Source organism: Pseudomonas sp. efr-133-TYG-103a (assembly GCF_030209235.1).
Classification (GTDB): Bacteria; Pseudomonadota; Gammaproteobacteria; order Pseudomonadales; family Pseudomonadaceae; genus Aquipseudomonas.
The window spans coordinates 1-84362 of the sequence record NZ_JARVSK010000009.1; the positions used below are offsets into that span (position 1 = coordinate 1).

An 84362-nucleotide genomic window follows, 5' to 3' on the forward strand; every position below is an offset into this window, starting at 1 on the left:
GATTGGGCGAATCATATCGCCCTTAAGAGGTGTCCGGGATCATTAGGCCAGTTCAGGCTTGTCCCGCGAAGACTGATTGCCAGACGCTACATCTCCACGGCATGCACCGGCCTGTTCCCGGCTAAAGCCGGTCCTACAGAGGCTGCAAGTTTTCCGTAGGACCGGCTTTAGCCGGGAAGGCGAAGGCAGCGGTCTATAGCAATGCGGCGCCGATCAGGCCGCTGATTACGCCGATCACCATCGTCAGTACACCCACGGTCACCAGCACCCGGGCGTCGAACGATTTGCGCAGCATCAGCAGGGACGGCAGGCTCACGCTCGGCAGGGTCATCAGCAGGGCCACGGCCGGGGCGGTGCTCAGGCCAAGGGTCATGAGGGTCTGCACGATCGGGATTTCCGCCGCGGTCGGAATCACGAACAGCGTGCCGACGATCGCCAGCGGGACCAGCCACAGCAAACCATTGCCCATCGCGCCGTCGACGTGAGGGAACAGCCAGACCCGTGCGGCGCCCAGCACCAGCACCGCCACGACGTAGATCGGGATGGTGGTCCAGAACAGCTGCCAGATCGACTTGCCCCAACGGCTCAGCAGGCTGCCTTGCACCGGCGTCTCGGCTTCAGTCACCGCTTCCACGGCGGGCTCGGGCAAGACGTCCGGGCGCGAGATGCGCTGCGCCACCAGTGAAACCCCGATCACCAGCACGATCCCGGCCACCAGTCTCAGCGCCGTAAATCCCCAGCCCAGCACGAAACCCATGAACACCAGCGTGGCCGGATTGAGCACCGGGTTGGCGATCCAGAACGCCAGCGCTGCTCCCACCGAGACCCGTTGCTTGCGCAGACCGGCAGCCACCGGTGCCGCACAGCAGCTGCACATCATGCCGGGCAGGGCGAACAGGCCGCCGCGTACGGTGGAGCCGAGGCCCGCACGGCCGAACATCTTCAGCAGCCAGTCACGGGGGATCAGCACTTGTAACAACGAACCCAGGATCACGGCCAGTACAGCGGCTTTCCAGATCGCCAGAAAGTACACCTGAGCGTAGGCCAGTGCCGCCGTCCAAGGGTTGGCCGGGTTGTCGTTGATGATTGAGCCGCCAATGTTGTGAGTGTCGGCGGCCACGAAGGATTTCAGGTAATACGGCGACCACTTGACGTAGTACAGGCCAATGGCGGCCACCAGCAGAAACACCAGGGGTTTCCACCAGAATGACCAGCCACGACGTTCGGCGGAGGTGAGCGGTAGTGTGGACATAAGAGGCACCGAGGCAAGAAAACTGGGGCGCGATGATACGCTTTCGCCCGTCAGTGTAGTAGGTGTTGCAAGGTGTATCGGGAACCCTGGCCCTGCACCAGACCTGCGCCAGCCCCTGCGAGAGCGAGCGCACGCCCACAGCCCTGTCGGGTCGAATCCTCAAGTATTGACCCATCCTCTGCGCTACCTCGCAAATGCCAGGCCCGACGCCTTCAACAGCTCCCGCGTATAAGGTTGCTGCGGATGGGCGAAGATGTCCCGGGACGCGCCTTGTTCGATCACCTTGCCGTCCTTGATCACGATCAGATCATGGGCCAGCGCATGCACCACGGCCAGGTCATGGCTGATGAACAGATAGGTCAGGCCATGGCGGATCTGCAGGTCGCGCAGCAACGCCACCACCTGCTTCTGCACCGTGCGATCGAGCGCCGAGGTCGGCTCGTCCAGCAGGATCAGGTCCGGCTCCAGGACCAGCGCTCGAGCGATGGAGATCCGCTGGCGCTGCCCGCCGGAAAACTCGTGGGGATAACGATGCCGCATCTGCGGGTCGAGCCCCACTTCCTGCAACACCCGGATGACGGTCTGTTCGCGCTCCTGTGGCGTGCCGATGCCGTGGGTCAGCAAGCCTTCGGCAATGATCTGCTGCACGGTCATCCTGGGGCTGAGGCTGCCGAACGGGTCCTGAAACACCACCTGCATGCGCTTGCGCAGCGGGCGCATGAGGTGCTGGCTGTGCAGGCTCAGCTCCTTGTTGGCAAAGCGGATGCTGCCTTCGGAGTCGATCAGCCGCAGGATCGCCTGACCCAGCGTCGACTTGCCCGACCCGGATTCGCCGACGATCCCCAGCGTCTTGCCCTTGAGCAGTTCGAAGCTGACCCCATCCACCGCTTTGATGTACTGCCGCTCGCGCCGGAACAGCGATTTGGGCAGCGGGAACCAGACCTTCAGGTCGTCCACGGATAACAAGGTTTGCGGGTGCACGGTCGGCACCGGCTCGCCGTCGGGTTCGGCATTGATCAGCAATCGGCTGTATTCATGCTGCGGATTGGCAAACAGCGTCTGGCAGTCGGCCTGCTCGACGATCTCACCGGCGCGCATCACGCAGACCCGTTGCGCAATGCGCTTCACCAGATTGAGGTCGTGGCTGATCAACAGCAGCGACATGCCCAGGCGCGCCTGCAATGACTTGAGCAATTCCAGAATCTTCAGCTGCACCGTCACGTCCAGCGCGGTGGTGGGCTCGTCGGCGATCAGCAGGTCGGGATCGTTCGCCAGCGCCATGGCAATCATCACCCGTTGTCGCTGCCCTCCGGACAGTTGATGAGGGTAAGCCTTGAGCCGGTGCAGCGGATTGTGGATGCCGACCAGTTCCAGGAGCTCGAGGGTGCGGTCACGGGCGGCCTTGCCCTTGAGCCCTTTGTGCATCGCCAGGATTTCACCAATCTGCTTCTCCACCGTGTGCAGTGGGTTGAGGGAGGTCATTGGCTCCTGAAAGATCATCGCGATGCGATTGCCGCGCAGCGAACGCAACTGGCGGTCGCTGGCGCGCAGCAGGTCAACGCCGTTGTAGCGAATGCTGCCTTGCGTGCTGACGCTCTGCGCGGGCAGCAGGCGCAGGATCGAGTGAGCGGTCACCGACTTGCCGGACCCGGACTCACCCACCAGCGCCAGGCATTCTCCCCGCCGCAGGGTCAGGTCGATGCCGTGGACCACCTCGACGCCCTTGAAGGCGACGCGCAACTGACGAATGTCGATTAGGTTCTCGTGCATGGCTTCTGTCATGGGGAGCTCTCAGGTTCTGGGGTCGAAGGCATCACGGCAGGCTTCGCCGATGAACACCAACAGGGAAAGGATCAGCGCCAGCGCGCAAAACGCGGTCAGGCCCAGCCAGGGCGCCTGCAGATTGCGCTTGGCCTGACCGATCAGCTCACCCAGCGATGCGCTGCCCGCCGGCATGCCGAAGCCGAGAAAATCCAGCGCGGTCAAGGTCGCGATGGCGCCGGTGACAATGAACGGCAGGTAGGTGAGGGTGCTGGTCATGGCGTTGGGCAGGATATGCCGCAGCATCAGCGCGCTGTCGGTCAGGCCCAGCGCCCGGGCGGCTTTCACGTATTCCAGATTGCGCCCGCGCAGAAACTCGGCACGCACCACATCCACCAGTGCCAGCCAGGAAAACAGCGCCATGATGCCCAACAACCACCAGAAACCCGGCTCGACGAATCCGGAGAGGATGATCAACAGGTACAGCACCGGAAGGCCCGACCAGATTTCCTGCAAGCGTTGACCGATCAGGTCGGCCAGGCCGCCGTAATAACCCTGAATCGCCCCGGCGAAAACACCGATGACGGTGCTGATGGCCGTCAGCAGCAGGGCGAACAGAATCGATACCCGCGTACCGAACAGCACCCGCGCCATCACGTCCCGCGCCTGATCGTCGGTGCCCAGCCAGTTTCGCGCGCTGGGTGGGCTGGGCGAGGGCGCCTTGAGGTCGTAGTTGATGGTGTCGTAGCTGAACGGGATCGGTGCCCAGAGCATCCAGCCGCCTGCGGACTCGATCAGCTTGCGCACGTAGTCGCTGGCGTAATCCGGCTCGAAGGGCAGCTCGCCGCCGAATCGGGTTTCCTCATACTGATGCAGAGCGGGGTAATACAGATGGCCCTGATAGCTGACGACCAGCGGCCGGTCGTTGGCGATCAATTCGCCGAGGAGGCAGACCACCAGCAGCCCGACGAATATCCACAATGACCACCAGCCGCGGCGATTGGCCTTGAACAGGGCCATCCGTCGCTTGCTTTGCGGTGAGAACTCGAACATCACGCGCTCCTCGTGGAAAAGTCGATGCGCGGGTCGACCAGGGTGTAGCACAGGTCGCCCACCAGTTTGATCAGCAGGCCGAACAGGGTGAACAGAAACAGCGTGCCGAACACCACCGGGTAATCACGGGAGACGGCCGCTTCGTAACTCATGCGGCCGATGCCATCGAGACCGAAAATGGTTTCGATGAGCAGCGACCCGGCGAAAAACACCTCGATCAGCGCCTGAGGCACGCCGGCCACGACCAGCAACATCGCGTTGCGGAACACGTGGCCGTACAGCACGCGTTGTTCGCTCAGGCCCTTGGCGCGGGCCGTGACCACATACTGGCGGCTGATTTCGTTGAGAAAACTGTTCTTGGTCAGAAGGGTCAAGGTCGCGAAACCCCCAATGACCAGCGCACTGACGGGCAGCACCAGATGCCAGAGATAGTCGCGCAGTTTGCCGAAGGTGGAGAGGCTGTCGAAGTCGTCCGACACCAGCCCTTGCGCCGGGAACCAGCTCAGGTAGCTGCCGCCGGCGAACACGACGATGAGCAGGATGGCGAACAGGAAAGCCGGGATCGCATAGCCGACGATGATCAGTGTGCTGCTCCAGACGTCGAACCGGCTGCCGTGATGCACGGCCTTGCGGATGCCCAGTGGAATCGAGATCAGGTAGGTGATCAGCGTGGCCCAGAGTCCCAGCGACAGCGTGACCGGCAGCTTCTGGGCGATCAGACCGGTGACCGTCGCGCCGCGAAAGAAACTGCTGCCGAAATCAAGTCGGGCGTAGTGGGTGAGCATCAGCCACAGCCGTTCGTGCATCGGTTTATCGAACCCGTACTGATGCCGGATGGCCTCGATCAGTTCGGGGTCCAGTCCCTGTGAACTGCGGCTGACACTGCCGGTGGCCGCGACTTCTGCGCCGCCGCCACCGACGCCGGCGGCCGGGCTCAGACCTTGAAGCCGGGCGATCGCCTGTTCCACCGGGCCGCCGGGTGCGGCCTGCACGATGAGGAAGTTGACCACCAGAATGCACAGCAGGGTGGGAATGATCAGCAGCAGACGCCGCATTGCATACGTCAGCATGTCAACGACGCTCCGGTTTTGCGGACTGCGCACTGGCCTGCGGCGCCAGGCGTTCGGCCATCTGCTGGTTGGTCAGCGGCGTCGGGCTGACCTGCCACCAAGTGTCCAGGCCGACGTCATACATCGGCTCGACGTTGGGTCTGCCGAAGCGGTTGGCGAACACCGCGGGCGTGCCCTGTGAGTAGTAATTCGGAATCATGTAGAAACCCCACAGCAGCACCCGGTCCAGGGCGCGGGCGTAATGCAGCATGTCGGTGCGGGTGTTGGCGGCCACCAGCCCGTCGATCAGGGCGTCCACCGCCGGGTTGCGCAAGACCATGGCGTTCGAACTGCCGACCTGCCGCGCGCTCTGCGAGCCGAACAGGTTGTACAGCTCGCGACCGGGCGACAGGATCGGGTTGCCGTTGTTGGGCAGCGTGACGACGATCATGTCGTAGTCCCGGGCATTGAGCCGGTTCATGTACTGCGCCGAGTCCACCTTTCGAAAATTCAGGGTAATGCCGATCTGCGCCAATACGCGCTTGTACGGCAGGACCAGCCGGTCGAAACCACCCTGGCCATCGAGGAAGGTGAACTCCAGCGGCTGACCTGCGGCGTTCACCAGACGATTGTGCTGCGCATGCCAGCCTGCGTCGGCGAGCAGCTTCAGCGCCTTGAGTTGCTTGTCGCGGATATAGCCGCTGCCATCGGTGCGCGGCGCCTGCCAGACCTGATTGAACACTTCGTCCGGGATCTGCCCGCGCAGCGGCTCGAGAATCTTCAGCTCCTGCGCATCCGGCAGCTCGGTGGCGGCCATTTCGCTTTTGGGAAAGTAGGTCTGCTCGCGCACATAGAAGTTGCGCATGATCTGGCCGTTCACCCATTCGAAATCCCAAAGCATCGCCAGCGCTTCGCGAACGCGGCGATCCTGAAAGACCGGCTTGTCGAGGTTGAAGACAAACCCCTGGCCGGCCACCGGACGCTTCTTCGCCAGAATGGTCTTTTGCAATCGGCCGTCCTGCAGCGTCGGGGCGGTATAGCCGACCACGTACCCGGCCGAGGAATACTCACGGTTGTAATCGAAACTGCCGGCCTGCACCAATTGCCGTGCGACGTCGGTGTCGCCGTAGAAATTCACCGTGAGGGTGTCGAAGTTGTACAGGCCGCGACTGACCGGCAGGTCTTTGGCCCACCAGTCCTTCACCCGCTGAAAGCTGACACTGCGTCCGGGATCGACCCTTATGACGCGATAGGGGCCGCTGCCCAACGGCGGCTCGAAACCACCGCCTTTGCTGAAGTCCCGGGTCTTCCACCAGTGTTCGGGCAGGATGCGCATGCTGGCCAGATCCAGTGCCAGCGTGCGGTTGAGGTTGTCCTTGAAGTCGAAACGAATCTGCCCCGGCGCCTCGATCACCACGTCCTTGACGTCGGCGTACAGCGGCCGGTAGCTGAAGCTGCCCTGAGTGATCAGGGTCTGATAGGTGTACTGCACGTCCTGAGCGGTGATCGGCGTGCCGTCGTCGAAACGGGCGTCGGGGTTCAGATAGAACCGTACCCAGCGGTTGTCCGGGTCGCGCTCCAGTTTCTGCGCGACCAGCCCATACACGGTGTAAGGCTCGTCCAGCGAACGATAGGCCAGCGGCGAGTAGACCCAGGTATCGATCTGGCTGACCGCAATGCCTTGATCGACATAAGGCGTCAGGTAGTTGTACTGGCCGATTTCTTCGGCGGCGCGGCTCATCGATCCGCCTTTGGGGGCATAGGGATCGACGTAGTCAAAGTGCATGAAACCGGCGGGGTATTTGGGCGCTTCGCCGTACACAGTCAAAGCGTGGGCCGGGGTCGCGAGGGCCATGGGCACGCCGGAGAGCAGCGAAATGAAAAACACCACGGTGTAGAGCAGTGCGATGCCGGGCAGCAGCCGTCGCAGCGTGAGGGGGGAGGCACTCATGTTCGGGCAATCCTTGGTTTGCAGATCGACGCATGCAAAGCGCTGAGAAAAAATCCCCCGGCCGGGGGAGGTGGATGAGACCTGCAAGCCGGGGGCGCGATTTCGCAGAAGTCGCCCGACGCGCCGGAGCATGAGCGCGTCGGGTTCAGGCCTTAAAAGTGGTACGTGGCGCGAGCGAACAGCGTGCGGCCCAGCGGGTCGGCGTAACGGGGGTCATAGCCGGACTGGAAGTTGTAGGCCTGGTTGGTGAACGGCGGATCGCGGTCGAACAGGTTTTTCACCCCGGCGTCGATGTCCAGCACCTTGTCGAAGGTATGCCCGACCGACAGGTCCCACAGCGAGTACGAGGGTACGGTGCCGTTGGTGGTGCGGTCGTAGTCGTTGTAGCCGCTGGTGAACCGGTTGGTCAGCGATGCACGGCTGTCGCCCAGGTTCCAGGTGCCGATCAGAACGTGTTTCCAGCGCGCGATCACGCCGTCGCCCTGGAAGTCGCCGACCTTGTCGGTGTACGGGCCGTCGATGGTGTTCTGGAAGTCGTAGCGGTTGACGTACGTGCCGGTCAGACCGAGGCCGAACTGGCCGTAAGGCGTGTTCGGGAAGCGGTAATCCAGGGTGACGTCGACCCCGCTGGTCTTGACGATGCCCAGGTTGGAGTTGCCGGTCACGATGTTGGCGATCGAGCCGTCGGCGTTGCGGATGATGCGATCGCCGTAGAGATCGGCCTGGTCGAACACGGTGGATTCCGGGAAGGATTGAATCTGGTTGGAAATGTGAATCCACCAGAAATCCAGGCCCATGGACAGGTTGCTGACCGGCTGATAAACGAAGCCCACAGTGACGTTACGGGCTTTCTCCGGCGCCAGGTCGGCGTTGCCACCGCTCAGGTTGAGGAACTGCTGATTACAGTCTCGGCCAGCCTGACCGCCAGGTTGCACGACACCGCCGGCGCAGAGGGTCGGATCGTTGTAGTAACCCTGGGTGTAGCTCAGGCTTTGCGGGGCATAAAGCTCATACAGTGAAGGGGCGCGGAAGCCTTCGCTGTAGGCACCGCGCAGCACCAGCTCCTTGAACGGCTGAAAGCGGAACGAGTATTTCGGGTTGGTGGTGCTGCCGAAGTCGCTGTATTTGTCATGACGCACGGCGGCGGTCAGTTCCAGGCTGTCGAGCACCGGCACGTTCAGTTCGGCGTACTCGGCCTTGACGCTACGGTCCCCGGAGACGCTGCCCGCCGAGTCCAGGCCCAGGCTGCTGATGTCGTCGACGAACGCCTCGTAATCCTGATGCAGTTTTTCCTTGCGGTATTCACCGCCCAGGGCCAGACCGGCCTGGCCGGCCCCGAACCAGTCACCGATCTCGCGGCTGACTTTTCCGTCGAAGCCATACACGCGGCCGACGGCGCTGGAGTACTGGCCGTGGTACGCGGCGTTTTCGATGTATTGCTGACCGGCCGCCGACTGCGGCCCGAACGGGTTCAGCAGGCCGCTGGCCAGACCTGCGCGCATCGCGGCGTCGCTGACGTAGCCGGAGGTGACGGAGGAAAGCACTTTGTTCTGGTTGTAGTTCGCGCCGACGTTGTAATCCCAGCCGCCAACGGTGCCGTCGAAGGTCAGCAGCAATCGCTGGCTGGTGTTCTGGTCTTTGCCGCCTCGCGGTCCGGCGGCGGTCTCACGCCAGGCGGTGTCCACCGGTTGGGTGGGATCGAGGGGGAAGTTGGTCGGCGCAGGGGTGATGCCGTTGCCGGGGTAGTAAGGCGAGGAAGGATCGATGCTCAGGCCGGTCAGCGGCGCAGGGCCGATGTTGGTGGCGTTGTTGTTGCGCGCCCAGAAGTACTCGAGGCTGACATTGTGGTCTTCGGCCAGTTTGCCGGTGGCGCGGCCGAAGAACGAGGTCTTCTCGGTCTCGGGCAAAAGGTCGATGTACTCGCGGGTGCTGAACCGGCACACGCCGTCGACGCCCACCAGGCTTGGCCCGGAGCAGTTCGGGCCGAGGGGGTTGGCGCTGTTGTTGCCCTGGTAGTAGTTGCCGGGATAGGCGGTGCCGGAAGTCTGGTTGAGGCCGCGTCCTGGCACATAGTCCTTGGCGAAGGAGCGGTCGTTGGCGTCCAGGTTCTGCTGCTTGTTGTAGTTGAACACGCCCATCACGTTGAAGCGGTCTTCTTCCAGGTCGCCGAAACCCCAGCTGGCGCTCATGTCTTTGCTGGCGCCGCCGCCGCTGGCGGTCGGGGTGTCGCCGCCGAGGCTGAGAGTGCCTTCGTTCAGCGATTTCTTGGTGATGAAGTTGATCACGCCGCCGATGGCATCGGTGCCATAGAGCGCAGACGCGCCGTCGCGCAGCACCTCGATGCGGTCGATGGCCGCGAACGGGATCATGTTCAGGTCGATGGCGCTGCCGTTCGGAGTACCGACGCCCGACAACGCGTTGTTGGCCAGACGACGGCCGTTGAGCAGGACCAGCGTCTTGTTCGCGCCGATTCCGCGCATGTCCGCATAGGACGCGCCGCCGGTGGAGGCACCGACCGAGCCCGAACTGTTGTACATCGACTGGCTGCCGGTGATGCGCTGGACCATCTGCTCGGTGGTGGTCACGCCCTGTTTTTTCAGCTCTTCGGCACGCAGGATCGTCACCGGCACTGCGGTTTCGGCATCGGCGCGGCGCACGGCCGAACCGGTCACTTCAACCCGCTGCAATTGCGTGGTGGCCGGCACGGCGGCGGCTGCAGCGGGCACAGCGGCTTCGCTGGCCGGGGCGGCATCGGCAGCGGCATCGGTGCTGTCCGCGGCCTGTGCCGAACTCATCCCCACGGCCAGTGCGCAGATCCATGCGCGCGGGTGCCGTCGTACAGCGAAAACAAGAGGCTTGACGGTAAAACCAGGAAAACTCATCAGCATGGTAATTTCCGATTTATTCCAGATGTTATTGAAATGGCCTTGTGAGCCCTCGTTGCTCCGACGCGGTTGTGGCGGTCGGGAAATCCACTTTTTCCAGGCAAGCCGCTCCCCTCCATGGTCCAAGCCATGGACGGCCGTTACATCGGGAGTAGGGTGTGCAGGGCTGCGGGTCGCCGCAGCCGCGTTTCTATCGCTGCATCATTTGGAGGTCATCACCGAAATCTTCGTGATCCCCGAGCGCTCGATCGACGCCATCGCCTTGGCCACCTGGCCGTAGTTGACGCTGGTGTCGGCCTGCAATTGCACGCGCACCTCGGGGTCTTTGGCCTTGACGTCCTTGAGGCTGATCTCCAGGGACTCCGGGGCAATCTCGGATTTGGCCAGGTAGAACTTGCCGTCCTGATCGACGCTGACCACCACCGGGTCTTTCTTTTCAGCGGGGGCGACGGCGTCGGTTTTCGGCAGGTTGACCTTGATTGCGTTGGTCATCAGCGGGGCCGTGACGATGAACACCACCAGCAGCACGAGCATCACATCCACCAGCGGTGTGACGTTCATTTCGCTGAGCACTTCATCGCTGTCTTGAGTAGAGAACGACATCAGCTCGCCTCCTTGACCGATTGGCCCTGTTTGTGGGCGATGGGTTGGCGGCTGACGGCGAAGGCGCTGCGCTGGGCGAGGGCGTCGAAGTCATGGGCGAAGTCATCCATGTCGGCCACGGCCAGTTTCAGGCGGCGCAGGAAGAAGTTGTAAATCAGCACGGCCGGGACCGCGACCGCGATGCCGACCCCGGTGGCGATCAAGGCATGACCAATGGGGCCGGCGACGGTTTCCAGGCTGGCGGAGCCGCTGGCGCCGATACTCTGCAACGCTTCCATGATTCCCCAGACCGTGCCGAACAGGCCGATGAAGGGCGCGGTGCTGCCGATACTGGCAAGAATCGCTTGCCCGGCCTCGAGCGAGCGGCGTTCCTTCTGGATCTGTTGCCGCAGGTTGCGCTCCAGACGATCCGAACGGTTGATGGTGTGCGCCAGTTGCTGTGTGGTGCGCGGAGTGTCTTCTACGGCCATGGCTTCGAAGCCGCTGTTGGCGATGCGCGCCAGCGAACCCGGATACTGCGTGGCATGTTCGGCGGCGGTGAGCAAGTCCGGCGCGGTCCAGAACGCCTTGGTGAACTGCCGGTTCTGGGTTTTCTGTTTCAGGTACTGCGCGGATTTGATCAACAGCAATCCCCAGCTCAGCACCGAGAACAGCACCAGAGCCCAGAGCACGCCGGGGACAATCATGGAAGAGAGCGATTCGTTCATGGTTAAACCTCACCAGCTAAATAAGAGTTGTCAGTGGTTTGCCTGCCGGGTCATTCCGGTAACTTGAAATCGATGGTCTGGGTCGCAAAGCCCTCGATGGGCGTGTCGCCGCGCTTGGCCGGAATGAACTTCCAGTTGCGCACCGTCTCCACGGCCGCATCGTCGAGAACCTGCTTGCCGCTGGACTTGGTCACCTCGACGCTGCCAGCGCGGCCGTTGGGCAGCACCTTGATGCGCAGGATCACGCGACCTTCCATGCCTTTGCGCAGGGCCGCGCCTGGGTATTCCGGTGGCGGGTTACCCAGGCTTGCCAGCCCCGAAATGGCTGCCGTTTCCTTGACCGGCGCGGCTGGGGCCGCGGGCGCTGCAGGGGCTGCCGGCGCGGGAGTCGCGGCCGGTGCGGGCGCCGCAGGTGTACTGGGCGCGGCTGGCACCGGCGGTGAGGGCGGTGTCGGCTTTTTCACCGGCTCCGGCTTTTTCACGGGCTTGGGCTTCTCGACCTTCGGCTTCTCCACCGGTTTAGGCGGCGGCTTGACAGCATCCGGGTCTTCCACGGGCTGTTCTGGCTCCGGAGGCGGCGGCGGAGGGGGTGGCGGCGGAGGCGGTGGGGGCTCAGGCGGTGGCGGCTCGGGTGTCGGCGGCGTCGCGCTGGTCAATTCCACGGTCATTTCAGGAACCTGCGGCGCAACTTCCGCAAGTTCGGCTTTTGCAGTGTGCATGTACCACCAGATGGCGCCGTGAATAAGGACTGAAGCGGCAATCAATAACAACACTTGCGGCCTGTTCAATCCGCCAGGTCGTGAGGTGTTTTCCTTGAACGGAATACTCGGCCAGACCCTGGAAAGTTCATCCGGGGACGGATCGGGCAAGGCGTTCATCTTTACCGCGTCGTTCATTAAAGCTCCCTCGTTTAGTTGAAGGGCAATAAGGTTCCGTTCAAACATTTAATCAATGTTCGAATGCCTGATGCTTGCACGTATATAAGGCGCAAAACACCCGTGAGCGACAATGAAATCGTCGGCTCTTATATCGGAATGAGTCAGGTTGCAGTGGCTATGGAGACGACATGGATGTTCCCTGATTTCTTGTTTGTGTACGTCGAAGTACGACAGTGTGTCGAGAGGTCTACAGGGCAGTAATAGCAACCGCTGTGCCAGCCAGTACGTCTAGGACGATGTTTCCAGGCTTTACGACCGATATGTCGCATTCTTGTAATTTTTTATCGAATCCCTGTTTAAAGCGGCCGTGGACAAACGCGGACCAATTGAACCAATCAAAAAATCGGGGCGAGCGGGTCCGCTGAGTGCGCCGGGAAAGTTTCGCAGTGCCTCGTCTTACATCAATCGGAAGTGTGTGCACCAAACCCGATAACTTGGGTTCGAATTGGTGCGTAATGAGTTAGCTGTGCATGGCACGTGTCCTCTTAGTTAGTGACTGGTCAGTCACATAAGTGGCTTGAGACTTTCCTTGGGATGATCACAAGCGTCCATCTGTTTGATGATGGCTATTTAATATGTGGCACTTCGGATGCCGAGTACTCTCTGCCAAAAAGTCCTGTTTTATAAAAGCGCAAATGCCGCGCTTATCGGATGCGTCCGTGATTAACAAATAAAAGTTGGTGTCGCGGGTGCTGCAAAAAATAAAGGCGTTCGGCGCGGATCTGCGTCGGGTGTGAAGCCGAATGAGCCTGAACGGTCAGGCGCTGGAACAGGCACCGCCGGGCATCGAGCCGAGGCTGACTGACGATGACGCAGGACGAGCGGGCGAGGGGCTTATGGCTAAGCGAGGGGTGGTCGATGACGGTCGGGCAATGAGGTACACGTTTCGAATTCCTTGTCGACGGACGTCAGACTTGTGGTTGGCGTCCTGCACTGTTTATGGACAGGGTAATGTCCGTTTCCTGCACTTTGGTGCGTGTTGCGCACCGATGGGCAGCGTAGACTCGCGGTTTTGTTGAGTTCGCGGGCCTGCGGGTGGTACTGACGTCCCACTTGTGAAAATTCCCTGAAAAAAATGTGCCAATAAGCGCTTTTTTTGTAACAAATTTGAAGCACTGCGGTTCAGGCGGTAAAACGGTCCGTGCGCCGAGCCTGATTCGGTCCTTATTCTCGAGGGTTTCGATGAGCCAGTTTTTCCCCACCCAGCCCGGTTACCGCGCGCTGCGCGAACGTTTCCTGAAGGCCGCCACCGCACTCGGTGCTGACCTGAGCGAATACCCGCATCCGCTTGCCGGCCCCTTTGGTGAGTGTCTGTTCACCGATGTCGCCTGGATCGGCCCGCCCGACGCCCGCAAGGTGCTGGTGGCACTGAGCGGGACCCACGGTGTGGAGGGTTATTACGGTTCTGATTGCCAGAGCCGTTGGCTTGAAAGCCTCAAGGGCCGCGCACTGCCCGAAGGCGTCGCGGTGTTGATGATTCACTTGATCAATCCGTGGGGTACCGCGTGGATGCGTCGGGTCAACGAGGACAACCTCGATCAGAACCGCAACTACCTGAACTTCGCCAGACCGTTGCCTGATAACCGTGCCTACCGGGACGTGCATGCCCTCTACGCGTGCGAACAGCTGTGCGGGCCGTTGCGCGATCAGGCCGACGCCTTGTTCAACGCCGCCATCGCCGAACGCGGCTGGTCGAGCCTGATGTCGGTCGTGGAAGCGGGGCAGTATGAATTCGCCGATGGCCTGTTCTATGGCGGCAAGGGTCCGAGCTGGTCGAACCGAACGTTGCGCAGCATCGTTGCCAGGCACCTGAGCGGCGTTGAGGTGGCGGCCTGCTTCGATCTGCACACCGGCGCGGGAGATTACGGCCATCCGATGCTGATGAGCATCGTCGAGTCAGGTTATCCGGCGCTGGAAGACGCCAGGGCATTGTTCGGCCCTTGGCTGTTCACGCTCATCACCGGCGCCAACCAGATCAGCGCAACCGGGGTCGCCGCGACCTCCACCGGGTACACCTCGCAGATGTTGCTCGATGCCTTGCCCGGCGTGCATCTGATGCCGTTCGTGATCGAATGCGGGACGTACCCTGGCGCTGAGGTGCACCAGCACCTGCGTGACGACCACTGGTTGCACCTGCACGGCGACCCACTGGACGAAACGGGACGGGCGATCAAACAAGGATTGCTGGAACAGTTCTACCCAGCCGACCCGGACTGGCAGGAAGTGGTGTGGATGCGAACGCGACAGATCTGGGAGAAGGCGTTGGCGGCGCTGCCGGGCATCAGGCCCTGACACGCCGGTCCGTGATGAATCGACACGGCGGCTGATATCCGCTCAGGGCGTTATCAGTCGCTGTGTGAGCTGTGGCAGCAAGACTTCGCAGGACGCACCGATTTTGAGGTCCAGCAGGTCATCGGCGCGGGTTTTGCCCAGGTTGATCGCCACCAGTGGCTTGCCCTGATCAGCCATCGCCCGGCACAGCCGGAACGCTGAGAACGCCATCAATGACGATCCCACCACCAGTAACCCATCCGCCTGTTCAACCTTTTCCATCGCCCTTGCGGCGGTGGGCGCAGCAACGTTTTCGCCAAAAAACACCACATCCGGCTTCATGCGCTCGCCGCCGCAGTGCGGGCAGTGTGGCACCTGGAAACGCGCCTCGAACGCCTCATCGAGCAACGTGTCACCATCGGGTGCCTGCACGGCATCGACCCCGGCCAGATACGGATTCTGATCGAGCAGGCGCTGCTGAATCACGTCTCGCTCGGTGCGTTTCCGGCAATCCAGGCACAGCACCCAGTGCAGGCTGCCATGCAGTTCCACGACATCCTGACTGCCGGCCTGATCGTGCAGCGTGTCGACGTTCTGAGTGATCACGCCGCTGATCAGGTCATATTGCTGCAGGGTTGCGAGGGCGTAGTGGGCTGCGTTGGGACTGGCGGCGCGCACCCGTGGCCAGCCCAGCATGGCGCGCGCCCAATAGCGTCGGCGGGCCTCGGGCGCGTTGAGAAATTCCTGAAACATCATCGGTTGCCGGCCCCGCCGCACGCCGTCGCTGTCGCGGTAGTCGGGTATCCCGGAGGATGTACTGATGCCGGCCCCGGTCAGGACCACGAACGAGCGTTCACCCATCCAGTGCAGGAGCGTTTCAGTCCCGGATTCGGCAGACGTGTCGAACATGCAGAGTTCCTCGTGAGCGCAGCGGTGGGCCGATACTAAACGAGGCGGGTGATTTATGCTTCGGCCGATCGATCGGTGTGGCGGTTGATATCGGGATACGTAGGCAGAAAACGTGCTGGCGTCTGCAGCGGTTCAGCCAATGATTCAGTGGCTGCACTGCAATCGCCAGCACGCTTACGCCCAAAGGTTGTGCAGGCAAACCTGGCCTTAGCTCAGCAGCTCTGCAAACGCCTTGTCTGCTTCCAGCACGGCGGGCAGTGCTGCGAACAGCGCGTCCAGATCAATCCCCTCGAACAGCGGGCCGTCGACCGCTTGTCGTGCTTCTGGCGTAGCACCGCCATGGTTTTCCAGCGCGTCGGAAATGGTCAGCGCCTGGGCGACGATCCGCGGCTGGGTTGCATCGCCCGGCGCCTGCATGGGCCTTGCCTGATAGGCAATGGCGTGCTGAATGACAGTCGGCAACTGCCAGCGACGTGCCAGTTCCGCACCGACTTCCGGATAACCGAAACCCAGTTGCAGCGTTTCAATGGCTGCGCGACCGGTCGTGCCGGTTTTCGTCACGCTGTTGATGCGTTCCGCCACCTGAGGCGCGCCGGTCTGAATCAGCAACTCCCCGATGTCGTGCATCACCCCGCAGGTGAAGGCAATTTCCGCATCGGCACCGGACTGCTTGGCCAGCAACCGACAGATTCCGGCCACCTGAAAACTCTTCAGCCAGAACCCTTTGAGGTCGAAGCTCGGTCCGGCCTTGAACGCGCCGGTGACCGCCGAGGCCAGCACCAGCGTGCGTAAGGTGTTGAAGCCCAGTCGCATCGCCGCGTCCTCGATGCTGGAGGATTCACGTGCGCCCCGAAACCGGGCGGAGTTCGCCAGGCGCAGGATTTTGGCGGAAATGACCGGGTCCTTCTGAATGTTGCGGGCGATGCTTTCAAGGTTCGATGAAGGATTGTCGAACTGCAGAATCAGGTCTTGAGCCACTTTGGGAATGCTCGGAAGACTGCCCAGATCCGCGAAGAGTTGCTCGATACCCATGGCACTGCTCCTGTCTCATGTGAATTAGCAACGATAGGCAACATTCACGGTTCTGCACGCCCGGTGTTCAGCTTTTGGTACAGGCGGCACACTCTGGGAGGCAATGGGAGCTCTACCTGAAATGAAAGGAAAATGACGTCAGCCCGGGGTGCCAGAACGGGCAGTTGTCGGTGTTTTTTGAACCGACCTGCATGCCCTTGCACGATCTTTTTCAGCTCCCGAGCAGCGGAGGCGGTTTGTCGGGCAAAAAATCAGTAATATGGCGCAACATCGGAACGGGCCGTGTCCTGTACCGGGCCTTCACGACCATATTGAAGAAACGCCAGACGCCGGGAATGCCGGCCGCGCTGGCCAGGAAATAGAGGGTGTCATGGGTAACGAAAGCATTAATTGGGACAAGCTGGGTTTCGACTACATCAAGACCGACAAGCGCTATCTGGCTCACTGGCGTGACGGCGAGTGGGAAAAGGGCACCCTGACCGAAGACAACGTGCTGCATATCAGCGAAGGCTCCACCGCGCTGCATTATGGTCAGCAGTGCTTTGAAGGCCTGAAGGCTTATCGCGCCAAAGACGGCTCGATCAACCTGTTCCGTCCGGACCAGAACGCTGCTCGCATGCAGCGCAGCTGCAGCCGCCTGCTGATGCCCCATGTGCCGACTGATGTGTTCATCGAGGCGTGCAAGGAAGTGGTTCGCGCCAACGAACGCTTCATCCCGCCTTACGGCACAGGCGGTGCGCTGTACCTGCGTCCGTTCGTGATCGGCGTGGGCGACAACATCGGCGTGCGCGCCGCGCCCGAGTTCATTTTCTCGGTGTTCTGCATCCCGGTCGGCCCCTACTTCAAAGGCGGCATGAAACCGCATAACTTCGTGATCTCCAGCTATGACCGCGCCGCGCCACAAGGCACCGGTGCCGCCAAGGTCGGTGGCAACTACGCGGCCAGCATGATGCCGGGCAGCGAAGCGAAGAAGCATGGTTTCGCCGACGCCATCTACCTGGACCCGCTGACCCACTCGAAGATCGAGGAAGTGGGCTCGGCCAACTTCTTCGGTATCACCCACGACGATCAGTTCATCACGCCGAAATCGCCATCGGTCCTGCCGGGCATCACCCGTCTGTCGCTGATCGAGCTGGCGTCGAGCCGGCTGGGTCTGAAGGTCACCGAGGGTGAAGTGTTCATCGACAAGCTCGATCAGTTCAAGGAAGCCGGTGCCTGCGGTACTGCTGCCGTGATCACGCCCATCGGCGGCATCAGCTACAAAGACAAGCTGCACGTCTTTCACAGCGAAACCGAAGTCGGCCCGGTGACCCAGCGTCTGTACAAAGAGCTGACCGGCATCCAGTTCGGCGAGATCGAAGGCCCGGCAGGCTGGATCGTCAAGGTCTGATCCCGACGCTTTCGCCACAAAAAACACCGCCTTCACGGCGGTGTTTTTTTTCGCCCGGCGTTTACGTACGAAATTTCCGACCTCAGGTTTGGCAATCCCTTGACTGAATGCGCAGTGCGGCGTCCGCGGGTGAACTATGGTTCATGCGGGCCATGTCCCGACGTCTGATAACGGCGATAAAGAATAAGGAAGCGTTATGTACCCACGAGCTGTTTCACGTTCCGTTCAGCGCGCTCGGCCGCTGGCATTTTCCATGGGGCTGCTGGCCCTTGGGCTGACACTGAACGCCGGGGCCGAGGATTACCCTCACGCCCACGAGACCATCGGCACGGTCGAACAGATTTACGACGGCGCAATGTTGCCGGACCTTGCCGTCAGCACGTACCGCAACATCGACCGGCTGTTTCCCACCCATACGATCAAGGCCGGCGGCCACCCTTACGCGTTGCCCAGGTCGGACAAGCAACTGGCCAATGTGCGCTTCACCTACGAGGGCAAAAAGTACGACCTGTACGACTACGTGGCACTGGACAGCGTCACGGCGATGCTGGTGATCAAGGATGGCAAGATCGTCTTCGAGACCTACCAGCGCGGCAACAGCGAGAAAACCCGCTGGATGTCGATGTCGATGGCCAAGTCCATCACCTCGACGCTGGCCGCTGCCGCGATCAAGGACGGGCTGATCAAAGGCCTCGATTCGCAGGTCGTCGATTACGTGCCTGAGCTCAAAGGCAGCGCCTACGACGGCGTGACGGTGCGCGATGTGCTGATGATGTCCTCGGGCGTGAAGTGGAACGAGACGTACACCGACCCTGCATCGGATCGTCGGGCTTTGCTCAGGGCGCAGATTTCGCAGAAACCGCGTTCGGCGGTGACGCTCATGGCCGGGCTGCCACGCGCCGCCGAACCTGGCACTGTGAACAACTACAGCACCGGCGAGACGCAGATTCTGGGGGAAATCGTGCGCGGCGCGGTGAAAATGCCGCTGGCCGACTACCTGTCGAAGAAGATCTGGCAGCCGTTCGGCATGGAAAGCGATGCCCGATGGTGGCTCGATTCGCCCGATGGCGTGGAGATTGGCGGCAGCGGCATCAGCGCTACCTTGCGCGATTACGGGCGCTTCGGGCTGTTCTTCATGAACGGCGGGAAGATCGACGGCAAATCCATTCTGCCCGACGGCTGGGTCAGCGAAGCCACCTTGCCGACCACCCTCAAGGGCGGCAAGAAGCTCGATTACGGCTACATGTGGTGGACCGCCTGGACCGAAGCCTCGGTTAAAGATGGCGCCTACGCCGCCGTTGGCATCCAGGGACAGAACATTTACGTCAATCCAGCCAATAACGTGGTCATCGTCACGTTCGGCGCGCAGCCCAAACCGGTGGACAAAGAGCCTGTCGATCCCATGACTTTCTTCGACGCCGTGGTCGCCGCCCTGAAATAGCGGCTCAACCGCGCCGTGACGGCGACGGGCTGTCAGGTCAACGCTGTACGCCGTACTCGCCAAGCAACTGCGCCATCCAGTCCATGAACACCCGGCAGCGTTGCGGCAGGTGACGGCGATGGGCGTACAGCAGTGACACCGGCATCGGCGCGGGCAGGTAATCGGGCAGTACCTCGACCAGGTCGCCGCGCGCCAGCTGGTAGCGCTCGGCCAGGCGGGGGATCTGCACAATGCCCAGACCGCCCAGGCACGCCGCCTCGTAGGCTTCGATGTAGTTGACGGTGACGCTGCACGGCATGGCGACGTGGCAGTCTTTGCCGTCGCGGTGGTACTCGAACATCGAATCGCTGCCGCCGAACGCCGACACGTAATTGACCAGCCGATGCTGCTGCAGATCCTCCAGCGTGTGGGGAACGCCAAAGCGTTCGGCGTAGCTTCTGCTGACGCAATTGACCATCTGCAGGTGGCCGACCGAGCGCGCCACCAGTGACGTATCGGGCAGTTCACCGACCCGCATGATGCAATCGAACCCCTCGCGGACCAGGTCGACGCGGCGGTCCGTGCTGCTGATTTCCAGCTCGATCAAGGGGTGTCGGGCAATGAACTCACCCAGTCGGGGCATCACCAGCCTGCGTGCGACGGCAGTCGGCATGTCGACCCGCAAGCGACCGCTGAGCACCGCGTTGTCCTGGCGAAACAGGTTCTCCAGCTCGTCCATCTGCGCCAACAGGTCTTTGCTGCGCTCATACAACACCTGGCCGTCCGGGGTGGTCTGCACTTTGCGCGTGGTGCGCAGCAGCAGGCGCGTGTCGAGCAGCTCCTCCAGCCCGCGGATGTGTTCGGAAACCGTCGAGCGCGGCAGATTCAGGGCGTCGCTGGCCTGCGTGAAGCTCGACATCTCGGCGACCCTGATAAAGGTTTTCAGCAGCTCCAGCTTGTTCATGAATTCCTGCCTATTGTTCGGTCTGTTCGACTATTCATGTCGGAGAAGGGCTGTTTATCAAATGACTGCCGAACAATACGCTGGTCCTCAACGACTGACCATCACTCCATGAGGAAGCATTCATGAGCAACAAGATCGCGATCATCACCGGCGCAAGCCGTGGCCTGGGTAAGAACACTGCGCTGCATCTGGCCCGGCAGGGCGTTGACATCATCGGCACCTATCACAGCCGCGAAGACGAAGCGCAAAGCGTCATCGCCGAAATCGAAGCCTTGGGCGGCAAAGCGAAAATGCTCAGGCTGGATGTTGGCAACAGCGGTCAGTTCGACGTGTTCGTCACGCAGATCGCCGCGCTGCTCAAGGCTTACTTTCATGCTGAGCGCATCGACTTTCTGGTGAACAACGCCGGCATCGGCCTTTACGCCTCCTGTGCAGAAACCACCGAGGCGCAATTCGATCAGTTGGTGAACGTGCATTTCAAAGGGCCATTTTTCCTGACCCAAAAACTGCTGCCGCTGCTGGCCGACGGCGGGCGTATCGTCAACTTGTCGTCGGGACTCGCGCGTTTCTCGCCGGTCGGCTATGCCGCGTATGCGTCGATGAAGGGCGCAATCGAAGTGTGGACGCGTTATCTGGCGAAAGAACTCGGGCCGCGCGGCATTACCGTGAACGCCATCGCACCTGGCGCCATCGAGACCGATTTCGGCGGCGGCACGGTGCGTGACAACGCCGATGTGAATGCCTGGGTATCGGCGAATACCGCCATGGGCCGCGCCGGCCTGCCGGACGACATCGGCGCTGCCATCGCGATGCTGCTGGGCGACGGCGGACGCTGGATCACGGCTCAACGCATCGAAGTGTCCGGCGGCATGTTCGTCTGAACGACGTCGGGCGTTGACGAAGGTCCGGGCTCGTCGCTAACCGTTGATGTAATAGATGCACAGCGAGAGGGTCAGCAGTGACCCCAGCGTCGAAATCAGGATGGTGCTGGAGACCACCGACGCCTCTCGCTTGTAGTACTCGGCCAGCATGAACGGCCCGGTGCCGGTGGGCAGCGCGCTGAGCAACAGGGCGGAGTTGGCCCACAGCGGCGGCAGATGGAACACCTTGAACGCCAGGAACCAGGTCAACAGCGGGTGAGCGATCAGCTTGATCAACACCAGAAGGCTCGTGCCATGGCGCGGGCCTTGTTGTTTCTGGGCGAGAAACAGTCCCAGGGAAATCAACGCGCAGGGCGTGGTCGCCGCGCCCAGCAAGCTGAGAAATTTGTCCAGCGCGCCCGGCAGCGGTACGCCCGTGGCGGCCCAGCAGGCACCCAGAATCGGCGACACCACCAGCGGGTTCTTCGCCAGCGCGAGCAGCACCTTCAACACGATCCGGTGCACTTTCGCTTCGCCTTGCAGGCCGACTTCGATGCACACCAGCGCGATGCCAAACAGCACGCAGACCACGATCAGCGACGCGATGAGCGCAGGTTCCAGACCGTTCTGTCCCAACACCATGACGCACAGCGGAATGCCGATGTAGCCGGTGTTGGCGTAAGACGCACTCAGCGCATCGATGCTGGCGTCGGCCAAATGCCCGGCCTTTCTGCGCCGCAGCAACAAGGTGACGACGAACATCGCCATCGTAGACAGGGTGAACGCCAGCACGAAACCGGGATGCCAGATCTGCTCCCAGGTGGCATTGGCGGTGGCGGTAAACAGCAATGCCGGCAGGCACAACCAGACCACCATGCGATTGATTTCGGAAGCCGCGCCGGGGCCGAGGCGGTTGGTCCGTCGGCACAGGTAACCCACCAGGATCAGGGCAAAAATCGGCAACAGCACATTCAAAACAGAAGACATCAGACCCGGCCTTGGCTATTCGAAGAGACGCAGCGAAACAAACGGCAAAGATTAAAGTCGGAAATCGTTAGCGTCCAACCTTTCTCGCCATTGACGCCGGGATTTCATCTGGCCGGATGCCCGTTGCAGAGCGGGCGCAAGAGGGAAGCCGGGTGCCCGAGAGGATTCGGGCACCGCGAGGAGATTCATTTTTTCAGCGGTTTGGTCTTGACCGGTGCGATGTCGAGAATCTTGCCGTCGCTGACGTTTACCAGCACATATTTGTCGTTGATCATCACCCACTGGCTGTCTTCAGCCGGTGCCGTGAGGTGTTTGTCCTGCCAGTCCTTGATGCCGACGCGTTCTTCTTTATAGAGGTCGGGCGCGGTGTCGCCGACTTTGTAACGCTGGTTGGTGTGTTCAGCCTGCACGCTGGCGTTCGAGGCTGTCTGCGCCTGAGCCATGAGGCTGGTGCCGCTCAAACAGGTCGCGATGGCCGCGCAGGCCATCAGGGTTTTCAGATTCATGGGCAATTCCTTCTGTTATTCCTCTGGTCAACCCGAAAATCGGGCCGCTGCGCTGTGGTTTTCAGCGTCGTGTTATTTTTTGACAGGAACAATGTCGGTGATCTGGCCGTTGGTGGTCTGCACCTGAACGTACTTGTCGTTGATGCGCACCCACTGGCTCTGCTCGGCGGGTGCCTTGAGGCCTTTCTGCTTCCAGTCTTTGATGGCCTCGCCTGGGCGCTGGAATTTTTCCGGCGCGCGATCACCTTTTTCCAGGTCCCGCATGTTGTCTTTGGAGGGTTGAACGGTCTGCGCTGGTGCGTCTTCGGCTTGCACGGCGAAGCTGGCGACAGAGACACATCCCAGAATCGTCAAACCGGCGATGAGCGATTTGCTGTTCATTCGAAACTCCTTTCCAGTGCGTAATGCGCTGTCACTAGTTCCGACCGTGGTGGCTGCAAATCATTCAGTGGGAGAGGGTGGATGTGCGGACCTGCGCTAAGGTCAGTGCGTCGGCGCACGCCGCAGACCATGAAAACGGCCTGCGGGCGTGGCAGACGTCGGATCAGCCAGCCAGTGCCTGCTCGATGCTTGCGCTCAGCGGCGTTGTCGGCCGACCGATCAGACGGCTCAATTGGCGGGCGTCGTCGAACAGGGCGCCCTTGGCCGCCGCGGCATCGGAGTCGGACAGCAACTCGGCGACAAACTCAGGCAGTCCGGCCTGCAGCAGCGCAGCGCGGTAGTCGGGCTGTGACAGGTCGGTATAAACCACGGGCTTGCCGGCCTGACGCGACACCTGGTCGGCGAACTCGCTGAGTGTGTAGGCGCTGTCTCCCGCCAGTTCGTAGACACTGCCGGCCTGATCATCCTGCGCGGTCAGCACGGCAACGGCTGCCGCTGCGTAATCGGCGCGGGCTGCCGAACTGATGCGGCCTTCGCCCGCGCTGCCGAAATGCGCGCCATGGGCCAGATCACCCGCGATGCCCGCCGTGTAGTTTTCGTGATACCAGCCATTACGCAACAGCACTGCCGGAACCCCCGACTGTGCCAGCGCGGCTTCGGTCTGGCGATGCTCTTCGGCCAGCCCGAGCGCCGAGGTCGGCGCGTGCAGAACGCTGGTATACGCCAGCAGCTTGACGGCGGCACGTCTGGCCGCGTCGATCACGGCCTGGTGTTGAGCCACCCGCTGACCGACTTCGCTGGACGAGATCAGCAGGATCTTTTCCGCGCCGGCAAACGCGCTGTCCAGCGTGGCAGGCTGCGAATAGTCGGCATGACGAACCTGTACGCCCTTGGCCGCCAGATCCGCGACTTTTTCCGGGCTGCGCACAGCCGCAACGATCTGACTGGCGGGCACGGTTTGCAGCAGTTGAGCAATGACCAGACGACCCAATTGGCCGGAAGCACCGGTGATGACGATCATGATGATGTACCTGAGCAGCAGTGAATGTGCGCTCAGCATAGTCATCATGCTAACCTTTAGTAAGTACGTACAAAAAGGTAAGTGCAATGAACGACATTTCAAGCCCGTCGACAGAAAGCGCCTCGCTGCTGGAGCGTATCCGTACCGGTGAGGTGCTGGCACGAGACTGCCCGTCGCGGGAAATTCTCAATCACGTGTGCAGTCGCTGGGGTGTGCTGGTGCTGGTGGTGCTGCTGGACGGCATGCACCGGTTCAGTGAACTGCGGCGCAAGATCGGCGGTGTCAGCGAGAAGATGCTCTCCCAGACCTTGCAGAGTCTCGAGCAGGACGGGTTCATCGATCGCAAGGCGCTGCCGGTGGTGCCGCCACATGTGGAATACAGCCTGACCCCGCTGGGCGAGGAGGTCGCGTTGCAGATGGACAGCCTGACGACGTGGATCGAGCGCAATCTGCCGCGCATCCTGCAGGCGCGGCAGGCCCGCTCTGTCAGCGCGAGCGACGGGTCATAAGCTCGCGGCGAGTTCCACGGCTGCCTTGCTGGCGGCGCTGTGAGATTCGGCGTCAACCTCCGGCCCCAGCAGGGTTTTCTCGATGACGATGTTGTATTGCTCGTCGATGCCGACCATTTCCGCCCACGTCGTGAGGTAGGCGATCTGATGCTCGGCACGATCCAAAGGCGCGCCCCGGGCCGCGATGACGACCACTTTGCGCCCGTCGAGCAAGCCGTTCAGGCCGCGCTCATCAAAAGTGAACAGCAGGTCTTTCTGACTGACAACGTCGATCAGGTGCTTGAGCTTGTAGGGAATGCCGAAATTCCACATGGGCACGGCAAACAGGATGATGTCGGCGCTGACGAAGCGCTGGGCCAGTTCCGTGATCTGCGCCCAGGCCTGCGCTTGCTCCGGCGTGCGCTCGATGCCCTGAATGCCGGCGTACTTGGCGTCCAGCGCCGCGCCGTCGAACTCGGGCAGGGGCGTGTTCCAGACGTCCAGGGTGTCGACCGTGGCAATCGCGTGCTGGGCCTGCCAGGCATCGATGAACGTCCTGGCCACCTCGATCGAGGCGGACCGTTGCTTGCGGGGGGAGCTTTCGATGTAAAGCAGGTGCGGCATGACGGTGTCCTCTGCTGGAAGAAAGCGGTGCTTCATTGATAGCAGAAGACTGCGCCGCCGGTTCAAGAGTTGCAGCGTCGCTTGCCCACCTCCTGCCTGACGGCCTTGCGCCGGGCCGGCCGTGACCATCCTGGCCGACCCGACGCAGCATGCTCGCGTCAGCCGAACGTGGCGCCGCGTGTGTTCACGAACAGCGAATAGATGGAATGACTGCTCGCCATGAACAAACGGTTGCCCTCGCGGCCGCCGAAGCACAGGTTCGGGCAGCGTTCGGGCAGCGAAATATGACCGATTGCCTTGCCCTGCGGATTGAAGACGCGCACGCCGTCGAGCTTTTCCAGGTCGGCCTTGGGATCGCCGTTGCCACCCCAGCCGCACCACAGGTTGCCCGCTTCGTCGCACTTCATGCCGTCGATGGCGGCGTAATCGAGCCCTTCGACATGTTTGCGCCGGGCGCCGAGGCTGCCATCCTCGTTGACCGCGATGGCCCAGATCAGCCGGTTGGGCTTGGCCCGGCCTTCGACCACGTAAAGGGTTTTTTCGTCCGGCGAGAAACACAGGCCGTTAGGGCCGTTGAGGTCGTCGATCACTCGCGTGACCTTTGCGCTCTGGCCGTCAATCCGGTAAACCGCATGGGGCTGCGCGGGAGTGATCTTGTGACCTTCGTAGTCGTTGCCGGTCTGGAAGGGCGGGTCGCTGAACCAGATCGAGCCATCGCGCTTGCAGACGATGTCGTTGGGCGAATTGAAAGGCTTGCCTTCGAAGCTGTCCGCCAGCACGGTCACGCTGCCGTTGTGTTCGATGCGGGTGATGCGGCGGCCTTCGGTACTGGTGGTCGAGCCTTCGCAGACGAGGAGCCGGCCCTGGCGGTCGCGACACAGGCCGTTGGAGAAATTCGAGTTCTCGCGGTAGACCGAGAAGGTGTCGGTGATTTCGTCCCAGCGCATGATCCGGTTGTTGGGAATGTCGCTGACCAGCAGATAGCGCCCGTCGCCCACCCAGACCGGGCCTTCGGCCCAGCGCATGCCCGTGGCGAGCTTCTCCACGCTGGCGTTGAAGATGCGCAGGTCGAGGAAGCTGTCGTCGAGAATGTGGATCAGCGGATCGGGATAGCGTTGGCTGAGCGGCTCGGCGGCGCTGGCCAGACGAGGAAGGGCGGCGCTGCCGAGGGTGGCGAGCGTGGCCGATACGGCCAGTGAATGTTTCAGAAAGGTTCTGCGACTGTTGCCTTGAGGCTCATCGGAATGGGTCGATTCCATGTAGCGGTCTCCGTTGAATTATTTTTTTACGGGCCGCTAGTAATACATTGTGATAAGACATCGTACAAGTGCGAATCGGTCAGCGAAGACCAGGTTGCAGGCGCAGCATTCCGCCGGATGACTGCCGCCGAGGGCAGGAGCGCGACACTCGCATCGCCTGCCAAGTCATGAAAAAAACCCGACCTCATCTCTGAGGCCGGGCATTTTCAATGCGCCAACAGCGCGTGGAGCGCTGCGGCGGCGGTGGCTTCGAACGGTAACTTCGCACCGGTTACTTCGGCGTCAACGCCTCTCGCACATCTTTCACCTGCGCAGCGGACACCGCAGGCGCCGCGTTGCCCCAGGTGTTGCGCACGTAGGTCAGCACATCCGCGACGTTGTCGTCCGACAGGTTCCAGCCGAATGCCGGCATGGCTGGCGCGGTCGGCGCTGCATCGGTGGCGCCCGCACGGCTGCCCGCCAGCACCACACGAATCAGCGACGACGGATCGTTGCTGTTGATCAGCGGCGCCTTGGCCAGTTTCGGGAACAGGTGGGCGGCGCCTTCACCGGTCGGCGTGTGGCACGCCGAACAGCGGTCAGCGTAGATCGCCTTGCCCGCCACCATCGCCGCATCACTGGCCGCAACCGCTGTCGCCGGCTCGACCGGCCTGGCGCCGTCCTTCAGGTAGACCGCGACGGCCATCAGGTCTTCATCGTTCCAGTGCTGCGACGAGTGCTCGACTTCCTCGGCCATGGGGCCGGAGGCGATGTCGAAGCGGTTCGCGCCGGTCTTCAGGTACTGGACGATGTCCGCTTCGTTCCACGCGCCCAGACCGTCTTGGCCGGTGGAGGTGATGTTCGGCGCCACCCAGTTCTGCAAGTTGGCGCCGGTCAGGAACTGGTCGTTCTTGTCGCCGCCGATCAGGTTCTTCGGCGTGTGGCAGGTGCCGCAGTGCCCGAGCCCTTCAACCAGATAAGCGCCGCGGTTCCATTGCTCGGACTTCTGTGGGTCGGCCTTGAATTCGCTTTCCTTGAAATTGAGCAGGTTCCAGCCGATCAGGCTGGTGCGCACGTTGAACGGGAAGGGCAGCTGGTTGGTTTCCACCTTATTGTCCGACGCGTCGACGGTTCTCAGGTAAGCCCAGATTGCCAGGTTGTCTTCGCGGCGCACCTTGGTGTACGCCGTGAAGGGCATGGCGCCGTACAGACGCTTGCCGTCCAGGCCGTGCCCCTTGGACATGGCGTTCTGGAAGTCTTCGAAGGTCCAGCGGCCAATGCCGTTGACCGGGTCCGGTGTGATGTTGGCGCCCGCCAGTTTGCCGAAAGGCGTATCGAGGATGACGCCACCGGAAAACAACGGCTTGCCAGGCAAGGTATGGCACGCCGTGCAGTCGCCCAATGTGGTCAGGTAGCGGCCTTTTTCCACCAGGTTATAGGAATCAGCGCCAGTGGCGGCGTGAACCATGCCAACGGACAGTCCGATGACGCCCGCACATACAGTCAGAAGCGTCTTCATACGCTGATCATCTCCCCTGGACGCTTGAGGTAGCGGGTGCGAATGGCGTCCGCCGCTTTGAAAGCCAGTGCCGCCACGGTGCCGGTCGGGTTGTAACCGGGGTTCTGCGGAAATGCCGAGGAGCCGACCACGAACAGGTTGGGCACGCCCCACACTTGCAGGTATTTGTTCACCGAGCTGTTCTTCGGGTCAGCGCCCATGATGAAGCCGCCGACGATGTGCGACGACTGATACGGCGAGCTGTTCCAGTGGCCGGTCTGGGCGCTGGGGACCATCTGCCGTGGATTCATGCTCTTGGCGATCTCGCCGACCTTGCCGGTGACATAGGCCGCCATCTTGCGGTCGTTCTCCGGGAAGTCGAAGGTGATCCGCAGCAATGGGCGTCCCAGCGGGTCCTTGTAAGTCGGGTCAAGCGACAGGTAATTGGTGCGGGTCGCGTAACTGCTCGCTTCGCAGCCGATGGACATGGTGCTGGCGTAGTTCTTGACCGTGGCCTTTTTCCATTCCGAGCCCCACGCCGGGGTGCCGGGCGGCAGCGGGCGAGAGTCGATAGGCGCTGCACCGATCGGCGTGACGCGCGTACTGCCGCCGCCGACGAAGCCCAGCCCCGAGTGGTCGAAGTTATCGTTGTTGAACTCGTCGATGCCCATGCCGATGGCGCCGCCGCCGATGAAGGGGTTGAAGTTCTTGTCATCGAAGAACATGCGCACGCTGTTGGCGGTCTGGTAGGCGTAATTGCGGCCGGTGGTGCCGGTGTTGGTGACCGGGTCATAGGGCTGGCCGATGCCGGACAGCAGCATCAGGCGCACGTTTTCAAAGATGAAGGCACTGATGACGACCAGCTCGGCCGGCTGTTCCCATTCTTCGCCGTTGGCATCCATGTAGACGATGCCGGTGGCGCGCTTGCCGCTGCTGTCCATGGTCACGCGCAGGACTTCGCAGTTGGTCATGGCGGTGAAGTTCGGCTTGCGGATCAGGACCGGCAGCACCGTGGTGATGGCACTGGCCTTGGAGTAGTTCGCGCAACCGTAGTTGGTGCAGAAACCGCAGTAGGTGCACGGCCCCATTGCCACGCCTAGCGAGTTCACATACGGCTGCGACACCAGGGCCGAGGGCACCGGGAAGGGCTTGTAGCCCAGGTTCTTCGCCGCTTCGGCAAACAGCGTCGGTGCGTAAGTCTGCTGCGTCGGCGGGTTGGGATATTCCTCGGAACGGGCGCCCTCGAAGGTGTTACCGCCTTCCTGAATCACGCCCTTGATGTTGCCGGCCTTGCCCGAAACGCCCGCCAGGCGGTCGAATTTGGTGTAGAACGGCTCCATCTCTTCCCAGTCGGTGCCCCAGTCCTGCAGGGTCAGTTCAGGGGACAGCTCTTTGCCGTAGCGCTCTTTGAGGTGGCTGGCGAGGCGAAATTCATGGGGCTGAAAGCGGAAGGTGATTCCCGCCCAGTGGTTGCCCGCGCCGCCTGTGCCGTTGCCGGGGTGAAACGAACCCCACGACCGCATCGGCAGCGCGGTTTCGTTGACGCTGTTGCGAATCGTCGTGGTGTTTTGCCGGGTCCGCAGCATCAGGTCCTGACGGCGGTTGTAGCGCAGTTCGTCGGCCGCCGAGGCGACGTTGAAGTCGGCTGCGGTGTCGCGCCACGGGCCCCGCTCGAAACCGATGATCTTGAGATTCTCGTCCGCCAGTTCGTTGGCAATGATGGATCCGGCCCAGCCGAGCCCGACAACCACGACATCCGTGGAAGGTAGTTTTTTGGCCATGTCGAATTAACCCTTCTTGGTCCAGGCGGAGCTGCCGATGATGGAGAGCGGCACCAGATTCAGCTTCTGGTTATGCAGACCGATGTACTCGCGATAGTCATAGCGGGCACCGGGGAAGCCGATCATTTTCCATGACACCATGTCGCGGTTGCCGCCATAGACCGGGTCGGCGAAGAAACCTTCCATGGTGTTGCCGAGCACTTGCTGAAAGAACAGTTTTGCGTCGATGCCGTCCAGCGCGATGTCGCCTTTTTCCAGACCGGTCAGCACCTTGTCCTGATCGGGCGCGGCGAGGGCGGTAAAGCCTTTCTGAAATTGTTTCTGGCAGTAAGCGTCGAGTCCGGCCAGGCCCAGCCGGTAGCGCTGACGCGGCACCAGTTCGGATTGGTCGCCCTGCATGGGCGTGCCCTTTTCGAACGGGCCCTGCATGTACAGGCGGCTGAACGTGCCGTACTCGCCGGCCAGCTGGCGATCGATGAACACGGCGCAGCCTGCGTCCTTGCCACTGACACTCAGGTCGTCGGCGGGAATCAGCCGGGCCACGATCGCCTCGACCGCGGCGGCTTCGGCGTCAGTGAAGAACTGCCAGCCGGGGGTGTCGTAGTGCATCGGGCCATTGTGATCGAACGGCACCCACTGGGGAACACCGACGACGGTGGCAGCCTTGGCGGTTGCGGCGGCACCGACTGCAAGCGAGGCAGCGGAGGTCTTGAGCAACTGGCGGCGGGTGAAGCCTTTGGATTTTTCTGTCATTCAGGGCTCCTGCGAACGCGACTTCACGGGCCATTGCAGGAATGGTCCGTGTCGAAGTGGCGTTCAGCGTTCTTTATTCACGGTTGGACGGGCATACGATGTGCCCGGCGTCTTGCTTAAGCGGGGGTGTGACATTGGGTCTCTGGTCTGCCGGTGAGCGAGAGGCGCACACTGAGCGGGGCATTGCCCTTGCCGCTGTCATCTTTTCCACGCTGGCGGCAATCATAGATGTGTTACCAGACGTTGCATCGTCCTCATTTCGTAAATGACAGTTACCGATTTCGCAACAGTGCCGGGTTCGCCTTAAGTCCCTGCGTGCGTTCGGCGTTCCGCCGGTCGCGCTGGGACCCTTGCTTTAGAGGGTCCTGAACGTTCGTGTGATACCGAGATTTATCCACGTTCGATCTGATCCGTTTCTTCTGATGTCATCTGTCATGCAATCGACGCGTCCATTGTGCCGTTCTGCGCAACAAAGCAAGGCATCACGGCGATGGGTGCTGATGCGCCGAATGCGCGCGCCACGTTTGCCAGCTTCGCTCAACATGACAGGATTTTCATGAAGATCGCGCCGTGAAACCGGTCACTTCTTGGTATCGTGCACGCCATTTGCGTCCTGATAATCCCCACGCGGGCGCTGTGTCTGTCGTCTTCATCTTCACCGAGTAGCTGTAGAAATGCCCGATCCGATACCCCTCAAGGATCATGAAAAGGAAACCAGGCTGGTCAACAAGCGGTTGATCGCCTGTGCCTTGTTCGTGACCCTGCTCAGTATTGCGCTGGTCTGCCGGATGTATTTCCTGCAGGTCACTCAATACGCCTATCACTCGACCATCTCTGAAAACAACCGTGTGCACGTGCTGCCGATTCCGCCCGAGCGCGGGCTGATCTACGACCGCAACGGAGTGATCCTCGCCGATAACCGCCCAAGCTTTAACCTGACCATGACCCGCGAGCGCGCGGGCGACTGGCATGCGGTGATCGAGGAGCTGATGCACATCCTCAACCTCCCGGACGAAGACCGCATCATTTTCGACAAGGCCATGAAGAACTCGCCCCATCGCTTCGTGCCGGTGACGCTGCTTTATGAGCTGACCGAGGAGCAGATTGCGCTGCTGGCGGTGAACCAGTTCCGTCTGCCGGGGCTGGACGTCGAGGCGCAGTTCGTCCGCCATTACCCGCTGGGCGCGCATTTTGCGCACTCGATCGGTTATGTCGGGCGGATCAACGAGAAGGAGGCCACGCAACTCGATCAGGTCGAGTATCGCGGCACGCAGTCGATCGGCAAGACCGGCATCGAACGCTTCTACGAGAACGAACTGCACGGCCACGTGGGTTACGAAGAGGTCGAGACCAACGCCCAGGGGCGCGTGCTGAGGGTGCTCAACCACCACGATCCGGTCGCGGGCAAAAGCATCACCCTGAGCCTGGACATCAAGCTGCAGGAAGCCGCCGAGGAGGCGCTGGGTGATCGACGCGGGTCGGTGGTGGCGCTCGACCCTGCCACAGGCGAGGTGCTGGCGATGGTCAGCAAGCCGAGTTTCGACCCCAATCTGTTCGTCACCGGCATCAGCTTCAAGGAGTATTCGGCGTTGCGCGATTCGGTCGACCGACCGTTGTTCAACCGCGTGCTGCGCGGCCTGTATGCGCCGGGTTCCACGATCAAGCCGGAAGTGGCCATCGCCGGGCTCGACAGCGGCATCATCACGCCCTCGACCCGGGTGTTCGATCCGGGTTATTTCCAGCTGCCCGATTTCGATCACAAGTATCGTAACTGGAACCACTCCGGCGATGGCTGGGTGGATCTGAATGCCGCGATCATGCGGTCCAACGATACGTATTTCTATGACCTGGCGCACAAGCTGGGCATTGATCGACTGCACGATTACCTGACCATGTTCGGCATTGGTCAGAAGGTTTCGCTGGACATGTTCGAAGAGTCCGCCGGGCTGATGCCGTCCAAGGAATGGAAGCGCATCACCCGCCGTCAAGCCTGGTTCCCGGGCGAAACGGTGATTCTCGGCATCGGTCAGGGCTACATGCAGGTGACGCCGCTGCAGTTGGCACAGGCCACGGCGCTGATCGCCAACAAGGGCGTGTGGAACCGGCCGCACCTGGCCAAGGAAATCGGCGGCGTGGCGCCAGTCGATGAGCATCCGATGCCCAATATCGTCCTGCGCGATTCGCGCGAGTGGGATCAGGTCAACAACGGCATGCAGTCTGTGATGCACGACCCGCGTGGCATCGCGCGGGCCGCGGCGCAAGGCGCGCAGTACCGCATCGCCGGCAAGAGCGGTACGGCGCAAGTGGTGGCGATCAAGCAGGGCGAGCGCTACAACCGCGACAAAACCCTGGAACGCCACCGCGACAACGCCTTGTTCGTCGGCTTCGCGCCCGCTGCCAACCCGAAAATCGTGGTGTCGGTGATGATCGAAAACGGCGAAGCGGGCGGTCGCGTGGCAGGTCCGGTGGTGCGCCAGATCCTCGACGCCTGGCTGCTCGATCAGGACGGTCATCTCAAGCAGCAATACGCGACACCCGCCGCTGCGCCGGTCAATCCGAAAGTGCAGATCGCGGCGCCCGGCAGACCCGTCGTGCAGCCGCCGGTCTAAGGGCAAAGCGTGGTGTGACAGGCATGACGCGGTGGCGGGTTTTACCACTGCTGCGCAGCCGATCGCACTGAGCCGATCGCACTGAGCCGTTCCCACTGAACTGTGCACAGCGGGGCAGGTCGATTTGAAAGCACGCGCGATGCTGGCAACGGCATCGCCCGCTCAATTCGACTCGACAAGGAAACCTGCCCCATGTCCAGCAGAACCACCGCCGACTACCTCGCCCAAACCCTCGCCGCAGCAGGCGTCTCGAAAATCTGGGGCGTCAGTGGCGACAGCCTGAACGGTCTGACCGACAGCCTCGAACGCCTGGGCAAGATCAAGTGGATGCACACCCGCCATGAAGAGGTGGCGGCCTTCGCAGCCGGTGCCGAGGCGGCGTCCACCGGCAAGCTGGCGGTGTGTGCCGGCAGTTGCGGTCCGGGCAACCTGCATTTGATCAACGGCCTGTACGATTGCCACCGCAGCCGCGTACCGGTATTGGCGATCGCCGCGCAGATTCCTTCTTCGGAAATCGGCCTGAATTACTTTCAGGAGACCCATCCCACCGATCTCTTCAAGGAATGCAGTCACTTCGTGGAAGCGGTGCACAGCGCCGAGCAATTCCCTCGTGTGCTTGAACGCGCGATGCGCGCTGCGATCAGTCAGCGCGGCGTGGCGGTGATCGTCATTCCGGGCGATGTCGCGTTGAGCCCGGCGCCCGACGCCAAGGCCGAGTGGGTCGACCATGCGCCTGCGCGCGTGATTCCCACCGAGACCGACCTGCAGCGGCTGGTGGACATTCTCGATAAATCCAAGGCGGTGACCTTGCTCTGCGGTGCCGGTTGCGCCGACGCCCACGACCAGGTCGTGGCGCTGGCCGAGAAGCTGGGCGCGCCCGTCGTGCATGCCCTGCGCGGCAAGCAGTACATCGAATACGCCAACCCCTTCGACGTCGGCATGACCGGGCTGATCGGTTTCAGCTCCGGCTACCACGCGATGATGTCATGCGACACGCTGGTGATCCTCGGCAGCAGCTTTCCTTACCGCAACTTCTACCCCGACAAGGCCAGGATCATCCAGATCGACATCGATCCTGCCGCGCTGGGGCGGCGAGTGCCGCTGACGCTGGGCCTTCAGGGCGGCATTGCAGAAACCATCGTCGCCTTGCTGCCGCGCCTCAAGGTCCACACCGATCGCAAGTTTCTCGACAAGGCACTGGCGCATTACGCCACGGCGCGTGAGGAACTGGATGAACTGGCGACCCCATCGCCCCATGGCGAGCCGATTCACCCGCAATACCTGACGCGCATGGTCGATGCCTATGCCGATCCCGACGCAATCTTCACGGTCGATGTCGGCACACCGACCTTGTGGGCCGCTCGCTATCTGACCATGAACGGCCAGCGCTCGCTGCTGGGCTCGTTCAACCACGGTTCGATGGCCAACGCCATGCCCCAGGCGCTGGGTGCCAAGGCAGCATTCCCCGACCGACAGGTCGTCGCGTTGTGCGGCGACGGGGGCCTTTCGATGCTGATGGGGGATTTGCTGACCATTCGCCAGCTCAACCTGCCGATCAAGATGGTGGTGTTCAACAACAGCTCGCTGGGCTTTGTCGCGATGGAGATGCAGGCCAGCGGCTATGTGCCCCATGACACCGATCTGCACAGCACCAGCTTCGCCAATATCGCCATTGGCGCGGGCATCCTGGGGATCAGGGTGGAAGATTCCGCCGATCTGCCCAACGCGCTTAAGAAAGCGTTCGAGCATCCGGGGCCGGTGCTGGTGGACGTGGTCACTGCCAAGCAGGAGCTGGGCCTGCCGCCGAAAATCAAGCTGGCTCAGGCCAAGGGCTTCAGCCTGTTCATGCTCAAAGCGGTCATGAATGGCAAGGCCGATCAGGTGCTTGAGTTGGCGAAGACCAACTTGCGTTGATTGCCGCTCGCACGTGATAGCGGGGCTTACCCGCTATCAACCGGAAACGGGTCAGCGTTCGGTGACCGCGTCGTTCAGACGCGGTTGCGACCTGGAATTCGCAACCACCGTTTTCGCCGTTTGCTGATCAGGCCATGCGCCTGCAAAGCGACGCTGGCAGCCCATTTTTTGCCCCCGAAAAGCGCATTTCGCGCACCTTCCGCACCACCCTGAAACACGAATTTCCACTGTTGAAATCTGTTGAAAAAAACCATTGTGCCACCTCGAAAACCGATGTTATGTTGGTAACATCTTGTCGAGAAATGACTGTTCAATAACATTTCCCGATTGATTTCAGCGGGTGTTTCCAGCGGAATTCTCATGGCCAGCAGTCCCTTTCTCGACACCTTGGAGCAACGGTTCAGCGACCTGACGCCGACGGGCAAACGGATTGCCGGGTACCTGTTGGCCAATCCGCAAAAGCTGCCTTTCGAGACGGCCGACAGCATTGCTCAGCAGACCGGCACCACCGGCATTTCGGTAGGGCGTTTCTTGCGTTCGTTGGGCTACCGCAATATCGACGACGTCAAACAGAGTCTTCGTGGCGACAGCGCAAGTCCCTGGGTCATCACCGACCGGCTCGGCGCGTTCCGTGAAGAGAGCACCCACGGCGACGCGCTGGAGCGCTCGATGAACCGCGAGCTCGAGGCCATTCAACGGGTGTACGCCCTGGCCCGCAGCGAGACGTTCGGGCGCATCGTCGAGCGGTTGTTCAGCGCCGATGCGGTGTTCATCGTCGGCATCCAGACCACGCGCGGGATCCTCAATGCCTTCTTTACGCACCTGGAATACATTCGGCCCAAGGTCTATTACGTCGACGGACTGTCGGGCACCTACGCCGAATCGCTGAACTCGCAGTTCGACAACCCCTACGCGGTGATTGCGGACTTTCGCACCTACTCGTCGGTGACCCGCACGTTCTGCGAAGTCGCTCATCAACAGGGCCTGGCCCTGGCATTCATCACTGATTTTCACTGTCCATGGGCGCGGGACTATCCGATGGACCTATTGCAGCTGAACGCCGATGTCGGCCAGTTCTGGGATTCGCTGGCGCCGCTGACCTGTCTGTTCAACCTGATGGTCTCGGCCGTGGCGGAAAAATACGGCGATCGCCTCGATGAGCGGCTGGCGAAGAACCGTGAATTGCAACAATTGTTCGGCCAGTTCGAGTGATGCATCGCGCATCCGGCCGGCCAGAAATCTGAACGTGTGCTACCTGATCTGGAGTGTGTTTACGTGAATAGCCCCCTCGTCGAAGTCGATGCCCGCGCGCTGCAGGTCGAGGTCGACCTGATCTATGCCGGTGTCGACAACCTGGCCGGCAAACAGATTTATCAGGACCCGCGCTGCCTGCTGCACCGCGATGCGGAGGCACGGCTGCGCCAGGCCAGTGTGCTGGCCCGGCAGGCAGGCCTGCGCCTGCGCATTTTCGATGCCTATCGCCCGCCCTACGCCCAGGCGCTGTTGTGGGAGGCGCTGCCCAACCCCGAATACGTGCGCGATCCGGGCCTGGGCTCGCACCATACCCGTGGCGTGGCGGTGGACCTGACCCTGATCGATGCGCACGGCAAGGCGCTGGACATGGGCACGGGGTTTGACGACATGCGCGCCCACTCACATCAGTTTTTCGCTGATCTGCCCGCCGACGTGCAACGCAATCGCTTGCTGCTGCTGGGCATCATGCTGGCTGCCGGCTTCACCTACATCGACAGTGAATGGTGGCACTACGAGCTGCCGGGTGCGGACCAGTATCCGCTGATCGACGATGGTTCGATCCGCCCCGCGAGCTGACGGCCACAGCACCTGAACCGACACGCGACACCTGACCGGGACGTTCATGAATCCCGGCTGAATCTGGCAGCGACCTGAACTCGAACGAGCAGGGCGCGCCATTTCGGAGGCCGCAAGGCATCTGAGCTTTGACTGCCCGGTATAGCTTCAATAACAAACCTGACGAACTTCCACACATCGAACGATCAAGGAACCGGCATGAAATCAATCGTTACTCCGCATTCGCTGGCGATGGCCATCCTCTGTACCGCCATGGGCCTTGGTGCCTGGCAATCGGCCAGTGCCGCTGTGCCTCAGGACACGCTGATGATCGGCAAGCCGTCCGATCCGCAAACCCTGGACCCGGCCGTGACCATCGACAACAACGACTGGACCGTGACCTATCCGGCCTATCAGCGGCTTGTGACCTACAAGGTCGAGGACGGCAAGGGCAGCACCGAGGTGCAAGGCGAGCTCGCCAGTGGCTGGACGACCTCGGCCGACAACCTGACCTGGGAATTCAAGCTCAAGCCGGGCAACAAGTTCGATGACGGCGCAGAGGTCAACGCCGAAGCCGTGAAGTTTTCGTTCGACCGGGTGATGAAGCTCAAGCAGGGGCCGTCCGGCGCATTCCCCGATGACATGACGGTGTCGGTGGTCGATCCGCTGATCGTGAAATTCACCCTCAAGGCGCCTTACGCGCCGTTTCTCTCGACCCTGGCGCACAACGGCGCGGCCATCATCAACCCGGACGTCGCGAAGAAAACCGAAGGCGCCGATGCGTATCTGTCGACCCACACCGCAGGCTCCGGCGCGTTCAAGCTGGTGAACTGGCAGAAAGGCCAGACCCTGACGATGGAGCAGAACAGCTATTACGCAGGTCCCAAACCCACCCTGAAAAAGGTCGTGGTGAAGATCATCGGCGAGGCTTCCGTGCGTCGCCTGCAGCTGGAACACGGTGATCTGGACATCATCGAGGACATGCCCGAAGACCAGCTCGAAGCGCTGGCCAAGAAGTCCGGCATCGTCGTCGGCGACTACCCGTCATTGCGCGTCACCTTGCTGTACCTGAACACCCAGAAGCCGCCAATGAACAACCCCGATGCACGACGCGCCATTGTCGAGTCGCTCGATTATGACGGCATCATCAACGGCATTCTCAAAGGTAAGGCCAAGACGCTGAACGGTCCGATCCCGCAAGGCATGTGGGCCTATGACGACAAGCAGCCGGCGTTCAGGCAGGACCTGGCCAAGGCCAAGGACGATCTGGCCAAGGTTTCGCCGAAGATCAGCAACCTGACCTTCATGTACTCGGACAAGGACCCGAACTGGGAGCCGATCGGCCTGACCCTGCAAGCCGGCCTGCAATCACTGGGCGTCAACCTGAAGATGGAAAAGCTGGCCAACGCCAGCATGCGCGAGCGCCTGGGCACCGGTGATTTCGACGTTGCCATCGGCTCGTGGAGCCCGGACTTCGCCGACCCCTACATGTTCATGAACTTCTTCTTCGATTCGAAGCTGAAGGGGCTGGCGGGTAACCGTTCGTTCTACGACAACCCGGCGGTGGACAAGCTGATCCGCGAGTCGGCCACCACCAACGACATGGCCAGGCGCACCGAGCTGTATCAGCAGGCGCAGAAGATCGTGCTCAATGACAGCGTCTACGCCTACCTGTACCAGAAGGCGTACACCTTGCCGATGAGCGAAAAGGTCAAGGGCTACGTGTTCAACCCGATGCTTGAGCAGGTGTTCAACATCGGCACGATCACCAAGTAAGTCGTTGTCGCCCGCGATCCCGAGGGGTTGGCGGGCAGAAGTGATCGGCTTGCCACAGCGCCAGTCGCTGCGGGAGTGAATGGGTGAGTGAGCGGCGGCACATCCGCTGAAGATGTGCCTGCTGATTGATTGCCTCACCCATGCATTCGCTCCCACAGTGGCCGAGGGGATTGGCAAGACCGTGTCCGCGAACTGTTTCGTGTTGTCGATTTTCATGCGTGACCGAGGTGCCTGATGGCCTTCCTGACTCTTTTGCGTAAACGCCTGGGCGGCCTGCTGCTGGTGGTCTTCGGCGTTTCCCTGATTACATTTTCCATTTCCCACCTGATCCCGGGCGATCCTGCGCGCCTGATTGCCGGGGACCGTGCCACCGATGCCATTGTCGAGAACATTCGTCACCAGCTGGGGCTGGATCTGCCGCTGTATCAGCAATACGGGCGTTACATGCTCGACCTGCTGCATGGCGACCTGGGCACATCGATTCGCACCCATCGTCCGGTGCTGGAAGATTTGCAGGCGTTCTTTCCTGCCACCCTCGAACTGGCGCTGGCTGCGCTGACGCTGTCGATTCTGGTGGGTGTGCCGCTGGGCGTGCTGTCGGCGGTTTACCACAACCGCTTCATCGATCAGGTTGCCCGCACGCTGGCCGTGACCGGGATTTCCATCCCCGCGTTCTGGCTCGGGCTGGGCCTGATCGTGCTGTTTTACGGTCACCTGAACTGGCTGCCTGGCAGTGGCCGGATCGATGAAGGGCTGGACGCGCCGCCCACGGTCACCGGGTTCTACCTGATCGACACCTTGCTGGCCGGGGACACGGGCCTGTTTTTCAACGCGGTCCAGCATCTGATTTTGCCGGCGATCACGCTCGGGTTCGTCAACCTGGGCGTCGTGGCCCGGCAGATTCGCTCGGCGATGCTCGATCAGCTGGGGGAAGACTACATCCGCACCGCGAGGGCGTACGGCCTGTCGAAGTGGGCGGTGATCCTGCGCCATGCGCTGCCCAACGCGCTGATTCCGTCGGTGACGGTGCTGGGCCTGACGTTGGGCGATCTGCTCTACGGCGCGGTGCTCACCGAGACGGTGTTCGCCTGGCCCGGCATGGGGGCGTACGTGGTCAAGTCGATCCAGTCGCTGGATTTCCCGGCGGTGATGGGCTTCGCGATTCTGGTCTCTTTTATCTATGTGCTGCTGAACATGGCGATCGATCTGCTGTACCGCCTGATCGACCCGCGCATCGGCGAGGTCAACTGAAATGTCCGCTCCACTTTCCGCGCCCGTCGTGGCGCCGCTGCCCAAAGCTTCGCGCTGGCAGGACAAACTGGCCTATCTGGCGCATCAGGTCCGCCGCAGCCCGCTGACCATGGCGGGGCTGGTGATCACGCTGCTGGTGCTGCTGTGCATGATCTTCGCGCCGTGGCTGGCGTCCCACGACCCCAACGCCCTGAACCTTACTCAGCGACTGGCCGCGCCGTCGTCGGCGCACTGGTTCGGCACCGACGAAGTGGGCCGTGATCTGTTCAGCCGTGTGCTGTACGGCAGCCGGCAGTCAGTGGGCGTCGGGCTGTTCGTCGCGTTTGCCTCGTGTCTGGCCGGCGGCCTGCTGGGTTGCATGTCCGGCATCATTGGCGGGCGCTTCGACAGCCTGATCATGCGCTTGATGGACATCATGCTGTCGGTCCCGTCGCTGGTGCTGATCATGGCCCTGGCTGCCGCATTGGGCCCGAGTCTGTTCAACGCGATGCTGGCGATCACGCTGGTGCGCATTCCGTTCTACGTACGACTGGCGCGTGGCCAGGCGCTGAGCATCCGTCAGATGGGCTACGTGAAGGCCGCCGAAACCTTCGGCGCCGGACGCTGGCACATGGTGTTGTGGCACGTGGCGCGCAACGCCATGCCGCCGTTGCTGGTGCAACTGAGCCTGGACATCGGCAGCGCGATTCTCATGGCCTCGGCGCTGGGTTTCATCGGCCTGGGCGCGCAGCAACCCACTGCGGAGTGGGGCGCCATGGTGGCGACCGGGCGCAATTACATCCTCGATCAATGGTGGTATTCGACGTTTCCGGGGCTGGCAATTCTGGTCACCGCCACCGGTTTCAATCTCTTGGGCGACGGCGTGCGTGACCTGCTCGACCCACGCCAGCAGGGGAAATGACCATGCAGACGCACACTCCAATTCATTCCCGTGGCGGCGCGCCGGTGCTGGCCATCGATAACCTGAGCATCGAGTTCCCGGCCTACAAAAGTACCGTCAAGGCGCTCAACGGCGTCTCCCTGCACGTCAATCCGGGGGAAATCGTCGGTGTGATCGGCGAGTCCGGATCGGGCAAGTCGGTGACTGCCATGCTCAGCCTGCGACTGCTGCCCGAGCGCGCTTATCAGGTCACAAGTGGCAGCCTCAACATCCTTGGGCGCGACATGCTCACTGCCCGGGAAAAGGACTTGCTCAGCGTGCGCGGCCGCGATGCGGCGATGATCTTTCAGGAACCGATGACCGCATTGAATCCAACCCGGCGCATCGGTCGGCAAATGCTCGATGTGATCATTCATCATCAGCAGTTGAGCAAGGCCGATGCCCGAGCCAAAGCGGTTGCCCTGTTGCGCGACATGCACATCGCCGACCCCGAGCAGGTGATGAACAGCTACCCGTTCGAGCTGTCGGGTGGGATGCGTCAGCGGGTGATGATCGCACTGGCGTTTTCCTGCGATCCGCAGTTGCTGATCGCGGACGAACCGACCACGGCGCTGGACGTGACGGTGCAGCGCCAAGTGCTGTTGCTGCTGCGGGAAAAGGCCCGTGAACGCGGCACGGCGATTCTGCTGATCACCCACGACATGGCGCTGGTCTCGCAGTTCTGCGATCGGGTGTACGTCATGTACACCGGCGCCGTGGTGGAGCAGGGCATCACCGCGCAAGTCATGGCTGATCCGCGGCATCCGTACACCCAGGGGCTGCTCAGCGGACTGCCGGAACAGGTCGAGCCCGGTCAGGCGCTGATGACGATTCCGGGTCAGGTGCCGAACCTATCGGCGCTGCCTGAAGGCTGTACGTTTCGCGATCGATGCGCGTTCGCCATGGCGCAATGCGTGCAGCGCCCGCCGATGCAAACCCTTGACGCCGAAGCCGATCGCAAGAGCGCGTGCTGGCTCAGCGCGCCGTCCCACCAGCCTGTTCAGGAGTCGCTGTCATGACCGGCACCGCCCCTATATCCTCCCCCGCAGAGCGTCCGGCCATCCTCGGTCTGCAAGACGTGCGCGTGCATTATCCGATGGGCAAGGACTGGCTCGGTCGACCCAAGGCCCTGGCCCATGCCCTGAACGGCATCGACCTGCAGGTCCGCGCCGGTGAAACCCTTGGCGTGGTAGGCGAGTCCGGCTGCGGCAAGAGCACGCTGGCGCAGTTGCTGATGGGGCTGATCAAGCCGACTTCCGGGCGACTGGACTGGGTCTACAACGATGCCAAAGAGCGCAGCAGCAACGTCCAGATCGTCTTCCAGGATCCACAATCCTCGCTCGACCCGCGGCTGCCGGTGTGGAAGGTGATCACCGAACCGCTGTTCGTCCAGCGTTCCGCGCCACGCCGCGACATGCGCGAGATCGCTGCCAAAGTGGCGTCGCAGGTGGGCATTCGCACGGAGTACATGGACCGTTTCCCACACCAGTTTTCCGGTGGGCAACGCCAGCGCATCGCCATCGCCCGCGCGCTTTCGTCGAACCCGGACATCATTGTGCTCGACGAGCCGACCTCGGCGCTGGACATCTCGGTGCAGGCGCAGATCCTCAATCTGCTGGCCGAGCTGCAGCGCACCCGCGACCTGACCTACATCCTCATTTCCCACAATGTGTCTGTGGTGCGGCACATGGCCGACCGGGTAGCGGTGATGTATCTGGGGCAGATCGTCGAGTTGGGCAGCGCTGCCCACGTGCTCGAGCGCCCGCGCCATCCGTACACGCAACTGCTGCTGGAGGCCGTTCCACGGCTGGGCGTTGCCGTGGATGAGACCCAGGTCTCGGCGCCCACCGAACTCCCCGGCAACCGCAATCTGCCAACAGGCTGTTTTTTCAGGGACCGCTGCCCGAAGGCAACCACCGGCTGCGACAGACCGCAAGCCCTGCTGCCGGCCAAAGGCGCCGCGGCAGGGGAATGGGTGCGGTGTCATTTGCAGTCGCAATGAGTGCATCTGAACAGAAGCGGATACAACCAAGCGCGCTCCTGCAAGGGTGCGCGGCGCTGTCAGGGGAGTTCAAGACCTGTGGGAGTGAGCCCACTGTCTTTGACAGCCCCCCGATCAACGGCGTGACGCCCGAGGCTTTCCCGGCTAAAGCCGGTCCTACAAACATTTGCAGCGCCCACCGGGATATGTGGTGTCGACTGATTCGTTGGTCACCCGAACGTTCTTACGAAGGTTGCAGCGTACAGGCGGTCGCCAGGCACTCCCTGAACAGTCGCTGCAATGGCAACTGCCGGTTGGCATGGCGCATGACCATCGCCAGTTCCCGGTAGAAGGTCAGGGGGCCGAGTTCAATGATGCGGATCTGTGCCGCGCGCTCCAGCCACAGCCCGGCTCGGGGTACCAGCGACACGCCAAGGCCGGCTTCGACCATGCGAACGATGGCATCGACTTCGTCCAGCTCAAGACCTGGCCGGGTGTCGATTTTCTGCGCACGCAGAAAGCGCGTGACCTGCCGCCCGCCGAACGAGTGCCGGTCGTAGCGCACGAAACGGTTATCTCGCAGCAATTGCAGCGGCTCATCGCCCTCGACGGTGGCCGGGGCGATCAACACGAAGGGCTCGCGCTCGATGATCTCCAGATGCAGTTCCTTGGGCAGCGCGAAGGGCGGTCGGATCAGCAATGCCAGGTCGATCTCACCCGCGTCGACGCTGTTGAGCAGGGTTTGCGAGACACCCGGAATGACCTTCGCCTCCACCGTCGGCGCCTGACGGTTGAACTGCACCAGTGCCGCAGGCAGCAGGCCGGTCTGCACCGTGGCGATGGCGCCGATGCGCAATTCCCCGAAATAACCACTGTCGATGGACGGTGCAGCCATGCGCTCGTACAGCGCGACGATTTCCCGCGCCATGGGAAGCGCGCGCAAGCCCGCGGCGTTCAAGGTCGCGCTGCGGCCGCTGCGGTCGAACAACGGGGTGCCGAGGGACTTCTCCAGCGTGCGAATCTGCGCGCTGACTGCCGACTGGGTCAGGCCGATCTGGTTGCCGGCAGCGACAAACGTGCCGAGGCGTTCGACAGCAATGAAGGTTTTAAGCTCGCGAATCATGGCAACTCACTGATCGAAATAATTATGGCTCGGCGCGAAAATTATGATCTTTCCATCAATGATTCAATGGGTAAAGATGGCCGCAGCCCATTAAGAGGAGCATCACCCGTGACCGCCAGCAGCCCGAAGCTATCTCCGTTTCACCTCGCCATCCCCGTTCATGACCTGGCGGCAGCCCGGCACTTTTACGCCAACGTGTTCAACCTGCCGGAAGGCCGCTCCAGTGATCACTGGGTGGATTTCGATTTCTTCGGCCATCAACTGGTCATTCACGAACACCCTCAGACCGACTCCCAGGCGCATGCCGGGACCAATGCGGTGGACGGTCATGACGTGCCCGTTCCGCATTTCGGAGTCGTGCTTGGCTGGGAGGAATGGGAGGCGCTGGCCGATCGGCTGAAGGGGCAGGGCGTCAAGTTCGTCATCGAACCCTACATACGATTCAAAGGCCAGGTCGGGGAACAGGCGACGATGTTCCTGTTCGATCCATGCGGTAACGCGCTGGAGTTCAAAGCGTTCAAAGACATGGGGCAGTTGTTCGCCAAGTAACGTTTCTACGCCAACTACGCAGCGTGATGATTAATCATTGCGCTGCACATAATTGGATCCCGTTAAACAGACTTCGCCGGATGTTTAAACATATCGTCATTTTCCCCTGCCTATAAAAATCGTTCTACGAGTGTCCACGACGACCGGTACTAAACTCTGTCGCCGGTCAGCCGAAGTATATTTCGGGCCGCGTCTTCCCTTTCTTTGAACAACCCCGTACAAAGCGCAGCGCGCGCCCGATCGGCTACGCATTCTCGTCGCTGTCATTCTTGGTTATGGACACAATCGTATGATCAAACGTCTGGGTTTCAGCAGAAAGATCCTGCTGGCCGCTGCATTGATAGTTGTCGTTGCTTTCTCGTGCTTCATTCTGGTGAACGACTTTCGCCAGCGCGAAACATTGAAGAACAACGTAGATACCGAACTGCAACAGTTAGGAAGTCTGACAACTCAGAACATTCAAACCTGGCTCGATAGCCGCACGCAGTTGTTGTATTCCATGGCCCAGCAGATTGCGGCAGATGGCCCTGCGGTCAGCGGCCTGCCACGTATCGTCGGGCTGCCGGTTTACCCGGACAACTTCCAGCTCAGTTACTTCGGCGGCAAGGACGGTGTGATGTTCTCCGTGCCAGCGGGTAATCGTGCGGCGGACTACGACCCACGGGCCCGCGGCTGGTACAAGGCGGCCGATGCGGCGCAGGGCACGATCGTCACCGAGCCGTACATTGCGGCCTCTTCCGGCAAACTGGTGGTGACCCTGGCGACGCCGGTCCGCCAGCAGGGTCAGATGATCGGCGTTGCCGGTGCAGACATCTCCCTGGACGCCATCAGCAAGACCATCAACTCGCTGAACTTCGGCGGACATGGTTACGCCTACATCGTCAGCGCCGACGGCAAGATTCTGATTCACCCTGACAGCAAGCTGGTCCTGAAGAACGTCAGCGAAGCCTATCCAAGTGGCGCACCGAAAATCGCACCCGGCGTCTACGAGATCGAATCGGCCGGCAAGGCGCAGTTCATTTCGTTCACCAAGGTCGAAGGCCTGTCTTCGGCGAACTGGTATGTGGCGCTGGTTCTGGACCGCGACGCCGCCTATTCGATGCTCAGCGAATTCCGTTCTTCGGCGATCCTGGCGATGGTGATTGCCGTCGCGATCATCATGTTGCTGCTGGGCCTGCTGATTCGCGTCCTCATGCAGCCGCTGCACCAGATGGGTCGGGCGATGCAGGACATCGCCGACGGCGAAGGCGATCTGACCAAGCGACTGTCGATCGTCTCGCAGGACGAGTTCGGCGCGCTGGCATTGTCCTTCAACCGCTTCGTCGAGCGTATTCACGGCTCGATCCGGGAGGTGGCTTCCACCGCTGGCCAACTGGGCGAGGTCGCTGCGCGGGTCGTGGGTGCGTCCAACTCGTCCATGGGCAACTCCGATCAGCAGTCCAGCCGCACCAGCAGCGTGGCTGCAGCGATCAACCAGCTTGGCGCCGCGGCCCAGGAGATCGCGCAGAACGCTGCGCTCGCCTCGCAGCACTCCAGCGAAGCCACGCAACTGGCGACCGAAGGCCAGGGTGTGGTCACGCAGACCATCAAGGCGATGAATCAGTTGTCGGAAAAGATCAGTGAGTCCTGCGCGAACATCGAGACCCTGAACAACAAGACCGCCAACATCGGCCAGATTCTGGAAGTGATCACCGGCATCTCTCAGCAGACCAACTTGCTGGCCCTCAACGCGGCCATCGAGGCGGCGCGTGCCGGTGAAGCGGGGCGCGGTTTTGCCGTGGTCGCCGACGAAGTGCGCAACCTGGCGCATCGCACCCAGGATTCAGCGCAACAAGTGCAGGGCATGATCGAAGAGCTGCAAGTGGGCGCCCGTGACGCGGTGGCCAACATGACGGAGAGTCAGCGTCAAAGCGAAAGCAGCGTGACCATCGCCAATCAGGCCGGCGAACGCCTGAACAGCGTGACCCGCCGCATCGGCGAAATCGATGGCATGAACCAGTCGGTTGCAACCGCCACCGAAGAACAGACCGCGGTGGTCGAGTCGATCAACGTCGACATCACTGAAATCAACACGCTCAATCAGGAAGGCGTGGACAACCTGAAGTCGACGCTGGACGCCTGCCGGCATCTTGAACACCAGACTGCGCGCTTGCAGCATCTGGTGGGCACGTTCCGGATCTGACCGTCGTCAACGCAGCGTAAAATAGCGGGACTCACGGCTGGCCGGGCAATCCGGCCGCCATCCGCAAACCCAGATGCAACGCCGTGGTGAACATCTGGCCATGGTTGCGTCCGTTGAATGCCCGGTAACTGGCCTCGGTGCCGGGCAGCGTCGCCAGATGCTCCGCCAGCAGGCGATTGGCGTCGGCGGGCACGGCCTGCATCTGCTGCCTTCTCTGCGGCGAGCCGCCATCGAATTGCGCGATTGGCGACTTGCCTTCTCTTTCGCCCTTGACGATCACCACGTGCTTCGCTGTTTCGGGCGCCAATGCGCGCAGCGCCATGCCCTTATCGAAGGTGGTCGGCTGATACCACAGCGAGGCGCTGGCGGCGATCCAGGTCTGGAACGCATCGGGCCGTGCCAGCAGCGCATCGAGCACGAACAGCCCGCCGAACGAATGCCCCCACAGCGTCTGCCGTTTCGGGTCCACCGACCAGTTTGCCTGCACCTTCGGCTTGATGCCGGTTTCGATCGTCGTCAGGAACGCCGACGCCGTGTCGCCCGTGTAGTCGCGGGTGCGTTGTTCGCCGTCGTAGGTGCCGTCGATGTCGTAGCCGATCATCACCAGCAGCGGCGCAGCGCCCGCATCGAGTTCGCCTAACCAGCTGTCCTGCAATTCGGCCAGCGCATTGTTGCCATCCAGCAGATACATCACCGGATAGCCAGCGGCCGGCGCCGCGTTGCGCGGGATGCCGATGTCGAGGCGGTAATGGCGCTGACCGTCCGGGGAGTCGACGTTCAAGCGTTCGAAGCGGTAATGGGCAGAGCCGGTTGCAGCCAAGGTGCGGTTCTCCTGATTGTCGGCGCCTGCCATCAGGGACAGGGCGCCGAGCAGTATGAGGGTGAGGATTCGTGTGCAGTTCATCCCGTTGCGCCTGTGCGAAGGACGTGGCGGTGGACATTTCAGACGCGCGTTTGCCCGCGAGCGCACGCTGTCTGTCGTTAATTCATGCATTGATACGCTGCCATCGAAGGTATGTGCGCTTTTCAGTCGTTCGACTTGTCTAGCCCGCATCCTGCCAAGACCGCTGCTCTACACAAACATGTCGACAAAATACGCGAATCATCCCGCATCAAATAGTCAACGAACTGTTATCTCGCGGTCATCGACGGGTCATCGAACTGCCACACGCTCGCTCTAATGTCACTCGCACCGAACGCGGCCATGGACGGGCAAGGCGCACGTTTCGCCGGTGGCAGGACGCCGGATCCACACGACAAGATGAGACAAGAGAAGCCCATGAACGCAGCTATCCATGTCGACCGCTTGAACAAGACATTCGCTCGCAAGACCGCTTTGGTTGACCTGGCATTGTCTATACAACCCGGAGAAATGGTAGCGCTGATCGGCGCATCCGGCTCTGGCAAATCCACCCTGTTGCGCCACTTGGCGGGCCTTGCCTGCTGCGACCGGGCCAACGGTGGCACCGTCACGGTGCTGGGTCGCGAAGTGCAAGTCTCGGGACGACTCAACAGCAAGGTTCGCCGCCTGCGTGCCGACATCGGCTACATCTTTCAGCAATTCAATCTGGTCAGTCGCCTGAGCGTGCTCGACAACGTGCTGCTGGGCTGTCTGGGCCGCATGCCGCGCTGGCGTGGCAGCCTGGGCCTGTTCAACGCCGAAGAGAAAGACCGTGCGTTGGCCAATCTGGCCCGCGTCGGTCTGGCGGATCTGGCTAAGCAGCGCGCCTCGACGTTATCGGGCGGCCAGCAGCAACGGGTCGCCATCGCCCGGGCGCTGACCCAGCAGGCCGAAGTCATTCTCGCCGACGAGCCGATCGCCTCGCTGGATCCCGAGTCCGCGCGCAAGGTCATGGAAATTCTCGCCGACATCAACCGCCAGGACGGCAAGACCGTCGTGGTGACTCTGCATCAGGTCGATTACGCCGTGCGCTATTGCCCGCGGGCCGTGGCGCTGAAAAACGGCCGCATTCATTTCGACGGCAATGGCGCTGACCTGAGCGGCCAGTTCCTCAACGATCTTTACGGCGCCGACGCCGACGCCAGCCTCATGTTCGCCGACCAGGCCCGTCACGCCGAGCGCCCCGCGCGACTGACGCTGGCACAGGCCTGAGCGCGCCGCTGGATGGCGTTGCCCGTCAGCGCTGCACGACCACAACAGCAACACCTCAACCCACGTTTCAGGAGCTCTCCATGTTGAACCGTATCGGTCGCGTGCTCGCGTCTGCCGCCCTTGTTGCCGGTTGCCTCACAGGCGCCGCGCAGGCAGACGAAAGCACAATCAACTTCGGCATCATGTCCACCGAGTCTTCGCAAAACCTGAAAAGCGTCTGGCAGCCGTTTCTCGACGACATGTCGAAAAAGACCGGCCTGAACGTCAACGCCACTTTCGCCTCCGACTACGCGGGCCTGATCCAGGGCATGCGTTTCAACAAGGTCGACGTGGCCTGGCTGGGCAACAAGGCGGCGATGGAGGCGGTCGACCGCTCGGGCGGCGAAATTTTCGCCCAGACCGCCGCCGCCAATGGTGCGCCGGGCTACTGGAGCGTGATCATCGCGCGCAAGGACAGCCCGATCAATTCGGTCGAGGACATGCTCAAGCACGCCAAGGAGCTGACCTTCGGCAACGGTGATCCGAACTCCACGTCCGGCTATCTGGTCCCGGGCTATTACGTGTTCGCCAAGAACAACGTAGACGCCGCCACCGCCTTCAAACGCACGCTCAATTCCAGCCACGAAGTCAACGCCCTGAGCGTGGCCAAGGGGCAGCTGGATGTCGCCACCTTCAACACTGAAAGCTGGGACCGTCTGGAGGTCACTCAGCCGGACAAGGCAGCCCTGCTCAAAGTGATCTGGAAGTCGCCGATCATCCCGGCCGACCCGATGGTCTGGCGCAAAGGCATGTCCGACGCGACCAAGAACAAGATCCGCGATTTCTTCGCGCACTACGGCGACACCGAGGAAGAAAAGAGCGTGTTGAAGAACATGCAGATGGGCAAATTCCTCAAGTCTTCGGATGACCAGCTGCTAACCATCCGCCAGCTTGAACTGTTCAAGCAGAAGACCGAAACCACCGCCAGCACCAGCTTGAGCGCCGATGAAAAAACCGCGCGCCTGAAAGAGATCGACGCCGGCCTGACCAGGCTGCAGGACCGTATTTCCGAACTGGAAAAACAGAGCACCGCCAAGGCGGGCTGACGTGACCGGCGCGGCGCCGCTGCAGGTGGGCGCCGCGCCCGATATCGCTGTTCGAGTGTTAGCCAACGGGACCGTTTATGACCACTCACGCTGCATACCTTGAAACCGCCGGGGGCAAGCGCAACTGGCTGCAATACCTGGGCTGGGGCCTGTTTCTGGCCGTGATGGGCTGGGCCTGGCACGGCGCCGAAATGAACCCGCTGGCGCTGTATCGCGACGCCGGCAACATGGCGACCTTCGCCGGGGATTTCTTCCCACCGGATTTCCACGAATGGCGCGCCTACCTCAAGGAAATGATCGTCACCGTGCACATCGCGCTGTGGGGCACGCTGCTGGCGATCGTCTGCTCGGTGCCGCTGGGTGTGCTGTGCGCGGACAACATCACGCCGTGGTGGATTCACCAGCCGCTGCGCCGGGTGATGGACGCCTTCCGTTCGATCAATGAAATGGTCTTCGCGATGCTCTTCGTCGTCGCGGTCGGCCTGGGTCCGTTCGCCGGTGTGCTGGCGCTGTGGATCAGCACCACTGGCGTGCTTGCCAAACTGTTCGCCGAAGCGGTCGAGGCCATCGACCCAGGTCCCGTGGAAGGGGTGCGGGCGACCGGCGCCAGTGCGCTGCAGGAAGTGATCTTCGGTGTCATTCCGCAGGTCATGCCGCTGTGGATTTCCTATGCGCTCTACCGCTTCGAGTCGAACGTGCGCTCGGCCACGGTGGTGGGCATGGTCGGCGCCGGCGGCATCGGCGTGATCCTCTGGGAAAACATCCGCGCGTTCCAGTTCCCCCAGACCTGCGCAGTGCTGCTGGTGATCATCGTGGTGGTCAGTGTGATTGACATCTTCTCCCAGCGCCTGCGCAAGCAATTCATTTAACGATCACGACAGGAGAGGGTGCGAACCCTTTTTTTTAGCCATGCATTTGTCTAGACAAGCTGACCCCGAGTGCCGTGAACCGATGTACCGCGAACTGGCAGAAACCCTGCGCAGCGAACTCGGCAGCTACATCGCGGGCGAATACCTGCCGGCCGAAACCCGGCTCGCGGCACGCTTCGACGTCAATCGCCACACCATCCGCCGCGCCATCGATGAACTGGTGCGCGAAGGTTGCCTGCTGCGTCGCCAAGGCAAAGGCACGCAAGTGCTGGGACGCCCGCTGGTGTATCCGGTGGCGGCGCAGAGCGCCTACAGCCAGTCGCTTTCTGCCTTGGGCCATGGCGTCGAAGCGGTTCTGTTGCAGCGCCGCCGGTGTGTGGCCACGCGTGAAGAAGCCGAGCATCTGGGCCTGGAAGAGCACGCGCCGCTGATCGAACTGCAGACCCTGCGCCGCCTCGACGGTCAGCCGGTGAGTTTGATTCGCCACCGTTATTGCGCCACGCGCGCCGGCCTGCTGGCGGACTACCAGAGTGGCTCGGTGCGCGAGTTTCTGGCCGCGCGCAACCTTGCGCTGACCCGCACGTTCAGCCTGATCGGGGCGCGTCTGCCCAGTCGGGAAGAGGCCAGCGTGCTGCTGATGCCGCGCCATCTGCCCGCGCTGACCGTGCTCACCCTTTCCCGCGATGCCAGCGGACAGCCCGTGGAAATCGCTCATTCCACCAGCCGCTCCGACCGCTTTCAGTATCAGATCGTCACCTGATGGAGATGCCTTCGATGACTGCAACATCCGCTTTCGACACCGCGCCCGAACAGGCGGCCCGTCAACACTGGATCGGCGTGCTGTCGCGCAGCCGCCGCGCCGAGTTGCTGCCTCACGAGGCCGCCCTGCGCGATGCCGAGTATCAACTGATCCGCGCGCCGGAAATCGGCATGGCCCTGGTGCGTGGGCGCATGGGCGGCAACGGCGCGCCGTTCAATGTCGGCGAAATGAGCGTCACCCGCTGTGTGGTGCGGCTGGCCGACGGGCGCACCGGTTACAGCTACCTGGCCGGTCGCGACAAGGCGCTGGCCGAACTCGCAGCGCTGGCCGACGCGCATCTGCAAGGCGCGCAACAGGCTCACTGGATGCGTGAGCTGATCGAACCGCTGGCGCTGGCCCACGCCGAACGCCGTTCACAACAACAAGCCGAAACCGCCGCGACCAAAGTGGACTTCTTCACGCTGGTCAGAGGAGAAAACTGATGAGCACCTCTCTCGTTACTGCGTCGTTGTTACAGCCTGCTTTCGCTGATCCGGTGCTTGATTCGCAGCGCAGCTTTCGCGCGGCGCTCAAGGCACTGGCCGGTCCCGGCGTCGCCCAGAGCCTGTTGAGCGCACAGACTCCGCCGCACCTGGAGGGGCTCGCGGCGGCAAGCCACGCCATGTGCCTGGCATTGCTGGATGTCGACACGCCGCTGTGGCTGGCGCCCGCCTTCGACACTCAGGCGATCCGCGCCAACCTGACATTTCATTGCGGTTGCCCGATTGTCAGCGACCGCCAGAACGCACGCTTTGCGCTGCTCGATGACAGCCAGCTGCACGACCTCAGCGGGTTCGACCTGGGCAACGACCGTTACCCGGATCAATCGTGCACGCTGCTGATTCAGCTGCCGAGCCTGCAGGGCGGCCGTCAGGTGGCGCTGCGCGGGCCCGGCATCGAGAACCAGAACCACGTCAGTCTGCCGCTGCAGGAAGCTTTCTGGGAAGAGCGCGACTCGCGTAACGATTTTCCCCGCGGCATCGATGTGTTTTTTCTCGCGGGCAGCGAGCTGATGGGCCTGCCACGCAGCACTCAGGTCGCCTTCAAACCCGCTGTTGCCAAGGGAGGTGCCTGATGTACGTTGCCGTCAAGGGTGGCGAGCAGGCCATCGATAACGCCCACAAGCTGCTGGCCAAAAAACGCCGGGGCGACACGTCGGTCGCCGAGCTTGCCGTCGCGCAGATCCAGCAACAGCTGCCGCTGGCCGTGGCCAGGGTCATGACCGAAGGTTCGCTGTACGACGAAGAACTGGCCGCGCTGGCCATCAAGCAGGCAGCCGGCGATCTGGTGGAAGCGATCTTCCTGCTGCGCGCCTATCGCACCACCTTGCCGCGCTTTTGCGCAAGCTTGCCGATCGACACCTCGAACATGCTGCTCAACCGTCGTCTGTCGGCCACGTTCAAGGACGTGCCCGGCGGCCAGTTGCTCGGCCCGACCTTCGACTACACCCACCGCCTGCTGGATTTCAGCCTGCTCGCCGAAGGCGACCATGCAGGGCCGCAGACCCGCGCCGATGCCCGCGTCGAGGCGTGCCCGCGGGTACTGGGGCTGCTGGCCAGGGAAGGGCTGATCAAGGAGGAGGCCGATACCGGCGCGCCGGTCGCCGACATCACCCGCGAGCCGCTGGAATACCCGGCCAGCCGCGCCGAGCGTCTGCAGGCGCTGACCCGCGGCGACGAGGGCTTCCTGTTGGCGCTGGGTTATTCCACGCAACGCGGCTATGGCCGCAATCATCCCTTCGCGGGGGAAATCCGCGTGGGTGAAGTGGACGTCTGGATCGAGCCGGAAGAGCTGGGTTTCCCGATCTCCATCGGCGCGATCGAAGTCACCGAATGCGAAATGGTCAACCAGTTCGTCGGCTCCGCCAGCGAACTGCCGCAGTTCACCCGCGGCTACGGTCTGGCCTTCGGGCATGCCGAACGCAAGGCCATGGGCATGGCGCTGGTGGATCGCTCCCTGCGTGCCGGCGAGTACGCCGAAGAAATCGTCTCACCGGCGCAGCAGGAGGAATTCGTCCTGGCGCACTGCGACAACGTTGAAGCCAACGGCTTCGTCTCGCACCTCAAGCTGCCGCACTACGTCGACTTCCAGGCCGAACTGGAGCTGATCCGCAAACTGCGCACGCCTGCCAAGGAGCAAGCCCGATGAACGCTGCTACGCAACCTCGTCGCTCACCCCGGGAATCCCGCGATGAGGCTTACAACTTCGCCTATCTGGATGAACAGACCAAACGCATGATCCGTCGCGGCCTGCTCAAGGCGGTGGCGATTCCCGGCTATCAGGTGCCATTCGGCGGTCGTGAAATGCCGCTGCCGTACGGCTGGGGTACCGGTGGCATGCAACTCACCGCGGCCATTCTGGGCGCAGAAGACGTGCTCAAGGTCATCGACCAGGGCGCCGACGACACCACCAACGCGGTGTCGATTCGCCGCTTCTTCGCGCGCACCGCCGGTGTCGCGACCACCGAGCGTACGCCTGAAGCGACGATCATCCAGACCCGCCACCGGATTCCGGAAACGCCGCTGCACAGCGACCAGATCATGGTGTATCAGGTGCCGATTCCCGAGCCGCTGAGGTTCATCGAGCCCTCGGAAACCGAGACCCGCACCATGCACGCGCTGAACGACTACGGCGTGATGCACGTCAAGCTCTACGAAGACATCGCCACCTTCGGCCACATCGCCACGGCTTACGCCTATCCGGTGACGGTGGACGAGCGCTACGTGATGGACCCGTCGCCGATCCCCAAATTCGATAACCCGAAACTCGACATGAGCCCGGCGCTGATGCTGTTCGGCGCCGGTCGCGAGAAACGCCTGTACGCCGTCCCGCCCTTCACCCGCGTCACCAGCCTGGATTTCGAGGACCACCCGTTCGAGGTGCAGAAATGGGCACATAACTGCGCCATCTGCGGCAGTCATGACTCGTTCCTCGATGAACTGATTCTGGATGATCAGGGCACCCAGCGCTTCGTCTGCTCGGACACCGATTACTGCGCCCAGCGCGTCAACGAAGGGAGGACAGGCCAATGAACGCAGCTCAGAAGGTTCATCAGGCCGTGGCCGCCGACCCGGCGCTGCCGCTGCTCAAGGTCAACGGCCTGAGCAAGTTGTATGGCCCGGAAAAGGGCTGTCAGGACGTGAGTTTCGAGCTCTACCCGGGCGAAGTACTGGGCATCGTCGGCGAGTCCGGCTCCGGCAAATCGACACTGCTTTCGTTGCTCAGCGGGCGTTGTCCGCCGGACAGCGGGGTGATCGATTACCGCACGACGCAGGGGACGTGGCTGGACCTTTACAGCGCCAGCGAAGCCGAGCGCCGGACGTTGCTGCGCACCGAGTGGGGGTTCGTCGAACAGAACCCCCGTGACGGCCTGCGCATGGCGGTGTCGGCCGGCGCCAACATCGGCGAGCGGCTGATGGCTCAGGGCATCCGCCATTATCAGCAACTGCGCGCCGCGGGTCTCGACTGGCTCGATCAGGTGGAAATCGATCCGGCGCGTATCGACGACTTGCCAAGGACCTTTTCCGGCGGCATGCAGCAGCGCCTGCAGATCGCCCGCAACCTGGTTTCCGGGCCGCGACTGGTGTTCATGGATGAGCCGACCGGCGGGCTGGATGTCTCGGTGCAGGCGCGCCTGCTTGACCTGATGCGCGGGCTGGTCCGCGAACTGGATCTGGCGGTGGTGATCGTCACCCACGATCTGGCCGTGGCGCGATTGCTGGCTGACCGGCTGATGGTCATGCGCCGTTCGCGCGTGGTGGAAACCGGGCTGACCGATCAGATCCTCGACGATCCGCAACACCCGTATTCGCAGTTGCTGGTGTCTTCGGTGCTGCAACCTTGATGACCGCCCTGATCCGGCTTATGGAGTGGCTTTGATGAACACGCTGATCGAGGTCCGTGACCTCTCGAAGACCTTTACCCTGCATCAGCAGAACGGGGTGGTGCTCAATGTGCTGCGCGGCCTGAGTTTCTCGGTGCGTGGCGGTGAATGCCTGGTGTTGCACGGGCATTCCGGGGCAGGCAAGAGCACGCTGCTGCGTACGCTGTATGGCAACTATCTGCCAGCGGGCGGGAGCATTCGCGTGCAACACCAGGGCCAGTGGCTGGAGCTGGTCGGCGCCGTGCCGCGCGATGTGCTGGCCGTGCGTCAGCAGACACTTGGCTATGTCAGCCAGTTTTTGCGGGTGATTCCTCGGGTGGCGACGCTGGACGTGGTGATGGAGCCGGCGCTTGCCCGAGGCTGGCACCGTGAGGAGGCCCAGGCCCGTGCCGAACATCTGTTGAGCCGCCTGAACATTCCCCAGCGCCTGTGGCAGCTGGCGCCGGGTACGTTTTCCGGCGGCGAGCAGCAACGCGTCAACATCGCCCGAGGCTTCATGGTGCCCTGGCCGGTGATGCTGCTGGACGAACCCACCGCATCGCTGGATGACGGCAACCGTCAGGTGGTGCTCGAACTGATCAATGAGGCCAAGAGCGCCGGCACTGCGGTGATCGGCATCTTCCACGACCGTCTGGCCCGCGAAGCGGTATCGGATCGCCATCTGGACATGACCCCGCAAGCACTGTCCGACAAGAGCCTGACGGCCAAGGAGTTGCAGCAATGCTGAACGAACAGATTCTGACCAATGCGCGCATCGTCACCGCCGATCAGGTGTTCACAGGCACCGTGGTATTGCGCGACGGCCTGATCGACGACGTCGACCGTGGCGTCAGTTACCTGCCACAGGCGCAGAACCTGGACGGCGACTACCTGCTGCCGGGACTGGTGGAACTGCACACCGACAATCTGGAAAAACACTTGAGCCCGCGTCCCGGCGTGGACTGGCCGTCGGCCTCGGCGGTCATGAGCCACGATGCGCAGATCATCGCCGCGGGCATCACGACGGTGTTCGACGCGTTGTCGATCGGGGATGTGAATCCCAAGGGCAAGCGCATGCAGCAATTGCCCGGTATGGTCGAGGCAATCGCCAGCGCCAACGCCGCCGACATGACCCGCGCCGAGCATCGCCTGCACCTGCGCTGCGAGGTCTGTCACCCGGACACGCTCAGCGTGTTCCGCGATCTGGTTGAGCAGCCGCTGGTGCAACTGGTGTCGACCATGGACCACTCGCCGGGTCAGCGTCAGTTTGCCCTTGAATCCAAATACCGCGAGTACTACATGGGTAAATATCACCTGAGCAGCGAGCAGATGGACGCGTTCATCGTCGAACAGGTCGCCAACTCGAAGATTTACAGCGACCGTTACCGCAAGGCGATCGTCGATATCTGCCTGGCCCGCGGTCTGTCGGTCGCCAGCCATGATGACGCCACGGTGGAGCACGTCGAGGAGTCCGCAGCTTACGGCATGACCATCGCTGAATTCCCGACGACACTGGAAGCGGCGCAAGCCTGCCGCCGACTGGACATGAGCGTACTGATGGGCGCGCCGAACATCGTTCGTGGCGGTTCGCACTCGGGCAACATCGCAGCGGCTACCCTTGCTAAAGAAGGGCTACTGGATATTCTGTCCAGCGATTACTATCCGGCCAGCCTGCTGCAGGCGGCGTTCGCCCTGGGCGATCAGTTGGAACAGGCGGCGCAGCAGGATCGCGGCGGTGCGCTGCCAGGCGCCGGTCTGGCGCGCGCGGTGACCACGGTCAGCCTGGCGCCTGCGCGTTCAGCGGGGCTGCATGACCGGGGTGAAATCCGCAGCGGCTTGCGCGGCGACCTGATCCACGCCCGTGCAGTGGGCACATTACCGGTCATTCAGCAGGTCTGGCGGCAAGCGAAGAGGGTGTTTTGATGGCAGGCAGGTTGATCTATCTCATCGGACCGTCCGGTTCGGGCAAGGACAGCCTGCTCGATGCCGCGCGCGAACCCATGGCCGCCCGCGGCTGCCGGATCGTGCGCCGCGTCATCACCCGGTCCGCGGAAGCCAGGGGCGAGGCCGCCCAGGCGGTCAGCGTCGAGCAATTCAGCGAGATGCAGGCTCAGGGTGCATTTGCCCTGAGCTGGTTTGCCAACGGCCTGCATTACGGCATCGGCAAAGATATCGATCAATGGCTGGGCGACGGGCATGACGTGCTGGTCAATGGCTCGCGCGGGCATCTGTCCCAGGCCCGCGAGCGTTATCCCGACATGCTGGTGGTCTTGCTCAGCGTCGATCAGGTGGTCCTGCGTCATCGCTTGCTGGAACGCGGCCGTGAATCGCCGCAGGAGATCGAAGCGCGCCTGGCCCGTAATGCGCAGTTTGCCGATGACCTGATCGAGCACAATCCTTCATTGATGCTGCTGGACAATTCCGGCGCGCTCGATCAGACCGTCGCGCGGTTGCTGCAGCGCATCGACCGGGAGCACGCATGCGCCTGACCTTGCTGGGAACGGGGGATGCGCGGCAAGTGCCGGTCTACGGGTGCCAGTGTCGGGCGTGCGAGGCAGCGCATGCGGACTCGCAGTTGCGCCGGCGGCCCTGTTGCGCGCTGGTCGAGTTGGAGGGGCAACGCTGGTTGATCGACAGCGGCCTCACGGACCTGACCGAACGCTTTGCGCCGCGCACGCTGAGCGGCATCTTTCAGACCCATTACCACGCTGACCATGCGCAGGGTCTGCTGCACCTGCGCTGGGGGCAGGGGCTGGTGATCCCGGTGCATGGGCCGGCGGATCCGGAAGGGCTGGCGGACCTGTACAAACACCCGGGAATACTGGATTTCAGTCAGCCGTTCATGCCGTTCGAAAGCCGCGCATTCGCTGAGCTGCAAGTGACGGCGTTGCCGCTGGTGCATTCCAGGCCGACGCTGGGTTACCTGCTCGAAGGCGGCGGGCGTCGTGTCGCCTACCTGACCGACACCGTCGGCTTGCCGGAGGAGACGGCGGCATTTCTGCGGCGCCAGTCGCTCGATCTGCTGATCCTCGACTGCTCGATGCCGCCCCAGGCGCAAGCCCCCCGCAATCACAACGACCTGACCCTGGCCCTGCAGATCATCGACAACCTGCAGCCAAGGCGCGGCGTGCTGACCCACATCGGCCACACCCTGGATGCCTGGCTGATCGAGCAAGCTGCGGCACTGCCGGGCAATGTGCTCATCGCGCGGGACGGGATGCAACTCTAGCGGCGGCACGATTACGTTGGCGGCGCATTTTGGCCGCGCTCACGCGGATGTTTCCGGTGGAAGTGTGGAACGCCCCATTGATTGCCGGCGCAACATCCGACGCCTTCCCGGCTAAAGCCGGTCCTACGAAAGGCCTGCAGCGTCTGTAGGACCGGCTTCAGCCGGGAAGAGGCCACTGCAGGCTGCGGAACGCCTGTAAACAAGCACATTTCTTCAATGCATCGTCACAATCCCGGTCTACGCTGTACGTTCCCTGCATATTTCCCGGAGATTGCGCTTCATGTCTATTCTGACGCTGAAAGACGGCACCGAGTTTTTCTACAAGGACTGGGGCACTGGCCAGCCTATCGTGTTCTCCCACGGCTGGCCGCTGGACGGCGATGCATGGGATGCACAGATGCTGTTCCTTGGCCAGAAAGGGTATCGCGTCATTGCCCATGACCGTCGTGGTCACGGCCGCTCTGGCCAGACCTGGGATGGCAACGACATGGACAGCTACGCCGATGACCTGGCGCAGTTGTTCGAAGCGCTGGACCTCAAAGACGCGATCATGATCGGGCATTCCACCGGTGGCGGCGAAGTGGCCCGTTACATCGGCCGCCACGGTTCGTCGCGTGTGGCCAAGGCCGTGTTGATCGGCGCCGTTCCGCCGATCATGCTGAAAACCGCCGCCAACCCTGAGGGCCTGCCCATGGAGGTGTTTGACGGGATTCGTGCAGGCTTCACCGCCGACCGCTCACAGTTTTTCAAAGACCTGGCCGTGCCGTTCTTCGGTTTCAACCGCGACGGTGCCAAGGTTTCTCAAGGCGCCATCGACTCGTTCTGGGCGCTCGGCATGCTCGGCAGCGTCAAGGGCGAGTTCGATTGCATCAAGGCGTTCTCGGAGACCGACTTCACCGAAGACCTGAAAAAGATCGATGTGCCGACGTTGATTCTGCACGGCGACGACGACCAGATCGTGCCGATCGTTGCGTCGGGCTACAAGAGCCACGAACTGGTGAAGGGCTCGACCCTGCACGTGGTCAAAGGCGGTTCCCACGGCATGTGCAACGTCCAGCCCGAAGAAATCAACGAAATCCTGCTGGGCTTCATCAAGGGCTGAGCGGATACCGATCACTGCCGCGAAGGCGCCATGGAAGGGCCTTGCGGGAGTGAGTTTCTGAAAGTTTACCGCCACCGTTGCGGCAGCTCTGCGGGCCTCTTCGCGAGCAAGCTCGCTCCTACAGGTGGGTGTTGCGAGGGTTCGGGGTTTCGACCGGCCGGGGCAAGCGCGCTCCTGCGGGATTTGGGTGTGGCCGGAGAGTCCGGGAATACCCGGAGAGCTCTGTGGGAGTGAGCTTGCTCACGAAGGCGCAGGTTCTGTCGCCATCGTTGTCGTGGCTGTCCACCGCCGTCCGTTGCGCGATTCATTGTTTCGTCACGTCCCGTTTCGCCTGAGGCCAACCGCCGCCAAGCGCGCGGAAAGTCGACACGGCCGCGCGCGCGTCGTTGGCGCGTAATTGCGCCAGTTGATCGCGAGAGGTCAGCAACTGGCGGTCCTCATCCAGCACTTCGACCAGGCTGATCGCGCCACCGGTGTAGGCGTCCTGCGCGGCATCGCGTGCGGTCTGGTGCGCAGCGACTTCCTGATCCACCTCGACCCGTTGCCGTTCCAGCTCGACCAGCGTGACGATGGCGTTTTCCACGTCTTCGGTGGCTTTGAGCATTGCCTGGCGGTATTCGGCGAGGGCTTGAGCATTGGCGCCTTTGGCTTGCGCGACTTGCGCATCCACGCGGCCAAAGTCGAACAAGCGCCAATGCAGGCCGAGGATCGCCTGCGGCTGAAAGGCCGACGAGGTGAACAATTCACCGCTGTGGACCGTGTCGAAGCCCAGCAGACCGGACAACGAAACCTTCGGGTAATACTCGGACATTGCCGCACCGATGCGCGCGTTCGACGCTGCCAGTCGGCGCTCGGCCGCGATCACGTCGGGCCTGCGCCGCAGCAGCTCCGCCGGTCCCTGACTGTCGATGATGGTCGGCACGCTGTAAGGCTGGGCGCTGTCGCTGAGTGTGCGCGACCAAGTGCCGGGCTGCGCGCCCATCAGGACATCGAGCCGGTTGAGCTGGGTGGCGAGCTCGGTGCGCAGGGGCGGGAGCGTCGCGCGCGCTTGCGACACCAGCGCCTGAGCCTGCGCTTGCTCGCGATGGGTCGCGAGGCCACTGCCCATGCGGTCGTTGATCAGGTTCAGCAGGTTGTCCTGTGTGTTGATCTGATCCTGTGCAACCGCCAGGCGCTGTTGGGCGCCTCGGATGCGGAAGTAGGCGTCCGCCGCTTCGGCGGCGACCGAAATGCGCACGCCTGCATGACTGGCCTCGGCCGCCTGGGCCTCGTCGATCGCTGACTCTTCGCCACGCTTCAGACCGCCGGCCAGATCCGCTTCCCAGCTGGCGCCGACGCCGAGGGTTTCCAGCGTCTGATTGCGATCGTAACCGGGAAATGCGCTGCCCACCTCACCTTGAGGGCTCTCGATAGACTGACGCTGACGCACCACCCGCGCATCCAGCGCGCCTTGAGGCAGGCGAATGGCGCCGGCCTGTTGCGCGACCGCCCGCGCCTGTTCGACCCGCGCAAACGAGGCGGCCAGATCGAGGTTCTGATCCAGTGCACGCTGAACGATCCGGTTCAATTCGGGATCGTTGAACCCGGTCCACCAGCTGTCCAGTGCGGGGGCCGGCGTCTCGCCAACCCGTTGCTGGAGCAGTGACTGATTCTGGTACGTGGCGGTCAGGCTGTCTGGCGGGCGCTGGTAGTCCGGGCCCACTGTGCAGCCGACCAGGGCAGTGAACAGCGCGCCGAAGGCGAAGACGCCACTGCGGTTAAAGCGAGAGGCCGGAGCGGTCATGGGGCTGTCCTCCAGACAGAGTGCGCAAATGAGTGGGTGGTCATGGTGAGGGCGGTCTCGTCGGTCAGTGCGCGTCGGCTGACGGGGCTTTCGGTGGCACGACCTTGTGCATCAACGGCACCATGGCAACCGCGACGATGAAGCAGACCATGATCGCCAGGAACGCATCCGCATAGGTCTGCGTCTGCGCTTCACGGTACGTCAGCAACCAGAGCTGGTGCAGTGCGGAATGGCTGGCATCAGCGGCGCTCTGTCCCAGATTGGCGAAGTTGCCGGTGACGGTGCTCAACCAGTTGTTCATCGCCTCATTGCGGGTATTAAGGTGCTCGGCCAGATGAGTGAAGTGCAGGTTGGTACGGTCGTTGAGGATCGTGGCGCAGGCCGCAATGCCGATGGCGCCGCCCAGGTTGCGCATCAGATTGAACAAACCCGAGGCCTGTTTCAGGCGTGAGGGGTGCAGGCTGCCCAGTGTCAGCGTGACCGTTGGCGGCACCGCCATCTGCTGGGCAAAGCCGCGAATGGCTTGCGGCAGCAACAGTTCATGGCCGCCCCAGTCATGGGTGATCGGCGAGAAGTCCCACATCGACAACGCAAACAGTGACAGCCCGAACATCATGATCCAGCGCAGATCGACGCGGTTGGCCAGAAACCCGTACACCGGAATGGCAGCGAGCTGAAACACGCCGGTGGAAAACACCGCTTCACCGATTTCCAGCGCGCTGTACCCGCGAACCCGACCCAGAAACAGCGGCGTCAGATAAATCGTCGCGAACAGACCGATCCCGGTGACGAACGAGAAAAAACAGCCCAGCGCAAAGTTGCGGTCGCTCAAGGCGCGCAGGTCCACCACCGGATTTTTCACCAACAGCGTGCGGCTGATGAACGCCAGTGCGGCGACGCCGGACACCCACGCGGTGGTGAGGATGGTCTGGTCGCTGAACCAGTTCCAGCGCGGTCCCTCTTCGAGGGTGTACTCCAGGCAACCGAGGAACAGCGCGAGAAACACCATGCTGATGTAATCGGCGCCCCGCAGCAGCTTGAGGTCCATCGAATCGATGTTGACCAGCATCGGCACCGCGACCGCGACGAAGATACCCGGCACCAGATTGATGTAGAACAGCCAGTGCCACGACGACACGTCGGTGATCCAGCCGCCGATCACCGGCCCCAGCGTCGGGGCGAGGGAAGCGATGGCGCCGATGGTCGAAGCCGCGATCACCCGCTGTTTGCCGGTGAAGAACATGAAGGCCGAGGTGAACACCATGGGGATCATCGAGCCCCCGAGAAACCCCTGCAACGCGCGGAAGGCGATCATGCTCTGGATGTTCCAGGCCAGACCGCACAACAGGCTGGCGAGGGTGAATCCCACCGCAGAAGCGCAAAACAACCAGCGTGTGGAGAACACCCGGGCAAGCCAGCCGGAAAGTGGGATCACGACGATTTCAGCGATCAGGTAACTGGTCTGCACCCAGGCCGTTTCATCGGAGCCCGCCGAGAGGCCGCCGCCGATGTCACGCAGCGAGGCCGACACGATCTGGATGTCCAGCAGGGCGATGAACATGCCCAGGCACATGCTCGCGAACGCCAACACTTTCGCCATCGTCGGCATCGAGGCCGCGTCGACTGGGCCGTTGCGTCGCGCTGCCGCAGCGCCGGGATTGGCGGGAGTGGCACTCATGGCGCGGTTTTCCCGTCGGCCGCGCTGGCGACGTTGCCGGCTTGCGCGCCGTCATTGCGCGCCACGGCCTTGGTATCGACCTGGGCAATCACCGAGAGCCCCGGACGCAATTTGCCGAGGTTGCCGTCGTCGCCGTCCAGGTACACCCGCACCGGCACCCGCTGGACGATCTTGGTGAAGTTGCCGGTGGCGTTTTCCGGCGGCAGGACACTGAACTGCGAGCCGGTCGCGGGCGCCAGACTGTCCAGATGACCGTGGAAAACCTGGCCCGGCAATACGTCGGCTTCGATGGTGACGGCCTGGCCGACTTGCATGTGCGTCAGTTGGTCTTCCTTGAAGTTGGCGTCGACCCACAGCCCGGTCGCGGGCACTACGGACAGCAGCTGTGAGCCGGCGCTCGCGTAGGCGCCCACGCGCGCCCGGCGATTGCCGATCACGCCGTCGACCGGTGCGCGAAGCTCGGTGTAGGCCACATTGAGACGAGCCAGGTCACGTTCGGCGCGGGCCTGGGCCAGGGCCGCGCGGGCTTGTTGTTTCTGCGTGGCGATGACGTCCAACTGGCGTTGCGAAGCGAGCATGGAAGCCTGCGCGCGGGCGCCGTTGGCCTGGGCGGTCTTATAGGTGGCGTCGGCACGCTGGAAGCTTTCGATCGACACGGCCGAGCGGCCCGACAGCACCTCATAACGCTTCTGGTCATCGCGAGAGCGCACAGTTTCGGCGTTCGCGGCGTCGATGCCGGCTTTCGCCTGGCTCACCACCGCATGCTGCAACTGCTCGGTGGCATCCAGGTTGGCAAGCAACGCTTCTTGCGCGGCCACCGCGCCTTCGGCCTTGGCCAGCGCGGCCAGGTAATCGCGATCATCGATCTTCACCAGTAGATCGCCGGCGTGGACGAACTGGTTGTCGACCACCTTCAATGCGGTGATGTAACCCGGGACTTTGGGCCCGATCACCGTGACATCGCCGCCGACGTAGGCATCGTCGGTCGACTCGAGGAAACGCCCGACCGTCCACCAGTGCAGGCCGAAAATCACGGCACCGACGACGATGACGGCCACCAGCAGCAACAGCATCAAGCGTTTGCCCCGGGCGGGTTTCGACGGCGCAGCAGCGGCGGCGGGCTCGGTGACGGTCTGGGGGTTGTTCATCGCGGATTACCTGTTGATCAGCAGAGGTTGGGAAGGGGGAAGGTGCTTGCGATAGGCATCGCGACGGGCGCGGCTCGTCTCCAGGCGCCACGCGGAAATACTGTCTTCGCCTTTGTAGCGCAGGCTGTGATCGCGCATGCTGATGCGCTTGCCGGTGTTGGCGTCGGCCAGCACCAGGTCGACGGGCTCGCCGGTGGTTTCGTCGATCAGCTCGATGTTCGAGCCGTTGTCCGAGAAATGCTGGCTGCCCCATTTCATGAGCGTCAGGACCACAGGGCGAAAATCGCGTCCACGTTCGGTCAGCAGATAGTCATAACGGATCGGTTTGTCGCTGTAGGCGCAGCGCTCGACCAGCCCCGACGCCATCAGCCCCTGGAGGCGACGGGTGAGGGTATTGCTGGCGATGCCCAGACTTTTCTGAAATTCATCGAACCGGCTCAGGCCGTAAGACATGTCACGCAGGATCAGAATGTTCCACCAGTCACCCACGTGTTCCAGGCTGTGGGCGATCGGGCAGGGCATGTCGGCGAAACTTTTCTTCTTCATGACCAGACCTCCGAAACCGGTGACGGCTTCTAAATGATGGGTGTAATCTAACGATGTGGCTTTCATTGTGCAAGTCACTATTCAAATGAAAGTGATCGGTGGTTTGATGTCTAGGAAACCGCTGCTGCCCTGGCGGGTCTTTGTTTCATCACCGCGTGCGTGGTTAGACTTGCCGCCAGGCGATCACCCAGCACGCATTCCTGAAACGCCCATCCATGAACAGCCACGAGGCGACGCACGCCTCATCGGGAGTTGAAATGTCCGGCCAGCCCTACGTTCCAGAAACCCTCACTCGCGCCGACGTGGATGCATTGGCTGGCGCCAGCGTCATCGAATTCGGCACCAACTGGTGCGGGCACTGTACTGCCGCACAACCGTTGATCGGTGAGGTGAGTGCGGACTATCCGCAGGTACGCCGGCTGAAAATCGAAGACGGCAGCGGTCGCCGTCTGGGCCGCTCGTTCCGCGTCAAACTCTGGCCAACGCTGGTGTTCATGCGCGATGGCCAGGAGGTCACGCGGCTGGTTCGTCCGACGCGAGCCAGCGACATCGAGGAAGCCTTTGAAGCCCTGACGCAACAAGGCTGAGGCCAGACAGTGGCTGAAGACCGGCAAAGGCCCTGCTTTTGCATGATTGGTCGGTTTCCTGCCTGAGAATTGACGCGTATGACCGACACCCACATGCCGCCGGCTTTGCGTTTCATGCTCGCCGCCCGGCGCAGCGAGCTGGCGGGGCTGGAGGGCCTGGCGCAGACCTGTGAGCTGGTCACGCTGATCAGCCAATGGGTGCATGCCTTGCAGCGCGAGCGGGGGTATTCGAATGTCTATCTGGGCAGCAAGGACACTCGTCAATTGCCCCGGCTTGATGCATTGAGCGCGCAGGCCAGCGCCGTCGAGCAGCGTGTCGTCGCCTGTTTTGACGGCATCGATCTGGAATCGGCGAGCGCTTCGGACCGTGCGCGGCTGTTCAACCGTCTGGCGTTCGTCATGCACGCGCTCGACGATCTGCCGGGCTTGCGCCGACGCATTCGCGATCAGCGCCTGACCCCGGTCGAGGCCACGGCGGCACTGACGCGCCTGATCGGCGGGTTGCTGGCAGTGGTATTCGAGGCGGCCGACACAGCGATCGATCCTCCTGTCACCCGCGTGCTGGTGGCGCTGTTCAATTTCATGCAGGGCAAGGAGCTGGCGGGGCAGGAGCGCGCGATCGGGGTGAACGGTTTCGCGGCGGGTTTTTTCGATACGCTGGTGCGCGAGCGCATCGAACATCTGGTGCAGGGGCAGGAACTCTGCTTTCAGACGTTCGCCGAGTTTGCCGATGATGAAGCATGGCGCCTGTGGCTGAACCTGCAGGCCAGCGACACCTCGGCGCAGGTGACCCGGCTCAGGACCGTGGCGCTGAAGACGTCCGAAAGCGAGCGGGTCGATCCGACGCTGTCGCAGATATGGTTTGACCTGACCACCGCCCGTATCGATGCCATGCGCGAGGTGGAAACCCGTCTGGCCCAGGTGCTGTCGAGCACCTGTCAGGCGAGCATCCGCCAGGCGCGCGCCGATCTGGACAACCATCGCACGCTGCTCAGCCGGCTGGTCAGCCTTGAGAGTGCCGCCTGCGCAGATCAGGCGCTGCTGTTCAATGTCCAGGCGCTGGACCTGAGCACGGTGCCGCGTGATGGCTTGGGTCATCACTTGGGGCGGTCGGTGCTGGAGATGCTGCATTCGCAGACGCGGCGCCTGCTGACGGCCAATGACGAGCGCGACGAGGCCCGCCAGGCGTTAAATGAACGCAAGCTGGTTGAACGGGCCAAGCGATTGTTGATGGACGAATACCAGCTCAGTGAACACGACGCCTATGAACGGCTGCGCGTATCATCGATGGAGCGGGGTCAGCGAATGATCGATGTCGCCGGGGCCTTGCTGGAACTGGCGGCGGGGCGTACTCCCCGGCGGGACTGAGCCGCTGCCCCGAACATCGCAACAGCACGGGCGTGACTGGAGCAAGGACGTGTGGCGCGTGTCAGCCGCCGGTCATGTTCATGAAGCGCACGACCTGCACGTCATCGTTGAGCTCGAAGTTGTGGCGGTAGGGCTTGAGCTGCATGGCGTCGATGATCGCTTTTTCCAGCTTCTCCGGCTGGCCGGGGTTGGCGCGAAGAACGGCCTTGAGGTCCGCCGAATGTTCATTGCCCAGGCACAACAGCAAGCGGCCTTCGACCGTCACGCGCACCCGGTTGCAGGTGGCGCAGAAGTTGTGGCTGTGGGGCGAGATGAAGCCGATGCGGATGTCCGGCGCTTCGGCCACCCGCCAGTATCGCGACGGGCCTTGTGTCGATTCGGTGGAGTGGATCAGCGTGTAGCGTTCAGCGATGCGCTCACGCACCTGCTCGCTGGAGAAGAAGGACTCGGCCCGGCTGTGTTCGCTGATCACGCCCAGGGGCATCTCTTCGATGAAGGTGATGTCCAGGCCCCGATCGATGGCGAACGCCACCAGATCATTGATTTCGTGATCGTTGCGGCCCTGCATCACCACACAATTGAGCTTCGTGCGTTGGAAGCCCGCGGCGATGGCCGCGTCGATACCGGCAATCACTTTACTCAGCTCGCCGGTGCGGGTCAGTTCCTTGAACAGCGCAGGGTCCAGGCTGTCCAGGCTGATATTGAGGCGCGTCAGGCCGGCTTCGAAAAGCGGTACGGCGAGTTTGTCCAGCTGCGAGCCGTTGGTGGTCATGCACAGTTCGCGCAGGCCGGGCAGCGCGGCGATGTTCTTGCACAGGCCGACGATGCCTGCGCGGACCAGCGGCTCGCCGCCGGTAAGGCGAATTTTACGGGTGCCCAGCGCGACGAAACGCTCGGCCAGTTGATGGATCTCTTCAAGCGAGAGGATCTGCTGACGCGGCAGAAAGGTCATGTCTTCGGCCATGCAGTAGACGCAGCGAAAATCGCAGCGATCGGTCACCGACATGCGTACGTAATCGACTTTGCGTGAAAACCCGTCTAGCAGAATTCGATCTGACATTGCTTATCTCGACAGCGTGCTGCGTGGCAGAAGCAGGCCGCGCGTACCGGGTTCACGGTGCGCGCGACTGAAGCGTTAAATCTTGTGACCCGTGGGCTGCGCGATTGTCGCAACCCCATCGCCGGTCACCGGAGCCTGCGTGGCCCTCGAATATGACACGTAATACGCCAGACCGACAAAAATTGCACCTCCCACGGCATTGCCGAGGAACACTGCGACGAAGTTCTCGACGAATTGAGTCCAGCTCAGCGCATCGGCAAAAATCGCTGCCGGGATCACGAACATGTTCGCGACCACGTGCTGGAAGCCGATGGCCACGAACGCCATGATCGGGAACCACATGCCGAGGATCTTGCCGGTGACGTCTTTGCTCGCATAAGACAGCCAGACCGCCAGGCACACCAGCCAGTTGCAACCGATGCCGGAAATGAAGGCCTGACCGAAGTCGGCGCTCACCTTGGCGTTGGCGATGGCCAGGGTTTTGTTCAGGTACGCGCCTTCGGTCAGCCCCAGCACGTGGCCGAAGAAGTAGGCGATGAACAGGGCGCCCAGCAGGTTGGCGAACGTCACCAGCAACCAGTTGCGAGCGACGGCGCCCGCCGAGATCCGCCGGGCGAACATGGCGGTGGGCAGGCTCATCATGTTGCCGGTCAGCAATTCACCGCCGGCCAGAATCACCAGAATCAGGCCAATCGGGAAGACTGCGGCACCGAGCAGGTTGCCCAGCGAGGCCCAAGGGCCGGGGATCATGGTGCTGACGTGAATGTCGAGCAGAAAGCCCAGTGCGATGAAGGCCCCGGCAAGGAAGCCGAGCACCATGATCGACAGCGCGGGCAGACGGGACTTCTTGACGCCCGCTTCGACGGTCATCTCAGCGATTTGTTGTGGAGTGTTGATTGACATGGTTCTGGACTCGCACGCAATGGCCTGCGCTACGGCAAGAATGCCGCGCGCCACGAAAATGGGAGGTAGCTTTATTCGAGTGTTTTCAAGCGTCCGGTCTTGATGCGCGATCGTGTGGGTGACACGGCGGCAGGTCCCTTTACAGGCAACGATGTGCGTCTGATTGCTCGCCGAACAGCGGCGAAAAAAATGACGCGATCAGTTTAGTGAGCAAGCTACCGACCTGAGCGTAGAGCGTCCAATCGCTTGTTCCGATGAAGTGATCGATACGCTCTATCGCGGGAGTTCTGGGCTCCCATTATCGGCTGGCGGGCACGAACCCGGCGCGGGAATCGCGACCGATGGCGCGCGTCAAAACGTCACGGCAACAATTCACGCCTCGGGGCCGAGGTCGTCGCTGCGGGTGCTCATGCTGCGTTCATAGCGTTCCAGCAGCGGCTGGATGCTGATGCCATGCAGCAGAATGCTCAGCGCAACCACCGACAGCGTCAGGCTGATGCTGGTCTGAATGATGTCTTCGGGCAGGCCGTGAGACAGCGCGTAGCACAGGTAATAAAGTGAGCCGATTCCGCGGATGCCGAACCAGCCGACCAAGGCCTTCTGCGAGCCTGTCAGCAGTTCGCCCCTGATCAGCATCCACACGCTCAGCGGCCGGATCACGCAGAACAGCGCCAGGCCCAGGCCCACCGCGCGCCAGTCCCAGTACAGCGCGATGGCGGCGCCGAGCAGGGTGATGAGCAGCACTTCCATCGCACGCTCGACCAGACTGCCGAAGGCCAGCATGTCACCCATCATCACGCCCGCGGCCAGTTGAGACTCGCTGATCTCCTCGTCCTGGGGCACGGTGGCCGCCTCCGGCGCACTGTCCATGTGCCCGAGCACCGGTTTGGCGACGTGCTCGGCCGGGACATCCGACTGCGTCGTACGCACCTCGGCATGACGCAAGCCCAGGCCTGCGGCGAACACCGAGAGAAAGCCGAACGCGCCCAGGCCCTGGGCGACCACGTAGGCCATGGCGATCAGCGCCAGGGCGAGGAAATCGTTGGGCGAACTGGTGCTGTCGGCATTCTTGATGCGCAGGTAAATCATCAGGTGCCCGACGCTGCGGCCAAGGCCGTAGCCAATCAGCAGCGCCACGGGCACGCCCCAGATGATGCTCTTGAGGAACCAGCCCTGAACCCAGTCGAAATTGCCATTGGCATGGCCGAAGAACAGCAGGGCGAAGATCACGAAAGGAAACGCGGTGCCGTCGTTCAGACCCGCTTCCCCGGACAGGCCGAAGCGGACCCGGTCGAAGTCCTGCGCGTTATTGACTTGCACAAGCCCCGCGAGCACGGGGTCGGTGGGCGACAGCATTGCGCCCAGCAACAGTGCCACCGCCCAGGGCAGCGCAAACAGATAATGCGCCGCCAGACAGACGCCGATGATGCTGGCGAGCATCACGGGTCCTGCGAGCAGGTAAGCGGTGTGCCACGCCTTGCGGTGCAGGGGCAGCCGCAGTTTGATGCCGGTGTTGAACAGGGAAAACAGGACCGCGACTTCGGTCAGGCGCTCCAGCCAGTGGCGTGCGTCGCGCACGTCCAGCTGCACCAGATCGAGCCCCCAGGGGCCGATCAGCGCGCCAAACGCCAGGCACACCGCCGAGGTCGTGACCGGCAGCCAACGCAGGTAAGAAGAAGTCAGTGCCAGCAGCATCAACAAAACGCCGAGCACAGTCATGCAAAGAATAAAACTCATCCGGCCTCGTCAGCAGTCAGGGGGGGTTAAGGCTGTGACTGTGACGAGGTGGGATAGTTGGGCCGGATGTTGGATTGTTGCCGTGCCAGCGCCCGGCGCCGAAATCACCGCTCGATCGTGCGGCTCCAGCGAGCGTTCCATTCCGGACGGATCTGGTTGACCTTATCCCAGTCGATGGTCACGGCGGTTTCCAGGTACTTGTTCATGGCCTCCACCTGACCACGGGTTTTCTCCGTGGTCGGGGTTTTCGGGTTGGACGGAATCTGGTCGCCCATCTCCAGTGCCGGCGCCTGCGCTTGCGGGGTCAGCAGAAATTCGGCGAGTTTTTGCGCCAGTTCCGGCTCATCGTTGTTGGCGATGGTGCATTCGGCGACGTTGAGGACCACAGCACCTTCCTTGGGTGGTGCATATTCGACCGGCACGCCCTTGAGTTTCAGCGCGGTGACCTGAGTGGGCGTCAGCGGGAACAGCGCGGCCTCGCCGGTCTGCACCATTTCCGAGATCTTCGCGGAACTGGCGATGTATTCCAGTACGTTCGGGCCAACGGTTTTCGGCCAGGCCTTGAAGCCCGGTTCGACATTGGCTTCATCGCCGCCCTGCAGACGGTTGAACATCAGGAAGCCGTGCAGGCCGAAGGTCGACGAGGCCAGCGACTGGAACACCAGCTTGTCCTTGTAGCGTTTGTCGGCCATGTCCGCCCAGGACGTCGGGGCGCTCCAGCCGTTTTCCTGGAACATCTTCGTGTTGTACGCCAGGCCGGTCACGCCCAGGCTCACGGCCACTGCCTCATCCTTGATTTTGCCTTTTTCCGGAATGTCCGCCAGCGTCGCGCTGGGCTGCAACTTGCCGCACAGGCCCATGGAGATCGCGCGGTACATGATGCCGTCGTCGAGGAACATCACGTGCATCTGCGGATTGTCCTTGCTCGCCTGGACCTTGGCGAGAATGTCCGAAGACGTGCCTGGCACGATGACCACCTTGACGTTGTTGGCTTTCTCGAACGCAGGCAGTACCTGATCGGCATACAGGCGTTCCATGGTGCCGCCGTTCATGCCCAGATACAGTGTGGTTTCGGCCTGCGCCGGCATCGAAGCGAGCAGGGCGGCAAGCGGCAAGCAGGACAGGCCGGTCAGGGCCAGACGTTTCACGTTGTTCATGCTGTTCATGGCTGCGATTTTCCTCTGAGCAAAGGGATGACGTTATCCGCACGGGGCGGCACGGCGGTGGCAGGTTTGACGGGTTGAAAACGGGAGATCGAAAAAGCGTCCAGGGCGATCCGCGGCGCCCCTTCGCAGACAATCTGCGCCAGCGCTTCGCCAGCGGCAGGACCGATCTGAAAGCCCGACCCGGCAAAACCGAAGCCGTGCAGCAGACCCGGTTGCGTGGAACTCGCGCCGAGCACCGGCTCTCGGTCCGGCAGATAGCCTTCGGTGCCGCTCCAGGTGCGAATCGCCTGAGCGCCGGCCAGCGGCGGATACAGTTCGGCGGCGTTGCGCAGGATGTCGAGAATCGCCGCCTGTCCCGGCCGCGCCCTCGTCGGGTCCAGCGCGAAGCCCTGGCCACCGCCCAGCACGCAGTTACCCCGCGCGACCTGACGCGCATAAATGCCGCCGCCTTCGACCCCGGTGCTGACGTCCATGAACATCGGCAGGGGTTCAGTGACCAGCATGGCCGGGTGACCCGACAGCATCGGCACCGGCTCGTCGAATTGGCTGGCCAGGTGCGCCGCCCACGCGCCGGCGCAGTTGAGCAGCCACGGAGCGCGAAAGCCGCGCCCGTCAGCGGTGCGTACGGCGAAGGCCTGGCCGTCATGGCTGACTTGGGTGACGGCCGCCTGCTCGAACCCGTGAGCCCCGGCGCGCATGGCGGCGACAGCAAACGCGGGCGACACCAGACGCGGGTTGGCGTGGCCGTCATCGGCACACAGCGAGGCGCCGACCGCGACGTCGCCCGCCCAGGGAAAGCGCAGGCGCAGTTGAGCATGGTCAAGCAATTGCAGATTCAGGCCGAAGCCGCGGGAAGCCTGCTCGTAGGCCACCAGCGCGGCCATGTCGTGGTCGCCGCGGGCCAGCTTGAGGTGGCCCGAGCGCAGGTATTCGCCGTCGATGCCGATCAGGTTGTGCAGATCGCCCCACAGGCTGTGGGCACGTTGGGAAAGCGGCAGCTGCGACAATGGACGTCCCTGACGGCGCACGCCGCCGTAGTTGACCCCACTCGAGTGCGAACCGAAGAAATCCCGTTCCAGCAGTGCCACGCGCTTGCCGGCTCTGGCCAGGAACAGCGCGGCCGAAGAGCCGACAATGCCTCCGCCGATGATCAGCGCGTCGACTTCAAGCGGCTGGCTCATCGTTCTGTCTCCACGCCGAAGGGCAGCGGTTTGATCGGCGCCTGCCCGCGCAGGCGGCCAACACCGGCGATGTCGCGCCCGGAAGACTGCGCGACGATTTCGGCAGCGGCCAGGCCGCACATCCGGCCCTGACAGCGACCCATGCCGACCCGGCACATCGCCTTGACCCGGTTGATTTCCCAGTGACCCTGGGCAACGGTCTGGCGAATGTCGCCGGCAGTGATTTCCTCGCAGCGGCAGATCATCACCTCATCCGGCGCCCTGGCGGCCCAGTCTTCGGGGAACGGAAAGGCGGTCTCCAGGCCACGACGAAAACGCTGAATCGCCTCCAGTCGCTGTTGCAACGCCAGGCTGCGTGTTCGGTCGACGGTGTAACCGATGTCGCCGAGCAGGGTCAACGCCGCCAGTTCTCCGGCCATTTCGGCGGCGTCTGCGCCCATGATTCCGGCGCCGTCGCCAGCCAGATAAACCCCGTCGACACTGCTGCGGCCTGCCGCATCGCGGGTCGGCAGCCATGCGCGGTTCAGCGGGCTCCAGGCAAAGTCGCAGCCGAGCAGATCCGCCAGCTGGGTTTCGCTGCGCAGCGCATGCGCGAACGCGATGGCATCGCACGGCAGCACCTGTTCCTGCCCATCGGCCGCATAAACGGCCGCGCTAACGCGACGCTCGCCCTCGATCCGGCGCAGTGCGACGCCTTGATGCACCGCCACCCCGTGGGCGGTCAGCCAGGCTCGGTAGTACAAACCCTTGGCGAGCGTGGCCGGTTGGCCGAGCAGCGCGGGCAGGGCGCGTGCCTGGGCGGACAACGGCGAGCTGTCGAGCACCGCGACGACCTGCGCGCCGGCTTTTGCGTACTGGTAGGCCACCAGATGCAGCAGTGGGCCGCTGCCGGCGAACACCACCCGCTCACCAATGGCGCAGCCCTGGAATTTCAGGGCGATCTGCGCCGCGCCAAGGCTGTAGACGCCCGGCAATGTCCAGCCCGGCACCGGCAGAATGCGGTCGGTGGCGCCGGTCGCGACGATCAGCTGCCGGTAGCGAACCTGCTCGGCTACGCCGTCGCACAGCGTGTCGAGGGTGTGTTGCTCGGTATTCCACACCAGCGTCTGCGGGCGGTAGTCGATGTCTTTCTGCAGCCGGTCCAGCGTCGCGTGCACGGCCTGGGCTTTTGACGCTTCGAAGCCATACAGGGCTTTCGCCGAGCGTTTGAAATTCTCCGGCTGACGACGATAGATCTGCCCGCCGCCACGCAGGCTTTCGTCGATCAGGCTCGGTCGCAGGCCATAGGCGACCAGGGTCTGGGCGGCGCGAATGCCCGCCGGGCCGGCACCGACGATGACCACGTCCTGACCGCTCATGGGCGCCGTCCCGGTTCGCGACTGACACGCAAATCCGCTTCGAGCAGCGTCGAGCAGGCGCGCACGCGGCGCCCGTCGCCCAGTCGGACCCAGCAATCCTGGCACGCGCCCATCAGGCAAAAGCCGGCGCGCGGTTCGGCGCTGAAGTCGCTGCCGCGCAAGTAGTCATCCGCCGTCAGCACCGCGGTGAGCAGCGTATCGCCCCGCAAGCCGCTGGCCGCCTCACCATCGAGGGTGAAGGGCAACACGTCGCGGTCGTGTTCGGCCAATCGTTTCAGCAAAGCCATGGCGCTCTCTCTGTGCGGCAAAAGACGGGTAAGCGAATGTTCATCAGTGACGGCCCACCAGCACGCGGTCCAGCCCGTACACGCGGTCGAGGATGATCATGGTGGCGGCCGTCAGCGCAATCACCAGCGCCGAAACGGCCGCCATCATCGGGTCGATGGATTCGGTGGCGTAGACATACATGCGCACCGGCAGCGTCTGGGTCGACGGCGAGGTGACGAAGATCGACAGGGTCACTTCATCGAAACTGTTGATGAACGCCAGCAGCCAGCCACCGGCGACGCCGGGCAGGATCATGGGCAGGGTGATCTGGCGAAACAGGGTGAAGCGGCTGGCGCCCAGTGATTCGGCGGCTTGCTCGGCGCTGCGGTCCATGCCGATCGCTGCCGCAATCACCAGGCGCAAGACATAAGGCGTGATGACGACCACGTGGGCGAACGTCAGCCAGACGAAGCTGCCGTTGACGCCCATCAGCGCGAACAGGCGTAGCATCGCCACGCCCAGCACTAGGTGGGGAATGATGATCGGCGAGAGAAACAGGCCATTGAGGAAATCACGGCCTGGAAACCGGTAGCGGGTAATCGCCAGCGCCGCCGGCACGGCGATCAGTGTGGCGAGGGTCGCGGCAACCACTGCCAGGATCAGGCTGTTATAGAACGACTGGATGAAGTCGGCGCGTTCGAACACCGCGCTGAACCAGCGCAGTGAAAAGCCGTGCCACGGCAGGCTCAGCGTGTTTTCCGGCGTGAACGCCACCAGGCACACCACCAGCAGCGGCGCCAGCATGAACACCACGACCAGCGCATGGAAGGACAGGGCCAGAGGACCATTCTTGGACATCGATCATTCCCCCAGGGATTTTTTATAGCGGCCTTCGACCAGCCGGTTCCACGACAGCATCACCAGCAGGTTGATCAACAGCAGGGCGACCGCGATGGCCGCGCCCATCGGCCAGTTGAGTTCCGAGAGGTATTGGTCGTAAACCACAGTGGCGACCATCTTCAGGCGTCGTCCGCCCAGCAGGCCCGGTATCGCGAAGGAACTGGCCGACAGGCCGAACACGATCAGCGTGCCGGACAGCACGCCAGGCATCACTTGCGGCAGGACCACCAGGCGCATGACCTTGGCCTGCGTGGCACCCAGCGACAGCGCCGCCTGCTCGGCCGAGGCGTCGAGCTTCTGCAGCGACGTCCACACGGGGATGATCATGAACGGCAGCATGACGTGGACCAGCGCCAGAATGACCGCGAAAGGGGTGTAGAGCATCTTCACCGGACGACCGCCCAGCGCCTGGATCGCCTGATTCACCAGCCCGTCGGCGCCCAGCAGCAGGCTCCAGCCGAACGCCCGGACCACCACCGAAATCAGCAGCGGGGTGAGGATCAGAATCAGGAAGATCGAGCGCCACGGCGTTCCCATCCGGCTGAGGATGTACGCTTCGGGCACGCCAATGACCACGCACAGCAAGGTGACCAGCGCGCTGATCCAGAACGTGCGCAAGAAGATTTCGTAGAAGTACGAATCGGTCACCAGGTTCAAGTACTGAGCAAAGGTCCAGGCATCGCCCTTCACCCCGACCTCGTAGTCGAACACGTTGAACGACAGCACCAGCGTCAGCAGCAGGGGCAGCACCAGCAGGCCGACGAACAGCGCCAGGGCCGGCGTTGATAATAAGTAACCGCGACCGGTGTCGCGCAGCACGCTGGCGCCGCTCATGCCGACACCTCATCGGCACTGAGTACGCGCAGCAGTTCGGATGGCCAGTCCAGGCCCACCACGGTGCCTTCGTTCATGGGCGCGTCGCCATCGTTGCGCCGCACGACGGTGATGTCACCGATCGGCGTTTCGACACGGTACAGCCACTGGCTGCCGAGAAAGTAGCGGGTGACGATGCGGCCTTGCAGGCGCCCATCGCCTGCCGGCACCAGGTCGATCTTTTCCGGGCGCAGGCTCAGCGTCAACGCGCCTTGGCCGAGCTGATGACGGACTTGCGCGGCGCCGTGTTCGTCGCGGTCGCCGCGCAGCAGGTTGGCCTTGCCGACGAAGCCGGAGATGAACTCCGTGCGCGGGTGTTCGTACAGTTTGTAGGGCTCGTCGATCTGGGTGATGCGACCGGCCTGCATGACCACCACGCGGTCGCTGATCGATAACGCTTCGGCCTGATCGTGGGTGACCATCAAGGTGGTGATGCCGACTTCTCGCTGAATGCGGCGAATCTCGAACTGCATTTCTTCGCGCAGGTTGGCGTCCAGGTTGGACAGCGGTTCGTCCAGCAGCAGCACCGGCGGCTCGATGACCAGTGCGCGGGCCAGCGCCACCCGCTGACGCTGGCCACCGGAGAGTTCGCGCGGGTAGCGTTGGGCATGTTGATCGAGGCGCACCAGTTGCAGCACGCGGCTGACGCGGCGCTCGATCTCGGCGGCGGCGACCTTGCGCATTTTCAGGCCAAAGGCGACGTTGTCCCGCACGGTCATGTGCGGGAACAACGCATAAGACTGGAACACCACACCCAGGCCACGGCTCGCCGGTTTGGCGTGTGTGATGTCGCGGCCATCGAGCACGATGCGTCCGCCGCTGACGTCGACGAACCCGGCGATCATTTGCAACGTGGTGGTCTTGCCGCAGCCAGAGGGGCCGAGCAGGGAAACGAACTCGCCTTTTTCCACCGACAGGTCAGTGGCGACGACCGCATCGACGGCGCCGTAACGTTTGCACAACGCCTGAAGTTGAAGAAATGCCATGGCTGCGTTCCACCTGTTTTAGTGCATGCCGAGGGCATGCTTTTTTTATGGGCAGATGCGAAGAGAAGACGTGCGTGTTGCCGTGGACGCTGGCGCTCGATCTGGGTCGGCTGCCGCTGTTATTCAAATCGCCCTGTGGACTGATCCTAAGCCTGCGCATACGATGCGCTCAACGACGAATTTCATTGAGCGAGTAGTATTTTCAGATTTATTCGTTCAGCGAATGAAAACAGGTGAATTGGCACTATGGATTCCATTGAGCGGAATGATTCTGCAAAAGAAACAGGCGTCGGCGCAGTGTCCCGCCTTTTTGCCGTGCTGCGCGCCTTGGGTGAGAGCCCCGAGGGTGGTGAGCGCGTGACGCAACTGGCCCAGCAGGTCGGGCTGTCGCAACCGACCACCCACCGGCTGCTGCGCAGCCTCATGGACGAGGGCATGGTCGATCAGGACGTGCGCAGCAAACGCTACCGCCTGAGCCTGGAATTCTTCGCCCTGGCGGCGCGGGCCGGGCAGTCCGGCAATCTGCGCGATGTGGTCCGGCCCAGCCTGTTGCGCCTGTCGGCGTCTCTGGGCGATTCGTTGTTTCTGCTGGCGCGCAGCGGTTTCGATGCCGTGTGTCTGGATCGCAGCGAAGGGCCCTACCCGATTCGCACCTTCACCGGGGACATCGGCGGTCGGGTGGCGTTGGGCGTCGGTCAGGGCAGTCTGGCAATCCTGGCGTTTCTGCCCGAAGAGGAGCGCGATACCGTGATCCGCTACAACCTGCCGCGCCTGCGTGACTTCCACCTGTATGACGAAGTGATGCTGCGCTCGGAAATCGACACGGTCCGCCGCCAGGGCTACGCCGCCCGCAACACTGGCGTTCTGGAAGGCATGGCCGGGCTGGCAGTGCCGATTCTCGATCGTGAGGGCAAGGCGGTGGCGGCGTTGAGCGTGGCAACCATCAGCGACCGGCTCAATGCTGACCGCATGCCGACGGTGGTGGACCTGCTCAAACGAGAGGCGGCCGCCATCAGCCAGAAGATCAATCCCTTCGACCCGGTATTGCGTCGGCCCTCCCAAGTGTTCGGTCAAAAAGAATGAACGTCGGGACCGGGCTTGGAAATCAGCGACTTGGCGCCTGCTCGACAGAATTTTGACCCGGCAATCAGACGCTCCATTGGCGCTTTTTCACCGCCTGTCGGATGCCGTCCCGGCAGTTTAAAGAAGCGCATGGCCGGGTCGAAGCAGGCTAGGTAGGCCCATCGTTTTTCGGTTCGTTGCCGGAGCGATGGCACAGGGAAGTGGCAAGCAGGCAAACCTTCGGGCGCACCCGGAGCACGCTGTCCTCCCTGATGAGATTCCCCCTATGTCGAAATCCCTGAGATTGCAGATCCTGGCGCTGCTCAGCGGCAGCCTGGTGCTGGTGCTGTTGATCGCCCTCGCATGTTTTCATTTCCTGTCCAGCAACGTGAAGTCTTACCGCGGGCTGATCGAAGGGCCGTTGCAGGCCTCGCAGCTGGTCGATCAGGCCAACCTGCAATTCAAGGTTCAGGTCCAGGAATGGAAGAACGTGTTGCTGCGCGGTAAGCAAGCGGCCGACCGTGACAAGTTCTGGGGCCAGTTCGAGGAGCAGGAACGTCTGGTGCAGGACACCTTGGGTCGCTTGAGCGGCATGAGTGGTCTGGATGCGTCGATTAAGGCGCAGGTCGAAAACCTGCGCAACGAGCACCGCACGCTGGGCGTGGCTTATCGCAAGGGACGCGATGCCTTCGTCGCGGCCAATGGCGATCCGGTGGCCGGTGACCTGGCCGTCAAGGGTGTCGACCGCGAGGCCAGCGAGCAGATGAGTGCGCTGGTGAGTGATCTTCGCAAACGCAGCGACGCACAGTCGCTGGAGATCAGCAGCACCGCCGATCAGACGATCCTGATCGGCACGCTGGTGATGCTGGCTTCTGCCTTGCTGGTGGGCGTTCTGACGCTGTGGATGGTCAATCGCAACATCGTCGGGCCGATCAGCATGCTCATCGAATACGTTGCGCAACTGAGTCAGGGACGTTTCAGCGACCGTGTCAGCGTGACTCGCCAGGACGAACTCGGGCGTCTGGCGGTGGCCGCCAACACCTTGCGCGACTTCCTGGCCGACACCTTCACGCGGCTCAAGCGCAGCACCACCGATCTGGACAGCGCCGGTGGCGAGCTCAAGGCCATCGCGGCATTGATGGCGCAGGGCACCCACGAACAATTCGAACGCACCGATCAGGTGGCCACGGCAATGACCGAAATGTCGGCCACGGCGCAAGAAGTCGCCCGCCACGCCGCTCAGGCCGCCGAGGCTGCCAGTGAAGCCGACCGCAGCTCTCAGGAGGGCGGCAAGGTCATGAGCGCGACCATCACCGCCATCACCCAGATGCGCACTGAAATCAGCAACACCGCCGATGTCATTCGCCGTCTGGAAAGCGACAGCGGCCGGATCGGCAAGGTGCTGGAAGTGATTCGCGGTATTGCCGAGCAGACCAACCTGCTGGCGCTGAACGCTGCCATCGAAGCCGCCCGCGCCGGGGATGCGGGCCGAGGGTTTGCCGTGGTCGCCGATGAGGTGCGCACGCTCGCCCAGCGCACGGCGGCCTCGACCGCCGAGATCAATCAGATCATCAGTTCGGTGCAGACCGGCGCCATCGACGCTGCTCAGGCAATCGAAAGCGGGCAGGCGCGCAGCCAGGAGAGCGTGGATCAGGTCGCACTGGCCGGCTCGTCCCTGCAGCGCATCACCACGGCGGTGGAGGCCATTCGCGACATGAACCGGCAGATCGCTACCGCTGCGGAGGAGCAGACGTCGGTGGCCGAAGACATCTCGCGCAACCTCACCGAGATCACCGCAATTGCTACCACCAACCAGAGCAACGTTAAGCGCACGCAAACCGCCAGCGAAGATTTGCACGGTTTGTCGGTGGGCCTGAACGATGTGATTTCCCGGCTCAGCGCCTGACCCTTGAGGGGCTCAGGCCTGGCGAAACACGAGGGCCTTGAGCCCGCCCTCGGGTTCTGCGTCCGGGAACTCCGGCGGATTGTCCAGCCGCTGTTCGAAGCGCAGTCCCGGCGCTTCGCGCGTCACTTCCGCAATCAGGAAAGCGGCGTCCAGCGCAGGGTCGTTCATGCAGGCAAGCAGGGTGCCGTCGCCGCTCAGCAGTTCCGGCAGCTTGCGCAACACGCGCTGGTAATCCTTGGTCAGCAAAAAACTGCCTTTCTGGAAAGACGGCGGGTCGATGATCACCAGATCATAAGGCCCGCTGCTCTTCACTTTGCCCCAGGATTTGAACAGTTCATGGCCCAGGAAGCTCACCCTGGCAAGGTCGTGTCCGTTCAGTCGATGGTTCTCGCGACCGCGACTGAGCGCCGCCCGCGACATGTCCAGGTTGACCACGAACTCGGCACCGCCCTCGATGGCCGCCACTGAAAAGCCGCAGGTATAGGCGAACAGGTTCAGCACGCGTTTGCCGGCTGCCTGGGCCCGGACCCAGTCGCGGCCGTGGCGCATGTCCAGAAACAGTCCGGTGTTCTGCTTTTTGCCGAAATCCACCTGATAATGCAGGCCGCCTTCGGTCAGGGTCCATTGTTCAGGCATCTCGCCGAGCAGGGTTTCGGTGTGGCTGTCGGGCAGGTAGCGGTGCTGGAGCAGCAGGGTGTGCGCCTGACACGCTTTCCACGTCGGGGTCTGGACCAGGTCAGCCAACAGATGCTTCAGGGCATCGAGTTCGTTGTCGGCCGGTGCCTTGAACAACGACACCAGCACCACGCCCTGCATCCAGTCGACGGTCAGTTGCTCCAGGCCCGGCCAGCAGCGCCCGCGGCCATGGAACAGACGACGGGTTTCTGCGGGGGCAGGGGCGAGGGCGGCGAGCAAATGCTCGTTGAGGGTCTTCAGCGCGTGGGAGTTCATGGAAAGTCGGCGGGTCGGCAGTCAGAAAGGGCGGCATTCTAAACCCAATTGCCCCTCAGCGTTCACGCGTTGGCGCATCACAGGTATTGCTTTGCCTCGCCAAGCGGTCATCATTGCGCGGGCCCTTTCCATCGCCGCCGGTTGGCGAAGGAAAGCCACCGCGGCCTCCACAACCCCTTCGAAAAAAGACTGTGCTCATGCCTCAGACATTGAACCTGCGCGATGCCCGCGACGATGACATGCCCGCCGTACAGGCGATCTACGCACACCATGTGACGCACGGCACCGCAAGTTTCGAGCTCGAGCCACCGACGCTTGAGCAGATGCGACAGCGGCGCACCGACATCCTGACCAACGGCTTGCCGTATCTGGTGGCCGAGCGCGACGGCGAGGTGGTCGGTTACGCCTACGCCACGCTGTACCGGCCGCGCCCGGCGTACCGCTTCACTGTCGAAGATTCGGTCTATGTGCGCGACGGCCTGGCCGGGGCGGGCATCGGTCAGGCGCTGCTGCAGCGGGTCATCCAGTGCTGCGAGGAGGACGGCCGGCGGCAGATGGTGGCGATCATCGGCAACAGCGAAAACCTCGCCTCGATCCGCTTGCATGAGCGACTGGGCTTTCGCAAGGTCGGGGTGTTCGAATCGGTCGGGTTCAAGCATGGCCGCTGGCTCGACACCGTGATCATGCAGCGGGCCTTGGGCGAAGGCGCGGCCAGTTCGCCGTTGCGGTAGCGGTTGGCCGGCTCAGGTGCCGGTTTCGACGGTCGGCGACAGGGATGGGTCGCCCGCCAGGGTGTCTGCGGTTTCCGGGACGGCCAGCCAGACCAGCACAAAGGCCAGCGCTGCGATGGCTGCCAGTGTCAGGAACGCCGCGTCGTATCCGGCCTCTCGGATCACCAGCCCGGCAAGCCCGTTGCTCAGCGCGGCGCCGAGGCCGAACACGGTGGAGATCGCCCCCAGACTGACGTTGAAACGGCCTGTGCCGCGCGTCAGGTCCTTCACCACCAGCGGCATCAGCGCCCCGAAAGCACCTGCGCCGATGCCGTCGAGCAGTTGCACGCCCACCAGCCAGTACGGGTTGTCCGAGAGCACATAGAGCACGCCCCTGATCGGCAGAATGATGAACCCCGCCATCAGCAGCGGCTTGCGCCCCCATTGATCGGCTTTGGCACCCACCAGCCAGGCGACCGGGACCATCACCAGCTGCGCCGCGACGATGCAGGCCGAGGTCAGCGGCGTGGCCAGCCGCATGTCGATCTGCGAGAGCTTCTGGCTCACCAGCGGCAGCATGGCGGCGTTGGCCAGATGGAACAGCCCGCAGCAGATGGCGAAGACCAGCAGCGGCCGATTGTGCATCAACGTTGCCACGACGCTGGCCTGCTCGTGATTGCCTTGCCGAGCCGGATCAAAACCCCGTGCGACGTCGTGGTCAATGGCCTTGGCGTCGACGACGCTGACCGCAACGATGCTCGCCAGCGCCATGAACGCCATCAGATAGAAGACTGCAATCGGACCGAACAGCCACGACAGGCCGCCGGCCAGCAAGGCGGCACAGGCATTGCCCGCATGATTCCAGGTTTCGTTGCGTCCGGTGCGGCGGGTAAAGGCTTTGGGTCCGGTGATGCCCAGGGAAATCGCGGCGATGGCTGGCGCGAACACGGAACCTGCGATGGCGCCTAATCCCTGGGTAATAGCGACCCAGGTGAAGCCCTCAATGAATGGCAGGACGAGGCAACTGGCCGTCACCAGCAGGGCCGCGACGATGACCACCAGTCGTTTGCGGCGGGTGCGGTCAATCAGCGCACCCGCTGGCGTCTGGGTCACCAAAGCGGCTATACCAGCGAGCGTCATGACCAGGCCGATGCTGGCCGGGTCCCATTTGTGCACCGCCAGCAGGTAGATCGCCAGGTACGGGCCCAAGCCGTCGCGCACGTCGGCGAGGAAGAAGTTCAGGCCGTCCAGTGAGCGGTTGTTGCGGTAATCGGAAGGGCTGTTCAAGGCCGGCCTCGCCAGACGGATCGCGCAGCGACACGGTGTGCTGCTCCCGATTAATGACCGATGCGCAACAGGTTTCGTTCGATGGCAACCGCCGGACTGTTGCGCGTGCGGCAATTGTCTTAATCGCCTCGATATTTGAATCCGGCGCGAGGCAGGAATAAGCTTCGCGCCATTGATAGCGCCGCGACCTCGATCCGGTCCGACGCTTTTCGCCAATCCTCGATCAGGAACTGTCATGTCCAGTCTGTTTCCCGCCGCTCGTCCACGCCGCCTGCGCAGCAATGAGAACTTCCGCGCGCTGTTTCAGGAAGCCGAATTTACCCTTAACGATCTGGTGCTGCCGATCTTCGTCGAGGAAGAGGTCGACGACTTCGTGCCGATCAACAGCATGCCTGGCGTGAGCCGCATTCCCGAGTCCAGACTGGCGCAGGAAGTCGAGCGCTATGCCCGTGCCGGGATCAAGTCGGTGATGACCTTTGGCGTGTCCCATCATCTGGACGCCACTGGCAGCGACACCTGGCAGGAAAACGGCCTGGTGTCGCGCATTTCCCGCACCATCAAGGACGCTGTGCCGGAAATGATCGTGATGTCCGACACCTGCTTTTGCGAATACACCGATCACGGCCACTGCGGCGTGATGCACGGCGCGCATGTCGATAACGACGCCACCATCGAGAACCTGGGCAAACAGGCGGTCATGGCCGCGCGCGCCGGTGCCGACGTGATCGCACCTTCGGCCGCCATGGACGGTCAGGTTCGCGCCATTCGTGCGGCGCTGGATGCGGCAGGTTTCACCCAGACGCCGATCATGGCGTACTCGACCAAGTTCGCGTCGTCGTTGTATGGCCCGTTCCGTGAAGCAGGCGGCTCGGCGCTCAAGGGCGACCGCAAGAGCTATCAGATGAACCCGATGAACCGCCGCGAAGCCCTGCGCGAGTCGCTGCTGGACGAAGCCGAGGGCGCCGACGCGCTGATGGTCAAACCGGCCGGCGCCTATCTGGACATCATCCGCGACATCCGCGAAGCCTCGAACCTGCCACTGGCGGCGTATCAGGTCAGCGGCGAGTACGCGATGATCAAATTCGCTGCCCAGGCCGGCGCCATCGACGAAGGCCGCGTCGTACGCGAAAGCCTTGGCGCCATCAAACGCGCAGGCGCGGACCTGATTTTCACCTACTTTGCGATGGACCTGGCGTTGAGCGGGATTTGATCGATGCGTGCGTGAAGGATATTCGGCGGCTGGAAATCAGTCTTCGCGAGCAAGCTCCCGCAAGCTCCCGCAAGTTCCGTGCCCTGGTCCCGAAACCTGGGAACGCGACAAGTCCATTGTAGGAGCGTGGCTTGCCCCGCGAACTGGCGCAGCGGCAGCAGAATCGGATGACGCAGTACATCAGGCAGACCACATGCCAAG

The 84362-nt window shown here is 62.6% G+C and carries 76 protein-coding genes and 1 pseudogene; 37 read left to right on the forward strand and 40 right to left on the reverse strand.

The window, feature by feature from the left end; translation table 11 throughout:
• Nucleotides 1–193: 193 nt before the first annotated feature.
• The 9 genes from QRN36_RS07390 to QRN36_RS07430 all read right to left on the reverse strand — a co-directional run bounded on the left by QRN36_RS07390 (nt 194) and on the right by QRN36_RS07430 (nt 12157).
• A complete protein-coding gene (locus QRN36_RS07390; protein ID WP_285423458.1) occupies nt 194–1252 on the reverse strand; it encodes a permease in 1059 nt (352 codons plus the stop codon).
• 183 nt (nt 1253–1435) lie between these two features.
• Nucleotides 1436–3022: an ABC transporter ATP-binding protein gene (locus QRN36_RS07395; protein ID WP_285423459.1), complete on the reverse strand. Its 1587-nt coding sequence runs from the start codon at nt 3020–3022 to the stop codon at nt 1436–1438.
• 21 nt (nt 3023–3043) lie between these two features.
• Complete coding sequence (locus QRN36_RS07400; RefSeq protein WP_285423460.1) at nt 3044–4066, reverse strand: ABC transporter permease; 1023 nt, start codon at nt 4064–4066, stop codon at nt 3044–3046.
• Nucleotides 4066–5136 (reverse strand): microcin C ABC transporter permease YejB, encoded by a 1071-nt coding sequence (locus QRN36_RS07405; RefSeq protein ID WP_285423461.1) that lies wholly within the window; start codon nt 5134–5136, stop codon nt 4066–4068. The genes QRN36_RS07400 and QRN36_RS07405 overlap by 1 nt, the downstream gene beginning before the upstream one ends.
• A 1-nt stretch (nt 5137) precedes the next feature.
• The gene (locus QRN36_RS07410; RefSeq protein WP_285423462.1) at nt 5138–7066 is read right to left on the reverse strand and encodes an extracellular solute-binding protein; all 1929 of its coding nucleotides are present in this window, start codon (nt 7064–7066) and stop codon (nt 5138–5140) included.
• Between the two features lie 152 nt (nt 7067–7218).
• The gene (locus tag QRN36_RS07415; protein ID WP_285423463.1) at nt 7219–9954 is read right to left on the reverse strand and encodes a TonB-dependent receptor; all 2736 of its coding nucleotides are present in this window, start codon (nt 9952–9954) and stop codon (nt 7219–7221) included.
• 198 nt (nt 9955–10152) lie between these two features.
• On the reverse strand, nt 10153–10554 hold the full coding sequence (locus QRN36_RS07420; protein WP_074756720.1) for a biopolymer transporter ExbD: 402 nt from the start codon (nt 10552–10554) through the stop codon (nt 10153–10155).
• Nucleotides 10554–11261: a MotA/TolQ/ExbB proton channel family protein gene (locus QRN36_RS07425; protein ID WP_093458802.1), complete on the reverse strand. Its 708-nt coding sequence runs from the start codon at nt 11259–11261 to the stop codon at nt 10554–10556. The genes QRN36_RS07420 and QRN36_RS07425 overlap by 1 nt, the downstream gene beginning before the upstream one ends.
• A gap of 50 nt (nt 11262–11311) precedes the next feature.
• Entirely contained in the window at nt 11312–12157 is an 846-nt protein-coding gene (locus tag QRN36_RS07430) for an energy transducer TonB (protein ID WP_285423464.1), read from the reverse strand.
• 1224 nt (nt 12158–13381) lie between these two features.
• Here QRN36_RS07430 and QRN36_RS07435 point away from each other — a divergent pair.
• On the forward strand, nt 13382–14491 hold the full coding sequence (locus QRN36_RS07435) for a DUF2817 domain-containing protein (protein WP_285423466.1): 1110 nt from the start codon (nt 13382–13384) through the stop codon (nt 14489–14491).
• Nucleotides 14492–14533: 42 nt separating this feature from the next.
• Here the strand turns inward: QRN36_RS07435 and QRN36_RS07440 are convergent, their stop codons facing one another.
• Together QRN36_RS07440 and QRN36_RS07445 are read right to left on the reverse strand one after the other, a co-directional pair.
• Nucleotides 14534–15331: an NAD-dependent protein deacetylase gene (locus QRN36_RS07440; RefSeq protein WP_285423527.1), complete on the reverse strand. Its 798-nt coding sequence runs from the start codon at nt 15329–15331 to the stop codon at nt 14534–14536.
• A 255-nt stretch (nt 15332–15586) separates the two neighbouring features.
• Nucleotides 15587–16411, reverse strand: coding sequence for an HDOD domain-containing protein (locus QRN36_RS07445; RefSeq protein ID WP_285423467.1), 825 nt, complete (start codon nt 16409–16411; stop codon nt 15587–15589).
• A gap of 370 nt (nt 16412–16781) precedes the next feature.
• Here QRN36_RS07445 and QRN36_RS07450 point away from each other — a divergent pair, with 370 nt between their 5' ends.
• Entirely contained in the window at nt 16782–17801 is a 1020-nt protein-coding gene (locus QRN36_RS07450) for a branched-chain amino acid aminotransferase (protein ID WP_285423468.1), read from the forward strand.
• Between the two features lie 196 nt (nt 17802–17997).
• The gene (locus tag QRN36_RS07455) at nt 17998–19242 is read left to right on the forward strand and encodes a serine hydrolase (protein WP_285423469.1); all 1245 of its coding nucleotides are present in this window, start codon (nt 17998–18000) and stop codon (nt 19240–19242) included.
• A gap of 37 nt (nt 19243–19279) precedes the next feature.
• Here the strand turns inward: QRN36_RS07455 and QRN36_RS07460 are convergent, their stop codons facing one another.
• Nucleotides 19280–20185, reverse strand: a complete 906-nt coding sequence (locus QRN36_RS07460) for a LysR substrate-binding domain-containing protein (protein WP_285423470.1) — start codon at nt 20183–20185, stop codon at nt 19280–19282.
• 122 nt (nt 20186–20307) lie between these two features.
• On the opposite strand from QRN36_RS07460, the gene QRN36_RS07465 reads away from it, so the two are divergent.
• Nucleotides 20308–21066 (forward strand): SDR family NAD(P)-dependent oxidoreductase, encoded by a 759-nt coding sequence (locus QRN36_RS07465; protein ID WP_285423471.1) that lies wholly within the window; start codon nt 20308–20310, stop codon nt 21064–21066.
• A gap of 36 nt (nt 21067–21102) precedes the next feature.
• On the opposite strand, the gene QRN36_RS07470 is transcribed toward QRN36_RS07465, so the two are convergent.
• The 4 genes from QRN36_RS07470 to QRN36_RS07485 form a co-directional block, all read right to left on the reverse strand.
• Nucleotides 21103–22032 carry an AEC family transporter gene (locus QRN36_RS07470; protein WP_285423472.1) on the reverse strand — a complete coding sequence of 310 codons (930 nt, stop codon included), beginning with the start codon at nt 22030–22032 and terminating at the stop codon, nt 21103–21105.
• Between the two features lie 185 nt (nt 22033–22217).
• On the reverse strand, nt 22218–22538 hold the full coding sequence (locus QRN36_RS07475) for an RcnB family protein (protein ID WP_285423473.1): 321 nt from the start codon (nt 22536–22538) through the stop codon (nt 22218–22220).
• 72 nt (nt 22539–22610) lie between these two features.
• A complete protein-coding gene (locus QRN36_RS07480) occupies nt 22611–22919 on the reverse strand; it encodes an RcnB family protein (protein WP_285423474.1) in 309 nt (102 codons plus the stop codon).
• 163 nt (nt 22920–23082) lie between these two features.
• The gene (locus QRN36_RS07485) at nt 23083–23940 is read right to left on the reverse strand and encodes an SDR family oxidoreductase (RefSeq protein ID WP_285423528.1); all 858 of its coding nucleotides are present in this window, start codon (nt 23938–23940) and stop codon (nt 23083–23085) included.
• A gap of 86 nt (nt 23941–24026) precedes the next feature.
• On the opposite strand from QRN36_RS07485, the gene QRN36_RS07490 reads away from it, so the two are divergent.
• Nucleotides 24027–24449: a helix-turn-helix domain-containing protein gene (locus tag QRN36_RS07490; protein ID WP_285423475.1), complete on the forward strand. Its 423-nt coding sequence runs from the start codon at nt 24027–24029 to the stop codon at nt 24447–24449.
• Here the strand turns inward: QRN36_RS07490 and QRN36_RS07495 are convergent.
• From QRN36_RS07495 to QRN36_RS07515, 5 genes are all read right to left on the reverse strand, one after another.
• Nucleotides 24444–25052, reverse strand: coding sequence for an FMN-dependent NADH-azoreductase (locus QRN36_RS07495; RefSeq protein ID WP_285423476.1), 609 nt, complete (start codon nt 25050–25052; stop codon nt 24444–24446). The two genes, QRN36_RS07490 and QRN36_RS07495, sit on opposite strands and share 6 nt — an antisense overlap.
• Before the next feature lie 158 nt (nt 25053–25210).
• The gene (locus tag QRN36_RS07500; RefSeq protein ID WP_285423477.1) at nt 25211–26311 is read right to left on the reverse strand and encodes an SMP-30/gluconolactonase/LRE family protein; all 1101 of its coding nucleotides are present in this window, start codon (nt 26309–26311) and stop codon (nt 25211–25213) included.
• 271 nt (nt 26312–26582) lie between these two features.
• Nucleotides 26583–27809, reverse strand: a complete 1227-nt coding sequence (locus QRN36_RS07505; protein WP_285423478.1) for a cytochrome c — start codon at nt 27807–27809, stop codon at nt 26583–26585.
• A complete protein-coding gene (locus QRN36_RS07510; protein WP_285423479.1) occupies nt 27806–29569 on the reverse strand; it encodes a GMC family oxidoreductase in 1764 nt (587 codons plus the stop codon). Before QRN36_RS07510 ends, QRN36_RS07505 begins: the two co-directional genes overlap by 4 nt.
• 6 nt (nt 29570–29575) lie before the next feature.
• The gene (locus tag QRN36_RS07515) at nt 29576–30322 is read right to left on the reverse strand and encodes a gluconate 2-dehydrogenase subunit 3 family protein (protein ID WP_285423480.1); all 747 of its coding nucleotides are present in this window, start codon (nt 30320–30322) and stop codon (nt 29576–29578) included.
• A 674-nt stretch (nt 30323–30996) separates the two neighbouring features.
• On the opposite strand from QRN36_RS07515, the gene mrdA reads away from it, so the two are divergent.
• Nucleotides 30997–32931 carry a penicillin-binding protein 2 gene (mrdA, locus tag QRN36_RS07520; RefSeq protein ID WP_285423481.1) on the forward strand — a complete coding sequence of 645 codons (1935 nt, stop codon included), beginning with the start codon at nt 30997–30999 and terminating at the stop codon, nt 32929–32931.
• 192 nt (nt 32932–33123) lie between these two features.
• Nucleotides 33124–34845 (forward strand): ubiquinone-dependent pyruvate dehydrogenase, encoded by a 1722-nt coding sequence (gene poxB, locus QRN36_RS07525; RefSeq protein WP_285423482.1) that lies wholly within the window; start codon nt 33124–33126, stop codon nt 34843–34845.
• Nucleotides 34846–34919: 74 nt separating this feature from the next.
• Here poxB and QRN36_RS07530 read toward each other — a convergent pair whose 3' ends face one another.
• Nucleotides 34920–35207, reverse strand: coding sequence for a hypothetical protein (locus tag QRN36_RS07530; protein WP_285423483.1), 288 nt, complete (start codon nt 35205–35207; stop codon nt 34920–34922).
• Between QRN36_RS07530 and QRN36_RS07535 the strand changes: the two genes are divergently transcribed.
• The 7 genes from QRN36_RS07535 (at nt 35206) to QRN36_RS07565 (ending at nt 42602) form a co-directional block, all read left to right on the forward strand.
• Complete coding sequence (locus tag QRN36_RS07535) at nt 35206–36057, forward strand: MurR/RpiR family transcriptional regulator (RefSeq protein ID WP_285423484.1); 852 nt, start codon at nt 35206–35208, stop codon at nt 36055–36057. The genes QRN36_RS07530 and QRN36_RS07535 overlap by 2 nt on opposite strands.
• 63 nt (nt 36058–36120) lie before the next feature.
• Nucleotides 36121–36675: a D-alanyl-D-alanine dipeptidase gene (gene ddpX / locus QRN36_RS07540; RefSeq protein WP_285423485.1), complete on the forward strand. Its 555-nt coding sequence runs from the start codon at nt 36121–36123 to the stop codon at nt 36673–36675.
• 198 nt (nt 36676–36873) lie between these two features.
• Nucleotides 36874–38430: an ABC transporter substrate-binding protein gene (locus QRN36_RS07545; RefSeq protein WP_285423486.1), complete on the forward strand. Its 1557-nt coding sequence runs from the start codon at nt 36874–36876 to the stop codon at nt 38428–38430.
• Nucleotides 38431–38664: 234 nt separating this feature from the next.
• Nucleotides 38665–39681 (forward strand): ABC transporter permease, encoded by a 1017-nt coding sequence (locus QRN36_RS07550; RefSeq protein ID WP_285423487.1) that lies wholly within the window; start codon nt 38665–38667, stop codon nt 39679–39681.
• Between the two features lies 1 nt (nt 39682).
• Nucleotides 39683–40582 carry a D,D-dipeptide ABC transporter permease gene (ddpC, locus tag QRN36_RS07555; RefSeq protein WP_285423488.1) on the forward strand — a complete coding sequence of 300 codons (900 nt, stop codon included), beginning with the start codon at nt 39683–39685 and terminating at the stop codon, nt 40580–40582.
• A complete protein-coding gene (locus QRN36_RS07560) occupies nt 40579–41619 on the forward strand; it encodes an ABC transporter ATP-binding protein (protein ID WP_373568714.1) in 1041 nt (346 codons plus the stop codon). Before ddpC ends, QRN36_RS07560 begins: the two co-directional genes overlap by 4 nt.
• Nucleotides 41616–42602, forward strand: coding sequence for an oligopeptide/dipeptide ABC transporter ATP-binding protein (locus tag QRN36_RS07565; protein WP_285423490.1), 987 nt, complete (start codon nt 41616–41618; stop codon nt 42600–42602). Before QRN36_RS07560 ends, QRN36_RS07565 begins: the two co-directional genes overlap by 4 nt.
• A 223-nt stretch (nt 42603–42825) precedes the next feature.
• Here QRN36_RS07565 and QRN36_RS07570 read toward each other — a convergent pair whose 3' ends face one another.
• Nucleotides 42826–43704, reverse strand: coding sequence for a LysR family transcriptional regulator (locus QRN36_RS07570; RefSeq protein ID WP_285423491.1), 879 nt, complete (start codon nt 43702–43704; stop codon nt 42826–42828).
• 108 nt (nt 43705–43812) lie between these two features.
• Here QRN36_RS07570 and QRN36_RS07575 point away from each other — a divergent pair, with 108 nt between their 5' ends.
• From QRN36_RS07575 to QRN36_RS27545, 3 genes and pseudogenes are all read left to right on the forward strand, one after another.
• On the forward strand, nt 43813–44253 hold the full coding sequence (locus QRN36_RS07575; RefSeq protein WP_285423492.1) for a VOC family protein: 441 nt from the start codon (nt 43813–43815) through the stop codon (nt 44251–44253).
• A gap of 289 nt (nt 44254–44542) precedes the next feature.
• Nucleotides 44543–45577: pseudogene (locus QRN36_RS27540) on the forward strand (cache domain-containing protein); the annotation flags it as partial.
• Nucleotides 45578–45670: 93 nt separating this feature from the next.
• Nucleotides 45671–46435, forward strand: coding sequence for a methyl-accepting chemotaxis protein (locus QRN36_RS27545; protein ID WP_373568716.1), 765 nt, complete (start codon nt 45671–45673; stop codon nt 46433–46435).
• A 31-nt stretch (nt 46436–46466) separates the two neighbouring features.
• Here QRN36_RS27545 and QRN36_RS07585 read toward each other — a convergent pair whose 3' ends face one another.
• Nucleotides 46467–47339, reverse strand: coding sequence for an alpha/beta hydrolase (locus QRN36_RS07585; RefSeq protein ID WP_285423494.1), 873 nt, complete (start codon nt 47337–47339; stop codon nt 46467–46469).
• Nucleotides 47340–47714: 375 nt separating this feature from the next.
• Here QRN36_RS07585 and phnC point away from each other — a divergent pair, with 375 nt between their 5' ends.
• The 14 genes from phnC (at nt 47715) to QRN36_RS07655 (ending at nt 59494) form a co-directional block, all read left to right on the forward strand.
• Nucleotides 47715–48548, forward strand: a complete 834-nt coding sequence (phnC, locus tag QRN36_RS07590) for a phosphonate ABC transporter ATP-binding protein (protein WP_285423495.1) — start codon at nt 47715–47717, stop codon at nt 48546–48548.
• 80 nt (nt 48549–48628) lie between these two features.
• Entirely contained in the window at nt 48629–49633 is a 1005-nt protein-coding gene (gene phnD, locus QRN36_RS07595; protein WP_285423496.1) for a phosphonate ABC transporter substrate-binding protein, read from the forward strand.
• 77 nt (nt 49634–49710) lie between these two features.
• Nucleotides 49711–50502, forward strand: coding sequence for a phosphonate ABC transporter, permease protein PhnE (gene phnE / locus QRN36_RS07600; RefSeq protein WP_285423497.1), 792 nt, complete (start codon nt 49711–49713; stop codon nt 50500–50502).
• 40 nt (nt 50503–50542) lie between these two features.
• Nucleotides 50543–51262: a phosphonate metabolism transcriptional regulator PhnF gene (gene phnF / locus QRN36_RS07605; protein WP_285423498.1), complete on the forward strand. Its 720-nt coding sequence runs from the start codon at nt 50543–50545 to the stop codon at nt 51260–51262.
• A 14-nt stretch (nt 51263–51276) separates the two neighbouring features.
• Nucleotides 51277–51744 carry a phosphonate C-P lyase system protein PhnG gene (phnG, locus tag QRN36_RS07610; protein ID WP_285423499.1) on the forward strand — a complete coding sequence of 156 codons (468 nt, stop codon included), beginning with the start codon at nt 51277–51279 and terminating at the stop codon, nt 51742–51744.
• Complete coding sequence (gene phnH, locus QRN36_RS07615) at nt 51744–52376, forward strand: phosphonate C-P lyase system protein PhnH (protein WP_285423500.1); 633 nt, start codon at nt 51744–51746, stop codon at nt 52374–52376. The genes phnG and phnH overlap by 1 nt, the downstream gene beginning before the upstream one ends.
• Nucleotides 52376–53449, forward strand: a complete 1074-nt coding sequence (locus QRN36_RS07620) for a carbon-phosphorus lyase complex subunit PhnI (RefSeq protein ID WP_285423501.1) — start codon at nt 52376–52378, stop codon at nt 53447–53449. Before phnH ends, QRN36_RS07620 begins: the two co-directional genes overlap by 1 nt.
• On the forward strand, nt 53446–54333 hold the full coding sequence (locus QRN36_RS07625) for an alpha-D-ribose 1-methylphosphonate 5-phosphate C-P-lyase PhnJ (protein WP_285423502.1): 888 nt from the start codon (nt 53446–53448) through the stop codon (nt 54331–54333). The genes QRN36_RS07620 and QRN36_RS07625 overlap by 4 nt, the downstream gene beginning before the upstream one ends.
• Nucleotides 54330–55145: a phosphonate C-P lyase system protein PhnK gene (gene phnK / locus QRN36_RS07630; protein ID WP_285423503.1), complete on the forward strand. Its 816-nt coding sequence runs from the start codon at nt 54330–54332 to the stop codon at nt 55143–55145. Before QRN36_RS07625 ends, phnK begins: the two co-directional genes overlap by 4 nt.
• A gap of 34 nt (nt 55146–55179) precedes the next feature.
• A complete protein-coding gene (gene phnL / locus QRN36_RS07635) occupies nt 55180–55911 on the forward strand; it encodes a phosphonate C-P lyase system protein PhnL (protein ID WP_285423504.1) in 732 nt (243 codons plus the stop codon).
• Complete coding sequence (locus tag QRN36_RS07640) at nt 55905–57086, forward strand: alpha-D-ribose 1-methylphosphonate 5-triphosphate diphosphatase (protein ID WP_285423506.1); 1182 nt, start codon at nt 55905–55907, stop codon at nt 57084–57086. Before phnL ends, QRN36_RS07640 begins: the two co-directional genes overlap by 7 nt.
• Entirely contained in the window at nt 57086–57652 is a 567-nt protein-coding gene (gene phnN / locus QRN36_RS07645; protein ID WP_285423507.1) for a phosphonate metabolism protein/1,5-bisphosphokinase (PRPP-forming) PhnN, read from the forward strand. The genes QRN36_RS07640 and phnN overlap by 1 nt, the downstream gene beginning before the upstream one ends.
• On the forward strand, nt 57643–58392 hold the full coding sequence (gene phnP, locus QRN36_RS07650) for a phosphonate metabolism protein PhnP (protein ID WP_285423508.1): 750 nt from the start codon (nt 57643–57645) through the stop codon (nt 58390–58392). The genes phnN and phnP overlap by 10 nt, the downstream gene beginning before the upstream one ends.
• A gap of 280 nt (nt 58393–58672) precedes the next feature.
• Nucleotides 58673–59494, forward strand: a complete 822-nt coding sequence (locus QRN36_RS07655) for an alpha/beta fold hydrolase (RefSeq protein ID WP_285423509.1) — start codon at nt 58673–58675, stop codon at nt 59492–59494.
• 304 nt (nt 59495–59798) lie between these two features.
• On the opposite strand, the gene QRN36_RS07660 is transcribed toward QRN36_RS07655, so the two are convergent.
• The 4 genes from QRN36_RS07660 to QRN36_RS07675 form a co-directional block, all read right to left on the reverse strand.
• Nucleotides 59799–61277 (reverse strand): efflux transporter outer membrane subunit, encoded by a 1479-nt coding sequence (locus tag QRN36_RS07660; RefSeq protein ID WP_285423510.1) that lies wholly within the window; start codon nt 61275–61277, stop codon nt 59799–59801.
• Between the two features lie 64 nt (nt 61278–61341).
• Nucleotides 61342–62955: a DHA2 family efflux MFS transporter permease subunit gene (locus QRN36_RS07665; protein WP_373568715.1), complete on the reverse strand. Its 1614-nt coding sequence runs from the start codon at nt 62953–62955 to the stop codon at nt 61342–61344.
• Nucleotides 62952–64103 carry an HlyD family secretion protein gene (locus QRN36_RS07670; protein WP_285423511.1) on the reverse strand — a complete coding sequence of 384 codons (1152 nt, stop codon included), beginning with the start codon at nt 64101–64103 and terminating at the stop codon, nt 62952–62954. The genes QRN36_RS07665 and QRN36_RS07670 overlap by 4 nt, the downstream gene beginning before the upstream one ends.
• 6 nt (nt 64104–64109) lie before the next feature.
• Nucleotides 64110–64649 carry a helix-turn-helix domain-containing protein gene (locus QRN36_RS07675; protein ID WP_285423512.1) on the reverse strand — a complete coding sequence of 180 codons (540 nt, stop codon included), beginning with the start codon at nt 64647–64649 and terminating at the stop codon, nt 64110–64112.
• A gap of 257 nt (nt 64650–64906) precedes the next feature.
• Here QRN36_RS07675 and QRN36_RS07680 point away from each other — a divergent pair, with 257 nt between their 5' ends.
• Both QRN36_RS07680 and QRN36_RS07685 read left to right on the forward strand, forming a co-directional pair.
• Nucleotides 64907–65236, forward strand: coding sequence for a thioredoxin family protein (locus QRN36_RS07680; protein ID WP_285423513.1), 330 nt, complete (start codon nt 64907–64909; stop codon nt 65234–65236).
• 78 nt (nt 65237–65314) lie between these two features.
• Nucleotides 65315–66604 (forward strand): nitrate regulatory protein, encoded by a 1290-nt coding sequence (locus QRN36_RS07685; protein WP_285423514.1) that lies wholly within the window; start codon nt 65315–65317, stop codon nt 66602–66604.
• 61 nt (nt 66605–66665) lie between these two features.
• Here QRN36_RS07685 and moaA read toward each other — a convergent pair whose 3' ends face one another.
• The 10 genes from moaA to QRN36_RS07735 all read right to left on the reverse strand — a co-directional run bounded on the left by moaA (nt 66666) and on the right by QRN36_RS07735 (nt 77035).
• A complete protein-coding gene (gene moaA / locus QRN36_RS07690) occupies nt 66666–67664 on the reverse strand; it encodes a GTP 3',8-cyclase MoaA (protein ID WP_093458752.1) in 999 nt (332 codons plus the stop codon).
• 75 nt (nt 67665–67739) lie between these two features.
• Nucleotides 67740–68567, reverse strand: a complete 828-nt coding sequence (locus tag QRN36_RS07695) for a formate/nitrite transporter family protein (RefSeq protein WP_285423515.1) — start codon at nt 68565–68567, stop codon at nt 67740–67742.
• Between the two features lie 372 nt (nt 68568–68939).
• Entirely contained in the window at nt 68940–70304 is a 1365-nt protein-coding gene (locus QRN36_RS07700; protein ID WP_285423516.1) for a sodium:proton antiporter, read from the reverse strand.
• Between the two features lie 104 nt (nt 70305–70408).
• On the reverse strand, nt 70409–71461 hold the full coding sequence (locus tag QRN36_RS07705; protein WP_285423530.1) for an ABC transporter substrate-binding protein: 1053 nt from the start codon (nt 71459–71461) through the stop codon (nt 70409–70411).
• A gap of 5 nt (nt 71462–71466) precedes the next feature.
• Entirely contained in the window at nt 71467–72651 is a 1185-nt protein-coding gene (locus QRN36_RS07710; protein ID WP_285423517.1) for an FAD-binding oxidoreductase, read from the reverse strand.
• Nucleotides 72648–74009: an NAD(P)/FAD-dependent oxidoreductase gene (locus tag QRN36_RS07715; protein WP_285423518.1), complete on the reverse strand. Its 1362-nt coding sequence runs from the start codon at nt 74007–74009 to the stop codon at nt 72648–72650. The genes QRN36_RS07710 and QRN36_RS07715 overlap by 4 nt, the downstream gene beginning before the upstream one ends.
• Nucleotides 74006–74296 (reverse strand): (2Fe-2S)-binding protein, encoded by a 291-nt coding sequence (locus QRN36_RS07720; RefSeq protein WP_285423519.1) that lies wholly within the window; start codon nt 74294–74296, stop codon nt 74006–74008. Before QRN36_RS07720 ends, QRN36_RS07715 begins: the two co-directional genes overlap by 4 nt.
• A 43-nt stretch (nt 74297–74339) precedes the next feature.
• Nucleotides 74340–75134 (reverse strand): ABC transporter permease, encoded by a 795-nt coding sequence (locus tag QRN36_RS07725; protein ID WP_093458746.1) that lies wholly within the window; start codon nt 75132–75134, stop codon nt 74340–74342.
• A gap of 3 nt (nt 75135–75137) precedes the next feature.
• Nucleotides 75138–76010: an ABC transporter permease gene (locus QRN36_RS07730; RefSeq protein WP_285423520.1), complete on the reverse strand. Its 873-nt coding sequence runs from the start codon at nt 76008–76010 to the stop codon at nt 75138–75140.
• The gene (locus tag QRN36_RS07735; protein ID WP_285423521.1) at nt 76007–77035 is read right to left on the reverse strand and encodes an ABC transporter ATP-binding protein; all 1029 of its coding nucleotides are present in this window, start codon (nt 77033–77035) and stop codon (nt 76007–76009) included. Before QRN36_RS07735 ends, QRN36_RS07730 begins: the two co-directional genes overlap by 4 nt.
• Nucleotides 77036–77281: 246 nt before the next feature.
• On the opposite strand from QRN36_RS07735, the gene QRN36_RS07740 reads away from it, so the two are divergent.
• Both QRN36_RS07740 and QRN36_RS07745 read left to right on the forward strand, forming a co-directional pair.
• Nucleotides 77282–78118, forward strand: coding sequence for an IclR family transcriptional regulator (locus QRN36_RS07740; RefSeq protein WP_285423522.1), 837 nt, complete (start codon nt 77282–77284; stop codon nt 78116–78118).
• Nucleotides 78119–78383: 265 nt separating this feature from the next.
• Nucleotides 78384–80003, forward strand: a complete 1620-nt coding sequence (locus QRN36_RS07745) for a methyl-accepting chemotaxis protein (RefSeq protein ID WP_285423523.1) — start codon at nt 78384–78386, stop codon at nt 80001–80003.
• A 12-nt stretch (nt 80004–80015) separates the two neighbouring features.
• Here the strand turns inward: QRN36_RS07745 and QRN36_RS07750 are convergent, their stop codons facing one another.
• The gene (locus tag QRN36_RS07750; RefSeq protein WP_285423524.1) at nt 80016–80954 is read right to left on the reverse strand and encodes a class I SAM-dependent methyltransferase; all 939 of its coding nucleotides are present in this window, start codon (nt 80952–80954) and stop codon (nt 80016–80018) included.
• Nucleotides 80955–81151: 197 nt separating this feature from the next.
• On the opposite strand from QRN36_RS07750, the gene QRN36_RS07755 reads away from it, so the two are divergent.
• Nucleotides 81152–81685: a GNAT family N-acetyltransferase gene (locus tag QRN36_RS07755; protein WP_285423525.1), complete on the forward strand. Its 534-nt coding sequence runs from the start codon at nt 81152–81154 to the stop codon at nt 81683–81685.
• A 12-nt stretch (nt 81686–81697) separates the two neighbouring features.
• Here QRN36_RS07755 and QRN36_RS07760 read toward each other — a convergent pair whose 3' ends face one another.
• Nucleotides 81698–82951, reverse strand: coding sequence for an MFS transporter (locus QRN36_RS07760; RefSeq protein WP_285423526.1), 1254 nt, complete (start codon nt 82949–82951; stop codon nt 81698–81700).
• Between the two features lie 235 nt (nt 82952–83186).
• On the opposite strand from QRN36_RS07760, the gene hemB reads away from it, so the two are divergent.
• Nucleotides 83187–84161 (forward strand): porphobilinogen synthase, encoded by a 975-nt coding sequence (gene hemB / locus QRN36_RS07765; RefSeq protein ID WP_093458738.1) that lies wholly within the window; start codon nt 83187–83189, stop codon nt 84159–84161.
• Nucleotides 84162–84362 lie beyond the last annotated feature (201 nt).

What these genes read in the sequence shown, in the direction of transcription:
- QRN36_RS07535 (WP_285423484.1), top strand. Translation starts at nt 35,206, where the DNA reads ATGGCCAGCAGTCCCTTTCTCGACACCTTGGAGCAACGGTTCAGCGAC.
- QRN36_RS07475 (WP_285423473.1), bottom strand. Translation starts at nt 22,538, where the DNA reads ATGAATCTGAAAACCCTGATGGCCTGCGCGGCCATCGCGACCTGTTTG.
- phnE (WP_285423497.1), top strand. Translation starts at nt 49,711, where the DNA reads ATGACCACTCACGCTGCATACCTTGAAACCGCCGGGGGCAAGCGCAAC.
- QRN36_RS07435 (WP_285423466.1), top strand. Translation starts at nt 13,382, where the DNA reads ATGAGCCAGTTTTTCCCCACCCAGCCCGGTTACCGCGCGCTGCGCGAA.
- QRN36_RS07750 (WP_285423524.1), bottom strand. Translation starts at nt 80,954, where the DNA reads ATGAACTCCCACGCGCTGAAGACCCTCAACGAGCATTTGCTCGCCGCC.
- phnK (WP_285423503.1), top strand. Translation starts at nt 54,330, where the DNA reads ATGAACGCAGCTCAGAAGGTTCATCAGGCCGTGGCCGCCGACCCGGCG.
- QRN36_RS07460 (WP_285423470.1), bottom strand. Translation starts at nt 20,185, where the DNA reads ATGAACAAGCTGGAGCTGCTGAAAACCTTTATCAGGGTCGCCGAGATG.
- QRN36_RS07440 (WP_285423527.1), bottom strand. Translation starts at nt 15,331, where the DNA reads ATGGGTGAACGCTCGTTCGTGGTCCTGACCGGGGCCGGCATCAGTACA.
- QRN36_RS07565 (WP_285423490.1), top strand. Translation starts at nt 41,616, where the DNA reads ATGACCGGCACCGCCCCTATATCCTCCCCCGCAGAGCGTCCGGCCATC.
- phnP (WP_285423508.1), top strand. Translation starts at nt 57,643, where the DNA reads ATGCGCCTGACCTTGCTGGGAACGGGGGATGCGCGGCAAGTGCCGGTC.
- QRN36_RS07675 (WP_285423512.1), bottom strand. Translation starts at nt 64,649, where the DNA reads ATGAAGAAGAAAAGTTTCGCCGACATGCCCTGCCCGATCGCCCACAGC.
- QRN36_RS07410 (WP_285423462.1), bottom strand. Translation starts at nt 7,066, where the DNA reads ATGAGTGCCTCCCCCCTCACGCTGCGACGGCTGCTGCCCGGCATCGCA.
- QRN36_RS07390 (WP_285423458.1), bottom strand. Translation starts at nt 1,252, where the DNA reads ATGTCCACACTACCGCTCACCTCCGCCGAACGTCGTGGCTGGTCATTC.
- QRN36_RS07530 (WP_285423483.1), bottom strand. Translation starts at nt 35,207, where the DNA reads ATGAGAATTCCGCTGGAAACACCCGCTGAAATCAATCGGGAAATGTTA.
- QRN36_RS07725 (WP_093458746.1), bottom strand. Translation starts at nt 75,134, where the DNA reads ATGTCCAAGAATGGTCCTCTGGCCCTGTCCTTCCATGCGCTGGTCGTG.
- QRN36_RS07585 (WP_285423494.1), bottom strand. Translation starts at nt 47,339, where the DNA reads ATGAACTGCACACGAATCCTCACCCTCATACTGCTCGGCGCCCTGTCC.
- QRN36_RS07470 (WP_285423472.1), bottom strand. Translation starts at nt 22,032, where the DNA reads ATGTCTTCTGTTTTGAATGTGCTGTTGCCGATTTTTGCCCTGATCCTG.
- QRN36_RS07715 (WP_285423518.1), bottom strand. Translation starts at nt 74,009, where the DNA reads ATGAGCGGTCAGGACGTGGTCATCGTCGGTGCCGGCCCGGCGGGCATT.
- QRN36_RS07700 (WP_285423516.1), bottom strand. Translation starts at nt 70,304, where the DNA reads ATGAGTTTTATTCTTTGCATGACTGTGCTCGGCGTTTTGTTGATGCTG.
- QRN36_RS07655 (WP_285423509.1), top strand. Translation starts at nt 58,673, where the DNA reads ATGTCTATTCTGACGCTGAAAGACGGCACCGAGTTTTTCTACAAGGAC.
- QRN36_RS07560 (WP_373568714.1), top strand. Translation starts at nt 40,579, where the DNA reads ATGACCATGCAGACGCACACTCCAATTCATTCCCGTGGCGGCGCGCCG.
- QRN36_RS07395 (WP_285423459.1), bottom strand. Translation starts at nt 3,022, where the DNA reads ATGCACGAGAACCTAATCGACATTCGTCAGTTGCGCGTCGCCTTCAAG.
- QRN36_RS07755 (WP_285423525.1), top strand. Translation starts at nt 81,152, where the DNA reads ATGCCTCAGACATTGAACCTGCGCGATGCCCGCGACGATGACATGCCC.
- QRN36_RS07430 (WP_285423464.1), bottom strand. Translation starts at nt 12,157, where the DNA reads ATGAACGACGCGGTAAAGATGAACGCCTTGCCCGATCCGTCCCCGGAT.
- QRN36_RS07660 (WP_285423510.1), bottom strand. Translation starts at nt 61,277, where the DNA reads ATGACCGCTCCGGCCTCTCGCTTTAACCGCAGTGGCGTCTTCGCCTTC.
- QRN36_RS07625 (WP_285423502.1), top strand. Translation starts at nt 53,446, where the DNA reads ATGAACGCTGCTACGCAACCTCGTCGCTCACCCCGGGAATCCCGCGAT.
- QRN36_RS07620 (WP_285423501.1), top strand. Translation starts at nt 52,376, where the DNA reads ATGTACGTTGCCGTCAAGGGTGGCGAGCAGGCCATCGATAACGCCCAC.
- QRN36_RS07730 (WP_285423520.1), bottom strand. Translation starts at nt 76,010, where the DNA reads ATGAGCGGCGCCAGCGTGCTGCGCGACACCGGTCGCGGTTACTTATTA.
- QRN36_RS07485 (WP_285423528.1), bottom strand. Translation starts at nt 23,940, where the DNA reads ATGATCGTCATCACCGGTGCTTCCGGCCAATTGGGTCGTCTGGTCATT.
- QRN36_RS07450 (WP_285423468.1), top strand. Translation starts at nt 16,782, where the DNA reads ATGGGTAACGAAAGCATTAATTGGGACAAGCTGGGTTTCGACTACATC.
- QRN36_RS07550 (WP_285423487.1), top strand. Translation starts at nt 38,665, where the DNA reads ATGGCCTTCCTGACTCTTTTGCGTAAACGCCTGGGCGGCCTGCTGCTG.
- QRN36_RS07705 (WP_285423530.1), bottom strand. Translation starts at nt 71,461, where the DNA reads ATGAACAACGTGAAACGTCTGGCCCTGACCGGCCTGTCCTGCTTGCCG.
- QRN36_RS07495 (WP_285423476.1), bottom strand. Translation starts at nt 25,052, where the DNA reads ATGCCGCACCTGCTTTACATCGAAAGCTCCCCCCGCAAGCAACGGTCC.
- QRN36_RS07510 (WP_285423479.1), bottom strand. Translation starts at nt 29,569, where the DNA reads ATGGCCAAAAAACTACCTTCCACGGATGTCGTGGTTGTCGGGCTCGGC.
- QRN36_RS07695 (WP_285423515.1), bottom strand. Translation starts at nt 68,567, where the DNA reads ATGTCAATCAACACTCCACAACAAATCGCTGAGATGACCGTCGAAGCG.
- QRN36_RS07710 (WP_285423517.1), bottom strand. Translation starts at nt 72,651, where the DNA reads ATGAGCCAGCCGCTTGAAGTCGACGCGCTGATCATCGGCGGAGGCATT.
- QRN36_RS07735 (WP_285423521.1), bottom strand. Translation starts at nt 77,035, where the DNA reads ATGGCATTTCTTCAACTTCAGGCGTTGTGCAAACGTTACGGCGCCGTC.
- phnL (WP_285423504.1), top strand. Translation starts at nt 55,180, where the DNA reads ATGAACACGCTGATCGAGGTCCGTGACCTCTCGAAGACCTTTACCCTG.
- QRN36_RS07505 (WP_285423478.1), bottom strand. Translation starts at nt 27,809, where the DNA reads ATGAAGACGCTTCTGACTGTATGTGCGGGCGTCATCGGACTGTCCGTT.
- QRN36_RS27545 (WP_373568716.1), top strand. Translation starts at nt 45,671, where the DNA reads ATGGGCAACTCCGATCAGCAGTCCAGCCGCACCAGCAGCGTGGCTGCA.
- QRN36_RS07685 (WP_285423514.1), top strand. Translation starts at nt 65,315, where the DNA reads ATGACCGACACCCACATGCCGCCGGCTTTGCGTTTCATGCTCGCCGCC.
- QRN36_RS07720 (WP_285423519.1), bottom strand. Translation starts at nt 74,296, where the DNA reads ATGGCTTTGCTGAAACGATTGGCCGAACACGACCGCGACGTGTTGCCC.
- QRN36_RS07500 (WP_285423477.1), bottom strand. Translation starts at nt 26,311, where the DNA reads ATGGAATCGACCCATTCCGATGAGCCTCAAGGCAACAGTCGCAGAACC.
- QRN36_RS07740 (WP_285423522.1), top strand. Translation starts at nt 77,282, where the DNA reads ATGGATTCCATTGAGCGGAATGATTCTGCAAAAGAAACAGGCGTCGGC.
- phnN (WP_285423507.1), top strand. Translation starts at nt 57,086, where the DNA reads ATGGCAGGCAGGTTGATCTATCTCATCGGACCGTCCGGTTCGGGCAAG.
- QRN36_RS07670 (WP_285423511.1), bottom strand. Translation starts at nt 64,103, where the DNA reads ATGAACAACCCCCAGACCGTCACCGAGCCCGCCGCCGCTGCTGCGCCG.
- QRN36_RS07640 (WP_285423506.1), top strand. Translation starts at nt 55,905, where the DNA reads ATGCTGAACGAACAGATTCTGACCAATGCGCGCATCGTCACCGCCGAT.
- phnF (WP_285423498.1), top strand. Translation starts at nt 50,543, where the DNA reads ATGCATTTGTCTAGACAAGCTGACCCCGAGTGCCGTGAACCGATGTAC.
- QRN36_RS07455 (WP_285423469.1), top strand. Translation starts at nt 17,998, where the DNA reads ATGTACCCACGAGCTGTTTCACGTTCCGTTCAGCGCGCTCGGCCGCTG.
- phnD (WP_285423496.1), top strand. Translation starts at nt 48,629, where the DNA reads ATGTTGAACCGTATCGGTCGCGTGCTCGCGTCTGCCGCCCTTGTTGCC.
- poxB (WP_285423482.1), top strand. Translation starts at nt 33,124, where the DNA reads ATGTCCAGCAGAACCACCGCCGACTACCTCGCCCAAACCCTCGCCGCA.
- QRN36_RS07400 (WP_285423460.1), bottom strand. Translation starts at nt 4,066, where the DNA reads ATGTTCGAGTTCTCACCGCAAAGCAAGCGACGGATGGCCCTGTTCAAG.
- QRN36_RS07420 (WP_074756720.1), bottom strand. Translation starts at nt 10,554, where the DNA reads ATGTCGTTCTCTACTCAAGACAGCGATGAAGTGCTCAGCGAAATGAAC.
- QRN36_RS07480 (WP_285423474.1), bottom strand. Translation starts at nt 22,919, where the DNA reads ATGAACAGCAAATCGCTCATCGCCGGTTTGACGATTCTGGGATGTGTC.
- QRN36_RS07545 (WP_285423486.1), top strand. Translation starts at nt 36,874, where the DNA reads ATGAAATCAATCGTTACTCCGCATTCGCTGGCGATGGCCATCCTCTGT.
- QRN36_RS07405 (WP_285423461.1), bottom strand. Translation starts at nt 5,136, where the DNA reads ATGCTGACGTATGCAATGCGGCGTCTGCTGCTGATCATTCCCACCCTG.
- QRN36_RS07425 (WP_093458802.1), bottom strand. Translation starts at nt 11,261, where the DNA reads ATGAACGAATCGCTCTCTTCCATGATTGTCCCCGGCGTGCTCTGGGCT.
- phnH (WP_285423500.1), top strand. Translation starts at nt 51,744, where the DNA reads ATGAGCACCTCTCTCGTTACTGCGTCGTTGTTACAGCCTGCTTTCGCT.
- ddpC (WP_285423488.1), top strand. Translation starts at nt 39,683, where the DNA reads ATGTCCGCTCCACTTTCCGCGCCCGTCGTGGCGCCGCTGCCCAAAGCT.
- QRN36_RS07490 (WP_285423475.1), top strand. Translation starts at nt 24,027, where the DNA reads ATGAACGACATTTCAAGCCCGTCGACAGAAAGCGCCTCGCTGCTGGAG.
- QRN36_RS07570 (WP_285423491.1), bottom strand. Translation starts at nt 43,704, where the DNA reads ATGATTCGCGAGCTTAAAACCTTCATTGCTGTCGAACGCCTCGGCACG.
- hemB (WP_093458738.1), top strand. Translation starts at nt 83,187, where the DNA reads ATGTCCAGTCTGTTTCCCGCCGCTCGTCCACGCCGCCTGCGCAGCAAT.
- mrdA (WP_285423481.1), top strand. Translation starts at nt 30,997, where the DNA reads ATGCCCGATCCGATACCCCTCAAGGATCATGAAAAGGAAACCAGGCTG.
- phnC (WP_285423495.1), top strand. Translation starts at nt 47,715, where the DNA reads ATGAACGCAGCTATCCATGTCGACCGCTTGAACAAGACATTCGCTCGC.
- QRN36_RS07680 (WP_285423513.1), top strand. Translation starts at nt 64,907, where the DNA reads ATGTCCGGCCAGCCCTACGTTCCAGAAACCCTCACTCGCGCCGACGTG.
- moaA (WP_093458752.1), bottom strand. Translation starts at nt 67,664, where the DNA reads ATGTCAGATCGAATTCTGCTAGACGGGTTTTCACGCAAAGTCGATTAC.
- QRN36_RS07665 (WP_373568715.1), bottom strand. Translation starts at nt 62,955, where the DNA reads ATGAGTGCCACTCCCGCCAATCCCGGCGCTGCGGCAGCGCGACGCAAC.
- phnG (WP_285423499.1), top strand. Translation starts at nt 51,277, where the DNA reads ATGACTGCAACATCCGCTTTCGACACCGCGCCCGAACAGGCGGCCCGT.
- QRN36_RS07445 (WP_285423467.1), bottom strand. Translation starts at nt 16,411, where the DNA reads ATGGGTATCGAGCAACTCTTCGCGGATCTGGGCAGTCTTCCGAGCATT.
- QRN36_RS07745 (WP_285423523.1), top strand. Translation starts at nt 78,384, where the DNA reads ATGTCGAAATCCCTGAGATTGCAGATCCTGGCGCTGCTCAGCGGCAGC.
- QRN36_RS07465 (WP_285423471.1), top strand. Translation starts at nt 20,308, where the DNA reads ATGAGCAACAAGATCGCGATCATCACCGGCGCAAGCCGTGGCCTGGGT.
- QRN36_RS07515 (WP_285423480.1), bottom strand. Translation starts at nt 30,322, where the DNA reads ATGACAGAAAAATCCAAAGGCTTCACCCGCCGCCAGTTGCTCAAGACC.
- QRN36_RS07415 (WP_285423463.1), bottom strand. Translation starts at nt 9,954, where the DNA reads ATGCTGATGAGTTTTCCTGGTTTTACCGTCAAGCCTCTTGTTTTCGCT.